This is a genomic window from Streptomyces dysideae (assembly GCF_001514305.1).
Lineage (GTDB): Bacteria > Actinomycetota > Actinomycetes > Streptomycetales > Streptomycetaceae > Streptomyces > Streptomyces dysideae.
Map to the genome: position 1 here is coordinate 1 of NZ_KQ949097.1, position 115,343 is coordinate 115,343.

At 71.4% G+C, this 115,343-nt stretch carries 83 protein-coding genes and 4 pseudogenes; 37 read left to right on the top strand and 50 right to left on the bottom strand.

What is annotated here, in order from left to right:
• Positions 1-186: 186 nt before the first annotated feature.
• Together AQJ91_RS30150 and solA are read right to left on the bottom strand one after the other, a co-directional pair.
• The gene (locus AQJ91_RS30150) at positions 187-1,248 is read right to left on the bottom strand and encodes a succinylglutamate desuccinylase/aspartoacylase family protein (protein WP_234383075.1); all 1,062 of its coding nucleotides are present in this window, start codon (positions 1,246-1,248) and stop codon (positions 187-189) included.
• Positions 1,249-1,250: 2 nt separating this feature from the next.
• Positions 1,251-2,390, bottom strand: coding sequence for an N-methyl-L-tryptophan oxidase (gene solA / locus AQJ91_RS30155; protein WP_067027821.1), 1,140 nt, complete (start codon positions 2,388-2,390; stop codon positions 1,251-1,253).
• Between the two features lie 285 nt (positions 2,391-2,675).
• On the opposite strand from solA, the gene AQJ91_RS30160 reads away from it, so the two are divergent.
• Positions 2,676-3,422: an IclR family transcriptional regulator gene (locus AQJ91_RS30160; protein ID WP_067027822.1), complete on the top strand. Its 747-nt coding sequence runs from the start codon at positions 2,676-2,678 to the stop codon at positions 3,420-3,422.
• 338 nt (positions 3,423-3,760) lie between these two features.
• On the top strand, positions 3,761-4,504 hold the full coding sequence (locus AQJ91_RS30165) for an IclR family transcriptional regulator (protein WP_067027823.1): 744 nt from the start codon (positions 3,761-3,763) through the stop codon (positions 4,502-4,504).
• 127 nt (positions 4,505-4,631) lie between these two features.
• On the opposite strand, the gene AQJ91_RS30170 is transcribed toward AQJ91_RS30165, so the two are convergent.
• Genes AQJ91_RS30170 through AQJ91_RS30180 form a run of 3 tightly spaced genes read right to left on the bottom strand, consistent with a single transcriptional unit; the run spans position 4,632 to position 10,236 of the window.
• The gene (locus AQJ91_RS30170) at positions 4,632-6,071 is read right to left on the bottom strand and encodes an NAD-dependent succinate-semialdehyde dehydrogenase (protein WP_067027824.1); all 1,440 of its coding nucleotides are present in this window, start codon (positions 6,069-6,071) and stop codon (positions 4,632-4,634) included.
• Complete coding sequence (locus AQJ91_RS30175; RefSeq protein WP_067028030.1) at positions 6,068-8,971, bottom strand: FAD-binding and (Fe-S)-binding domain-containing protein; 2,904 nt, start codon at positions 8,969-8,971, stop codon at positions 6,068-6,070. The genes AQJ91_RS30170 and AQJ91_RS30175 overlap by 4 nt, the downstream gene beginning before the upstream one ends.
• Complete coding sequence (locus AQJ91_RS30180; RefSeq protein ID WP_067028029.1) at positions 8,968-10,236, bottom strand: aspartate aminotransferase family protein; 1,269 nt, start codon at positions 10,234-10,236, stop codon at positions 8,968-8,970. The genes AQJ91_RS30175 and AQJ91_RS30180 overlap by 4 nt, the downstream gene beginning before the upstream one ends.
• A 248-nt stretch (positions 10,237-10,484) precedes the next feature.
• Here AQJ91_RS30180 and AQJ91_RS30185 point away from each other — a divergent pair, with 248 nt between their 5' ends.
• A complete protein-coding gene (locus tag AQJ91_RS30185) occupies positions 10,485-12,110 on the top strand; it encodes a PucR family transcriptional regulator (RefSeq protein ID WP_067027826.1) in 1,626 nt (541 codons plus the stop codon).
• Between the two features lie 559 nt (positions 12,111-12,669).
• The gene (locus tag AQJ91_RS30190; protein ID WP_067027828.1) at positions 12,670-13,776 is read left to right on the top strand and encodes a ricin-type beta-trefoil lectin domain protein; all 1,107 of its coding nucleotides are present in this window, start codon (positions 12,670-12,672) and stop codon (positions 13,774-13,776) included.
• A gap of 173 nt (positions 13,777-13,949) precedes the next feature.
• Here the strand turns inward: AQJ91_RS30190 and AQJ91_RS30195 are convergent, their stop codons facing one another.
• Positions 13,950-14,714, bottom strand: a complete 765-nt coding sequence (locus AQJ91_RS30195; protein ID WP_067027830.1) for a class I SAM-dependent methyltransferase — start codon at positions 14,712-14,714, stop codon at positions 13,950-13,952.
• 689 nt (positions 14,715-15,403) lie between these two features.
• Between AQJ91_RS30195 and AQJ91_RS50235 the strand changes: the two genes are divergently transcribed.
• The 4 genes from AQJ91_RS50235 (at position 15,404) to AQJ91_RS30220 (ending at position 21,817) form a co-directional block, all read left to right on the top strand.
• Entirely contained in the window at positions 15,404-16,075 is a 672-nt protein-coding gene (locus AQJ91_RS50235; protein WP_234383082.1) for a beta-galactosidase trimerization domain-containing protein, read from the top strand.
• 155 nt (positions 16,076-16,230) lie between these two features.
• A complete protein-coding gene (locus AQJ91_RS30210; protein ID WP_067027836.1) occupies positions 16,231-18,372 on the top strand; it encodes an alpha-galactosidase in 2,142 nt (713 codons plus the stop codon).
• A gap of 44 nt (positions 18,373-18,416) precedes the next feature.
• The gene (locus tag AQJ91_RS30215; protein WP_067027838.1) at positions 18,417-19,928 is read left to right on the top strand and encodes a glycoside hydrolase family 43 protein; all 1,512 of its coding nucleotides are present in this window, start codon (positions 18,417-18,419) and stop codon (positions 19,926-19,928) included.
• 134 nt (positions 19,929-20,062) lie between these two features.
• Positions 20,063-21,817: a cellulase family glycosylhydrolase gene (locus AQJ91_RS30220; protein WP_067027840.1), complete on the top strand. Its 1,755-nt coding sequence runs from the start codon at positions 20,063-20,065 to the stop codon at positions 21,815-21,817.
• 220 nt (positions 21,818-22,037) lie between these two features.
• Here AQJ91_RS30220 and AQJ91_RS30225 read toward each other — a convergent pair whose 3' ends face one another.
• Positions 22,038-23,003, bottom strand: coding sequence for a pirin family protein (locus tag AQJ91_RS30225; protein WP_067027842.1), 966 nt, complete (start codon positions 23,001-23,003; stop codon positions 22,038-22,040).
• A 122-nt stretch (positions 23,004-23,125) separates the two neighbouring features.
• Here AQJ91_RS30225 and AQJ91_RS30230 point away from each other — a divergent pair, with 122 nt between their 5' ends.
• The 3 genes from AQJ91_RS30230 (at position 23,126) to AQJ91_RS30240 (ending at position 24,481) form a co-directional block, all read left to right on the top strand.
• Positions 23,126-23,617 carry a MarR family winged helix-turn-helix transcriptional regulator gene (locus AQJ91_RS30230; RefSeq protein ID WP_067027843.1) on the top strand — a complete coding sequence of 164 codons (492 nt, stop codon included), beginning with the start codon at positions 23,126-23,128 and terminating at the stop codon, positions 23,615-23,617.
• Positions 23,614-24,060 carry a winged helix DNA-binding protein gene (locus AQJ91_RS30235; RefSeq protein WP_067027844.1) on the top strand — a complete coding sequence of 149 codons (447 nt, stop codon included), beginning with the start codon at positions 23,614-23,616 and terminating at the stop codon, positions 24,058-24,060. The genes AQJ91_RS30230 and AQJ91_RS30235 overlap by 4 nt, the downstream gene beginning before the upstream one ends.
• A gap of 73 nt (positions 24,061-24,133) precedes the next feature.
• Positions 24,134-24,481 carry a tetratricopeptide repeat protein gene (locus AQJ91_RS30240; protein ID WP_067027845.1) on the top strand — a complete coding sequence of 116 codons (348 nt, stop codon included), beginning with the start codon at positions 24,134-24,136 and terminating at the stop codon, positions 24,479-24,481.
• Positions 24,482-24,529: 48 nt separating this feature from the next.
• Here the strand turns inward: AQJ91_RS30240 and AQJ91_RS30245 are convergent, their stop codons facing one another.
• Entirely contained in the window at positions 24,530-25,945 is a 1,416-nt protein-coding gene (locus tag AQJ91_RS30245) for a PepSY-associated TM helix domain-containing protein (protein WP_067027847.1), read from the bottom strand.
• Between the two features lie 141 nt (positions 25,946-26,086).
• On the opposite strand from AQJ91_RS30245, the gene AQJ91_RS30250 reads away from it, so the two are divergent.
• On the top strand, positions 26,087-26,734 hold the full coding sequence (locus AQJ91_RS30250; protein WP_067027849.1) for a peptide deformylase: 648 nt from the start codon (positions 26,087-26,089) through the stop codon (positions 26,732-26,734).
• Positions 26,735-26,847: 113 nt separating this feature from the next.
• On the opposite strand, the gene AQJ91_RS30255 is transcribed toward AQJ91_RS30250, so the two are convergent.
• Positions 26,848-28,281: a dihydrolipoyl dehydrogenase family protein gene (locus tag AQJ91_RS30255; RefSeq protein WP_067028032.1), complete on the bottom strand. Its 1,434-nt coding sequence runs from the start codon at positions 28,279-28,281 to the stop codon at positions 26,848-26,850.
• Positions 28,282-28,402: 121 nt separating this feature from the next.
• Between AQJ91_RS30255 and trxA the strand changes: the two genes are divergently transcribed.
• Complete coding sequence (gene trxA, locus AQJ91_RS30260) at positions 28,403-28,789, top strand: thioredoxin (protein WP_067027851.1); 387 nt, start codon at positions 28,403-28,405, stop codon at positions 28,787-28,789.
• A 7-nt stretch (positions 28,790-28,796) separates the two neighbouring features.
• On the opposite strand, the gene AQJ91_RS30265 is transcribed toward trxA, so the two are convergent.
• The 4 genes from AQJ91_RS30265 to AQJ91_RS30280 form a co-directional block, all read right to left on the bottom strand.
• Positions 28,797-30,233, bottom strand: coding sequence for a benzaldehyde dehydrogenase (locus tag AQJ91_RS30265; RefSeq protein ID WP_067027853.1), 1,437 nt, complete (start codon positions 30,231-30,233; stop codon positions 28,797-28,799).
• Between the two features lie 29 nt (positions 30,234-30,262).
• Positions 30,263-31,441 carry a 4-hydroxybenzoate 3-monooxygenase gene (locus tag AQJ91_RS30270; protein ID WP_067027855.1) on the bottom strand — a complete coding sequence of 393 codons (1,179 nt, stop codon included), beginning with the start codon at positions 31,439-31,441 and terminating at the stop codon, positions 30,263-30,265.
• A 137-nt stretch (positions 31,442-31,578) separates the two neighbouring features.
• Positions 31,579-32,613 carry a LacI family DNA-binding transcriptional regulator gene (locus tag AQJ91_RS30275; RefSeq protein ID WP_079085301.1) on the bottom strand — a complete coding sequence of 345 codons (1,035 nt, stop codon included), beginning with the start codon at positions 32,611-32,613 and terminating at the stop codon, positions 31,579-31,581.
• A gap of 71 nt (positions 32,614-32,684) precedes the next feature.
• Positions 32,685-33,347 carry a TetR/AcrR family transcriptional regulator gene (locus AQJ91_RS30280; RefSeq protein ID WP_067027859.1) on the bottom strand — a complete coding sequence of 221 codons (663 nt, stop codon included), beginning with the start codon at positions 33,345-33,347 and terminating at the stop codon, positions 32,685-32,687.
• Positions 33,348-33,464: 117 nt separating this feature from the next.
• Between AQJ91_RS30280 and AQJ91_RS30285 the strand changes: the two genes are divergently transcribed.
• Entirely contained in the window at positions 33,465-34,028 is a 564-nt protein-coding gene (locus tag AQJ91_RS30285; protein WP_067027860.1) for an NAD(P)H-dependent oxidoreductase, read from the top strand.
• Positions 34,029-34,098: 70 nt separating this feature from the next.
• On the opposite strand, the gene AQJ91_RS30290 is transcribed toward AQJ91_RS30285, so the two are convergent.
• A complete protein-coding gene (locus tag AQJ91_RS30290; RefSeq protein WP_067027861.1) occupies positions 34,099-34,968 on the bottom strand; it encodes an LLM class F420-dependent oxidoreductase in 870 nt (289 codons plus the stop codon).
• A 203-nt stretch (positions 34,969-35,171) separates the two neighbouring features.
• Here AQJ91_RS30290 and AQJ91_RS30295 point away from each other — a divergent pair, with 203 nt between their 5' ends.
• Positions 35,172-36,170 (top strand): FkbM family methyltransferase, encoded by a 999-nt coding sequence (locus tag AQJ91_RS30295; protein ID WP_067027862.1) that lies wholly within the window; start codon positions 35,172-35,174, stop codon positions 36,168-36,170.
• Between the two features lie 95 nt (positions 36,171-36,265).
• Here the strand turns inward: AQJ91_RS30295 and AQJ91_RS52525 are convergent.
• Positions 36,266-36,382: pseudogene (locus tag AQJ91_RS52525) on the bottom strand (TerC family protein); the annotation flags it as partial.
• 139 nt (positions 36,383-36,521) lie between these two features.
• Here AQJ91_RS52525 and AQJ91_RS30300 point away from each other — a divergent pair.
• The 5 genes from AQJ91_RS30300 to AQJ91_RS53890 all read left to right on the top strand — a co-directional run bounded on the left by AQJ91_RS30300 (position 36,522) and on the right by AQJ91_RS53890 (position 41,374).
• Complete coding sequence (locus AQJ91_RS30300; protein WP_067027863.1) at positions 36,522-37,496, top strand: alpha/beta hydrolase; 975 nt, start codon at positions 36,522-36,524, stop codon at positions 37,494-37,496.
• 256 nt (positions 37,497-37,752) lie between these two features.
• Positions 37,753-38,742: a helix-turn-helix domain-containing protein gene (locus tag AQJ91_RS30305; protein WP_067027865.1), complete on the top strand. Its 990-nt coding sequence runs from the start codon at positions 37,753-37,755 to the stop codon at positions 38,740-38,742.
• Positions 38,743-38,944: 202 nt separating this feature from the next.
• Complete coding sequence (locus AQJ91_RS30310; RefSeq protein ID WP_067027868.1) at positions 38,945-39,406, top strand: MarR family winged helix-turn-helix transcriptional regulator; 462 nt, start codon at positions 38,945-38,947, stop codon at positions 39,404-39,406.
• A gap of 146 nt (positions 39,407-39,552) precedes the next feature.
• Positions 39,553-40,740 carry a CaiB/BaiF CoA transferase family protein gene (locus tag AQJ91_RS30315; protein WP_067027870.1) on the top strand — a complete coding sequence of 396 codons (1,188 nt, stop codon included), beginning with the start codon at positions 39,553-39,555 and terminating at the stop codon, positions 40,738-40,740.
• 145 nt (positions 40,741-40,885) lie between these two features.
• Entirely contained in the window at positions 40,886-41,374 is a 489-nt protein-coding gene (locus AQJ91_RS53890) for a hypothetical protein (protein WP_159054687.1), read from the top strand.
• Here the strand turns inward: AQJ91_RS53890 and AQJ91_RS30325 are convergent.
• The 6 genes and pseudogenes from AQJ91_RS30325 to AQJ91_RS30345 form a co-directional block, all read right to left on the bottom strand.
• Positions 41,344-41,631 carry a hypothetical protein gene (locus tag AQJ91_RS30325; protein WP_067027875.1) on the bottom strand — a complete coding sequence of 96 codons (288 nt, stop codon included), beginning with the start codon at positions 41,629-41,631 and terminating at the stop codon, positions 41,344-41,346. The two genes, AQJ91_RS53890 and AQJ91_RS30325, sit on opposite strands and share 31 nt — an antisense overlap.
• A gap of 21 nt (positions 41,632-41,652) precedes the next feature.
• Positions 41,653-42,546: a fructosamine kinase family protein gene (locus tag AQJ91_RS30330; RefSeq protein WP_067028033.1), complete on the bottom strand. Its 894-nt coding sequence runs from the start codon at positions 42,544-42,546 to the stop codon at positions 41,653-41,655.
• 210 nt (positions 42,547-42,756) lie between these two features.
• Complete coding sequence (locus AQJ91_RS56190) at positions 42,757-43,635, bottom strand: pectate lyase (protein ID WP_407696951.1); 879 nt, start codon at positions 43,633-43,635, stop codon at positions 42,757-42,759.
• 45 nt (positions 43,636-43,680) lie between these two features.
• A pseudogene (locus AQJ91_RS56195) lies at positions 43,681-44,172 on the bottom strand (RICIN domain-containing protein); the annotation flags it as partial.
• Between the two features lie 115 nt (positions 44,173-44,287).
• Positions 44,288-44,743, bottom strand: a complete 456-nt coding sequence (locus AQJ91_RS30340) for a (2Fe-2S)-binding protein (protein ID WP_067027879.1) — start codon at positions 44,741-44,743, stop codon at positions 44,288-44,290.
• Between the two features lie 10 nt (positions 44,744-44,753).
• Positions 44,754-46,814 (bottom strand): xanthine dehydrogenase family protein molybdopterin-binding subunit, encoded by a 2,061-nt coding sequence (locus AQJ91_RS30345; RefSeq protein WP_079085305.1) that lies wholly within the window; start codon positions 46,812-46,814, stop codon positions 44,754-44,756.
• A gap of 259 nt (positions 46,815-47,073) precedes the next feature.
• Between AQJ91_RS30345 and AQJ91_RS30350 the strand changes: the two genes are divergently transcribed.
• Positions 47,074-48,114 carry a phosphotransferase gene (locus AQJ91_RS30350; RefSeq protein WP_067027883.1) on the top strand — a complete coding sequence of 347 codons (1,041 nt, stop codon included), beginning with the start codon at positions 47,074-47,076 and terminating at the stop codon, positions 48,112-48,114.
• Here the strand turns inward: AQJ91_RS30350 and AQJ91_RS30355 are convergent.
• On the bottom strand, positions 48,111-48,743 hold the full coding sequence (locus AQJ91_RS30355; protein WP_234383084.1) for a DUF2461 family protein: 633 nt from the start codon (positions 48,741-48,743) through the stop codon (positions 48,111-48,113). The genes AQJ91_RS30350 and AQJ91_RS30355 overlap by 4 nt on opposite strands.
• A 222-nt stretch (positions 48,744-48,965) precedes the next feature.
• Between AQJ91_RS30355 and AQJ91_RS30360 the strand changes: the two genes are divergently transcribed.
• Positions 48,966-51,914, top strand: coding sequence for a glycosyl hydrolase 115 family protein (locus AQJ91_RS30360; protein WP_067027884.1), 2,949 nt, complete (start codon positions 48,966-48,968; stop codon positions 51,912-51,914).
• Positions 51,915-51,947: 33 nt separating this feature from the next.
• Here the strand turns inward: AQJ91_RS30360 and AQJ91_RS57485 are convergent, their stop codons facing one another.
• The 10 genes from AQJ91_RS57485 to AQJ91_RS30395 all read right to left on the bottom strand — a co-directional run bounded on the left by AQJ91_RS57485 (position 51,948) and on the right by AQJ91_RS30395 (position 60,203).
• Positions 51,948-52,070, bottom strand: a complete 123-nt coding sequence (locus tag AQJ91_RS57485; protein ID WP_267891247.1) for a hypothetical protein — start codon at positions 52,068-52,070, stop codon at positions 51,948-51,950.
• Positions 52,067-52,942 (bottom strand): DUF4232 domain-containing protein, encoded by an 876-nt coding sequence (locus AQJ91_RS30365; RefSeq protein WP_067027885.1) that lies wholly within the window; start codon positions 52,940-52,942, stop codon positions 52,067-52,069. The genes AQJ91_RS57485 and AQJ91_RS30365 overlap by 4 nt, the downstream gene beginning before the upstream one ends.
• Positions 52,943-53,022: 80 nt before the next feature.
• Positions 53,023-53,157, bottom strand: a complete 135-nt coding sequence (locus tag AQJ91_RS57490) for a hypothetical protein (protein ID WP_267891248.1) — start codon at positions 53,155-53,157, stop codon at positions 53,023-53,025.
• A gap of 159 nt (positions 53,158-53,316) precedes the next feature.
• A complete protein-coding gene (gene kdpC / locus AQJ91_RS30370; protein ID WP_067027887.1) occupies positions 53,317-53,928 on the bottom strand; it encodes a potassium-transporting ATPase subunit KdpC in 612 nt (203 codons plus the stop codon).
• A gap of 6 nt (positions 53,929-53,934) precedes the next feature.
• The gene (kdpB, locus tag AQJ91_RS30375) at positions 53,935-56,046 is read right to left on the bottom strand and encodes a potassium-transporting ATPase subunit KdpB (protein WP_067028037.1); all 2,112 of its coding nucleotides are present in this window, start codon (positions 56,044-56,046) and stop codon (positions 53,935-53,937) included.
• 74 nt (positions 56,047-56,120) lie between these two features.
• Entirely contained in the window at positions 56,121-57,785 is a 1,665-nt protein-coding gene (gene kdpA, locus AQJ91_RS30380; RefSeq protein WP_067027889.1) for a potassium-transporting ATPase subunit KdpA, read from the bottom strand.
• 8 nt (positions 57,786-57,793) lie between these two features.
• Positions 57,794-57,883, bottom strand: a complete 90-nt coding sequence (kdpF, locus tag AQJ91_RS30385; protein WP_067027891.1) for a K(+)-transporting ATPase subunit F — start codon at positions 57,881-57,883, stop codon at positions 57,794-57,796.
• Positions 57,880-58,053, bottom strand: a complete 174-nt coding sequence (locus AQJ91_RS53895; protein WP_159054688.1) for a hypothetical protein — start codon at positions 58,051-58,053, stop codon at positions 57,880-57,882. Before AQJ91_RS53895 ends, kdpF begins: the two co-directional genes overlap by 4 nt.
• Before the next feature lie 43 nt (positions 58,054-58,096).
• Entirely contained in the window at positions 58,097-58,819 is a 723-nt protein-coding gene (locus AQJ91_RS30390; RefSeq protein ID WP_079085288.1) for a potassium channel family protein, read from the bottom strand.
• Complete coding sequence (locus AQJ91_RS30395) at positions 58,812-60,203, bottom strand: TrkH family potassium uptake protein (protein WP_067027893.1); 1,392 nt, start codon at positions 60,201-60,203, stop codon at positions 58,812-58,814. The genes AQJ91_RS30390 and AQJ91_RS30395 overlap by 8 nt, the downstream gene beginning before the upstream one ends.
• 339 nt (positions 60,204-60,542) lie before the next feature.
• On the opposite strand from AQJ91_RS30395, the gene AQJ91_RS30400 reads away from it, so the two are divergent.
• From AQJ91_RS30400 to AQJ91_RS30420, 5 genes are all read left to right on the top strand, one after another.
• Complete coding sequence (locus tag AQJ91_RS30400) at positions 60,543-61,781, top strand: cation:proton antiporter (protein ID WP_067027895.1); 1,239 nt, start codon at positions 60,543-60,545, stop codon at positions 61,779-61,781.
• Between the two features lie 75 nt (positions 61,782-61,856).
• A complete protein-coding gene (locus AQJ91_RS30405) occupies positions 61,857-63,155 on the top strand; it encodes an ArsB/NhaD family transporter (RefSeq protein WP_067027897.1) in 1,299 nt (432 codons plus the stop codon).
• A 16-nt stretch (positions 63,156-63,171) separates the two neighbouring features.
• Entirely contained in the window at positions 63,172-65,124 is a 1,953-nt protein-coding gene (locus tag AQJ91_RS30410) for an NAD-binding protein (RefSeq protein WP_067027898.1), read from the top strand.
• 112 nt (positions 65,125-65,236) lie between these two features.
• Complete coding sequence (locus AQJ91_RS30415) at positions 65,237-65,752, top strand: hypothetical protein (protein WP_067027899.1); 516 nt, start codon at positions 65,237-65,239, stop codon at positions 65,750-65,752.
• A gap of 92 nt (positions 65,753-65,844) precedes the next feature.
• The gene (locus AQJ91_RS30420) at positions 65,845-67,278 is read left to right on the top strand and encodes a flotillin family protein (RefSeq protein WP_067027900.1); all 1,434 of its coding nucleotides are present in this window, start codon (positions 65,845-65,847) and stop codon (positions 67,276-67,278) included.
• A 248-nt stretch (positions 67,279-67,526) separates the two neighbouring features.
• Here AQJ91_RS30420 and AQJ91_RS52540 read toward each other — a convergent pair whose 3' ends face one another.
• Positions 67,527-73,043 carry a DNA repair ATPase gene (locus AQJ91_RS52540; protein WP_067027901.1) on the bottom strand — a complete coding sequence of 1,839 codons (5,517 nt, stop codon included), beginning with the start codon at positions 73,041-73,043 and terminating at the stop codon, positions 67,527-67,529.
• Between the two features lie 112 nt (positions 73,044-73,155).
• The gene (locus AQJ91_RS30430) at positions 73,156-75,189 is read right to left on the bottom strand and encodes a flotillin family protein (RefSeq protein WP_067027902.1); all 2,034 of its coding nucleotides are present in this window, start codon (positions 75,187-75,189) and stop codon (positions 73,156-73,158) included.
• Positions 75,190-75,643: 454 nt separating this feature from the next.
• Here AQJ91_RS30430 and AQJ91_RS30440 point away from each other — a divergent pair, with 454 nt between their 5' ends.
• Positions 75,644-76,699 carry a PucR family transcriptional regulator gene (locus AQJ91_RS30440; RefSeq protein ID WP_067027905.1) on the top strand — a complete coding sequence of 352 codons (1,056 nt, stop codon included), beginning with the start codon at positions 75,644-75,646 and terminating at the stop codon, positions 76,697-76,699.
• Positions 76,700-76,720: 21 nt separating this feature from the next.
• Here AQJ91_RS30440 and AQJ91_RS30445 read toward each other — a convergent pair whose 3' ends face one another.
• The 7 genes from AQJ91_RS30445 to AQJ91_RS30475 form a co-directional block, all read right to left on the bottom strand.
• Positions 76,721-77,488 carry a hypothetical protein gene (locus AQJ91_RS30445; RefSeq protein ID WP_067027907.1) on the bottom strand — a complete coding sequence of 256 codons (768 nt, stop codon included), beginning with the start codon at positions 77,486-77,488 and terminating at the stop codon, positions 76,721-76,723.
• An 85-nt stretch (positions 77,489-77,573) separates the two neighbouring features.
• On the bottom strand, positions 77,574-79,235 hold the full coding sequence (locus AQJ91_RS30450) for a thiamine pyrophosphate-dependent enzyme (protein ID WP_067027909.1): 1,662 nt from the start codon (positions 79,233-79,235) through the stop codon (positions 77,574-77,576).
• Entirely contained in the window at positions 79,226-80,512 is a 1,287-nt protein-coding gene (locus AQJ91_RS30455) for a cation:proton antiporter (RefSeq protein ID WP_067027911.1), read from the bottom strand. Before AQJ91_RS30455 ends, AQJ91_RS30450 begins: the two co-directional genes overlap by 10 nt.
• A gap of 13 nt (positions 80,513-80,525) precedes the next feature.
• Entirely contained in the window at positions 80,526-81,911 is a 1,386-nt protein-coding gene (locus tag AQJ91_RS30460; protein ID WP_067027913.1) for a cytochrome P450, read from the bottom strand.
• Positions 81,908-83,041, bottom strand: a complete 1,134-nt coding sequence (locus tag AQJ91_RS30465) for an alpha-hydroxy acid oxidase (RefSeq protein ID WP_234383086.1) — start codon at positions 83,039-83,041, stop codon at positions 81,908-81,910. Before AQJ91_RS30465 ends, AQJ91_RS30460 begins: the two co-directional genes overlap by 4 nt.
• A gap of 5 nt (positions 83,042-83,046) precedes the next feature.
• Entirely contained in the window at positions 83,047-84,636 is a 1,590-nt protein-coding gene (locus AQJ91_RS30470) for an NAD(P)-binding domain-containing protein (RefSeq protein ID WP_067027919.1), read from the bottom strand.
• Positions 84,637-85,045: 409 nt separating this feature from the next.
• A complete protein-coding gene (locus AQJ91_RS30475) occupies positions 85,046-85,633 on the bottom strand; it encodes a TetR/AcrR family transcriptional regulator (RefSeq protein WP_067027921.1) in 588 nt (195 codons plus the stop codon).
• 133 nt (positions 85,634-85,766) lie between these two features.
• Here AQJ91_RS30475 and AQJ91_RS30480 point away from each other — a divergent pair, with 133 nt between their 5' ends.
• The 6 genes from AQJ91_RS30480 to AQJ91_RS30505 all read left to right on the top strand — a co-directional run bounded on the left by AQJ91_RS30480 (position 85,767) and on the right by AQJ91_RS30505 (position 93,137).
• Entirely contained in the window at positions 85,767-86,420 is a 654-nt protein-coding gene (locus tag AQJ91_RS30480) for a peroxiredoxin-like family protein (RefSeq protein WP_067027923.1), read from the top strand.
• 229 nt (positions 86,421-86,649) lie between these two features.
• Positions 86,650-87,516 carry an ABC transporter permease gene (locus AQJ91_RS30485; protein ID WP_067027925.1) on the top strand — a complete coding sequence of 289 codons (867 nt, stop codon included), beginning with the start codon at positions 86,650-86,652 and terminating at the stop codon, positions 87,514-87,516.
• The gene (locus tag AQJ91_RS30490; RefSeq protein ID WP_067027927.1) at positions 87,513-88,400 is read left to right on the top strand and encodes a carbohydrate ABC transporter permease; all 888 of its coding nucleotides are present in this window, start codon (positions 87,513-87,515) and stop codon (positions 88,398-88,400) included. Before AQJ91_RS30485 ends, AQJ91_RS30490 begins: the two co-directional genes overlap by 4 nt.
• A 51-nt stretch (positions 88,401-88,451) precedes the next feature.
• The gene (locus AQJ91_RS30495; protein ID WP_067027929.1) at positions 88,452-90,101 is read left to right on the top strand and encodes an extracellular solute-binding protein; all 1,650 of its coding nucleotides are present in this window, start codon (positions 88,452-88,454) and stop codon (positions 90,099-90,101) included.
• Positions 90,102-90,149: 48 nt separating this feature from the next.
• A complete protein-coding gene (locus tag AQJ91_RS30500; protein WP_067027931.1) occupies positions 90,150-91,205 on the top strand; it encodes a LacI family DNA-binding transcriptional regulator in 1,056 nt (351 codons plus the stop codon).
• A gap of 21 nt (positions 91,206-91,226) precedes the next feature.
• On the top strand, positions 91,227-93,137 hold the full coding sequence (locus AQJ91_RS30505; protein ID WP_067027933.1) for a DUF2264 domain-containing protein: 1,911 nt from the start codon (positions 91,227-91,229) through the stop codon (positions 93,135-93,137).
• 81 nt (positions 93,138-93,218) lie between these two features.
• Here AQJ91_RS30505 and AQJ91_RS30510 read toward each other — a convergent pair whose 3' ends face one another.
• Together AQJ91_RS30510 and AQJ91_RS30515 are read right to left on the bottom strand one after the other, a co-directional pair.
• Entirely contained in the window at positions 93,219-93,482 is a 264-nt protein-coding gene (locus AQJ91_RS30510) for a hypothetical protein (protein WP_159054689.1), read from the bottom strand.
• Positions 93,483-93,795: 313 nt separating this feature from the next.
• Entirely contained in the window at positions 93,796-94,245 is a 450-nt protein-coding gene (locus AQJ91_RS30515; protein ID WP_324618034.1) for a MarR family winged helix-turn-helix transcriptional regulator, read from the bottom strand.
• Positions 94,246-94,660: 415 nt separating this feature from the next.
• On the opposite strand from AQJ91_RS30515, the gene AQJ91_RS30520 reads away from it, so the two are divergent.
• Entirely contained in the window at positions 94,661-96,127 is a 1,467-nt protein-coding gene (locus AQJ91_RS30520) for a SulP family inorganic anion transporter (RefSeq protein ID WP_067027939.1), read from the top strand.
• Between the two features lie 64 nt (positions 96,128-96,191).
• Positions 96,192-96,449 (top strand): annotated as a pseudogene (locus AQJ91_RS50270) (helix-turn-helix transcriptional regulator); the annotation flags it as partial.
• Positions 96,450-96,697: 248 nt separating this feature from the next.
• Here the strand turns inward: AQJ91_RS50270 and AQJ91_RS30525 are convergent.
• Positions 96,698-97,219 (bottom strand): annotated as a pseudogene (locus AQJ91_RS30525) (amidohydrolase family protein); the annotation flags it as partial.
• Between the two features lie 15 nt (positions 97,220-97,234).
• Positions 97,235-97,447, bottom strand: a complete 213-nt coding sequence (locus AQJ91_RS30530; RefSeq protein WP_067027942.1) for an MbtH family protein — start codon at positions 97,445-97,447, stop codon at positions 97,235-97,237.
• 97 nt (positions 97,448-97,544) lie between these two features.
• On the opposite strand from AQJ91_RS30530, the gene AQJ91_RS30535 reads away from it, so the two are divergent.
• The gene (locus AQJ91_RS30535; RefSeq protein ID WP_067027944.1) at positions 97,545-98,645 is read left to right on the top strand and encodes an alpha/beta hydrolase-fold protein; all 1,101 of its coding nucleotides are present in this window, start codon (positions 97,545-97,547) and stop codon (positions 98,643-98,645) included.
• Between the two features lie 96 nt (positions 98,646-98,741).
• Here AQJ91_RS30535 and AQJ91_RS30540 read toward each other — a convergent pair whose 3' ends face one another.
• The 5 genes from AQJ91_RS30540 to AQJ91_RS30560 form a co-directional block, all read right to left on the bottom strand.
• Positions 98,742-100,442, bottom strand: a complete 1,701-nt coding sequence (locus tag AQJ91_RS30540; RefSeq protein ID WP_067027946.1) for an ABC transporter ATP-binding protein — start codon at positions 100,440-100,442, stop codon at positions 98,742-98,744.
• Between the two features lie 6 nt (positions 100,443-100,448).
• The gene (locus AQJ91_RS30545; protein ID WP_067027948.1) at positions 100,449-111,461 is read right to left on the bottom strand and encodes a non-ribosomal peptide synthetase; all 11,013 of its coding nucleotides are present in this window, start codon (positions 111,459-111,461) and stop codon (positions 100,449-100,451) included.
• A gap of 57 nt (positions 111,462-111,518) precedes the next feature.
• Positions 111,519-113,306: an ABC transporter ATP-binding protein gene (locus AQJ91_RS30550; RefSeq protein ID WP_067027950.1), complete on the bottom strand. Its 1,788-nt coding sequence runs from the start codon at positions 113,304-113,306 to the stop codon at positions 111,519-111,521.
• On the bottom strand, positions 113,303-114,364 hold the full coding sequence (locus AQJ91_RS30555) for an iron-siderophore ABC transporter substrate-binding protein (protein WP_067027952.1): 1,062 nt from the start codon (positions 114,362-114,364) through the stop codon (positions 113,303-113,305). The genes AQJ91_RS30550 and AQJ91_RS30555 overlap by 4 nt, the downstream gene beginning before the upstream one ends.
• Positions 114,365-114,476: 112 nt before the next feature.
• A complete protein-coding gene (locus AQJ91_RS30560; RefSeq protein WP_067027954.1) occupies positions 114,477-115,316 on the bottom strand; it encodes an ABC transporter ATP-binding protein in 840 nt (279 codons plus the stop codon).
• Positions 115,317-115,343: the final 27 nt, after the last annotated feature.

Consider the following 115,343-nt stretch of genomic DNA (forward strand, 5'->3'; position numbering starts at 1 on the left):
GCTGCCGGTACCGCAGGCGGAAAGGGCGGTCGCGGCGGCGACACCCGCCGTGACCCCGCCTATTCCTCGCAGGAACAGTCTGCGGTCTATCCGGGTATCTGTCATGGTGTGCCTCCTGGTGGTGCTTGCCGCGAGAAGGGGAGCGGCTTGGGACGGGGGAAGGGGGAAAGGGGGCTTGAAGGGGGGCTAGTCGCGGGGACCCGCCTCGTCGGATCCGGCGCCCGTACCGGGGGTCCGGAGGGTGTCGAGGCGCGCGGCCGTGTCGGGGTCCCACGGGACGGCCAGGGCGGCGAGTTCGGTGCCGGGGGCGACGGTGAGGCCGTGCATGCCGTAGAAGATGCGCCCGCGGGCCGGGGCGTGGACGGTGTGCTCCGTACCGTCGGCCGGGTCGACGATGCGGCCGAGGAGGTCGCCCTCGGCTACTTCGCCGATGACGTCGGCGTCGAAGGAGAACTCCGGGTACCACAGGCCGGTGACCTCGGCGGTGACGCCGGCGGACCAGACCCACTCGCGGATCGGGGCCGGGGCGGAGCCGTTCTGGTCGAGGACGCCCAGGTGGCGCAGTGCCGTGAGCAGACCGTCGACGCGGCGGAGGGCCGTGGGCTCGTCCCGTTGCCCGAGTGAGCCCACCTCGACCAGGACCGCCGAGATGCCCCGGCGGGCGGCGGCCGCGTGGCTGTTGCCTCCGTCGGCGTTCAGTCCGAGGATGACGTCCTCGATGCCGAAGGAGCCCGCCAGTTCGGCCGTGGCCTTGTCGAGGTCCGGGTCACCGGTGAGGCGGTAGCCGACGAAGTCCCGCAGGAGCTGGTCGATGCCGCCGCAGTGCAGGTCGACGTAGACGTCGGCACCGTCGACCAGGTGGGCGAAGAGCCAGGCGGCCAGCCGCTCGGTGGGGCCGCCGGCCGGGTCGCCGGGGAAGACGCGGTTGAGGTTCACGCCGTCGACCGGGGAGATGTTGAGCCGGCCCTGGTACACGGCGGGCGGGTTGGCAACGGGGCAGATGATCGCCTGCCCGTGCATCTCGCGGGGGTCCAGCGTGTCAGCCAGTCGTACGACGGCGTCGACGGGCGTGAACTCGCCGCCGTGCACACCCGCGGTGATGACGACCCGGGGGCCGGGGCGGGAGCCGTTGACCAGGGTCAGCGGAATGTCCGTGGTGAGGGTGCCGAGGTCGGCCCGGACGGTGCCGCGGGCCTTGGTGCCGGGCTCGGCGTGCAGGGCGCCGACGGAGAGGGTGGCGTCGTTCATGGTCATGCCTCCGTACGGCCGACGGTGGAGATGAAGTCGATGGGCTGGGGCGAGGTGCCGTCCAGCGCCAGGTCGGCGGCGATGTCACCGAAGGCGGGCGCGAGCTTGAAGCCGTGGCCGGAGAAGCCGGCGAGCAGGATCACGTTCTCGGCGCCGGGCAGCGGGCCGACCAGCGGACGGCTGCTCTCGGTGTAGCCCTCCATGTAGACGGAGAGTCGGGTCGGGTCGGGGTGCAGGTCCGGCATGTGACGCCCGATCAGCTCGGAGAAGATCTCCAGCTCTTCCGGCCGCACCGTCCGGTCCAGCTGGTTCGGGTCGCCCGCCGGCTGGTGCAGGGTGCGGGAGAGACCGAGCTTGACGGAGATGCCGTCCGGGGAGGGCAGGCCGTAGCAGTGGGTGGGCGCGGTCCGGATGAACGCCGGGCGCTCCTCGCCGAACCAGGCCTCGGGGGTGGTGGGCACGTACCAGGCGCTGACCAGCCGCCGGACGTCCACCTCCCACGGAAGGTCGGGCAGCAGGTCGTTGACCCAGGGCCCGGGGGTGACGACGGCGGTGTCGAAGCGCTCGCTGCCGGCGTCGGTACGGATCTCCACGCCGCCCGCGACGGGGACGATCTCACGGACCGTGCTGTAGCGGTGAATCACGGCGCCCAGCTGCTCGGCGCGGCGGGCGGCGGTCTGGATGGTCAGCTCCGGGCGGATGAAACCGGCGCGGCGGTCGAGCACGGTGGCGTCGCCGTCCTCGATGCGGTACTGCGGGAATCGCTTCGCGAGAAGCTCGGCATCGAGCACCTCGTGGTCGAGGTCGTGCTCCGCGATGGACTGCAGGACGGTGGCCATCTGCTGGTGCTCGGTCGGCCCCATCAGCAGACACCCGGTCAGACGGCGCAGCTCACGGCCGGTCTCCTCCTGGAGCTGCTCCCACAGGACGTCGGCGTGCTTGAGCAGCGGGACGTAGCGGGAGTCCTCGAAGTGCGCGCTGCGGAAGATCCGGGTCTCACCGCCGGCGGCACTGCGGTCGTGGCCGGGGGCGTACCGGTCGTAGCCGACGACCTCGGCGCCGCGGGCCGCCAGCCGCCAGGCGGCCTGGCTGCCCATCGTTCCGACGCCCACGACGGCGACGCGCTTCCTGGCAGCTGACACAGGACTTTCCTTTCGTATCGCCGAGGCGCATGCTGGGCGCCCGACGTGAGACTGATCGATTCGAGGTGGTTTGGACGGGGGCCGGGCCCTTTCTTCGGGCCCTCGGCTCACAGCCGCCGTGGCTCGCGATGTCGGCCCACTTCTTCGGAATCTCTTCCATTGGACCGTGCCACATTGTGGAACGCTGTGCTAGAATCTGGCACAGACAATGACAGTGGCTCGGACGGGAGTCAAGAGGGTGTTCATCGGAAATTCCGAGGATCAACAGGGGGAAACTGGATGGAAATGAAGAGCGTGACCAGGTCGCTGCGCATCCTGGAGGCGGTCGCCCAGCATCAGCCGGTCACCGTCGGGGAGTTGACGAAGCTCTTCGGCCTGCCGAAGTCGACCGTGCAGCGCACCCTGGTCACCCTGGCCGAGGCGGGCTGGCTGCGCGCGAACCGCAAGGACACCACGCGCTGGGAGATCGGCGCCCGGGTACTGGCCGTACGACCCGCCGCCCTCCAGGGCTCCAGCCTGTTCGCCGCCGCCCGCGAACCCATGATCCGGCTTCGGGACGCGGTGAACGAGACCATCCACCTGTCGGTGCCCGACGCACTGCAGTGCATGGTCGTGGTGGACCGCGTCGACTGCGACCACCCCGTACGGACCTTCCACACCATCGGCGACACCTCGCCGCTGCACGCCACCGCCGTGGGGCGCGCGATCCTCGCCCAGCTTCCGAAGCGGGACGTCGAGGAACTCATCGCCCAGGGCCTGGAGCGCTTCAGCGACACGACCCCCGCCGACCCCGACGAACTGCGCGCCGAGCTGGACCGGATCCGCACCGATGGCTACGCGACCAACCGGAACCAGTACCGGCCGGGCGTCTGCGCCCTCGCCGCCCCCGTGCTCGACGAGAGCGGGACACCGCTGGCCGCCGTGGCGGTCTCGATGCCCGACTCCCGGTACGACGCCGACCGGGTGCCCGAGTGGGGCGGCCTCGTCGCCGGCACGGCAGCGGAGATCAGCGGGCGCCTACTGGGCGCCTAACGGAAGGCGGCGGCCCAGGGGGCCCCGGACCGGCAAGGGCCGGCTTGCACGCGTCGGAGCGTGCGGGCCGGCCCTTGCCGTACGTCAGGGCAGACGTCGCCCTGGGGCCGACCGGGGGAGGTCTCGGCCCCAGGACGGCCGCCCCGCGCGGCACGGCGGGGCGGGGCCAGGGCGCTCCCGCCGTTCATCGCCATGAAGGTCATCGGACCCATTCCGCCTCCATGCCGTATTGTGGAACGCCGTGCTAGAATCCGGCACGGATCATGCCCTTGACTCCGGCAGGGGGTCAAGAGGTGAGCACGACGAAGCCACGCGACTGACGGGGGCCCCGGATGGAAATGAAGAGCGTCAGCAGGTCACTGCGCATCCTGGAGGCGGTCGCCCGGCATCAGCCCGTGACCCTGGGTGAGCTGACGAAGCTCTTCGGCCTGCCGAAGTCGACTGTGCAGCGCACCCTGGTCACGCTCAACCAGGCGGGCTGGCTCCGGGCCAACCGCAGGGACACCACGCGCTGGGAGATCGGCGCCCGCATCCTCGCCGTACGACCCGCCGCCCTCCAGGGCTCCAGCCTGTTCGCCGCCGCCCGCGAACCCATGATCCGGCTTCGGGACACGGTGAACGAGACCATCCACCTGTCGGTGCCCGACGCACTGCAGTGCATGGTCGTGGTGGACCGCGTCGACTGCGACCACCCCGTACGGACCTTCCACACCATCGGCGACACCTCACCGTTGCACGCCACGGCCGCCGGGCACGCGATCCTCGCGCATCTCCCGAATCCCGAGGTCGACGAGTTCGCGACGGGCACGTTCGAGGGGTACGGCGAGGAGACCATCACCGACCCCAAGGAACTGCGCACGGAGCTCCAGCGGGTCAGGGAGCGTGGCTACGCCGTCAACCACAACCAGTACCTCCAGGGGATCTGCGCCATCGCGGCACCCGTCCTGGACGGTGACGGCGTCCCACTGGCCGCCGTGGCCGTCTCCCTGCCGGACTCCCGCTTCGAGCCCGGCCGACTCGCCGAGCTGGGGCAACTCGTGACCGAGACGGCGGCGGAGATCACCGCGCGCCACCTGCGCTGAGGGCGGCGGCTTCGGGCCGGCCCACGGCGAGGCCGACCTGACCCCGTACCCGGCCAGGAGGACGGAGCGGCCGGGCACGGGGCGGCCCGCGGTGCGCGATGCGGCGTATGTCAGGGCAGGACCGCCGTCATCGCACAGGCACCGCGAGGTACTGGTACTCCAGGAACTCGTCGATCCCGACCCGGCCGCCCTCGCGGCCCAGCCCGGACTGCTTGACGCCGCCGAAGGGGGCGGCCGGGTTGGAGACGAGGCCGGTGTTGAGGCCGACCATGCCGGCCTCCAGACGCTCGCTGACCCGCAGGGCGCGGTCCAGGCCCTCGGTGAAGACGTAGCCGACGAGGCCCCAGGGGGTGTCGTTGGCCCGGCGGATCACCTCGTCCTCGTCGTCGAAGGTGAGGATCGCCGCGACCGGGCCGAAGATCTCCGTGTCCATCAGGCGGCTGTCGGAGGCGACGTCCGTGAGCACGGTCGGCGGGTAGAAGCAGCCCGGCCCCTCGGGCGTACGGCCGCCTACGAGCACCCGCGCGCCGCGCTCCACAGCGTCGGCCACCAGTTCCTCGACCTTGCCCCGTCCGGTCCTGTCGATCAGCGGGCCGACGTCGACGCCGTCCCGGGTGCCGGGGCCCACGACCAGCGCGCCCATGCGCTCGGCCAGGCGGCGCCCGAACTCCTCCGCCACGGAGCTGTGGACGAAGAAACGGTTGGCGGCGGTGCAGGCCTCGCCCATGTTGCGCATCTTGGCGACCATCGCGCCGTCGACCGCCTTGTCCAGGTCGGCGTCCTCGAACACGATGAACGGCGCGTTCCCGCCCAGCTCCATCGAGGTCCGCACGACCGCCTCCGCGCTCTGGGCGAGCAGCAGGCGTCCGACGTTGGTGGAGCCGGTGAAGGAGAGCTTGCGAATCCGCCCGCCGCGCAGGAGCGGTTCGCACACCTCCCCCGCACGGGAGGTGGTGACGACGTTGAGCACGCCGTCCGGCAGCCCGGCCTCCTTGAGGATCGCGGCGAGAGCCAGGCTGGAGAGAGGGGTCTGCGGGGCCGGCTTGAGGATCATCGTGCATCCGGCGGCGATCGCCGGGCCGATCTTGCGGGTGCCCATGGCCAACGGGAAGTTCCACGGGGTGATCAGCAGGCAGGGGCCGACCGGGCGGCGGGAGAGCAGCATGCGGTTGCGGCCGTCGGGCAGGACGCCGTGGCCGCCCTCGATACGCACGGCCTCCTCGGAGAACCAGCGGAAGAACTCGGCCGCGTACGCCACCTCTCCCCTGGCCTCGGCCAGCGGCTTGCCCATCTCGGCCGTCATCAGGTGGGCCAGCTCATCCGTGCGCTCGGCGATGATCTCGTACGCCCGGCGCAGGATCTCGCTGCGGCCCCGGGGCGCCGTACGGGCCCACTCCTCCTGCGCCCGGACGGCCGCCTCCTCGGCGCGCTGGGCGTCCTTGGCGCCCGCGTCGGCGACGTGGCAGAGGATCTCACCGGTCGCGGGGTCGTCCACGGGCATGGTGGCGCCGTCCGCGGCGTCCGCCCAGGCCCCGCCGATGAACAACTGCGTGGGGGTGTCGGTCATGGGGTTCCTCCTGGTTGATCTGCGGTGGGGTCGAGCAGCTCCGCGAGGTGCAGGGCGCGGATGCCCCGGTCACCGGCGAGGTGGTCGATCTGGGTGGCGCAGCTGAAACCGTCGGCCACGACAATCGTCGGCGTGGCCCCGTCGATGGCTTGGATGTCGTCGAGGCGTGGCTTCAGAGCCAGGTCGGCGACGGCCATCGAGGTGTCGTAGTGCTGCGCCTCGAAGCCGAAGTTCCCGGCGAGTCCGCAGCAGCCCTCGGCCTCGTCGACCTTCCGTACGCCGAGGCGGCCGAGCAGATCGCGGGGATGGCGGCCCTTGAAGGTGGCGTACTCGTGGCAGTGGGTCTGCAGGACGACCTGGTGCGGCAGCTCCGGCGGGGTCCAGTCCGGCGCGGCCAGGTCGGTCAGGGCGCCGGTGAGGGTGTGGACGCGGGCCGCGACGCGCTGGGCGGCGTCGGTGCCGAGCAGTTCGGGCACGTCACGCTTGAGGGCGGCGGCGCAGCTGGGTTCGGCCACGATGATGGGCCGGTCGTCGCCGTTGTCCAGGTGGGCGACCGTACGGGCCATGATGCGGCGGGCGGTGGACAGCTGGCCGGTGCTCACCCAGGTCAGGCCGCAGCACAGGCCGTCCTCCGCCGTGCAGGGGATGCCGGCGTCGGCGAGCACGCGGCTCGCGGCGCCCGCCACCTCGGGGCGGAAGGCGCGGGTGAAGCTGTCGACGAAGAGCAGGGCCTTCGCCGGTTCGCCGGTCCTCGCCTTGCGCAGGGCCCGGCGAAGCGCGCGCCGGGAGGCGAAGGCCGGGATCCGGCGCTTCGTGGTCACGCCGCCGAGCCGGGCGAGCAGCTTGCCGACGGGGCCGCGCAGCAGCGCGTTGATCGGGCGGGCGGCGAATCCGGCGAGGGCCGAGGTCAGCGGCAGCCAGCCCAGCGAGTAGTGGGAGCGGGGCCGGATCCTTCCCTTGTAGTGCTGGTGCAGGAACTCCGCCTTGTAGGTGGCCATGTCGACGCCGACCGGGCAGTCGCTGGAGCACGCCTTGCAGGACAGGCACAGGTCGAGGGCGTCGCGTACCTCCGTCGAGCGCCAGCCGTCCTGGACGAGGTCGCCCCGCACCATCTCCTGGAGCAGCCGGGCCCGGCCCCGGGTGGAGTCGGTCTCCTCCCCGGTGGCCCGGTAACTGGGACACATCACGCCGCCCGCGTCGCTGCGGCAGCGGCCGACGCCGACGCAGCGGCGTACCGCGCCCGCGAAGCCGTCCTCGTCGTGCGGGAAAGAGAAGAGGCTCTCGACGGGCAGCACGTCGGAGGGCGTGTGCAGCGCGAGGTCGGCGTCCAGTCGGGCCGGGGCCACGATGACACCGGGGTTGAGCAGCCCCTCGGGGTCGAAGATCTCCTTGAAGGCGGCGAACGTCTGGATCATCCGGTGGCTGTACATGACCTCCAGCAGCTCACCGCGAGCCCGCCCGTCCCCGTGCTCGCCCGACAGCGAACCGCCGTGCGAGACCACGAGCGCGGCCGCCTCGCCGAGAAAGCGGCGGGTCGCGGCCCGGCCGGCATCCGTGGCGAGGTCGAAGTCGATGCGCACATGGACGCAGCCCGCGCCGAAGTGGCCGTACAGCACCCCGGTCAGGCCGTGGGAGGCCAGCAGCTTGCGGAAGTCCCGCAGGTAGGCGGCCAGGTTCTCGGGCGCGACCGCCGCGTCCTCCCAGCCCGGCCACGACTCCCCGCCGTCCACCAGGCGGGCGGCGAGCCCGGCCCCGTCCTCTCGGACCCGCCACAGCGAACGCCGTTCGGCAGGGCTTTGAACGACCCGTCCGCCGGTCATCCGGCCCTGGGCCTTGAGCACGTCGAGCAGTTCGGCGGCACGGGCGTCGACCGCCGACTGGTCGTCACCGTCGAGTTCGACGTACAGCCAGGCCCGCCCCTCGGGCAGTCCGGTCACGGAGTCCGGGCCGCGGCGGGCGCGCATGGTGGCGACGATGGCCTCGTCCATGCCCTCCACGGCGGTGGGATTCCAGCGCAGGATCTCGGGGACGTCCTCGGCGGCGTCGACGACGTCGTCGTAGCCGAGCGTCAGCAGCGTGGAAGCCTGTGCGGTCGCCACCAGGCGGACCGTCGCGGCGGTGACGACCGCACAGGAGCCTTCGGTGCCCACCAGAGCGCGGGCCATGTCGAAGCCGTATTCGGGCAGCAGGTGGTGCAGTTGGTAGCCGGAGACCTGACGGGGAACGCGGCCCAGCTCGGTGCGGATCGGCGCCAGGTTGGCTTCGATCAGACGTCGGACGTCCGCTCTGAGGCGGGCGACACGCCGGACCGCGTCCGTGTCGTTCAGGTCGGCCGCCCGCAGGCCCTTGCCGTCGGCGACGGCTCGCACGCCGTCGGCCGTCACGATCTCCAGCGCCTCGATGTGCGTACTGGTACGCCCGTGCCGCACGGACCGGTTTCCGCAGGCGTCGTTGCCGATCATGCCGCCGAGGGTGCAGCGGCTGTGCGAGGAGGGGTCGGGGCCGAAGGTGAGCCCGTGCAGGGCGGTCGCGCCGCGCAGCGCGTCCAGGATCACCCCGGCCTCGACACGCGCGGTGCCCGCCGCAGGGTCGATGTCCAGGATCCGGTTCATGTACCGGGAGAAGTCCAGCACCACACCCGGTCCGACCGCGTTGCCCGCCATGCTGGTGCCGCCGCCTCGCGCGGTGATGGGGACGCCCGCCTCCCGGCAGGCCCGCAGCACCGCGCACACGTCGTCGGCGCTGCGGGGGAACACCACGGCCCTCGGCGGGACCCGGTAGTTGGAGGCGTCGTAGGCATAGGGACCGGCGGAGCCCGGGCCGGTCTCCACCCGCAGGCCGGGAGCGGTCTCGGTGAGCCGCGCGACCAGCGGCTCCAGGGCCGTGGTGGTGTCCGTCATCGCCGTGCCGCTCCCGATGTACCGGCCTCGACCGCGGTCGCCCACGCCTGGAGGCCCGCGTCCACCGCCGTCTCGTCGATGACGAGCGCCGGGATCATCCGTACGACCTGGTTCCACGCGCCGCACAGCAGCAGGAGCAGGCCCTCGTCGATCGCGGCGCGCTGCACGCGGGCGGCGGTCTCGGGGTCGGGGCTGCCGTCCTCGGTGACGAACTCGGTGGCCAGCATCAGACCCAGGCCGCGTACGTCGCCGATGCCCGGCGTGCGGTCGGCCACCGCCTCCAGGCCGTGACGCAGCCGCTTGCCCATGGTCTCGGCGTTCTCGACGAGCTTCTCGTCGCGTACGACGTCGAGGGTGGCGACGGCCGCCGCGCAGGCCACGGCGTTGGCGCCGTACGTGCCGCCCTGCGAGCCCGGCCACGCCTTGGCCATCAGCTCCTCGGAGGCGGCGATGCCGGACAGCGGAAACCCACTGGCCAGGCCCTTGGCGGTGACGAGGATGTCCGGGGTGACGCCGAAGTGGTCGTGGCCCCAGAAGCGGCCGGTGCGGCCGACGCCGGTCTGCACCTCGTCGAGGATGAGGAGGAAGCCGTGGCGGTCCGCACGCTCTCGCAGTCCTTCCATGAACGCGCGGGTGGCGGGCACGTACCCGCCCTCACCGAGCACCGGCTCGACGATGATCGCGGCCGTGTCGGCGGGCGAGGAGATCGTCTGGAGGGTGTAGTCCAGCTCCTTCAGGGCGAAGCGGGTCGCGGTCTCCTCGTCCCAGCCGTAGCGATAGGCCGACGGGAACGGGGTGACGACCACACCGCTCATCAGCGGGGAGAAGCCGGACCGGAAGCGGGTGCCGGACGTCGTCATGGAGGCGGCGGCCACCGTACGGCCGTGGAAGCCACCGTGGCAGACGATGACGTTGGGGCGGCCGGTGGCCTGGCGGGCCAGCCGCAGCGCGGCCTCGACCGCCTCACTGCCGGAGTTGGTGAAGAACAGGCTGTCGAGCCCGGTCGGCAGGACTTCGCCCAGCTTCTCGACGAGCTGCCGCAGCGGCTGGTGCATGACGGTCGTGTACTGGCCGTGCACCAGCGTGCCCACCTGCTCCTGCGCCGCCGCCACGACCTTCGGGTGGCAGTGCCCGGTGCTGGTGACGCCGATGCCGGCGGTGAAGTCGAGGTAGCGGCGGCCGTCCTCGCCGTAGAGGTGGACGCCCTCGCCCCGGACCGCCACCACGGGCGTGGCCTGGCGAAGGTGCGGCGACAGTGCGGTCATGTTCGTCTCCCGGCCTCGGTGTTCGGTCTGCTGCGGTATCCCGAGCATCTCCGCGGACCAGGGGTGCGCCAACGTACGATCTGTCCGGCCGGGCCGCGACATCCGGACGTTGTGTCAGCCTCATCGCGGGCATGCCGGGTGCCGATCGCTCACGGACCGCTCTTGCGCAGGTCAGCGACGCTTGTCACAGTGGCCGGGCCCTCCCGGGCGCTGAGCCGTGCTCGAGCAAGGGACCCCATGGAGACACCGTGAACGACAACCACCCGGCCGACCATGGGCCCACCCGCGCAGTCACCGTCGCCGACGTCCTGGCCCTTCCCGTCCTGGCCGCCGGACAACCCCAGGTCGTCACCGGTGTGCCCCACCTGGGCCGGCCGGTCAGGTGGGTCCACATCACCGAACTGACCGACCCCGCGTCCTTCCTCAAGGGCGGCGAACTCGTCCTGACCACCGGAATGCCGCTCCCGGAAGACGTGGCCGGCGTGCGCCGGTACGTCGACGAACTCGCCGACATCGAGGCCGCGGCGCTGGTCATCGAACTCGTACGTCGCTATCACCGCCCGCCGGACGCACTCGTCGACGCCTGCCGCCTGCGGGGCCTACCCCTCGTCACGCTCGCCAGGGACGTCAACTTCCTGGAGGTCACCCAGGTCGTGCACGCCCTCCTACTCGGCAACCAGGCGGACGCGATGCGCCGCACCCAGCGCATCCACGAGGCGTTCACCGCCCTGACCCTGCGCGGTGCCGGCCCGGAGGACGTGGTGCGTGCGGCGGCGGAGATGTGCGGCCGCACGGTCGTCCTGGAGAACCTGGTGCACCAGGCACTGATCTGCGAACCGTCCGGAGGCACGGTCGAGGAGGCGCTCACCGGTTGGGAACAGCGCTCCAGAGCCACCGGGGCCGACGACCACACGGCGACATGCGGCCCGGCGGGCTGGCTCACCGCACCCGTCGAGTACCAGGGCGAGCGCTGGGGCCGTGTGGTCATGCTCCCGCCCCTCACCGACGGCCCCGCCTTCGGGCCGGAGGACATCACCGTGCTGGAGAGGACCGCGATGGCACTGACCGTCGCCCGCCTCATCCATCCCACCCCCTGGGAACGCACCGCACACCGAAACGCCCTGCGCGACCTGGTCGACCAGCGCCACCGCTCAGCCGAGGACGCCCACGCCCGCTGCGCCGCACTGGGCCTGCCGACCGACCGAAGCCGGTTCGTCGCGACCCTGGTGGACCTCCGCACAGGCAGAGGGGAAACCGAGCCCGAGACCCGCCTGTTCCAGGAGCTCCGGACGGCGGGCATCCCGGCCCTCGTCGGCGAGCTGGCCCCCGGTCGCCTCGGCATCCTGCTGGCTCTGCGTCCCTCCCAACCCTGGCGCCCCATCGTCGAACGACTGTGCAGCACCGCACTGAGCCTGGCCCCGCAAGCAGTAGTGAGCGTCGGCTCGGAGATCACGGACCTCTCCGACACCGCCCGCTCGTTCCGCGAGGCGGCCCGCGTCGCCGAAGCCACCCCACCCGGCCAGCCCCTCCCCCCGGACCGGTCCTTCCACGAGCTGTCCGACATCGGCCTGCACCGCCTGCTGTACGCCCTCCGCGAGGACACCCGGATCCAGGAGTACACCGAACGACAGCTCGGCCGGCTCATCGACCACGACACCCAGCACGGCACCGACCTGCTGACGACCCTGCGCCATTACCTCGACGCGGCCGGCAACAAGACCACCGCCGCACGCCGGGGCGGCCTCTCCCGCGAAACCATGTACCAACGCCTGCGCACCATCGAGCGCCTCCTCGCCTGCGACCTCGAATCCGGCGAACAGCGCACCGAACTCCACGCGGCTCTCACGGCGCTCGATGTGCTGCGAGCCCACTGACGTGGAACGAGCTGCGGCCTCGGCAGCGCTGCTCCAACCACCGGCCTGACCGGACGCGGTGCTGTACGGCGGGGCCAGTGTGCTGACCCGGCACGACCGGGAGCCGATCCCGGGCCGGGCACGATCGTGGGCGTCGAACACAGCGACCAGACATGGGATGTTAATGGGTCGGCGCCGGAGAGGGAAAGAGCGGCGAGCAGGCCGCCGGAGCAGCGGCGACGGGACGAAACTACGCAGAACTCGCCTCTGTGCTACCGACCCCAAAGTTCTCGCATCCATGGGATGTTCAGGCAGGGATCTGCGTGATATCTGTACGAGTGCGCTTGTGGGGCCGGTCAGGGTCGAACGAACCCGCTCGGCACAGGATGGCCGGGCCGGACGGGACGCCGGATGGCTCGGTGTTGTCAACGCTCACAGCGCAAGAGGCCCCCACCCACGCCGCTCTGGCAGCACGTCAGACGGCCGCCGACGCCGACGGGAAGGCGCTGCGGTCGGACTGCTGACGGACCGGCGTTCAGCCCCGTTGATCGAGCAATCACTCGCAGAAGAGGACGCCTGCATGAGAAAGCCTTGGCTTCTACCCCTGGTCACGCTTGCCGCTGCCACGCTCGGGGTGACGGCAGCTGGTGTGGCCCCTGCCTCCGCCGCCTCGACCACGCCCTTGCGGGTCATGCCGTTGGGCGACTCGATAACCTGGGGCGTGGGAAGCAGCACGGGCAACGGCTACCGGGCTCCGTTGTGGAACAGGCTTGCGACAGACGGCCATCCGCTGGACTTCGTGGGCACGGGGCGGGCCGGTTCGATGTCCGACCCCGACAACGAAGGTCACTCCGGATACAAGATCCACCAGATCGCCGCACTCGCCGACGCCTCGCTGACCCGATACCGGCCCAACGTCGTGACGCTGATGATCGGCACCAACGACCTCAACGAGAGCTACCAGGTCTCCACCGCCACCGCCCGGCTGAAATCGCTGGTCAACCAGATCACCGCCGACGTCCCCGACGCGACCGTCCTCGTGGCCTCCCTGGTCGTGTCCACCAGCGGCTCGGAGGAGCAGTACCGTGCCGCGTACAACCAGGCCATCCCCCAGATCGTGAACGAGGCACAGGCCGCGGGCAAGCGCGTCGCGTACGTGGACATGAGCAGCCTGACCACGGCCGACCTGGCCGACGCCCTGCACCCCAACGACGCGGGCTACCAGAAGATGGCCGACGCCTTCCACCGCGGCATCCAGTCCGCGGACAGCGCCGGGTGGCTGAGGAACCCCGCCCCCGCCCCCGCACGCGTGCAGTCCGACATGGGCGGCAAGTGCATGGACGTCAACGGCGCCGGCACCGCCGACGGGACCGCCGTCCAGATCTGGAGCTGCGGCGACGGCATCAACCAGCACTGGTCCGCCTACACCGACGGCACCCTGCGCTCCATGGGCAAATGCCTCGACGCCGCCGGCGGGGGCACCGCCAACGGCACCAAGGTGCAGATCTGGTCCTGCCACGGCGGCGCCAACCAGGTCTGGCAGCCCTACAACGGCGGCTACCGCAACCCCGCCTCCGGCCGCTGCCTCGACATTCCGGGCTACTCCACGACCGACGGCACGCAGCTCCACCTGTGGGACTGCCACGGCGGCTCCAACCAGAAGTGGACCACTCTGACCGCCGGATGACCCGCTCCCCGGGACCCGAGCCCTTCGCGGGGCTCGGGTCCCGGGAGAACATCGGTGGCGGACGCCGCCGGGCTTGCCGAAGGCCATGCCCGCTGCCCACGTCCGCCTCGACGTCATGCAGGTCGAGGTGGTCTGCGGGATGAGTAAGGCGCCACACGGTGCCTGAGGAACTGTCAGCCTGCCAGCCGAGCTTTCCAGATCTCCTCGCTTGGCCATTGCCGGGCCCAGTCGGCGGAAACTTCTGCATAGTCCTGGTGCGCAGACTGGGGTGCTTGAATCTCAATCAGGTCTTCCACGACGAAGCCGCAGTCCCGCAGCAGACGGAGCATCTCACCGTGCGGCAGGACGAACTGCACATGATTCTCCCAGTGCAGCCGAGTCAGACCGAACTGCCCGCGGGACAGGGTGGTGGATGCCGGCCCCTCGGACGGTACGCACAGCGCGTACAGCGGTGAGTAGCGCATGAACACCAGCCGGCCTCCGGGAACGAGAAGCCGGGCTGCCTCCGGGATCCACTGGTGGGGGTCGCACCACAACGAGGCGCCGTATTCGCTGATCGCCAGGGCGAACGTGTCGTCCTCGTAGGACACCTTCTCGGCATTGCCCAGGACCAGGGGGAAGTCGATACCGAACTCCGCCTGCATCGCGCGTGCAGTGGCGAGCTGCTTCTCCGAGAGGTCGACCCCGACCGGGTGGGCCCCTGCTCTGGCCAGCCAAGCGGAGACGTAGGCAGTACCGCAGCCCAGCTCAATGGTGCGCATCCCGTCGATGCTGTCGGGAAGCACGCGGACCCGCGACTCAGGGGTGGCCCACAATCCCCAGGACGGCTCCACCTGCGCCCAGTGATCACGGGCCAGCGGCCCGTGCCACGCGGCCGCCTCGTCATCCCAGAAGCGTCGGTTCTGCTCCAGATGGTCCGCCGGGCCGTCATCAGTCATGGAGGCATTCCATCGAAGAAGCCGGTGTTCCGGCAACGGAATTGCCACGACGCCGGACTCCGCCGAGAACGCGGGGCCGGCACGACGGCCAAGTAGGCGCGCACCACAACCTGCGGCACGAATCCTTTACAGGCCGCCGAGCGATTCCACCACCGGACCGCCACCGATCCGCCTCGCAGCAGGAGTTGCTACTTCTCATCGGCATTCTCGGGCTCGTTGACCGCGAAGTGATGCCGGGTGCGCTGAGCCGCCGAGGCCCTCAAGCCCCGTGCTCGGCCGAGCGACGGAGGAAGGTTTCGTGGACGTCCCGCGTCAGGCGGCCCCGTGCGGCTGCTCGCCGACAGCGGGAGCACAGCGGATCCCCCAAACGCGGCGACGACGGATCGTACGAGTGCGGCATCGCGAACAGCTCGTGACGGAAAGGACGCCGAGCCCACGGCACACACCCGAGTGTGGAGCCGACGCTGAACCAGAATGTCGAAGCGCTTCGACGATGCCATTCTCGCTGGCGGGCTGTCAATGGGCCGGTAAAGGAAAGCATCTCGCGGTAGGGACCCTTGTTTCACACGAAACTTGTCCGTTACCTTGCGCCCTGAAGTGAAGCGCTTCGACAGCCGCCGCAGGAAGGCCGCCGCCATGAGTCATGAGTTGAACCGCAGAAGCTTCGTCAGCGCAGCATCCTCAGTCGCGTGAGCGGCCGCACCGACCCTGCCGCCGTCCGCCTGCGGGGGCGGTGGCCCTGTGTCCGGAGCAGCTCGCCGAGCAACACGCACCCGCCCTCACCACCGTCTCCGTCCCCGCACAGGGACGGGGCCGCGTGGCGGTCGAGCAGATCGACCACCACGGCACTCGCCCGGGCGCACCGCACGCTGTGGGACGCCGACGTCACGGTCGACTTCGCCCACCCCGAACTCGAGTTGAGCCGCTACCGTCTCGTCGTCGCACCGGACCTGTTCCTCCTCTCCGACGGGGCGGCCGAGAATCTGCGCCGTTACGTCGCCGGCGGCGGGACGCTCCTCGTCCAGCATGCGAGCGGCTACGTCGACGAGTGCCTCCACGCCCGCCTCGGCGGCTACCCGGCCACTCCCCTGCGCGGGGTGCCGGGCATCCGCGTGGAGGAGTACCGGCCACTGCGGCGCAGCGAGCGGATCACCCTGTCGGACGGAACACAGGCACCGCCTGGAGCGAGTCCCTGCGCACCGAGGGCGCCGAGACGCTCGCCGCCACCGACGCCGGCTACGGCGCCCTGGTCGCCCGGATGCTCGACGAGGCCGGAGTGGGCCCCGAGATGCCGGGCCTGCCCCCGCAGGTCGAGGCCGTCACCCGACGCACCCCGGACGGACGCCGCCGGCGCTTCCTGATCAGCCACCGCACCGAACCCGTGCCTCTGCCCGAGCCCGCCCACGACCTGCTCACGGGCGGCACGGTGTCCGAACTGCCCGTCGGCGGCTGCGCCGTACTCCGTACCGCCTGAGCACGGAGCACCGTCCCCCTCTGCCCCACCCGAAAGGCAGCCATGACCAGCGCACCGCAGATCCTCCGATGGGGTCACCGGGCCCTGGAGGTCGAGATCGGCGTCGGCGAAGACGGCACCGCCCGCCTCACCCATGTCGGCCTCCCCGGCGGGACACCTCCCGAGCGGCGCTCCTGGCCTCCGCTGCCCCTGGTGGAGGTGACGGCCGCGGGTCACGGCCGTGGCTGGTCGGGCAACCACCTGGTGGGCACCGATCTCGGCGGGCGTCTGCGCCACCGGTCCCACCACGCGACCCGCGACGGCGGCTGGCACACACTGACCGTGCACCTCCACGATCCGGAGACCGAGCTGGTCGCGGAGGTGACCTACCGATCACCGGACGGCATCCCCGTGCTCCGCAGCGAGGTGACCCTGCGCAACGAAGGGCGGACCACGCTGCACCTGGAGTCGGTCAGCTCGCTCGCGGTGGGCTGCCTCACCCCGCAGGACCCGGCGGCCATCGACGCCGCGGACCTGCTGTGGGCGGAGAACGACTGGCTCGCCGAATGCCGCTGGCAGCGACAGCCGATGCGTCTGACCACACCGTCCCTCAGCGGACGCGTGAGCTACGGGCACGGCAGAGCCGGCTTCGCCCTGAACGGACAGGGCACCTGGTCCAGTTGCGGACGCCTCCCCATGGGCGGCCTGACGGACCGGATCACCGGCCGCACCTGGGTGTGGCAGATCGAGCACAACGGCGGGGGCTGGCGCTGGGAATGCGAAGAGCGGGACAAGGCGGCCTACGCGGCGCTGTTCGGCCCCACCGACACCCACCACGGCTGGCGGCACCCCCTTGAACCCGGCGCCGTCTTCCGCACCGTACCCGCCGCCCTGTCCTTCAGCGCCGACGGCGGCCCCGACGCCGCGTTCGCCGCGCTGACCCGCTACCGCCGCGCCCAGCGCCGCCCGCACGCTGACCACCAGCGCCTGCCCGTCATCTTCAACGACTACATGAACTGCCTGATGGGCGACCCCACGACCGAGAAGCTGCTGCCGCTCATCGACGCCGCGGCCGACGCGGGCGCGGAGTACTTCGTGATCGACGCCGGCTGGTACGACGGCGACAACGGCGGCTGGTGGGACACCGTCGGCGCCTGGGAGCCCGCCGTTTCTCGGTTCCCCGGGACGCGCGGGATCCACGAGGTGCTGGACCGCATCCGGGAACGCGCCATGGTTCCCGGCCTGTGGCTGGAGCCGGAGGTGATCGGCGTACGCAGCCCCATGGCCAAGTCCCTGCCCGACGAGGCGTTCTTCCGCCGCGACGGCGCCCGCGTCAGGGAGGCCGGCCGGCACCACCTGGACCTGCGCCACCCGGCCGCCCGAGCGCACCTGGACCAGGTCGTGGACCGCCTGGTCGGCGAGTGGGGCGTCGGCTACCTCAAACTCGACCACAACGTCGACCCCGGCTCCGGCACCAGCGCCCACCCCGGCGAGACCCCGGGCGCCGGCCTGCTCGGCCACAACCGGGCGCACCTCGACTGGCTCGACGGCGTCCTCGACCGGTACCCGCACCTGGTGGTGGAGAACTGCTCCTCCGGCGGCATGCGCTGGGACCACGCCCTGCTGTCCCGGATGCAGCTGCAGTCCACCAGCGACCAGCAGAACCTCCACCTCTACGCGCCCATCGCGGCTTCCGCGCCCACCGCCGTCACCCCCGAACAGGGTGCCGTCTGGGCGTACCCCCAGCCGGAGGACTCCCTCGACGAGGTGGCCTTCAGCATGGCCAACGCGCTCCTGGGCCGGATCCATCTCTCCGGCCGCATCGCCGAACTCGAGCCGGAGGCCCGCGCCCTGGTCCACGAGGCGGTAGCGGCGTACAAGGCGATCCGCGCGGACCTGCCACAAGCCGTGCCGTCCTGGCCACTGGGCCTTCCTGCCTGGGACGACCCCTGGATCGCCCTGGCCCTGCACACTCCCGCCACCACCTACCTCACCGCCTGGCGCCGACCCGGAACCGACGCCACGGCGACGCTGCACCTTCCCCACCTGCGGGACACCGCCGCCCGTGCCGACCTGCTCTACCCCTCGGTCAGCCGGGCCGTTTCCGCCTGGACGCCCGACACGGCCGAGCTGAGCCTGACCCTGCCCACCGCGCCGTCCGCCGTCCTGCTCCGCATCACCCCCACGGACCCCGGCGCTCCCTGAACCACCCCCCGCCCGCATCACGAATCAACGAGAGGACCTATCGGGTGCCCCCTCTGCGCCAGCCGGACGAACGCTTCGCCAACCCCGTGATCCCCGGCTTCCACCCCGACCCCAGCATCTGCCGCGTCGGCGACGACTACTACCTGGCCTGCTCCAGCTTCGAGTACTTCCCCGGGGTGCCCCTCTACCACAGCCGTGACCTGGTCAACTGGACGCAGATCGGCAACGCCCTGGACCGGCCGGAGCAGCTGCGTCTGTCGGACGCGCGGTCCTCCGGCGGGATCTACGCCCCCACCCTGCGCCACCACGACGGCCGCTTCTGGCTGATCGTCACCAACTGCAGCGAGGGCGGCGGCAACCTGATCGTCACGGCCACCGACCCCGCCGGACCGTGGTCGGACCCCATCTGGGCGCCGGGTGTCCCCGGCATCGATCCCGACCTGACCTGGGACGAGGACGGCACCTGCTGGTGCACGGTCGCCGGGGTCTCGCAGGTCCGTCTCGACCCGTCCACCGGGCAGACGTACGGAACGCCGCACAGGCTCTGGTCCGGCGCACCCGGCGCCAAGGCCCCGGAGGCGCCGCACCTGTACCGGATCGGCGACTACTGGTACCTGCTCATCGCCGAGGGCGGCACCGAGCGATGCCACGGTGTCTCGATCGCCCGCGGCCGTACGCCCGCCGGCCCGTTCGAGCCGTGCCCGGGCAACCCGATCCTCACCCACCGCGGCACCGACCACCCCGTCCAGAACACCGGGCACGCCGACCTGGTCCAAGGCCCCGACGGCTCCTGGTGGATGGTGTGCCTGGGAGTCCGACCGGGCGGCGGCACGCCGGGCTGGCACGTCCTCGGCCGGGAGACCTTCCTGACCCCCGTGACCTGGGTGGACGACTGGCCGGTCGTGGGCCAGGTCACCCTGGACCTGCCCGAGCTCCCGTGGCCGCTCTCCCCCGGCCCGGTCGAGGAGCACCGGGACGACTTCGACCTCGCCGAACTGCGACCGTCCTGGATCTCCCTGCGCGACCGGCCCGCCGCACACTGCACCACCAAGGAGCGCCCCGGATGGCTGACGCTCCGCGCGCGGGGCGGCTCCCTGGACGAGCCCGACGTGGTGTTCACCGGCCGGCGCCAGCAGCATCTGTCGTGCCGAGCGCGCACTCTGGTCGACACCGCGGAGGGCAGCGGTGGCCTCGCCGTCCGGCTCGACGAGCAGCACCACTACGAGATCGAGGTGTCCGGCACGCGGGTGCGGGTGGTCGCGCGGGTCGGCTCCCTGCGCACGGTCGTGGCCGAACAGCCCGTGCCCACCGGGCCGGTGGTCCTCGCCGTCACGATCACGGAACCGCCGTCTCCGCACGGGCCGTGCACCGGACCCGACGTCGTCTCCCTCGGCGTCGAGCAGCCCGACGGCACGTTCACCGAGCTCGCGACCCTCGACGGCCGCTACCTGTCGACCGAGGTCGCCGGCGGCTTCACGGGCCGGGTCATCGGCATGTACGCCGCGGCAGGCACCGTCCACTTCGACTGGTTCGACTACGAGCCCCTCGACGGCTGAACCAGGCCCTCTCCCTCTGCTGACGACACGCATCACCCCATGGACCTGCAGCTGCGGGCGTGACCGGCGGTGGCGCCTGGTGGCCGCCCGGCCACGGACCGGATCACCCGTACCACGACCGAAAGGCATGACACATGAAGGACATACGGAGACCCTCACACCACCGCAGCCGGGGCCCCGGCCGGCTGGCCGCCCTGCTGCTGACGCTGGTCGTCATGTTGGGGCTGACCGGCGGCACCGCGCTGGCCGCGCCCGACGGCACGAGGAAGGCGTCGCAGTCGGCGGTCAGTGTTCCGGCTTCCGCCATGGACGCTGTCGCAGCGATGCAGCCCAGCTGGAACCTGGGCAACACCCTGGACGCCATTCCCAACGAGGATTCCTGGGGCAACGGGCAGACCACCAAGGCGACGTTCGAGAAAATCGCCGCGGACGGGTTCCGCAGCGTCCGCATCCCGGTGACCTGGAGCGACCACCAGTCCGCCACCGCGCCGTACACCATCGACGCCACCTACATGGCCCGCGTCAAGCAGCTCGTCGACTGGGCGCTGGACAGCGGCCTGTACGTCGTGCTCAACGTCCACCACGACTCGTGGATGTGGGTCTCGAAGATGTCCACCGACCACGACAACGTGGTCGCCCGTTTCAACTCCAGCTGGGAACAGATCTCCGAGGAGTTCCGGGACGCGCCGCGCTCCCTGCTCTTCGAGAGCATCAACGAGCCGCAGTTCGACAACGCCACGGAAACGCAGAAGACCCGGTTCCTGGACGAGCTGAACGTCTCCTTCCACAAGATCGTCCGCGCCTCGGGCGGCGGCAACGCGGGCCGTTTGCTCCTCCTGCCCACGCAGTTCGGCAGCGGCGACCAGCACCTCATGGACGACCTGTACACCACGATCAGCGCGCTGAACGACCCTCAGCTCGTGGCGACCGTGCACTTCTACAGCTGGTACCCGTTCAGCGTGAACGTCGCGGGCGGCACCCTGTACGACGCCGTCGCACAGAAGCACCTGGAGGATTCCTTCGCCAGCATGCACAGCACCTTCGTCGCCAAGGGCATCCCGCTCTATCTCGGCGAGTACGGTCTGCTCGACTGGCCCAATCACTTCCACCCCTCCCGCGTCGAGCGGGGCGAGGCGCTGAAGTACTTCGGGCATGTGGGCTACGCGGCGCGCAGGCACGGCATCACCACCGCTCTGTGGGACCCGTTCGCCTACCTGAACCGCGACACCCTCCAGTGGCGTGACCCGGCCCTGTTCGCCTGGATCAAGTCGAGCTGGACCACCCGCTCGGGCACGGCCTCCTTCGACAAGGTCTTCGTGCCGAAGTCCAGTACGGTCACCGCCAAGTCGCTCACCCTGAACCTCAACGGCACCCGCTTCCGAGGGGTGTGGCAGGGCGGCACCAAGCTGGCCGCGGGACGGGACTACACCGTCTCCGGCAACCAGTTGACCTTCACCGCCAAGGCGCTGACCCGCCTGGTCTGCAACCGCGCCTACGGCGTCAACTCGACGGTCCAGGCCCGGTTCACCAGTGGGCTGCCCTGGAACATCGACATCGTCACCAACGACGTTCCGGTGCTGTCGGACGCCACCGGCACCACCGACTCGTTCACCGTTCCCACCCAGTACCGGGGTAACGACCTGGCGACCATGCACGCCACGTACGCCGACGGCAGCAACGCCGGGCAGACCAGCTGGACCCCGTACCAGGAGTTCAACAAGGCCTTCTCGCCCGACTACCCGAACGGCGCGATCATCCTCACCCCGGAGTTCCTCAACGCGCTCCGCGACGGTGAAACGGCGACGCTTGTCTTCCACTTCTACAGCGGCAACACCGTCACCTACCACGTCACCAAGTCCGGAAGCTCGGTCACCGGCACGGTCTCCTGACGTGCCGCGCCCTCGCTCTGGCCGCCCGCTCCCCCGGGCGGCCAGAGCGAGTCCCCCGTGGGCTCACTCCTCCTTCGGCGGAGCCGTGCTCTCGCGGACGGTGAAGGTGGTTGCGATCTTCAGACCCACCTGCGGCACCGCCTCATCGCCGGCTGCACCGAGGCGGGCGGAAGCCTCGACTTCGGCCCAGCCTTCCCACACCGTCAGTGATTTCCGCAGTTCAACGGGCCCTTCCCCGTGGTTTCAACGGCGTCGGTGGCAGCTCGGGGGCCAGCAGGCGATCGCCGTCATACCCCTTCACCTCCCCGAATCTTGACCCTTCCATCCAATCCCGACGCGCCTGCACGATCTCCTCCTGCGACCGTCCGATCCAGTTCCAGAACATGACCAGCTCCTCCTCGAACGGCTCACCACCCAGGAGCATCAGGCCCGCGTCCGACTCGGCGCGCAACGGCAGTTCGGTGCGGCCGCAGCCGAGGTAGAGCATCGAACCGGGAAGCACCGGCACGCCGTCCACACGGGCCTCGCCGGACATGGACAGCACGGCGTACTCGAAGTCCGGCTCCAGTGGGAGGCGTACGTCGGTGCCGGCGGCGAGGGTCAGGTCTGCGCCGACGATCGGGGTGTACGCCGTGCCGGGTGAGGTGGCGCCGTCGAGGCTGCCGAGGATCAGCGTGGCCTGCAGACCGAGGGCCGTGACGACCGGCAGGTCGGCGTGGTGCTCGAAGCGCGGGTCGGTGTGGCGGTGGCCGTCGGGGAGGGCGACCCACAGCTGGGCGCCGTGCAGGAAGCGGGTGTGCGACCGGGGGCTCTCCTCGGAGTGGCTGATCGCCCGGCCGGATGTCATCAGGCCCAGTTCGCGCGGGCGGATCGTCTGGAGGCTGCCGGTCGAGTCGCGGTGCAGGACCTCGCCCTCGTGCAGCCAGCTCACCGTCTGCAGGCCCATGTGCGGGTGCGGGGGCACCTGCATGCCGGGCTCGTCGGCGATGTCGTCGGGGCCGTAGTGATCGACGAAGCACCAGGCGCCGACCATGCGGCGGCCCAGGTTGGGCAGCAGGCGGCGGACTTCGGTGGACTCGCCGAGCTTGACGCGGCGGGGGCTGAGAAGTTCACGTACGGGCTCGGCCACGACGAAGCCACGGCCGCCGCACACGGCGGGCACCGGCTGCCGATCAAGATTGCTCATGGCGCCCAACCTAGTCCCGCGGGGGCCGTTCCGTCAGTCCGTCGTCGGTCCGGCGGCCGGGCTGTCGCGGTGGCGACCAGCAATAGTAGCCATGGATATAGTAGCCATGTACTGTATCGGCCATGAGCAAGGGATTCGAGATGGCCACGCCCGGCTTCCTGGTGTGGCGGCTGTCGATGAAATGGCGGGTGGCGGTCGACCGCGCGGTGGCCCCGTCGGGGCTCACGCACGCGCAGTACTCGCTGGTGGCCTCGCTGTACGGCATGCGGCGCTCCGGACTGCGCCCCAGTCAGCGGCAGCTCGCCGACCACACCGGTCTTGAGCCGCTCTACGTCTCGAAGCTCGCCCGCGCCCTGGAATCCGCCGGCCTCGTCGAACGCACCCGGGACCCCCGGGACCCGCGTGCCGTGCAACTGGCCCTGACCGAGCGGGGCCAGGACGTCACACGGCAGGCGATCGAGATCGTCCAGGAACTCCTCCAGCGACTGCTGGAGCCGCTCGGCGGCCTGGACGGTGCGCGCACCCGGGAGTTCAGCCGCGAGCTGGCGGCCCTGCTCGACGTACCGCTCGATCCACCGTCAGGGAACACCGAGAACGAGATGGAGCAGTCATGACCACCACCACTCCCCTGGTCGACCCCCGAGTCATAGCTCTGGCCCACTACGCCGCCCGCGCGCTTCTCGAGAATGTGCTGGCCCGCCACGGCGCGACATTCCAGCAATCCGTCACCCTCCGGCTCGTCGCCGTCGCCGACGGACCGGTCGAGCGGGACCGCCTCGTCGACAGCGTCGTCGGCTCACTGAAGATCGACGCGGCGGAGGCCCACTCCGTGGTCGACGAGCTGATCGCCGCCGAGCTACTGGCCCCTCAGGAGCAGTCCCGGGTGCGGATCACGGACGCCGGACGGGATCTGCACAACAGGGCTTCCGCCGAGACCGCACCCATCACCGCCCGGATCTACGCCGGCATCCCGACGGAGGACCTCGCCGCGGCGGGACAGGTGCTGGCTCTCATCACCGAGCGGGCCAACGCCGAGCTCGCCGCCATGACCCGGTAACCAGTGATCCAATAATCCAGTAATGGAATATTCAATCACCGTGCTCCGTTGACGGCGTCGAAGGAGGCCACCAGTGGACACGACGTACTACGACCACGGAACACCGGCCGAGCGCTGGGAGCGCGCGCAGTTGTTCTTCGACGCCAAGGAATACGCCGCCGCCGCGCGCGTCCTGGGCAAGCTGGTCGAGGAGGTGCCGGAGCCGACCGGACCGCGGCTGCTGCTGGCGCGTGCCTACTACCACTCGGCCCAACTGCGGCGCGCGGAGACCGAGTTGCGCGTCATCGTCGAGCGCGACCCGGTGGAGCACTACGCCCGGCTGATGCTGGGCCGCACACTCCAGCGGCAGGCACGGCACGAGGAGGCCGAGCCGCACCTGCGCCTCGCCTCGGCGCTCGCGGGTGACTTCGACGAGCTCTGACAGTCGGTGTGCGGAGAGCGGCAGGACCGGGCCCGGTCCTGCCGCCGTTCATGCGCGCCGTCCCCGCCGGTGGGCGATCTCGCCGAGCACGACGTCCACGACGATGAAGGCCGCGAGCGAGATACCGAGCAGCGGCACGAAGTAGCCGAGCACGGCGACGCCCGCCGCCAGCGGGACGAGGATCCACGGGGGCACCTGCTGCCAGGCACCGCGCGGCAGGGGGCGGCCGAAGGCGGAGTCGCGGCCGCGCTGCCACCACATGCGGTAGCCCCACACGATCAGCAGGATCAGTGCGAGCGCGAGCCCCATCAGGGCGATCTGGTTGGCCAGGCCGAACAGGATGCCGGTGTGCAGGTCGATGCCCCAGCGGGTCAGCTTGGCGAGCAACGGGTAGTCGGCGAACCGCAGTTCGTCGGTGACCTCGCCGGTGGCCGGGTCGATGGCGACCGAGTCCTGCTTCTCGGGCCAGCTGCGCTGGACCTGCCGCACCACGTACGCCGACTCGGCGTCGGCGGGCGGGACGATTTCGACGGGGTCGCCCAGCCCCTTGGCCCGGGCCGCCGCCAGCACCTCGTCGAGGCCGGCACCGGCCGCGGTGTCCCCGGACGCGGCGGTTCCGTCGTGGCCCGCGTGCTCGCCGGCCGCCGCCGAGACGGACGGGGTGGAGTGGCCGAGCGAGGTGCGCAGTTCGTCGATGTTGGCGCCGGCGTAGGCCGACCAGGTCAGGCCGGTCGCCGAGAGGAAGAGGAACCCGGCGGCGGCCCAGGCGCCGACGGTGCCGTGCAGGCCGAGCGTGCGGCGCCGCCCGCTGGTGCCCCGTACCTTGCGCAGCGCCCGGCGGCGGGAGAACCACAGCACCAGCCCGCCGCCCGCGATGACCCACAGCCAGCTGGCGGCGAGTTCGCTGTAGAAGCGGCCGGTGTCGCCGAGGTGCAGGTCGCGGTGGAACTCGTCGATCCAGGTGCGCAGCGGCAGCGCGCCGGTCGAGCCGTACTGTTCGAGGGCGCCGCGCACCTGGCCGGTGTACGGGTCGACGAACACGGCGAGGGTGTGGCCCGCGTCGACGCCCTCGACGCCGGACAGCAGCACCCTGGTCGTCGCGTCGTCCTCGGGCGAGGGGCGTATCGCCGAGACCGTGCCGTCGGGGTGGGCCTCGCGGGCGGCGGCCACCTGCTCGGAGACCGGCAGCTTGGTCTCGCCGACCGGGACGGTCAGCTCGTGGGCGTACACGAGCTTCTCGGCCTGGAAGGAGGCGGCGTAGAGGAAGCCGGTGGTCGCGGCGACGAGCAGGAGCGGGGCGACGAGCACTCCGGCGTAGAAGTGCAGGCGCAGGATCAGCGGACGCAGGGGTGCCCAGGCACGCGGGGACCGGACCGGGGCGTCGGGTTGCGGGGCCTCGTCCGATGGGGGTCCCCCCGCTCGATCGCAGCCGAGAGTGGGGGAGGTCGAGGGAGCGGTGGACATCGCGGGCTTCTCCGGTGACTGGGGACGGTGAGTCTCGGCCGTGGTGGTCGAGTAGTCGGGAGCAACCGCTGTCGAGTTCCCGGAGTTTCAAGTGACCTGCGCCACATGCGGGAGTGCCGGGGTGCGTGGCATTCTGTCGCGATGGCACTCCCCCACGAGCGCGCACCCCTGTCCGAGCAGGTCGAGCAACTCCTCGCCAATGATGGCCCGTTGCCCATCGTCGCGGCCGGGGATCCGGTGCTGCGGCGCCGGACCGAGCGGTTCGACGGCCAGTTGGCCCCCGCGCTCCTCGCCCGTTTCGTCGCGGCCATGCGCCTCACCATGCACGCGGCTCCCGGCGTGGGTCTCGCCGCGCCGCAGGTCGGGGTGGGGCTGCGGATCGCCGTGATCGAGGACCCGGCGCCGGTGCCGGAGGAGGTACGGCTGGCGCGCGGGCGGGTTCCGCAGCCGTTCCGGGTGCTGGTGAACCCGTCGTACGAACCCGTCGGCAGCGCGCGTGCCGCCTTCTTCGAAGGCTGTCTGAGCGTGCCGGGCTGGCAGGCGGTGGTGGCGCGGTACGCCGAGGTGCGGCTGACCGGCCAGGACGAGTACGGGCGTGCCGTCGACGAGGTGTTCGGCGGCTGGCCCGCGCGGATCGTGCAGCACGAGACGGACCATCTCGACGGCATGCTCTACCTGGACCGCGCGGAGCCGCGCTCGCTGTCCTCGAGCCAGGCGATGGCGGAGCGCTGGACGCAGCCGACCCCGAAGGAGGCGGCTGCGTCGCTCGGCTTCGAACTGCCGCGCTGAGCGCTCCGCTGGAAGCACGGTGATGAACCTGCGGGCCGGTGGGGGCTGGTCGCGCCCACGCGGCGGATCGGGCGAGGAGGCGGCGACAGCGCACGACCCGCGCGTCCGGCCCGTCAGCTGTCGCGGTACGTCTCCAGCAGCCGCAGCCACACCTCGCTGATCGTCGGGTACGACGGGACCGCGTGCCAGAGCCTGCTGACCGGCACCTGTCCGGCGACCGCGATGGTCGCCGAGTGGATGAGCTCGCCGACGCCCGGGCCGACGAAGGTGACGCCGAGGAGGATCTCGCGCTCCAGGTCGACGACCATGCGGGCGCGGCCCCGGTAGCCGTCGCCGTACAGGCTCGCGCCGGACACGGAGGCGAGGTCGTAGTCGACGGCGCGGACCCGGTGGCCGGCCTGTTCGGCCTCCGCCAGGGACAGGCCCACGGCGGCCGCCTCCGGGTCGGTGAAGACGACCTGGGGTACGGCGGCGTGGTCGGCGGTGGCCGCGTGGGCGCCCCAGGGGTCGGACTGCAGGAGGGGGACGCCGGAGGCGCGGGCGGCGATGGCGGCACCCGCGATCCGGGCCTGGTACTTGCCCTGGTGGGTGAGGAGGGCACGGTGGTTGACGTCGCCGACCGCGTAGAGCCACTTGTTGCCGGTCACGCGCAGGCTGTCGTCGACCTCGAGCCAGGAGCCGGGTTCCAGGCCGATCGTGTCCAGGCCGATGTCGTCGGTGCGCGGGGCGCGTCCGGTGGCGAAGAGGATCTCGTCGGCCTCGATACGGTCGCCGGTGCTGGTGACGACCACGACGGTGCCGTTCTCGCGGGTCACCGACTCGACCGAGGTGCCGGTGCGGACGTCGGCGCCGGCCTCGGTGAGCGCCTCGGCGACCAGTTCGCCGGCGAAGGGCTCCATGCGGTTGAGCAGCCCCTTGCCGCGCACCAGGAGGGTGACCCGGGAGCCGAGGGCCTGCCAGGCGGTGGCCATCTCGGTGGCGACCACTCCCCCGCCCACCACGACCAGGCGTCCGGGCGCCGCCTTCGCGCTGGTGGCCTCCCTGCTGGTCCAGGGCCTGACGTCGGCGAGTCCGGGCAGGTCGGGCAGGAGGGCACGGGTGCCGGTGCAGACCGCGACGGCGTGCCGGGCGGTCAGGACACGCCGCTCGCCGTCGGCACCGGTCACGGTGACCGTGCGCGGTCCGGTGAGGCGGCCCTGGCCGCGGTACAGGTCGGCGCCGATGCCGTCGAGCCACTGGACCTGGCCGTCGTCCTTCCAGTGGGAGGTGTACTCGTCGCGACGGGCGACGACCGCGGCCGTGTCGAGGGGACCCTGCACCGACCCGCTCAGGCCGGGCAGGCGGCGGGCGTCGGCCTGGGCGATGACCGGGCGCAGCAGGGCCTTGCTGGGCATGCACGCCCAGTACGAGCACTCGCCGCCGACCAGCTCGCTCTCCACGACCGCGGTGGACAGACCGGCCGCGCGGGTGCGGTCGGCGACGTTCTCCCCCACGGGCCCGGCCCCGAGCACCACTACGTCGTAAGCGATGGTTTCCGTTTCCGTCATGGAGTCAGTCTGGTGGGTGGTGTGCGCGGTGGCCACACGGGTACGTGCGCGGAATACGCGACCGTAGGGCCGTGTTGTCGCCGACGGCTTCGCCCCGACACCAGGAAGAGGGATCAACGCCATGAGCAGCACCGTGGAGCTCACCAAGGAGAACTTCGACGAGACGGTCACGGACAACGAGTTCGTCCTGATCGACTTCTGGGCGTCCTGGTGCGGGCCGTGCCGTCAGTTCGCCCCCGTCTACGAGAAGGCGGCCGAGGAGAACCCTGACCTTGTGTTCGGCAAGGTGGACACCGAGGCGCAGCCGGAGCTGGCCGCGGCCTTCGGTATCCAGTCCATCCCGACGCTGATGATCGTCCGGGACCGGGTCGCCGTGTTCGCGCAGCCGGGCGCCCTGCCCGAGGCCGCCCTCACGGACGTCATCGGGCAGGCCCGGAAGCTCGACATGGGCGAGGTCCACAAGGCCGTGGCCGCACAGCAGGCGCAGGCCGAGCAGAACGGCGAGTAGTCGACGCCTAGAAGGGGTACGGCGCCACGTCGCCGCGCACCGTCGTCCAGCGCACGTCGGTGAAGGCCTCCAGGTTGGCCTCGCCGCCGAACCGGGCGCCGGTGCCGGAGGCGGCGATGCCGCCGAAGGGGGCCACGGCCTCGTCGTTGACGGTCTGGTCGTTGATGTGCACGATCCCCGTCGGAATACGCTCGGCCAGGTCCAGGCCGCGCGCGGTGTCCCGGGTGACGATACCCAGGGACAGTCCGTACGAGCTCGCCGCGGCGAGGGCGGCCGCCTCGTCGGCGCTGCTGAACGGACGTACGGGCGCGACCGGGCCGAAGACCTCCTCCGCGTACGCGGGAGTCTGGTCGTCGACGCCGGCGAGGACCGTCGGCCGGTAGAAGAGCTCCTCGTGCGTGCCGCCCGCGGCCAGCTTGGCGCCTCGGGCCGTGCTGGCCTCCACCAGGCCGTGCACCTTGTCCCGCTGGCCGGCGTCGATGAGCGGGCCGAGGTGGACCTGGGCGCGGTGCGGGTCGCCGACGGCGAGCGAGTCGGCCCTGGCGGCCAGCCGCTCGACGTACTCCCCGTACAGCGACTCGTGCACGAGGTGTCGGCCGGTCGTCATGCAGATCTGGCCCTGGTGGAAGAAGGAACCCCAGGCGGCCGTGGAGATCACCGCCTCGATGTCGGCGTCTTCCATGACGATCAGCGCGGAGTTGCCGCCGAGCTCCAGGTGCGCCCGCTTGAGGTGGCGTCCGGCGGCCTCGCCGACCGCCCGGCCCGCGGCCGTGGACCCGGTGAAGGAGATGACCGGCACGCGCGGGTCGGCGACCAGCGCCTGGCCCGCGTCCGGGCCGCCCGGCAGGACGTGCAGCAGGCCCTCGGGCAGACCGGCCTCGGCGAAGACCGCCGCGAGGGCCAGGCCGCCGCAGACCGCGGTGCGCGGGTCCGGCTTCAGGACGACCGCGTTGCCGAGCGCGAGCGCCGGGGCGACGGAGCGGATGGACAGGATCAGCGGGGCGTTGAACGGGGCGATCACTCCGACGACGCCGACCGGGACGCGCCGGGTGTACGACAGGCGGGGCGCCTCGCTGGGCAGGACCTGACCGGCCGGGCGGGAGGCGAGCGCGGCGGCCTCGTAGCACTCCTGAGCGGCGACGTGCAGTTCGAAGTCGGCCTTGCCGGGGACGGAACCGGACTCGCGGACCAGCCAGTCGCGCAGTTCGTCGGCGTGCGCCGCGAACAGGTCACCGGCCTTGCGCAGCACCCCGGCGCGGACGAAGTGCGGGACCCGTGCCCACTCGGTCTGGGCGGTGCGGGCGGCCTCGGCGGCCGTACCGACGTCCTCGGCGGAGGCGAGCGTGACGGTGCCGAGCGTGTCGCCGGTGGCGGGCTCGGTGACCGCGTACTCGGGCCCCGTCAGGGGGCTGGACTGCCAGGTCTTCGGGTCGAGCAGCGGCATGGTGGCTCTCCGTTCGTCACCGGCGGGACTCATGTCCCGAGCGGAAGTCCCGTGTAGTTCGCGGCCAGTTCGGCGGCCGCATGGCGGGATGCGGTGATCCGGCGCAGACGAGAGAGCTGCATCCGGTGTTCGAACGCATCCCCGTTTGGTTGAGCGTGCAACATCTTAGTCATGTCGTAGGAGAAACGGGTCGCCTGCCACACACGTTGCAGACACACCTCCGAATATCTGTCGAGCAGTCGTGTACTTCCCGTGCGGTGCAGCTCCGTGAGGGCGCGGGCCAGGACCCGGACGTCCGACACGGCGAGGTTGAGGCCCTTCGCCCCGGTCGGCGGGACGATGTGGGCGGCGTCCCCGGCCAGCAGCAGCCGTCCGTGGCGCATCGGTTCGTGGACGTAGCTCCGCATCGTCGTCACGGACTTGGCGGTGACCGGGCCGCGGTGCAGGGTCCAGTCGGCGTCGATCGCGAAGCGGGCTGCGAGTTCGTCCCAGATGCGGTCGTCGGGCCAGTCGTCGGGGTCGGTGCCGTTCGGGACCTGGAGGTACAGCCGGGAGACCGACGCCGAGCGCATGCTGTGCAGCGCGAAGCCGCGCTCACCGCGGGCGTAGATCAACTCCTCGCAGGACGGCGGCACTTCGGCGAGGATTCCGAGCCAGGAGTACGGGTAGTCGTGCGCGTACGAACGGCCGACCCCGGCCGGGAGGGCGTCCCGGGAGATGCCGTGGAAGCCGTCGCAGCCGACGACCCAGTCGCAGGCCAGCGTCTGCTCGCGCCCCTCGTGCAGGAACCGTACGACGGGACTCCCGCTCTCCGGCTTCTCGATCGCCAGCGCCTCCGCCTCGAACAGCAGCGGTGGCCCGTCGGCGAGCTGGAGAGCGACCAGGTCCTTCACGATCTCGGTCTGGGCGTAGATCGTGACCGTACGGCCGCCGGTGAGGGCCGGGAAGTCGATGTGATGGCGTTCGCGGTCGAAGCGCAGCTCGATGCCCTGGTGCACCAGGCCCTCGGCGGTGAGGCGGTCGGCGGCGCCGGCCTCGCGCAGGGCGTCGACCGTGCCCTGCTCCAGCATTCCGGCACGCTGGCGCTGCTCCACGTGCTCCCGCGTCCTGCACTCCAGGACGACGCAGTCCACGCCCGCGCGGTGCAGTAAGCGGGCGAGGAGCAGTCCGGCGGGGCCGCCGCCGATGATGCCGACCGTGGTACGCATGACACCTCCCTGGTCCAGCAGTACTTGGAGAGCCCGGGGACTCCTGCCGGGCGCCCCCATCGAGGACCTTCCGGCGCCTTGTGATCGCCCATACCGGACGACGTGCGCTGATCCGACCGGAGTCCAGACACAGGCTCTCAGCTGGAGTCGCGGTGCACCACCGTGGCGCCCAGCACCTTGTGTGTCTCGGGTGCGGCGCCGGGGTCGCGTACCGCGTGGTCGACCAGTTCGGCGAGGTCGCGGCCGGACGGCAGCTCGATGTGGACCGTGCTGAGCCGGGGCCGCAGCAGCCGGCCGAGCATCAGGTCGTCGGCGCCGATGACGGCCGCATCCTCGGGGATGCGGACGCCCTCGTCGTGCAGGGCCCGCATCAGCAGCATCGCGTACTCGTCGTTGTACGCGAACACCGCGTCGAGGCCGAGCTCGCGCCAGCGGGCGGCGAGGCGGGCGGCGGCCTCCTCCTCGTAGCCGAGGGGCAGTGCGGTCACGGTGGCGTCCGTGCCGTGCAGAGCGTGGCGTACGCCCGCGAGACGGGGCGTGGAGAAGGACTCCAGGCCGTCCTCCTCGGGCACGAGCACGCCGATCCGGCGCCGGCCGCGGTCGTAGAGGTGGGAGCCGGCGCAGTGGCCGACGGCCTCGTGGTCCATGAGCAGGGCGTGGGCGCCCTCGACGGACTCGGGGCCGAGGGTGACCACGGCCCGGGCGCCGGAGCGCTTGAGCACCGTCACGCCCTTCGGGCCGAGCCCGGCGCCCGGCACCAGCACGGCGACCGGGCGCAGCTCGGCCCAGGCGCGGGCGGCCTCGTCGCCGTACGGACCGGCGCCGCCGTACTGGACGACCGTGTAGTCGAGGCGGCCGAGCGCCACCTGGAGGTCGCTGAGGAACTGGCCGTAGAGCGGGCCGACCGGGAAGGTCGGCGCGGGCATCAGGACCATCCGGCTGTGTCCGGCGCGCAGGCTGCGGGCGGCCGCGTGCGGGACGTAGCCGAGTTCCTTCGCGGCCTCGTGGACGCGGCGCCGCGTGGGCTCGCTGATCCGGACGGCGCTGGTGTTGTTGAGGACGTAGGAGACGGTCGCGCGCGAGACGCCTGCCAGGCGGGCCACATCGGCACTCGTGGGTACCGAGCGCGGTGCGGTGGGCGAGGGCGCGGGCGTTTTCGGTATCTGCACCATGACGTACCGCATCTTCGCAGAACCTGTGAGCAGGGCCACAGGCGGGGGAACCCGCGACGGTCGGCGACGGCTCAGCAGGGTGACTCGGTGCGGGTCACGCGGGCGACCAGGTCGTCCCAGCCCGCCTCCAGCCGCTCGACCGGCATGCCGCACTGCCTGGTCAGGTAGTGGATCGCGGCGGGGTCGAGGTATCCCAGCAGTACCTGGGCGAGGAGCTCGCAGTCCGCGTCCGGGAGTGCCTGGCGCAGCAGCAGCGTGACGTGGCCGCGAAGGAATCGGCGGGGCGCGTTGGAGAAACGGCGTTCGGGGCTGTTCTCGGCCGCCAGCTGCAGGTCCAGCTCGTCGGCCGAGCGACGCAGCGCGGCACGGCCGAACGCCCGCAGCCGCTCCACGGGCGGCGCGCCGGGCCCCAGCGGGGCGGGGCCGCTGAGCAGTGCGCCCTGGAACTTCTTCTCCGAGTGGTCCAGCAGCGCCATCAGCAGGCCGGTGCGGTCGCCGAAGCGGCGGAAGACCGTGCCCTTGCCCACCGAGGCCGCCGCGGCGACCGCCTCCATCGTGACCCCGGCCGCACCGTGCTCCGCCACCAGCCGCGCCGCGGCCTCCAGCAGCCGGGCCCGGTTGCGCGCGGCGTCGGCGCGCAGACACGGCTCCTCCTCGGCCACCCCGAGCTGCAGCAACTCAGGCTGGTCGACGGGTTGTTCAGCCTTCGGGAAGGGCGGCAGGGAGGCGGACATGACTCAAGAGTAAAGCATTGGGAATGAAACTGGACCACGGTCCGGTTAGGGTGCTAGAACATTAAGCGGACCTCGGTCCGGATCGTTACGGCATTATTTCAGCACCTGGGAGTTCACATGTCTGTTCGCATCCTCGCGCTCGTCGGCAGCCTTCGCGCCGGTTCGCACAACCGTCAGCTCGCCGAGGCCGCCGTCAAGCTCGCCCCCGAGGGCGCGGAGATCGCGCTCTACGAGGGGCTGGCCGAGATCCCCTTCTACAACGAGGACATCGACATCGAGGGCAGTGTCCCGGCCGCCGCGGCCAAGCTGCGTGAGGCCGCGCAGGCCGCCGACGGGTTCCTGCTCTTCTCGCCCGAGTACAACGGCACGATCCCGGCCGTGCTGAAGAACGCCATCGACTGGCTGTCCCGCCCGTTCGGCGCCGGCGCCTTCGGTGGCAAGCCCGTCGCCGTGGTCGGCACCGCCTTCGGCCAGTACGGCGGCGTGTGGGCGCAGGACGAGGCCCGCAAGGCCGTGGGTATCGCCGGCGGCAAGGTGCTGGACGACGTCAAGCTGTCGATCCCCGGTTCCCTGACCCGCTTCGCCGAGACCCACCCGGCCGACGACAGCGAGGTCGCCGCCCAGCTGACCGAGGTCATCGCCCGGGTGCACGGCCACGCCCACGAGGCCGCTGCCGCCTGACCGGCACCGCAGGTCCAGGAGGGGGCCCGAGCCGACCGGCTCCGGCCCCTCCGGCGTCCGGTCCTTGCGCTCACACCAGCTCGGCCAGCCGCTGGACCGCCGGGGCCGCGAAGCGCTCGATGAACGCCGCCGGCTCCCCCGTGCGCGGCGCCAGGATCACCGTGTCGATCCCGAGTCCGGTGTAGCCCGCCATGTCCCGGGTGAAGGCGTCGAGGCCGTCCTCGCCGGTGTGGACGACCGTCTTGCGGATCTCGTCGTAGTCCCGGCCCTCGGTCTCGCAGTGGCCGCGCAGTACGTCGAGCTTGTGCGTGACCTCCGCCGTCGAGGTGGCGAACAGGTTGCACGCGTCGCCGTACCGGGCGACCAGCCGGAGCGTCTTCTTCTCCCCGCCGCCCCCGATCATGATCTCGGGGTGCGGGCTGCTGACCGGCGCCGGGACGCACAGGGTCTCGGCGAGCCGGTAGTGCTTGCCCTCGAAGGGGCCGTTGGCCTCCGGGTCCCACATCCGCAGACAGATCCGCAGGGTCTCCTCCAGCCGCTCGAACCGCTCCGCGAGCGGTGGGAACGGCACCCCGAGGCCGAGGTGTTCCCGGTCGTACCAGGCCGCCCCGACACCGAGCGTGGCCCGGCCGCCGGACAGCACGTCGAGCGAGGTGGCGATCTTGGCGAGCAGCCCGGGGTGGCGGTAGGTCACCCCGCTCACCAGCGCGCCGATCCGGACCGTGGAGGTGTGGCCCGCGAGGTAGCCCAGGGTCGTGTAGGCCTCCAGCATGGGGGCCTCGGCGCCGCCGTTGAACTCCATCTGGAAGTAGTGGTCCATCACCGACAGCCAGCTCACGCCGGCCGCCTCGGCCGCGGCGCCCGCCGCGGCCAGCTCGGCGCCGAGCGCGGGCCCGCCCCCGGGATGGTCGAACCGGTTGATGTGCACACCCACCCGCATGTCCGTCTCCGTTCGCCCCGTCTTCACCGACCCTCGTGACGCTAGGTGTTGGAGCGTTCTCGAAGTCAAGCGTCGTCGCCGGGACGTCGGTCTCCCGGCCGCCTGCCGTTCTTCCTCCCTTCCTCTCTTCCGGCTCTTCTTCTACCGGGTCAAAATCGTTCAAAGCGGCGACCACTTCCTGTCATGTCTGGAAGGGTGTCCGAATGCAGACCTTTTACCGAAGACTGCTCGAGCTGATGCCCCGACTGGGCCTGCGGGTGACGGACCTCGGACCGGGAACCGCGGTCGTCTCCCGGCGCGGTGGCCGGGTGCGCACCTCCCTGGGGCCGGGTGCCGACCTGCTGACCAGGGACGACGGCCGGTACGCGGTGAGCGCCGCCGGCAAGGACGCCTGGGTCGTGGTGCGCGACGGGACCCGGGCACCGGCCGGTGCGTGGAACAGCGTCCGGCTGGGCGACAGCGGGGCGCGGCTCCTTCTCGACGACCGCGCCGAGGCCGACGAGCGCAAACTGCAGCTCGCGGCCGCCGAGTATCTGTGCGCCCAGCATGTCGCCGCGATGCTCGGCCTCTACGGCGTGAACTGTGTCTTCGACGTCGGCGCCAACACCGGCCAGTACGCCAAGCGGCTGCGCCGCCTCGGCTACACCGGCCGGATCGTCTCCTTCGAGCCCACCGCGGACGCCTACGCCCGGCTGAGCAAGGCCGCCGAGCACGACCAGGACTGGCACGTCCACCACCTGGGCCTGGGCCGCGAGGACACGGTCAGCACCATCCACACCGGCTGGAACACCATGAACTCACTCCTGCCGCCCAGCGACTACGGCCGCGACCGCTACCAGCGCTTCGCCGAGACCAGCACGGAGGAGATCGAGATCCGCCGCCTCGACGGCGTCATGGAGAAGGCCCTCGACGGCATCGCCGAGCCGCGCCCGTTCCTGAAGATGGACACCCAGGGCTACGACCTGGAGGTGTTCGCCGGTGCCGGGGAGCGGGCCGGGGACTTTCTCGGCCTCCAGTCGGAGGTCGCGATGCTGCGGCTGTACGAGGGCAGCCCGCGGATGAGCGAGGCGGTCGCCACGTACGAGGAGAGCGGCTTCGAGATCACCGGGATGTACCCGGTGACGCGCCAGGCGGCCACCGGGCGGGTCGTGGAGTTCGACTGCGTGATGACGCGAGCGAAGGCGGCGCCTCAGACGGGCTGAGCCCCGCTCACGGCGCCGCTCCGGGCGACGCGCTCCTTCTCGGTCCGCTCCTGCTTCTTGGCGGCTCGCAGTCCACGCGGTCCAGATCAGGAGGGCGCCGCGATGAAGCCGGCGCACAGCACCAGGGCCGTGATCACGCCGGCCATCAGCACACGTTGCTGATACTGGGAGGGCACCGAGAACTTCGCCATGATCAGGGCGAAGACGAAGAGCCCCAGGTCATGGCCGGGCCACCCGCCGTACGGCGGGCAGGTTCCGCCGGACGGCGGACCCCCGGTCGGCCGCCGGTGCGCGAATGATGGCCGCACGAGCCGCCGCGCGCCCCCCGGGCGACCAGTGTGAGGAGCACCCATGACGCAGGTACCGCCCCCGTTCGACCCCGAGCTCGCCGCCGCCCTGGAGCTCATCAAGGACGTCATCTCTCCCGGTATCACGCCGGACGAGATCGATGCGGCCCGCCAGGGTCCGGGGATCGAGATGCTGGCCGGGCTGGATCTGACCATGGACGGCTTCTTCGAGATCGAGGACCGGGCGGTGCCCGGCCCTGAGGGCGCGCCCGAGATATCGCTGCTGGTCTGCCGTCCCGCCGCCCCGGCGGAGGACGGCCCGCGGTCCGTGATCTACCACGTCCACGGTGGCGGCCTGATCCTCGGTAACAACCGGTTCGGCGTGGACGCCGCGCTGGCCTGGGCGAAGGAACTGGACGCGGTCGTGGTGTCGGTGGAGTACCGGCTGGCGCCGGAGAACCCGTACCCGGCGCAGATCGAGGACGTGTACGCCGGTCTGGAGTGGACCGCGAAGCACGCTGCGGAACTGGACGCCGACCCGGGGCGGATCGTCCTCGCCGGTTCCAGCGCGGGCGGCGGTCTGTGCGCGGCGCTGACCCTGCTCGCCCGGGACCGCAAGGGGCCGCAGCCGATCGGCCAGCTCCTGATGTGCCCGATGCTGGACGACCGCAACGACACCGCTTCCTCCCACCAGATGGCGGGCCTCGGCATCTGGGACCGTACGGCCAACGAGACCGGCTGGACCGCGCTGCTCGGCGAGCTCAGGGGCGGCGCCGACGTCCCCGCCTACGCGGCACCGGCCCGCGCGGAGGACCTGACCGGCCTGCCCCCGGCCTTCCTGGACGTCGGCTCCGCGGAGACCTTCCGGGACGAGGTCGTCACCTACGCCACCCGCATCTGGCAGGCGGGCGGAGTGGCCGAACTCCATGTCTGGCCCGGCGGCTTCCACGGCTTCGACGGCTTCGCTCCGCAGGCGGCGCTGTCGCAGGTGGCGCGGGCGGCGCAGGTGGGGTGGCTGCGGAGGTTGTTGGGGCGGTGAGGTGCGGGCGGGGAGACCGGGCGCGGAGCATCCCGCGTCGCGGTGGATGGCTGAGCTCTCTTCAGGAAGCGGCAATCCATGAGGGGCAGCGGCCCCATCGAGGCACTCGGTGAACAGCCGCGCGCGGTCACCTCGCAGGTCAACGGTGTACAGGCATCGCTCCCGGCGCCTCGCCCCTCACCCCACCTCATCCCCATCCGCATCCAAAGCCCCCACACACTCCTCGAACCGCACCCCAATACCGCACCATGGGCCTATGAAAGAGCTGGCCGGGCGCCTCACCGCGCTGGATCCCGATGCCGGTGCCGCCGTTCGCGTCATCGCCTACTTCGATCGGCTCGCGGAGTCGCGCGCCGGGCTGGAGGCGCTGGTCCGTGGGGCCGCCGTGCTGGCCGGGGTGCCGGCGCGGCTCGTCGATGCCGAGCGGCGGGTGTCCGTGCGCGTCGAGGCGGACGGGCGGCGCTCCGACAGCGCCCTGCCGCCGGATCCGGCCTGGCCGTCCGCCGCGCTGACCCCGGACGGCGTTCCGGCCCTGTGGCTGGAGCGGGCCGGGGCGGGGCCCAGTGTGGTCGACGCGGTGATTCTGGAGCGGGCCGCCGGGGCCGTACGGCTGGTGCTCGACCGTACGCGCGGGCGGGCGCCCGCCGATGATCCGGCCCTGGTCGAGACGCTGCTCGACGCCACCGCCCCGGACGCCGCCCGGCTGCACGCGGCCCGCCGACTGGGACTGGATCCGGCCGTACCGGCACGCGTGCTGGCCCCGGTCGACGGCCGACCCCGGATCGTTGCCACGCACACGGACCCCGAGCCGCCCGCCGAACGGGTGGGCGTCGGGCCCGCCGTCGCGGTGCTCGACCTGCCGGACTCCTGGGCCGCCGCCCGCACCGCCCTCCGTTTCACCGCCGAGGGCACCGCGCAGGATCCCGGCCCGCGTGTGGTGCACGCCGAGGACCTGGGCGGTATCGCCCTGCTCGCCGGTCTCGTCGGGCCGGGTGCCGAGCCCCCGTCCGACGTACAGACCCTTGAGGCGGCCGCGGCGGCCTCGCCCTGGCTGCTCGCCACGCTGAACGCCGTCGCGTCGACGGCGAGCCTGCGTGCGGCGGCCACCGCGAGCAACGTCCACCACTCCACGCTCCAGGAGCGGCTGGTCCAGGCCGAACACCTGCTGGGCTGGCCGGTGCGCACCCCGCAGGGCCGGTTCCGGCTTCAGCTGGCACTGACGATGCGGCACCTGGCACGGCCGTAGCGGCGGGGCCGGCACCCACAGCTCGAGGATTGTCTCGCCGCCCGCCCGCTGTACGGGATACCGGCTCAGGAACTCCGCCTCGACCTCGTGGGATCGAGGCCGGGACAATTGCTTGCAAGCGCGCTATACGCGCATTCGCTGGAAATTTCACCGATGGCCTATCCTGGGTTCCAGCACTTTCGGGACGGAGGACACCGGCGCCATGACGGCCACAGACCCCGCACTCACCGCCCTCGCGCAGGGCTGGTGCGCGCTCTCCCTGCTGCACGGGAGGATCGAGGTCCACATCGAGCGGGCCCTGCAGGCCAAGCACGACCTGAGCGTGCGCGAGTACTCCCTGCTGGATGTGCTGAGCCGACAGCACGACGGCGAGGGCGGGCATCTGCAGATGAAGCAGGTCGCCGATGCCGTCCTGCTGAGCCAGAGCGCCACGACCCGGCTGGTCACACGCCTGGAGGACCGCGGGCTGCTGTCCCGCTACCTGTGCCCCACCGACCGCCGCGGCATCTACACCGACGTCACGGAGGCGGGCTCCCGGCTGCTCGGGGAAGCCCGCCCCACGAACGAGGCGGCGCTGCGCGAGGCGCTCGACGAGGCCGCGCGGAACCCCGAACTCGCCCCGCTGGTACGGGCGGTGGAGACGCTCCGGGTACCCGCCGCCTGACCCTCGGCACACCCCGACGGTCGGCGGCGGCGCAGGTCAGAGCAGTGCGGGTGGCGTTGACAGGCTCGCGGACCGGGCCGTAGAAAGCAGCGGAGCAGCAACCGAGTGGTCGGTCATCCGGCGACGGACCACCAGGAGGGACCAGCGTGCAGGAGCTTCCCCTGTCCGGCATCACCGTGGTCAGCCTGGAGCAGGCCGTGGCCGCTCCCTACGCCACCCGGCAGCTCGCCGATCTCGGGGCCAGGGTGATCAAGGTGGAACGGCCGGGGGACGGCGACTTCGCGCGCCGGTACGACACGACCGTGCACGGCAGCTCCAGTTATTTCGTCTGGATCAACCGGTCCAAGGAGTCCCTCACCCTGGACCTCAAGGATCCGCGTGGCCGCGAGATCCTGTACCAACTCCTGGACGGCGCCGACGTGTTCGTACAGAACCTCGCGCCGGGCGCGGCCGACCGCCTCGGGCTCGGTGCCGGTGCGCTCGCCGAGCGGTGGCCGCAGCTGATCCCGTGCACGATCTCCGGGTACGGCACGTCCGGGCCCTGGGCCGACCGGAAGGCGTACGACCTGCTGGTGCAGTGCCAGACGGGACTGGTGTCGCTGACCGGAACCGCCGAGGAGACCGCCCGGGTCGGCATCTCCGTCGCCGACATCGCCGCCGGGATGTACGCGTACACCGGCGTCCTCACCGCCCTGTACACCCGGGCCACCACCGGCAGGGTGCACCCGGTGGAGGTGTCCCTCTTCGAGGCACTGGCCGAGTGGATGGGCCAGCCCGCCTACTACACGCGCTACGGCGGCGGCCAGCCCCCGCGCCTGGGTACCCAGCACGCCACGATCGCACCGTACGGCGCGTTCACGGCCGCCGACGGCGGGCAGGTGCTGTTCTCCATCCAGAACGAGCGTGAATGGGCCGCCCTGTGCGCGGACTTCCTCGGCCGGCCGGAGCTGGCCGGCGATCCTCGTTTCGCCACCGGTTCCGACCGTGTCGCCCACCGCGAGGAGCTCAACGCGATCGTCGCCGAGCGCTGTGCCCGCTCGGACGCCGAGGAGATCCTCAAGGACCTGGAGGGCTTCGGCATCGCCTGCGCCGGGGTCAACGACGTCGCCGCGTTCCTCGACCATCCGGTGCTGGCCGGCCGTGACCGCTGGCGTGAGGTGGCGGTGCCGAGCGGGGCCATGGTGCCGGCGCTGCTGCCGCCGGCCGACCTCGCGGGAGTGCCCGCGCGCATGGATCCGGTGCCGGCGGTCGGCGAGCACACCGAGGCGATCCTCGCCCAACTGGGCCGCGACGCCGAGGAGATCGAGGCGCTGCGCGCGGACGCCGTGATCTGAGCGCGCATCGCCCTGGCGTCTGCTGGTCTCGCACCGCGCCGAGACACGGATCGCGAACGCGCCGGTGAAGTCGCCCGTCCCGCAGGCGCGTTGAGTCGTCACCGACCTGCGGGGGCGGGTCACCGCGCTCGTTAGAGTGGTGATCATGCGGATGAAGATCATTGCAGCGGTCGGTCTCGTGGGTCTGCTCGCCACGGGGTGCGCGGACGGCGGCGCGGACTCGGGCGACGACACCGAGGCGGCCCCCGCGAGCACGCCGCTGCCGCAGCGGCTGGACCAGCCGGACACGGACCCGGAGCTGGAGCCCACCGCCTCCCCCGCGGCGGACGCGCCCTTCGTCGATCAGCTGGAGTACGAGCTCCGGGCGAAGACCCTGAAGATGGCGGCGGCGCAGGGCGCGACGACCGCCAAGTGCCCCGACGACGTGCGGTCGAAGAGCGGTGAGCAGATCACCTGCACGGCCACGTACGACGACCTCAAGCTCGACTGGTACGTGACGATCGGCGACAGCGCCGCCTGGTCCGACAACTACGTGCAGTACGAGGCGTCGCCGAGCACCGGCATCCTCACCCGCGACGGAGTCGCCAAGCTTCTCTTCGGCAACTACAGGAGGCTGCCCGCGAGCACGTCGTAGAGGATCGGCTGGTCGGAGCATCGTGCCTGACGGCGTTGAGTTGCGGGTCCGCGAAGGCCGCCCGCCTTGTCCTTGATGACGCCGCAGCCGGTGCCGCCCGGCGCGGCCGTCACCCCGCCGCCCTTCGCGAACCGGGGCAGCGCGCGTACCCGCCACTTCCCCTTCTGTTCGGGCACGCTGGGCAGCAGTCCGTAGTTCTTGTACCAGATGGCCATGGGCAGGCCGATGACCCGGCCCGTCTTGAGGACGGTCCGCATGCCGGCGCTCGCGCCGGACGGTCACCCGGCCGACGCCGCCCGGGCCGCCGCCAGGGCCTGTTCGGCGTATCCGCGGCCGAAGAGCACCGCGTGCACCAGGAGCGGGAAGAGCTGGTGCAGGGCGATGCGGTCGGTCCAGCCGGCGGCGAGGGGTGCGGTCTGCTGGTAGCCGTCGAGGACCTGGTCCAGGTGGGGGCAGCCGAAGAGGTGGAGCATCGCCAGGTCGGTCTCGCGGTGGCCGCCGTGTGCGGCGGGGTCGATCAGCCAGACGTGTCCGTCGGCGCCCCAGAGGACGTTGCCGTTCCAGAGGTCGCCGTGCAGCCGGGCGGGCGGCTCGGCGGGGCCGGCCAGCTCAGGGAGGCGTGCGCAGACGCGCTCGATGACGGGGGTCTCGGCGGTGCGGATCGTGCCTGCGTCGACGGCGCGGCGCAGGTACGGCAGGACGCGGTGCTCGGCGTACCAGCGGGGCCAGTCGGAGCCGGGTACGTTCCGCATCGGGGCGAGCCCGATGTACGCGTCCTCGAGGCCGCCGGGCGGCGGGGCACCGAACGCGGAGGCTCCGGCGGCGTGCAGGACGGCCAGGTCACGGCCGAACCGGACCGCAGCCTCGGGGCTCGGGCGGCCGGACGGGACACGGTCGGTCACCAGCACCTGCCCGTCGTGGCCGTGCACGGCCGGGACGCGGACCGTGCCGGCGTCGGCCAGCCAGCGCAGCCCCGTCGCCTCGGCCCGCGCGGCGCCGTCGCCCTCCCCGCGCTTGACCATCACCACCCGGCCGTCGTCGAGGGTGACTTCGGCGAGCGTCCCGGACAGACGGTGCTCAGCGGTCGAGGGGCGCCCGGTGAAGCGGGCCGCCGTGGCGCCCGGTTCCTCGTCGTGGCCGGGGGGCGGCGTGCGGTCGGTGCGGAACGTCACGGTCCCCAGCGTAGGGGCCCTGGGGTCTGTCCGGCGGATCATGCCGCAGACGCGGGGTCCGGCACGCACATCTGCGGCGTTGTCGTCCGTCGCCGACTCCCCCCACTCTCGGCTCCGCTCACCGGCGTTCATCAGTCGCCGCCACTTTCCTGCGACCTGATCCGCCGGACCGGCCCTCGCCCGAGATGCGTCCCGGGCGAGGGCTTCGCGTCACCGGTAGGTGATGGACGATGTGCTGTAGCGGCAGTACGTGCCGTCCGGGCCGCTGCCGATCACGCTCGGTTCGTCGCCGCTGCTGTTGCCCTGGAAGCGGGTGCAGACGGAGATGTCCCGGCCGCTGTCACCGACGATCGTCACGCCCGAGAGGACGGCCGTGTCACCGTAGTTGGCGTTGATCCCGACGACGGAGTTGCCAGGGCCGGTCACTCTCACATTGCTGATGACGACATGGCGTTCGTACTGCGTCTCGCAGTTGCCGCACGACCGGTACAGCTTGCCGAAGTCGGCGACCTGGAAGTCCCTGATGGTCAGGGTGCCACCGCCGTTGTGCTGGAAGACCTTGTCGTCGGCCTTGCGCGCACCGCCGCCGACGACGAGGTAGCGCGCCGACGCCGACTTGCCCTTGAAGGTCGCCGCGTCCTCGCCGACGTCCTCCCACCACACGTTCTCCAGGGTGCAGCTGCCCAGACAGTGCACGCCGTCGGCGGCCGGGGCGCCGAGGATCACGTTCTTCAGGGTGGCCCCGTCGGCGAGTTCGAAGATCGGGTCCTGGTCCTCGTCCTGGCCGTCGCCGCCGAGGGCTCCGGAGCCGGCGAAGCGCCTGAGGCCGCCGTCGTAGCTGCCGGAGACCTCGATGCTCGCGGATACGGCCATGCCGCCGGTGGCGGTGGGCCAGGAACCGGAGACGGTGCTGGTGCCGGCCGCCGGGGTGCGGGTGGCCTTCGGGGTCGGCGACGCGGTCGGCTTGGCGCTCTTGCTCGGGGAGGCCGAGGCGGACGGGGACGCCGATGACTTCGAGGGCGAGGGCGAGGAGGACGGGGATGCCGAGTCCGGCGCCGGGGACGGGGCGACGCCGCTCGCTGCCTTCAGCGTCCAGCTCTTGGTGAGCGCCTTGTCGCAGGAGTCCTGCCGGGTCCGGGCCGCCTTGGCGTCGAGGCACTGGCCGCTGTGGGTGTTGACCAGGTGGTAGGCGTCTCCCGCCGCGCTCACCTTCCACACCTGCGCGTCCCCGCCGTCGCAGGTCTGCTGCTCCACGGCCGTGCCGGCCGACTTCGAGTCGCCCCGCACCCCGGCGCACAGTCCGCTGTGGAGGGCCTCGACCGTGAACCCGTCGCCGGACTCGGTCAGTTGCCAGGTCTGCTCGGCGCCGCCGCCGCAGGCCGCCTGCGCCAGCTGGACGTCGGTCTCGGTGCTCGCGGACGGGACGCCGAGGCAGCTGTCGTCCACCTTGCTGACCAGCTGGTAGGTGCCGGCCTCCGGTGCGAAGGCGGACGCCGACAGTTGCAGGGCGACGACCGCTGCGCCGCCGCCGACCAGGGCGGTGGCCACGGCGCCGATCAGCACCTTGTGGCGGCGGCGGTCGGATCTCTTGCGGTGCTGCCTGCGCGAGGCTGCTCTGGTGCCCATGTGGTGGTGGCTCTCGTTCCAGGGTTCGGGAGGTCGGGGTGCCCCTCACCCCGTGCGTCGCCACCGGTCGCGCAAAGGTTGCCGTGGATCTTCGCTTTTTTCACCGCGTGCGTGATTACGTATCGGCGGCCGCTTTTTTGATCGCCTCGCGGATACGGGAGTAGGTGCCGCAGCGGCACACGTTCTCGATGCGGTCGATGTCGGCGTCCGTCGGCCGGGACGTCTTCTTGAGCAGCGCGGCCGCGGCCATGATCTGGCCCGGCTGGCAGAAGCCGCACTGGGCGACGTCACAGTCCAGCCAGGCCTGTTGCACGGGGTGCAGTGCGTCACCGTCGGCCAGACCCTCGATGGTGGTGACCTTGCGGCCCGCGCAGTCGCCGACGGGGACGACGCAGGGCTGGATCTCCTCGCCGTCGAGGTGGCTGGTGCAGGCCCGGCAGGCGCCCACGCCACAGCCGTACTTGGGCCCGGTGACATTCAGCAGGTCGCGCAGCACCCACAGCAGCGGCATGTCGGCCGGTGCCTCGACGGTGACCCGCTTCCCGTTGAGGACGAAGGAGTAGGAGGGCATCGGAACCTTCTCAGAAGTTGATCGGGAAACGGCGCGGCTTGGTGCCGGTGGCCCGGGCGTAGGCGTTGGCGACGGCACCGGCCGCGGCCGGGACGCCGAGTTCACCGGCGCCGCCGGGGTCGCGCTTGGAGGGCATGATGTGCGCCTCGAAGTGCGGTGGGGCGTGCCGCTGGCGGGCGTAGTGGAAGTCGGCGAAGCTGCTCTCGCGGACGGCACCCCGGTCGATGTGGAGGCCGGCCCGCAGCACGGTGGAGATGCCGTCGACGGCCGTCCCCATGAGCTGGGCCTCGAGGCCGCGCGGGTTCACGGCGGTTCCGACGTCGGCCGCCATGACCACCTTCGTCACCCGGGGGTTCTTCGGGTCGGTGGCGTCGATCTCGACCAGGCAGGCCACGCAGGAGCCGTACTCCTCGTGCACGGCGACCCCCTGGGCCTGGCCCGACGGCATGCTCCGGCCCCAGCGTCCGGCGGTCGCGGCCTTGTCCAGTACGGCCTTGACGGTCCTGCTCCTGAGTGTCGTACGGCGGAAGGCGACCGGGTCCTCGCCCAGGGTGCGGGCGATCTCGTCGACGACGATCTCCTCGGCGGTGCGCACGGTCCCGGAGTCCACGGAGCGCCAGGCGCCGAGGGGCATCGCCAGGTCGACGGAGCCCGAATCGCCGCTCAGGCGGCCGAAGTTGTACAGGCCGCTGTCGCTGGGCAGCGGGGCCGCGGCGGCCCGCGCACCGCCCTGCGCGGAGAGGCCTTCGTACGACTCGCTCACCGAGGCCGTCGAGTGTGCGAAGGCGACCACCCGGCCGCGGGCGTGGCTGGCCCGGATGCGGTGGTGGGTGGCGGGGCGCATCCGGCCGTGCCGGATGTCGTCGGTGCGGCTCCACATCAGTTTCACCGGCAGGCGTGCCTTCTTGGAGATCAGGGCCGCCTCGATCGCGGCGTCATAGGTGAGCCGCCGTCCGAACGAGCCGCCGCCCCGCATGACATGGACCCAGACCTTCGACGACGGCAGGCCGACGGCCGAGGCGATGCTCTCCCGCGCGTCCGTCGGTGACTGGGAGGAGAACCAGATCTCGGCGCTGCCGGAGCGTACGTCCGCCACCGCGGTCAGCACCTCCATGGGGGCGTGGCTGACGAAGGCGAACTCGAACTCGGCCTCGGTCTGCGCCGTTCCGCCCGGCGGTGCGGCCAGTTTCGGGACGGCGGCGCGCAGCCGGGAGCGGATGGCGGCGTCGGAGAGGTTCGCGAGCGGGCCCGGCGCCCATTTGATCTTCAGGGCGTCCCGGGCCTGGAAGGCGTGATGGAAGGTGTCCGCCACCACGGCCACGCCCCCGTCGATTTCGACGACCGCGTGCACGCCGGGCAGGGCGCGGGCCGCGCGGTCGTCGACCGAGACGGCCTTCCCGCCGAGCGTCGGCGGCCTGGCCACCACGGTCGGTCTGGCTCCGGCCACCGACAGGTCACCGGTGTACTCGGCCTTGCCGGTGACGATGTCGCGTGCGTCGATGCGGGTCGTCGGGCGGCCGATCACCCGGTGCTCGGCGGCCGGCTTGGGCTTGGCGGACACGGCCGGCCGCGTGATTCCGGCGGCGCTCGCGGTGAGGGATCCGAAGGTGGCCGAACGGCCGTCCGGGGCGAAGACCCTCGTCCTCCCGGTGCGCAGGGACCAGGCGGGGACCTTCCAGCGCCGCGCGGCCGCGGTCACCAGCTTGGCGCGTGCGGTGGCGGCCAGTCGGCGGGCCGGGCCGTACAGCGAGCTGACCGAGTTCGAGCCGCCGGTGAACTGGTTGCCCTCGGTGCGGGCGTCGGCGAGCGGGATCTCGACGTCGGCGAGCCGGGCGTCCAGTTCCTCGGCGATCATCATGGCGACGGCGGTGGTGACACCCTGGCCGACCTCGACCCGCGGCAGCCTTACGACGACCTTGTTGGCCCGGGTCACCTCCAGGACCAGCATCTCCTCGTCGGTGCCGGTCACCAGGACGTCGGACGCGGCATCCTCGGCGCCCTCCGCCGACGGGGTGCCGCAGCCGAGCGGGGCGGCAACGGTCAGGGTGGACGCCGCCAGTGTGTAGACCACGAACTTCCGGCGGGACAGCTGACGGGCCAACTGACGCTCCTCTCCGAGAACCGGGGGTGGTTCGTCTCATAGGAGGGGTCGGCGCGCGTAAGGGTTGCGTGCGAGGGCGATTATCCGCGGGAGTCCCCACCGTAGAACGCGGCCCGCCCGGGCTCGTCGAGCGGTACACCGGGGCACGCCGGGGACGAAGACGATCGTCATGCGGTCCCCGCGGGGGAATTCGGTGGCGTACCGGCCGTCACGGTGCTGGGATGGCGCGATGCGACAAGACGCGCCGACGGTCGTGGACCGGGGCCAGTACCCCGACGCGACGACTCCCTGGGAGCGGGACGCCTGGCGGGATGCCGCCCTCGGCTGGGCGGCGGACGAACTCGCCGCGCACGGGCTGCGGGTGACAGGGCGACGGAGTGTGCGGCTGCGGCCGTGGTCCGTCCTGGTCCGCCTGTCGGTCGAAGGGGACGGCAGGCCGTCCGGCGGCGGGAACGGCCGGGTCCACGACACGGTGTGGTTCAAGGCCAATCCGCCCGCCAGTGCCTTCGAGGCGGGCCTGACCTGGGCACTGTCCCGCTGGGTGCCGGAGCATGTGCTGACGCCGCTCGCCGTGGACGCCGACCGCAGCTGGTCCCTGCTGCCCGACGGCGGGGAGCTCTTCCGGGACGTGCTCGACCGGGGGCCGACCGACCCGCACGCCTGGGAGGAGCCGCTGCGCCGGTACGCGAGCCTGCAGCGGGCGCTCGTTCCGTACGCCGACGAGATCGAGCTGCTCGGTGTCCCCGGCGCCCGTACCGCCACCCTGCCCGAGGTCTTCGACCGTGCGGTCGCCGCCAACACCGTGCTGTCGGGGGCCGACCGGGAGCGACTGCGCGCCCTCCGTCCACGCCTGGCCGACTGGTGCGCGGAGCTCGCCGCCGTGGGCGTCCCCGACTCCCTCGACCACTCCGATCTGCACGAGGGCCAGCTGTTCCACCCGGTGCCGGGCCGCTTCACCTTCTTCGACTGGGGCGACGCCGCCGTCACCCATCCCTTGTGCAGCTTCCTGGTCATCGGCCGCACCGCCCGCGAGCGCTACGGCCCCGGCGTACTCCCCCGTCTCCGGGACGCCTACCTGGAACCCTGGACCGGCGACGGCCGCACACCGGCGGACCTGCGCCGCGCGGTGCCACTGGCGTGGCGGCTCGGTGCCCTGTGCCGTGCCGACTCCTGGGGCCGCCTGTTCCCGGAGGCGGCCGGGGCGGCGGGAGCGGGAGCGGAGGCGAGCGCCCACTGGCTCCTGCAACTCCTCGAACAGCCGCCGCTCTAGCCAGGACGCGTCAGGTGGCGGACCAGCCAGGTCAGCATCGCGTCGAGGTCACCGGCGGCCGTGCGGACGTCGTCGACGGCCTGGGCGGTGTGTGGGGTGCCGTCGCCGTCGAGGGAGCGGGCGGCGATCAGTGAGCGGTGGCGCAGCAGGTCCACTCGGGCGTGGTCGGCCGGGTAGCCGCGCGGGACGCGCCGCATGACGTCGCCGGAGATGTCGTAGCCCTTCTCACTCAACTCCGCGACGGCGGCGGCCAGTTCACGGCCGCTGCCCTCGGCGGCGACGGCCCTGCGGAACAGGTCGACCTGGCCGGGGTCGGGATACCACCAGGCGCCCTGGACGCGCAGGCCGTCCAGGGCGAACCGCAGCCCGATCTCGACCTTGCGGCCGAGCCGGATCACCGCGCTCTGATGCTGCCACCACCAGGAGTTCGTGCGGTAGTGCCAGACGGAGAAGTCCTCGTAGCGGGGGTCGGCGTCCGCCACGTCGTTCAGCAGCGCGATCATCGGCTGCCGGACGAGACGTTCACGGTCCGCCCGGCACCGCTCACGTACCGCCTGGGACGGTTCGCCCTGCAACTGGAGCAGTACGTCCATGGCCTGCTCGGGCCAGCCGGTGAAGCGTCCGTCCATGCGGCGACGCTACCCCACGTGCCGTCAGGGGCGCCGGGGAGCAGTCGTCGCAGCGGTGAACCTGTCCCTCACCGACCTCTGGACGCCCCACCGGCTCCTGACCTAAGGTGCGACAGCAAGCGCTTTCTAGCGTGACCATGCCAGCACCCCCGTCATGCGCCCAGCTCCGCCGAGGTCCGTGCGAGGAGCTGGCGCGGGCCCGGCGCGGAGAGGTAGCGTCTCGTGCCGCACCACGAACCGCAGGGCCCGTCGCACCCGTTGACCCGTAAGTCGTTCCTGAGGGGGTTAGCCGCCGTCGGCGTGGCCCCCCTGCTCCCCGGCCTGCTTCCCACGGCCGCCGAAGCCGCGTCGGCGGCCGCGTCCGGCTTCCCGCTGGTGCGGGACGGCGCCGCCGTCGAGCTGTACGTCGACCCTGCGGACGACCCCGCCGTGCTCCGCGCGGCCGGCGATCTGCGGTCGGACGTCGAACGGGTCACCGGCATCCGCCCCGAGCTGCGGCAGACACTGCCGGAGTCGGCCGCGCTCCTGGTCGTGGTGGGCACCATCGGTGCCAGCCCGGTCGTCGACCGCCTCGTCGCCGACGGACGTCTCAACGTCTCGCGCGTGAAGGGCCGTTGGGAGGCGTCGGTGAGCCAGGTGGTGGAGCGCCCGCTGCCCGGTGTGGACCGCGCTCTGGTGATCGCGGGCAGCGACCGGCGCGGCACGATCTACGGCATCTACGACACCTCGGAGCGCATCGGCGTCTCCCCCTGGTACTGGTGGGCCGACGTGCCCGTCGAGCATCGCGACACCGTCACCGTCCCGGCGGGCCCCCTCAAGCGGTACGAGCCGTCCGTCCGTTACCGGGGCGTCTTCATCAACGACGAGCAGAACCTGACCACTTGGTCCCACCGCACCCAGGAGCCGGACAAGAACATCGGCCCCGAGACGTACCGGCGCGTCTTCGAGCTGCTGCTCCGCCTCAAGGCCAACTACCTGTGGCCGGCCATGCACCCGTACTCCGACTTCTTCAACAAGCATCGGGAGAACCCCGAACTCGCCGACCACTACGGCATCGTCGTCGGCTCCAGCCACCCCGAGGCCCTGCTGCGCAACGGCGTCCACGAGTGGGCGCCGTGGGCCGAGGAGCACCAGGGCACGGACGGCAGCCTGCCCGTCTACGACTACACGGTGAACCCCGGTGTCATCTCCGACTACTGGAGAGCCAGAGCCCGGCAGAACGCGGCGTACGAGAGCAGCTGGACGCTCGGCATGCGCGGCCTGCACGACAGCGCGCTGGAGACGAAGTACGCGACGACCATCCCCGAGAAGGTCGTCGTGATGAACGACATCATCGCCGACCAGCGCCGGATCCTGGCCGAAGAGGTCGGCGCCGGGGCCGAGCCGCAGATCTTCATCCCGTACAAGGAGGTCCTGGACCTCTACAACGCGGGTGTCCGGGTCCCCGACGACGTCACGCTGATCTGGCCGGACGACAACCACGGCAACATGCGCCAGCTGCCGGACGACGCCGAGCGGGAGCGCGAGGGCGGCAACGGCATCTACTACCACCTCTCCTACTGGGGCCGGCCGAAGAGCTATCTGTGGCTGGACACCACCCAACCGGCCAAGGTCTGGCAGGAGTTGCGACGGGTCTACGAGCACGGCGCCGACCGGATGTGGATCTTCAACGTCGGTGACCTCAAGTCGATCGAGACCGGTCTGTCGTTCGCGATGGACATGGCCTGGGACGTGGACCGGTGGGGTGCCGACGAGGTGCAGGACTTCCTGGCCGAGTGGGCCGGGCGCCAGTTCGGGCACCGGTACGGCCGGGAGATCGCCGCGATCCGCACCGAGTACTACCGGCTGGCGGCGGAACTGCGCCCGGAGTTCATCGCGCCCGGCATCCTGTCCGTGATCCACCACGGCGACGAGGCGGGCCGCCGGATGGCCGCCTACGACCGGCTGCTGGGGCGGGCCCGGGCGGTGGGCGCCGAGCTGCCCGAGGCCTACCGGGACGCCTTCTACGAACTGGTCGAGTATCCGGTGCACGGCGCCTACTTGATGCAGCTCAAGTACTACTGGGCGGACCGCAACGCCCTCGCGGTACGCCAGGGCCGCGGCGCCGGCACCAACCGCTTCGCGGACCTGGCCCACGCAGCGCACGCCGAGGAGGCGGCGCTCACCGCGCGCTACAACACCGAGGTGGCGGGCGGGAAATGGAGCGGGATCGTCAACCCGTACCCGTCGCAGATCCCCAAGGCGCCGGGCCGTCCGACCGTGACCAGGGTGACCCGGCAGGAGACGTCCGGGCTGGGCGTGGCGGCCGAGGGGAACGACACCGGGACGGCCCGTCCCCTGTCCTTCTCCTCCGTCACCCGCGACCGCCGCTTCGTGGACGTCTTCAACACCGGCTTCGTTGCGCTGACTTGGGCGGCCGAGGCGAGTCACCGCTGGGTCCGGATGAGTGAGACGGGCGGCTCCCTCACCGAGCAGACCCGGCTGTGGGTGGAGATCGACTGGGCACGGGTGCCCGGGGGCGCGCACGACGCGACGGTCACCGTCACCGGGGCCGGGCAGCGCGTCGACGTGCCGCTGCGGGTGCGCGACGACGGTGACCGCAGGCGGGCCCGCGGGTTCGTCGAGGCCCACGGGTATGTCTCGATCGACGCCGCGCACGCCGACCGGCGGGTGGCGCGCGGCGGGGCCCGCTGGCGGGTCGTGCGCGGACTGGGCCGCCGTACGGCCGCCATGGAGGCGGCGCCCACGACGGCGGCGCCGATCACCGGCGACTTCGCCACCCGCGCACCGGAGTTGAGGTACCGGGTGCGCTTCAGCAGCACCGGCACCTTTCCCGTCACCGTCTTCCGGCTGCCCTCCCTCGACGAGCGCGGCCACCGCCGACTGGCCCTCGCCCTGGACGACCGGCCCGTCACGGTCCTGTCGGGACAGGCCATCGCCACCGGCAACCGGGGTGACGCCTGGGCCCGCCAGGTGGAGGACGGGGTCGAGAAACTCACCGCGCCGGTGACCGTCGCCGAACCGGGTGAGCACGTCCTGCGGCTCTTCATGGTCGACCCGGCGATCGTGGTCGACCAGATCGTCATCGACACCGGCGGACGGCCCGCCACCTATCTCGCACCGCCGGAGAGCTACCACCCGCGGTTCAATCCCGCCCCCGACCCTGCTTGAACCGTCAGCTCCCCGGGGATTTCGTACCCGCCGTCAGCGGCGGAACCGCCGGCGCCGTCCGGTGACACCCGGACGGCGCCGGCGTCCCGGGCCGTCGAGGTGCTGCTGCGCGAGTGCCCGTCCGGTGGTGAGGGGCACCCGAGGGGCGCCGGTCACCTCTCGTCCTTCTTCCAGGCGCCGACGGCGAGCTTCCCCGTCGTCCCCAGGTCCAGTTCCGGGATGACCGTCACGGGGGCCGCGCCGGGCTTCGCCCACACCCGCACATAGGGCGCGTTGACCGGGTCCCCGACGCCGGCTTCGGTGGTGTTGCGCCAGACCAGCCCGGCGCGGGCCCGCTCGCCGGGCGCCAGGGCCAGGGGCTGGGGCGTGTCGTCGGCTCCGGTGCCGGTGGCGATGGAGCTGCCGCCGCGCAGGACGCTCACGCCGTCGACGGGCTTGTGCGACTCGTCGAGGGGCTGGAGTCGGGGGTAGCCGTTGAGCTGGTAGGTGCGGGTGCCGCAGTTCTCCAGGCGCAGTCCCACGACGCGCAGTCCCATCGCGGCACTGCCCTGATCGGCGTACACGCGCACACCCGAGGCCGGGCAGGGGCCCCGCTCGGCGGATGCCTCGTCGGTGGGGACGCTCCTCACCTTCGCGATCGCCAGGCCTGTCCAGGTGGTCGTCGCGCCCATGAATACCTTGCGTTTCACCGTCTGGCCGGGCTTGACGGACGACACGACCTGCTGCGCGTTGTCCATCACCCCGCCGGAATCCGACAGCAAGCTCAAGGTGATCGTGTAGGTGAAGGGTTCCGTCCCGTCGTTGGTCACCTCGAACCCGGTGCAGTCGGCACCGACGGCACCGGCCAGGCGGATGAGCCGTACCCCGCTCTCCGGCTCCCCGCAGGTTTCGACGGGCCCGCTCGGAGAACCCGACACCCCCGTCGGAGCCGGGCCGTCGCTCTGCGAACCGGCCTGCTGGGTTCCGCACGCCGCGAGCAGCAGGACGCCGGCGACGACGGAAGGAAGGGTGAACGGGGAGCTGCGCATCCGCCGAGTCGATCAGCAGCGACACACACCGGGCTGTGGTGGAAGCCACACCTCCGGTCACAGGGCTGTCACAGCCCGGCTCAGTGCCTGCGAAAGGCCTCTTCCAGCCACCATGAACCGCGGTCGCCGACCACCTTCGCGTCGTTGAGCAGCGGCGCCGACCGCGGCCCGGCCACCCAGTCCGCTACTGCCTTCAGGTCCGCGTGCGCTCGCACGGTCACCGCCTCGAAGCCGTACCCGCGCGCGGTGGCGGCGAGGTCCGTCGACGCGCCTGCGCGACGGCGTCCTCCGGCGATGTGACACGCGTCGTGACCGCGCCGACCGCACGCGCCAACGCCTCTTGGTCGATGCGGCCGGGGTCGGGCGTAAGGCCATCAGTGCTCGGCCAGTTCCCGCAGCGCGATGTTGAGTTCGAGGACGTTGACGCGCGGCTCGCCCAGGAAGCCGGCCGTACGGCCCTGAGTGTGCTCCCGCACCAGCTTCTCCACCTGGGCGACGGACAGGCCGTTCGCCTCGGCGACCCGCTGGACCTGGATCCGCGCGTACGCCGGGGAGATGTCCGGGTCGATCGCGGAGGCGGAGCCGGTGACGGCGTCCTTGGGCACGGCGGATTCCGGTACGTGGTTGAACTCGGCGACCTGCTTCTTCGCCGCCGCGACGGCCTTGACGAGGGCCGGGTCGTCGGCGCCGAGCTGGCTGGAGCCGGTGGCCAGCGGGTCGTAGCCGCTGTGGGAGGGCCGTCCCTGGAACCACTTCGGGTCGGGCTTGTCGGTGCCCTTGATGTTCCAGCTCTGGCCGATCAGCTTCGAGCCGACCTCCTTGCCGTCGACCTCGACGATCGAACCGTTGGCCTGGTCGTGGAAGGCGAGCCGGCCGATGCCGGTCACCATCAGCGGGTAGAGGATGCCGGTCACGACGGTGAGGACGAGGAGCATGCGCAGGGCGGCCCACAGCATCCGCCCGGTGTTCACCACGGAGTTGTTCATGGTCCTTCACCCGATGCCGGGGATCAGAGAGATGAGCAGGTCGATGATCTTGATGCCGATGAACGGGGCGATCAGGCCGCCCAGGCCGTAGATCCCGAGGTTGCGCCGCAGCATCCGGTCGGCGCTCATCGGGCGGTACTGCACGCCGCGCAGGGCGAGCGGCACGAGGGCGATGATGACGAGCGCGTTGAAGATGACCGCGGAGAGGATTGCCGACTCCGGTGAAGACAGGCCCATGATGTTGAGCTTTTCCAGCGACGGGTAGGCGACGGCGAACATCGCCGGGATGATCGCGAAGTACTTGGCGACGTCGTTGGCGATGGAGAACGTCGTCAACGCGCCCCGGGTGATGAGGAGTTGCTTGCCGATCTCGACGATCTCGATGAGCTTGGTCGGGTTGGAGTCCAGGTCGACCATGTTGCCGGCCTCCTTGGCGGCCGACGTACCCGTGTTCATCGCCACGCCGACGTCGGCCTGTGCGAGCGCCGGGGCGTCGTTGGTGCCGTCGCCGGTCATCGCGACCAGCCTGCCGCCCGCCTGTTCCCGTTTGATCAGCGCCATCTTGTCCTCGGGCGTGGCCTCCGCGAGGAAGTCGTCGACGCCTGCTTCCTCGGCGATGGCCTTGGCGGTCAGCGGGTTGTCGCCCGTGATCATGACGGTCTTGATGCCCATGCGGCGCAGCTCCTCGAACCGCTCCCGCATGCCCTCCTTGACGACGTCCTTGAGGTGGATGACGCCCAGGATCCGGGCGCCCTCGCCGTCCTCGGCCGCGACGAGCAGCGGGGTGCCGCCCGCCTCGGATATCCGGTCGGCGAGGGTGTCGGCGTCATCGGCGACGGTGCCGCCCTGCTCCCGGACCCAGGCGATGACGGAGCCGGCCGCGCCCTTGCGGATCCTGCGCCCGTCGACGTCCACGCCCGACATCCGGGTCTGGGCGGTGAAGGCGATCCACTCGGCGTGTGCCAGCTCGCCCTGGTGGCGTTCGCGCAGCCCGTACTTCTCCTTGGCGAGGACGACGATGGAGCGGCCCTCGGACGTCTCGTCGGCCAGCGACGACAGCTGGGCGGCGTCGGCGACCTCGGCCTCGGTCGTCCCGCGCACCGGCACGAACTCGGCGGCCTGCCGGTTGCCGAGCGTGATGGTGCCGGTCTTGTCGAGCAGCAGCGTCGAGACGTCACCGGCGGCCTCGACCGCACGCCCCGACATGGCCAGCACGTTGCGCTGGACCAGCCGGTCCATGCCCGCGATGCCGATCGCGGACAGCAGCGCGCCGATCGTGGTCGGGATCAGGCAGACCAGCAGCGCGGTGAGCACGATCAGCGAGGTCTGCTGGTCGGCCCCCGCGTAGCTCGCGAACGGCTTCAGCGTCACGACCGCGAGCAGGAAGACGATGGTCAGCGAGGCGAGCAGGATGTTCAGCGCGATCTCGTTCGGCGTCTTCTGCCGGGCGGCGCCCTCGACCAGGTTGATCATCCGGTCGATGAAGGTCTCTCCCGGCTTCGTCGTGATCCTGATGACGATGCGGTCGGACAGCACCTTCGTCCCGCCGGTGACGGCCGAACGGTCGCCGCCGGACTCCCGGATGACGGGCGCCGACTCACCGGTGATCGCCGACTCGTCGACCGAGGCGACACCCTCGACGACGTCGCCGTCGCCCGGGATGATGTCGCCGGCCTCGCAGACGACCAGATCGCCCACCCCCAGCTCGGTGCCGGGGATCTGCTCCTCGGCCGTGCCGTCCTTGAGCAGCCGGCGCGCCACGGTGTCGGTCTTGGCCTTGCGCAGGGTGTCGGCCTGCGCCTTGCCGCGGCCCTCGGCGACCGCCTCCGCGAGGTTGGCGAAGACCACGGTCAGCCACAGCCAGGCGGCGATGACCCAGCCGAACCAGTCGCCCGGCGTCCTGACCGCCAGCACGGTCGTGACCACCGAACCGACGAGCACGACGAACATGACGGGCGACTTGACCATCACCTGCGGGTCGAGCTTGCGGAAGGCGTCCGGCAGCGACCTGACGAGCTGCTCGGGTTCGAACAGGCCCGCGCCGACCCGGCCCTCGGGAGCCCTGTGCCCGGTCGGTACGTCCTGGTGCGGCGCCCGGTTCGGGGGGACCGTGGACATCGGGTCCTCTTGCTTCTTGATGTGAGTCTTCTGGTTGTGCGTCTTCTTTACGGGGGTCTTCTTTATGGGGGTGGTCATGCCGCCAGCCCCTCGGCGAGCGGACCAAGCGCCAGGGCCGGGAAGAACGTCAGACCGGTGATGATCATGATGGCGCCGACCAGCAGTCCGGTGAACAGCGGTTTCTCGGTGCGCAGGGTGCCCGCGGTGGCCGGGACCGGCTTCTGCTCGGCGAGCGAACCGGCCAGCGCCAGCACGAACACCATCGGCAGGAACCGGCCCAGCGCCATGCACAGACCCAGCGTCGTGTTGAAGAAGGTCGTGTCGGCGCCGAAGCCCGCGAAGGCGGAGCCGTTGTTGTTGGACGCGGACGTGTAGGCGTACAGGACCTCGGAGAAGCCGTGCGCCCCGATGTTGGTCATGGCGCCCCTGCCGTCCGGCAGGGCCATCGCCACCGCGGTGCCGATCAGCACCAGCGCCGGGGTGACGAGGATGTGGCAGGCCGCCAGCTTGATCTCGCGGGTGCCGATCTTCTTGCCCAGGTACTCGGGCGTACGGCCGACCATCAGACCGGCGAGGAACACCGCGATGAGGGCCATGACGAGCATGCCGTAGAGGCCGGAGCCGACCCCGCCGGGCGCGATCTCGCCCAGCATCATGCCGAGCAGCAGCACCCCGCCGGACAGGCCCTGGTACGAGTCGTGGAAGGAGTTGACCGAGCCGGTCGAGGTCATGGTCGTGGAGACCGCGAACAGCGACGACGGTCCCTCGCCGAACCGCTGCTCCTTGCCCTCCATCGAGCCGCCGGCGAGCTGCGAGGCGGTGCCCGGGTGGGCGTACTCGATCCAGGTCACGGCGACGACGCCGGCGAACCAGATGATCCCCATCGCGGCGACGATCGCGTAGCCCTGCCGGACGTTGCCGACCATCTTGCCGAAGGTGCGCGGCAGCGAGAACGGGATCACCAGCAGCAGGAAGATCTCCAGCAGGTTGGTGAAGCCGTTGGGGTTCTCGAAGGGGTGCGCGCTGTTGGCGTTGAAGAAGCCGCCGCCGTTCGTGCCCACGTCCTTGATGGCCTCCTGGGAGGCGACCGCGCCGGGGCTGATGGCCTGCTTGTCGCCGGTCAGCGTGGTGACGGTGTGGATGTCGCCGAAGTTCTGGATGGCGCCGGCGGCGATCAGCAGCAGGGCCGCGATCACGGAGACCGGGATCAGGATGCGGACGGTGCCGCGCACCAGGTCGGCCCAGAAGTTGCCCAGGTCCCCTGTGCGGGACCGGGCGAAGCCGCGCACCAGGGCCACGGCGACGGCGATGCCGACCGCGGCGGAGACGAAGTTCTGTACGGCCAGTCCGGCGGTTTGTGTGACGTGGCTCATGGCCGTCTCACCCGAGTACGACTGCCAGTTCGTGTTGGACACGAAGGAGACGGCCGTGTTGAACGCCTGGTCCGGGCTGATCGGCTTGAAGCCGAGCGACAGCGGCAGCCTGTCCTGCACCCGCTGCAGCAGGTAGAGGAACAGCACGCTCACCGCGGAGAACGCCAGGACGCCGCGCAGGTAGGCGGGCCAGCGCATCTCCGTGTCGGGGTCGGCGCCGACCGAGCGGTAGATCCACCGCTCGACCCGGAGGTGCTTCTTGGCGGAGTAGACGGCGGCCATGTAGTCGCCGAGAGGACGGTGCACCAGGGCGAGCGCGCCGATGAGCGCGGCCACCAGGAGCACGTCGGCAAGGACGGGGCTCATGGGCGTGCTCAGAACCTCTCCGGGAAGACCAGGGCGAGGACGAGATAGCCCAGCAGGGCGACGGCCACGACCAGGCCGACCATGTTCTCGGCGGTCACAGCTTCGCCACCCCCTTGGCGACGAGAACCACCAGCGCGAACACCGCGATCGTGATGACGACGAAGGCCACGTCGGCCATCGTGAGCTCCTGAATGAGGTTCGGTTGAGTGCGGACCTCTGGAGGGAACCCCGTTTTCAGGCGCCCGCGACCGTCCTTAACGCCTCCCATACGGCGCCCCGCACGCCTTTGACGCACTCCATACGCCTCGGCGTCAGCTGAGCTCGGCGAAGGCCTCCACCGCGTAGGTCTTGCCGGTGACCACGATGACGTCGCCCTTCTGGACGACCGTTTCTGCGGTGGCGTAGGTGAAGTCCTCGCCGGGGCGTTTGATGCCGACGACCGTGATGCCGTACTTGCTGCGGACCTGGCTCTGGCCGAGCGGGACGCCGGTGACGATGTCGGGGGCGACGGTCTTCACCAGGGCGTAGTCGTCGTCGAACTCGATGAAGTCCAGCATCCGCCCGGTGACCAGGTGGGCGACCCGTTCGCCCATCTCGTGCTCGGGCAGCACGACGTGGTGGACGCCGAGCCTCTCGAGGATCTGGCCGTGCTGGCGGCTGATGGCCTTGGCCCAGAGGTTGGGCACCTCGGCCTCCAACAGGTTGGAGGCGATGAGGATGCTGGCCTCGATGTCGGTGCCGATACCGACGACGGCGCTGGTGAACTCGTGAACGCCGAGCTGGCGCAGCACCTCGGGGTCGGTGCAGTCGGCGACCGCCGAGTGCGTCAGGCTGTCGCTGATCTTCTGGACCAGGCGGGCGTCGATGTCGATGCCGAGGACGTCCCAGCCGCGCCGCATCAGCTCGTTGGCGAGGGAGGAGCCGAACCGGCCCAGGCCGATGACCGCGACCCGCTGGTCGCCGGTGGACTGGGCGTGCTGGTCGGCCAGCCGCTTGCGGCGGCGCAGACGCAGTTTGTGCAGGTAGTCAGCCAATGACGGGTCGCTCCTCGGGCAGTTCGTAACGGCGGGCGCGCTCGCGCAGGGCCAGCGCCGAGACCAGGGTGACCGGGCCAAGGCGCCCGATGAACATCAGCAGGATCAGGATCAGCTGCCCGGCGGCCGGGAAGTCGGCGGTGATGCCGGTGGACAGGCCCACGGTGCCGAAGGCCGAGACGACCTCGAAGAGGACCTTCTCGAAGGGTAGCGAGGTGGTACTGAGCAGGGCGAGCGTGGCGGCCATGACCAGGCCGACGCCGAGCAGCGCCACGGTCAGGGCCTGGCGCAGGACGTGCGGGGCCAGCTTGCGGCCCAGTACGGCGGAGTTGGGCTCGCCGCGCACCTCGGCAATGATCGCGACGGCCAGCACCGCGAACGTGCCGACCTTGATGCCGCCCGCGGTGCCCGCGCTGCCGCCGCCGACGAACATCAGCATGCAGGTGAACAGGAGGGTGGCGGCGTGCATCGCTCCGATGTCGACGGAGTTGAAGCCGGCGGTCCGGGTCATCGTGGAGTGGAAGAAGCCGGCCAGGAGCTTCTCGGGCCAGTCGAGGGGGCCCAGCGTGCCGTTGTTGGTCCACTCCAGCAGACAGGTCAGCAGGGTGCCGGCGGCGAGCAGGGCGGCGGTGGTGATCAGGGTGAGCTTGGCGTGCAGCGACCAGTTGCGGTGGCCGGTGGTGCGGCGGCGCTCGCGGTGCCGCAGCAGTTCCAGCAGCACCGGGAAGCCCAGTCCGCCGAGGATCACGGCCGCGGCGATGGGCAGCATCACCCAGGGGTCCCCGACGTATCCGACGAGGCTGTCGGCGTGCAGTCCGAAGCCGGCGTTGTTGAAGGCGGACACGGCGTGGAAGTAGCCGAGGTGGACGGAGTCGCCGATGGAGCGGTCGTAGCCGAAGCGGAAGCGCAGGGAGAGGACGGCGCCGACCGCGAGTTCCACGGCCAGGGTGGTTCCGGCCACGCCGATCAGCACCCGGCGTACGTTGCCGATGCCAAGGCTCTTGGTCTCCGCCTGCGCGGTGAGCTGCATCCGCAGCCGCAGCTTCCCGGAGACCAGCAGGGCGAGCAGGGAGGCCATCGTCATGATGCCGAAGCCGCCGACCTGGATCAGTACGAGGATCACGCCCTCGCCGAAGCCGCTCCAGTACGTGGCGGTGTCCACGACGACGAGACCCGTCACGCACACGGCCGAGGTGGAGGTGAACAGCGCGGTCAGCAGGTCGGCAGGGGCCTGGCCCTGAGTGGCGACCGGCAGCATGAGCAGCACCGTGCCGAGCACGATCACGGCGGCGAAGGCCATGACGACCGTTCGCGCCGGGTGCGCGGTGATCAGCGACCGCCACGCCTTCGAGAGCTGGCGTGCCCGCGCAGTGCTTACTGTCACCGGCTGCCTTCCTGCGTCGGGATCCGTCAAGGTTTCGTAGGGACCGTGCCGTGATTCCGTCAAGATTCCGGCGGCCGTCACCCTACCCCGACCTGGCCCGATTCCACCGTCCGGCCGCTGTTGGGGCCTACTCCGGTCGTACGGCGGTGCGCCGCGGAGCGGGGGCCGGGCAGACCCGGCGGATCATGCCGGAATCCGGCAAGATCCGGTGTGCCAAACTGCGCGCCAGGGACCTGTCAGTGCCGCGTAAAGAACGTGTAGGGTTCCCAGCGGTGTGCCGGGAAGCCTGGTCGGCGGTTTGAAGACAACTCTCTTTTCTCGCCGATCGGAGTTCGGGTCATGGTGCTCGTCGTGGTGTTCGGAGTGGCGCTGCTCATCGCGGTGCTCCTGTCCGGGCTGGCCGCCCGGACGGTTCTGTCCACCTCCTTTCTCTTCCTGGTCGGCGGGGCACTCGTCAGTGACGGGTTCCTCGGGCTGATCCACATCACGCCGGACAGCGAGATCGTGTCCGTGACGGCCGACCTGGCGCTGTTCGCGGTGCTGTTCACCGACGGCATGCACGTCTCCTTCCCGAAGCTGCGCGCCAACTGGCGCAACCCGGCCCGCGCGCTCGGGCTCGGTATGCCGCTCGCGTTCGTCGGTATGGCGCTGATCACGCACTTCCTGGTGGGCCTGGACTGGACGACGTCCTTCCTGGTGGGCGCGGTCCTCGCGCCGACCGACCCGGTGTTCGCCTCCGCGATCGTCGGCCGCAAGGAAGTCCCGTCGAAGCTGCGGCAGTTGCTGAACGTGGAGAGCGGCATCAACGACGGGCTCGCCCTGCCGGTGGTGCTCATCCTGATCGCCACCGCCGGGCCGACGTCCGGGCACGCCGAGGCCGACCTCGGGAAGATCGCCCTGGAGCTGGTCCTCGGCCTGGTCTTCGGCGTCGTCATCCCGTTCGCGGTGGTCGAGCTCGTACGGTTCCGGCACCTGGGCGCCGAGCCCAAGCTGCAGCCGCTGCTGCCGCTGGCGATCGGTGTGATCCTGTACGCGCTGTGCCACCTCACGCACGCCAACCCCTACCTCGCCGCGTTCTCGGCGGGCGCGGTGCTCACCGCGCGCTCGCTGGAGGCGAAGGATGCCTTCGAGCCGCTGGGCGAGGCGCTGGCGGAGCTGGCCAAGTTCGCGGCCCTGCTGGTGTTCGGCGCGCTGCTGACGCCGTCGCTGTTCGGCGACCTGTCCTTCGGCGGGTACGTCGTGGTGCTCCTCGCCATCGTGCTGATCCGGCCGGCCTCGCTGCTACTGTCGCTGGTCGGCACCCGGTTCACCAGGCAGGAGAAGCTGGTCGCCGCCTGGTTCGGGCCGAAGGGCTTCGCCTCGGTGGTGTACGGGCTGCTGGTGCTCCAGGCCGGGATCCCGCAGGGCGAGGAGGCGTTCACGCTCATCGCCGTGTGCATCGCCTTCTCGATCATCGCGCACAGCTCGACGGACGTGCCGATCGCACGGCTCTTCCACGTCGACGACCTCGCCGGTGTTCCCGGCGGCACACCGGCACCCCGTAAACCCAAGGAAGAGGCCGACCATGTCGGCGCTTGAAGGCGGCGGTGACCAACCCCGGTCGGCCGGCGCCATGACGGTCGCCCGCATGAAGGAACGAATCATCGGAGGAACGTGAACGGCTGGCAGAGCTGGGCGGCTATCGCCGTCTTCGTGGTCACCTACGGGCTGATCATCAGCGAGAAGATCCATCGCGTCGGTGCCGCCCTGGGCGGCGCCGCGCTGATGCTGGCGATCGGCGCCACCGACGACAAGTCAGCCTTCTTCTCCGAGCACAGCGGAGTCGACTGGAACGTCATCTTCCTGCTGCTCGGCATGATGATGATCGTCGGCGTGCTCAAGAAGACCGGTATGTTCGAGTATCTGGCGATCTGGGCGGTGAAGCGGGCGCGAGCCAAACCCTTCCGGGTCATGGTGATGCTCGTCGTGATCACCGCCGCCGCCTCGGCGCTGCTGGACAACGTCACCACGGTGCTGCTGATCGCGCCGGTGACGCTGCTGGTGTGCGAGCGGCTCTCGCTGCCCGCCGCGCCCTTCCTCATCGCCGAGGTGATGGCCTCGAACATCGGCGGTATGGCGACCCTCGTCGGCGACCCGCCCAACATCATCATCGCCAGCCGGGCCGGCCTGACCTTCAACGACTTCCTCGTCCACCTCGCCCCGCTGTCCGTGGTCCTCACCGTGGTGCTCGTCGTGATGTGCCGGGTCATGTTCCGCAAGGCCTTCGTCTACGACGAGTCCCGCGCCGCCGAGGTCATGGCCCTGGAGGAGAAGGAGGCCATCAAGGATCCCCGCCTCCTCGTCCAGGGTCTGGTGGTGCTGGTCCTGGTGGTGGCCGGGTTCGTCCTGCACCCGGTGCTGCACTACGAGCCCAGCGTCGTCGCCCTGCTCGGCGCGGGTCTGCTGATCGCGATCTCCGCCGTGGAAACCGGCGAGGTCCTCGGCGAGGTCGAGTGGCCGACGCTGGCGTTCTTCGCCGGGCTGTTCATCATGATCGGCGGCCTCATCGAGACCGGCGTCATCGGTGAGATCTCCAAGTCCCTCGCCGACGCCATCGGCGACAACGAACTCGGCGGCTCCATGCTGCTGCTGAGCGCCTCGGCCGTGCTGTCCGGCATCGTGGACAACATCCCCTACGTCGCCACCATGGCACCGATCACGTCCGACCTGGTGGAGAGCATGGGCGGTTCGGGTACCCACGTCATGTGGTGGGCGCTGGCCATCGGCGCGGACCTCGGCGGCAACGCCACCGCGATCGGCGCGAGCGCCAACGTGGTCGTCCTCGGCATCGCGGAACGCAACCGCCAGCCCATCTCCTTCTGGCAGTTCACCAAGTACGGTCTGGTCGTCACCGTCGTCACCGTGGCGCTCTCGGCGGTGTACGTGTGGCTGCGGTACTTCACACTCGCCTGACGGGAGGCTGCACGGCATGGTCGTCTTCCCCCAGCCGGCTCGCGCGGCCGTGCGGCCGGGTCACATGATCGTGGCCGGTGACGACGCGCTCGCCGAACGGCTGGCCGCCGAGCTGCGTGCGGTGTACCGGGAGCGGATCACCCTCGTCGTACCGGCCGCGCGGCGGCCCGGCGCAGCGGGGTCGGCGCGGGTGTCGGCCCTGCTCGGCCGGATGCAGGCCGTCATCAACCGCACGGACGACACGCTCACCGGCGGGGCCCTCGACGCTCCTCGTGTGATCGAGGCCGACACGCTCGACGCGGCCGTCCTCACCGAGGCGGGCGTGCGTGAGGCTGCCGCGCTGGCGCTGGTGCACGACGACGACGAGACCAACATCCACACGGCGCTCGCCGCCCGCCGCCTCAACCCGCGGCTGCGGCTGGTGATCCGGCTCTACAACCGCAAGCTCGGCCAACACCTGGAGGAACTTCTCGACCAGGCCGCCGCCCTCGCCGTCCCCGGCCTGGATCCGGCGGCCCTGGACACCTCCACCACGGTCCTGTCGGACGCGGACACGGCGGCGCCCGCACTCGCGGCCACCGCCATCGCCGGCACCAGCAAGGTCGTGCAGGCCGACGGGCTGCTGCTGCGCGCCGTGGAGCGCACCCCGCCGGCCCGCGGCGAGGTCGCCGACCCCGGGCTGTGCACGCTCGCCCTGCTGTCGTCGACCACCAACGACCCGGCCGGCGCGGAGGGTTCGGACGCCAGCGGCCGGGAGGGGCCGACGCTGCTGCCGGACGACGAGACGGTGGCGGCGGCGACCGGGCGGGGCACGGTGGTCCTGGAGACGGTCGCGCACACCGGCTCCGCTCCCCCGCCGGGGCGCCTGACGGGCCGCGGCCTCCCGCTCGGTCAGCTCTTCTCACGCCGGCTGCGCTGGTCGCTGGCCGGGCTGGGGATCTGCGTGCTGGGGCTGGCGGTGACGACCTGGCTGACCAGCGAGCAGCGGCATCCGCTGCACGCGGGATACCTCACGCTGCTCGACCTGTTCGCCATCAACGACCCGGCGCTCGACGAGCCGACGTCCCGTCAGGTGCTGCAACTCCTGTCCGGGCTGGCCGGGTTACTTTTTCTGCCTGTCCTGCTCGCGGCCGCCTTGGAGGCGCTCGGTACCTTCCGCACCGCGTCCGCCCTGCGCCGCCCGCCGCGCGGGCTGTCCGGCCATGTGGTTCTGCTGGGCCTCGGCAAGGTGGGCACCCGGGTGCTGTCCCGGCTGACGGAACTGGGCATCCCGGTGGTGTGCGTGGAGGAGGACCCGGAGGCGCGCGGTATCCCGGTCGCCCGTCGCCAGCGGGTACCGGTCGTCATCGGGGACGTCACACAGGAGGGTGTCCTGGAGGCGGCCAAGGTCCGTCGCGCCCACTCCCTGCTGGCCCTGACCAGCAGTGACACCACCAACCTCGAAGCCGCCCTGTACGCCCGCTCGGTCAAGCCGGACCTGCGGGCCGCGCTGCGGCTCTACGACGACGACTTCGCCACCGCGGTGTACCGCACCCTGCGCGCCGCCCACCCGGGCGCGCTGACCCGCAGCCGCAGTGTCTCCACCCTCGCGGCCCCCGCCTTCGCCGGGGCGATGATGGGCCGTCAGATCCTGGGCGCCATCCCCGTCGAACGCCGTGTCCTCCTGTTCGCCGCCCTCGATGTCGCCGGACATCCGCAGCTCGAAGGGCGCACCATCGCCGAGTCCTTCCGCCCCGGAGCCTGGCGGGTTCTCGCCCTGGACACCGCGGCACCGGACGACCGTCTCCCCGACCTCGCCACCACCCCGGCGCACGACGGCACCGGCCGCCCCGCGGGACTCGTGTGGGAGCTCCACCCCGGCTACGTCCTGCGCCCCCAGGACCGCGTGGTCCTCGCCACCACCCGCCAGGGCCTGGCCGAACTCCTCGGCCGACAGCCACGCCGTGGGACACGGCCCGCGGACGCCTAGGTCAGGCACTCAAGCTGCGCAGAGACTTCCGAAACCCGGCAATGACCGCCCTGCCATGCCCATGAGAGCATGACCGAAACGTGGTGTGGACGTAACGGGGGAGGTGGCACCAGTGACGGTGTTTCTGGGTCTCGGCATCGCGGGGGTCGTCCTGCTGGTGCTCGCGCTCGTCTTCGACGGTGTCCTCGAGGGACTCTTCGACGGCGTCAGCGCGCTGGACGGGCTGTTCGACGGGCTGCTGTCGCTTCCCGTCATCGCCGGATTCATCTCGATGCTCGGCTTCGGCGGGGCGATCGCCCTCGGCACTACGGGGCTCGGGGCCGGCGCGGCGACTGCCGTGGGTGCGGGCGCGGGTGTCGGGACGGGCTGGCTGACCTGGCGGCTGAGCCGGGCCCTGATGCGGGAGGAGCCCGGCTCCACCCCGCGCGGCACGGACCTAGTGGGCAGTTCCGGCTCGGTGGTCACCGCGATTCCCGCCGACGGCTACGGCGAGGTGCTGCTGTACCTGGCGGGCCAGCCGGTGAAGTACGCCGCCAAGAGCGCCGTCGGCATCGAGCGCGGTACCGAGGTGTGGGTCGAGGAAGCCCTGTCCGCGACCTCCGTGAAGGTACGGCCCGTCGAACGCTGAGCCCTGGCCCGTTCACACCATCTTTGTTCATACGTATTCGTTCTGCCCCGCGCACTGGGGTCAAGCACTCGATAAAAATAGGGGGCACTGTCATGAGTCCTGTCGTCATCGCGGTCGCCGGAGTCGTCGTACTCCTGGTGCTGCTCGCTCTGGTCGTCGTCACCCGCTACAAGGTGGCGGGGCCGAGCGAGGCGTTCATCGTCACCGGGCGGCGCGGCAAGAAGTCCACCGATCCGGAGACGGGCCGGGTGTTCACCGACAACAGCGGGCAGAAGGTCGTGGTCGGCGGCGGTGTGTTCGTCGTGCCGTTCGTGCAGCAGAAGTTCACCCTCGACCTGTCCTCGCGGCACATCCCGGTGGCGGTGCGCGGAGCGGTCACGCTGCGCGGTGTGAAGGCGCACCTGGAGGGTGTCGCCATCGTCAAGGTGGGCGGTACCGAGGACTCGATCCGCGCCGCCGCCCAGCGGTTCCTGATGCAGCAGGACGGCATCGTCGGCTTCACCCAGGAAGTGCTCTCCGGCGCGCTGCGCGCCATCGTCGGCCGTATGTCGGTGGAGGACATCATCCGCGACCGCGCCGTGTTCGCCGGGCAGGTCGCCGAGGAGGCGGAGGCGAGCCTGTCCGGGCAGGGCCTGGTGCTGGACGCCTTCCAGATCCAGGACATCACCACCGAGGGCTCCTACCTGGAGGACCTCGGCCGCCCGGAGGCCGCCCGCGCCAAGCAGGAGGCCGACATCGCCGAGGCCGTCGCGCGGCGCGCCGCCGAGCAGGCCCGGCTCAAGGCCGAGGAAGAGATCGCCATCGCGCAGCGGACGTTCGCGCTGAAGCAGGCCGAGATCAAGGCCGAGACCGACGAGGCCGCGGCCCGTGCGGCGGCGGCCGGTCCGCTGGCCGAGGCGGCCCGGTCGCAGGAGGTGCTGGCCGAGCAGGAGAAGGTCGCCGAGCGGCAGGCTGCGCTGACCGACCGTGAGCTGGACACCAAGATCCGCAAGCCCGCCGACGCCGCCCGCTACCAGGCCGAGCAGGAGGCCGAGGCCCGCCGTATCGCGCTGGTCAAGCAGGCAGAGGCGGACGCACAGCGGTCCCGGCTCACCGGTGAGGGCGAGAAGGCGCACCGTGCCGCGCTCGCCGACGCCGTCCGTATCGAGGGCGAGGCGGAGGCCGCCGCGATCGGCGCCAAGGGTGCCGCCGAGGCCGAGGCCATGCGGAAGAAGGCCGACGCGTTCGCGCAGTACGGCGACGCGGCCGTGCTGCAGATGGTCGTCGAGGTGCTGCCGCAGGTGGTCGCCAAGGCGTCCGAGCCGCTCAGTGCGGTGGACAAGATGACGGTCATCTCCACGGACGGGGCGAGCCAGCTGTCCCGTACGGTCGCCGACAACGTCGCCCAGGGCGTCGAACTCCTCAGCTCCACCACGGGAGTCGACCTCGCCGAACTCCTGAAGGGCATCACCCGGCGGGGCGACGGCACGCAGTCCGCGAGCACGGCGCCCGTGGACGCCAACGGCAAGATCGAGGTCACCGGCTGACCTCGGCAGCAGGAATTGCCACGAGCGTGAGCCCGGGCGGTCCGAGGACCGCCCGGGCTCACGTCGTTGCCACGGCCCGGTGAGTCGGTCAGTCGATCCCGCCGGCCTTCAGTGGGAACACGAGCACGGTGTGGACGGCGAGACAACTCCGCCGCCCGGCTCACCCGCGGCGGCCGCCCAGGCGGCCGAGGTGACGCCGAGCCGCACCTCGTGCGCATCGCGGACGGGGCCGGTGTGCTCGGCGCCGCTCAGTCCTCCCCCGGGCCCGGGCGAACCGCGTGCCGGGCCGTGGGGTTGGCGATCAGGTGTCGGGGATCGGCGGCTCGGTTGATCGCCGACTCCACGGCCGCGATCCGGTCGGCGAGCAGGCCGAGGGTGGCCACCGCGCGGGTGAGGGGGTCGTCGTCCGGGCCGCCCAGGGTCTGGGTGCGGACCTGCGCCGCCTTCAACTCGGCCCAGCGGAACGCCTGTTCGGGCGTCAGTGTGCCGCGGAGCTCCGCCAGTTTCAGCAGGTTGGACTCGGCGCCCGTGGTGAGGGTCTGGGCCTCGGCCGTGTAGTGGTCGTCGATCAGCGCGGCGAGCTCGGCGTCGTTCATGACCGGCTGGATACGCTGGGCGATCTTGTTCATGTTGCGGTAGGAACCCTGGAGTTGGAAGGGCGGTTCCGTGCGGGTGGTGTCGGACTGGGCCGCCGAGGCGATGTAGGCCGCGTTGACCGCCAGCACCGTGTCACGGGCCGTCAGCAGGTGGCGCAGGACCGCCAGGATCCGCTCCAGTTCGGCGGGGGCATACGGGTGGGTCAGCCGGTCGGCACGGGCCGTGGCGTCGCCCTGGGCTAGGCGGATCAGCAGGTCGAGGTCGGTGCGGTCGCGTCCGGCGAGCGGGGCGAGGGCCGGGTTGGCCGTCAGCGCGTTCTCGACGAAGCTCAGCGCGAAGGCGTCCTCCTTGCCGGTCAGGACGTCGCCGAGGTTCCACACGTCGGCGCGGTTGGCGAGCATGTCGGGCACGCGGAAGCGGCTGCCGGACTCGGTGTAGGGGTTGCCCGCCATACAGACGGCGAACCGCTTGCCCCGCAGGTCGTACGTCCGTGGCTCCCCGTCCCGCACACCCTCGATCCTGCGGGTGGCGTCGCACAGCGGGATGAACTTCTGCAGCAGTTCGGGCGAGGTGTGCTGGATGTCGTCCAGGTAGAGGAGCGTGTTGTTGCCGGTCTCCAACGCGAAGTTGATCTTCTCGATCTCCTGGCGCGCGGTCGCGTTCGGCGCCTCGGCCGGGTCGAGGGACGTGACGGCATGGCCCAGCGCCGGGCCGTTGATCTTGACCAGGATCAGACCGAGACGGTCGGCGACGTACTCCATCAGCGTCGTCTTGCCGTAGCCCGGCGGGGAGATGAGCAGGAGCAGACCGCCGGTGTCGGTGCGCTTGGACTCGCCCGAGGTACCGAGCTGCTTGGCGAGGCTGTCGCCGACCAGTGGCAGGTACACCTCGTCGATCAGCCGGCTGCGCACGAACGCGGACATCACCCGGGGCTGGTACTCGTCCAGACGTATGCGGGCGCGTTCTGCGGCCACCAGTGCCGTACGGCGGCGCTGGTAGGCGCGCTGGGCGGGGACTTCGTGAGCGCGGAACTCCCTTGTCCGGGCCAGGAGTTCGTCGACGCGTACGGTGAGCGTACGGCCGCTGATGCGCGGGTGGGTGCCCAGCAGCCCCTCGACGGTCTCGGTCAGCGGCGCGTCGGACTCGTGCCGGGGCAGCTCCGGGCAGAGCTCGGCGGCCACCGCCTCGGCCAGATCACCGGGGGCGAGGTCCGTGCCGGTGGCGACGGTGTAGGAGGACAGCCACGCCTCGACGAGCTGCATGCGGGCGGCCGGGTCGGCGAGTGCGGCGAGATCGTCGTCGTACGCCGAAGTGCCCACCGTACGGCGGAACTTGTCGAGCAGCGTGCGGGCACCGGCGCTGATGACGAACCCGTCGGGACCGGTGGTGAGCTCCTCGAAGAGGTACGCGGAGGCGGCGGCGTACCGGGCCGGCACATCGGACGCGGGCGCGAACCCGGCGAACGCGCCGGACGCCGACGTGGACCCGGCGAGCATGCCGGACGCGGGCCCGGACCCGGCCAGCACGCCGACTGCGGGCCTGGCCCCGGCGGGCGCGCCGGACTCAGGCACAGACCCGGACCCGGACCCGGACCCGGCGAGCGTGCCGGACGAGGGCGTGGACCCGGCAAGTGCGCCGGACGCGGGCGCGAAGCCGGCGAACGCGCCGGACGCCGACGTGGACCCGGCGAGCATGCCGGACGCGGGCCCGGACCCGGCCAGCGCGCCGGACTCGGGCACGGCGCCGGACGCGGGCGTGAACCCGGCGAGCATGCCAAGCGCAGGCACGGACCCGGCGTCCGCCCGGTCCACGGTCCCGGGCGCGGGAACCGCGCGGGTGAAGCCGGTCTGGGCGGCGCCCGCCCCGGCGGTGATGCCGGACGGAACGGCGCTTGCCCCGGCGGTGAAGCCGGCCTGGGTGCGTTCCGGAGCGTCAGGCCATGTCTCCGCGCCGGTCGCACCCCGCGTCGCGCTCCCGGCACCGACCCCGGCCCTCGCGGCACTCCGGGGCGCGGCGCCCACCGCTGTGGGACGCGTGCCCGCCCATGCGGCGATCTCCCACGCGAGCTCCGTCTCGAAGTCCGCGATCGCCGGGGCGAGGCCGAAGGTCTCCCGGGCGCGGGCCAGGGACGTGGCCCGGCGGGTCCATGTCGTGCGCTCGTCGGCCGTCGTGCCGTGTGCCCAGAACAGCTGGGCGGTGGCGCGGGCGGCCGGCTCGTGGCGGAGCAGGCCGGCGGACTCGTGCAGGCGCAGGAGGGCGGTGAGGATCAGTACCGCGTCGTGGTCGTGGACGCCACGCTCGTAGCCCTCGTCGTACGCCGCCTCCGCCGACTCCCGTACCAGGGTGGGCAGGTCGGCCTCCGCGAGCGCCGCCGGGCCGTGTTCGTCCAGGAGGCGGGCGGCGAGGTGTTCGGCGCGGTAGACGTCGGGGGACTCCGACGGGAGCGGGCGGTCCCAGTACGGGCGGGTGGCCGCGAAGTCGGGGTCCGTGACCGGCGCGCGGTAGTCCGTGCCGGTCAGCGCGAAGGCCAGGCCCTCGCCGTGCGGGACCAGCGTCAGGTCGAGGGGCTGGGTGTTGACGGCGAAACGGTGGGTGCCGAGGCGCAGGGTGCGGCCGTCGTCGGTGTACAGGTCGGTGCGGTCGCGCAGGGAGCGCAGGGCCTCCTGCCGGGCGGACTTGAGGCGGCCGTCGAGTTCCTCCGCCCGCACCTGGTCGCCGAGTCCGCGCAGGTCGTCGGCGAGGCGGCGGACCTTGGCGGGCATCGGGTCGGAGGTGAAGTACGTGGCGACGGCGTCCGCGTCGGCGAGCGTGGCGGCGCGGCGGGTGACGGTCCTGAGGACGCGGGTCGCCGAGTCGGCGAGGCGTTCGGCGCGCCGGGAGCGGGCGTCGGCGAGGGTCTGCTTGCGGGCGGAGAACGCCTCGTGGACCTCGTCACGCTTGTCGGCGAGGTCGCCCAGGAAGTCGTCGAACTCGGCGAACCGGGACTCCAGGTTCTCCAACTGCACCAGCACACGGGCGAGTTGCTCGTCGCACGCGTTGGGGCTGTCGGCGGCCGCGAGCGCGCCGGTGACCGCCTGGCCGAGCAGCGCGAACTCGGCGGCGAACTCGGCGCGTCCCTCGCGGTCGAGGAGTGCACGGCGGCGGCCGTCGAGGGTGGCGCGGGCGCGGTTGACGCCGCCGAGGACCTCGGCGATGCGCTCCAGGATGGATGTACGGACCGTGGCGTCGCCGATGTCGAGTCCGGCCACCACCTCGGTCACCGTGCGCAGCCCGTCGGCGAGTTCGTCGAGGCGGGCGGCGACGGGCGCGGACTCGGCGACGGTGGTGATCGCCTCGGCGTCGGCGACGAGCTGCTCGATGTCGGCCTGGTGGCCGGCGAAGGCATCCTCGCGGGCGAGGTGGGTGACGGCCCGCTGCCCGAAGGTGGCGAGGTCGGACTCGACGTCGGCGGCGAGCTCGTCGATGCGGGCGGTGTCGGCGTAGCGCAGGTCCTTGAGGGTGAGCAGGTGGCCCTGGGCGTGCCGGAGTTCGGTCAGGCCGGACACCCAGGCGGCGGCACTGCGCGGGGCCTCGCCGCGCAGGCGTCGTACGACGGTGGCGACCTGCGCGGCGGCGTCGCCGAGCGCCTCGGCGGCCCGGCGGGTGAGGGTCTGGACGGTCTCGAACTCGGCAAGCACCTGTTCGGCGGTGGCCCGGACCTGCTCCAACGGCTCGTGCAGGGCGCCGAGTTCGGTGTCGTCCAGCCAGTGGTAGGAGTCCGCGGCCCGGACACAGGCGGCGGCCAGCGCCTCGTACACCTCGCTCGTCGGCGTCGTCTCGGCGACCGCGCGTGCGATGGACAGGCAGTCGGAGATGCCACGTACGAGGTCGGCGTTGCCGACGCGGGCGAGCGGGCCGGTGCCAACGGGCAGGGCGGCGGTGTGGGTGTCGGAGACGTACGGGGAGTTCCACAGCTGGAGCGGGTGGACACGCTGCGGTTCATCGCTGTCGGCACGCAGCACCATGAGCGTGCCGTCGTCGAAGAGAGCCCAGCCGTGGCAGGAGAGCGGGGTGGCGACCTCCTTGCGGATCATGTTGTACGGCAGAAGGAGGCTGCGGCCCTCCACGCGCGCGTGGAACGCGAAGAGGACGTCCTCGCCGTTGGGCGAGCGGACCACGCGCTCGAACTCCAGGCCGTCCGTGTCGGTGCCGTCGAAGGTCTTGTGCGTGCCGGTGGCCAGGCAGTAGCCGCCGGGGAAGACGATGCCCTGGTCCTCGGGCAGGCGGCGGCAGGCCTGTCCGATGCCGTCGAGGCGGACGACCGTCCTGGTGAGGGTGTTGAAGACGAGGTGGCGGTGGGTGTCCTCCTTGTAGGGGCGGATGCGCAGCAGGACGAGGGCACCCACGCGCGCGTGCGCGATGTCCGCGTCGGCGAGCGACTGCAGCGGTTCGTCGACGGGCTCGGCGTAGATGCCCTCGCCCGTCTCGGTGTTGTTCTCGACCTTGACCGTCAGGGTCCCGCCGACCGTCTCGACGAAGACCTCGCCGTCGACGGAGACGTGCGGGTGACGGCCGAGGACGTGGTCCTCGCGGGTCGTCTGTGTCCACTCGAAGTCGTGGGCGGGCGGGAACACGTGGTCGCGGTCGCCGCGCGCGTCGAGGAAGGTCGCCTGCCCGTCGTCGGTGAGCGCCCAGCGCAGGACACGGATGTCCTCGGCCTTCTCACCGGTCTGGAAGACGGCCAGCAGCTTGCCGTCCACGCGGCGGAGCTGGAGGAGGTGGGCCTGGCGGTAGTAGCGGTAGAGGGCGGCGAACTCGCGGCCGAAGGCGGGGTCGTCGAGGAGACCGGGCACGGCGTCGTCGGGCAGCCGGTTCAGGTCGCGGTCGTGCAGGGCGAAGACGTCGCCGACGGCCGTCTCGGGCTTGAGGCCGAGGAAGACGTTGTGGCCGAAGAGCAGGGTGTCGCCGACGGAGACGATGTCGCGGGGTACGCAGTTGTGCTCGGTGCGCAGCCGCTCGGTGCCGGCGAGTTCGAGCCGGGTGGCGCCGAACTCCTCGGTGCGGCGGGCGTTGAGCTGCTCGGCGCGGCGGGCGAGTTCGGCGGCCTGCGCGGTCAGGCGGTCGCGCAGCACCTCGTAGGTGCCGGTGTCGAGTGCCTCGTTCGTGCCGGTGTCCGGGCCGGTGGTCATGGGGTCCCTCTCGGAAGTCAGGAGAAAACGCGGTCCGGAGCCGCCGTCCCCTGTGCGGCGGCTCCGGACCGCGGGTCTTTCGGGCCGTCGAGCGCGGCCTCGGTGGTGCCGGTCAGGCCTTCGCGGCGCCGTTGAGCGCGGCCAGCGAGGTGTCGGCGAGGCCCAGCTCGCCCGCCTTGTCCAGCAGTTGCCTCAGCTGTCCGGCGTTCGCGCCGCCGCTGTTCATGAGCTTCATCAGCAGCGCGGAGACGGTCAGGTTCTGCACGTCGGCCGTGGAGACCGAGCCGAGGACGCGGCTGAGGTCGTCGGTGAAGCTCGCACTGCCGTCCAGCCAGGGCCCGGCGAGCGCCTGCGCGGTCTCGGAGTGCTGGACGAAGCCGTCGACGCTCTTGCCGAGCGCGATGGAGGACATCAGCCGGTCGAAGAAGACCGAGTCGCCGCCGACGATGTTGATGTCGGCGTTCTCCAGGCCGGTGGCGAGCACCGTGGCCTGTGCCTCGGCGACCTGCCGCTGCACGTCGAGTCCCGCGAGCCGGATGTCCTTCTCGGCCTCCAGGCGCAGCCGGTACTCCTCGTGGGTGCGGGACGCCTCGTCGAGGGCGGCCATCGCGGCGGCCTTCTCGGTGAGACCGGCGGCCTCCGCCTTCAGCTTCTCGCCGATGGCCTCGGCCTCGGCGAGGGCCTGCGCCCGGGCGCCCTCCGCCTCGGCCCGCATGCGTGCCCCGGTGGCCTCGGCCTCCGCGCGGCCGGCCTTCTCGATGACCTCGGCCTCCTTGTCGCGGACCTGGACGGCGGCAAGGCCCTCGGCGGCGGCCTCCGCCTGGACGCCCTCGGCGAGCCGCAACTTGGCCTTGGCGTCGAGGTCGGCGCTCTTCAACCGGGCCTCGGCCAGGGTGAGTTCCTCGGCGGCGCGGTGCACGGCGGCCTGCTCGGCGGCCTCAGCGGCCTTGATGTCCTTGACGAGGTTCTCCTGCGCCTCGGCCTCGGCGGCGATGACGACGGTCTGCCGCTGCCGCTCGGCCTCCTCGACGGCGCGCAGCTTCTTGATGGACTCCTCCTGTTCGGCGACCGTGCGGTCCACGGCGACGCGCTCGCGGATGACCTCGGCGATCTCCCGCTTCTCGGCCTCGACCTCCTTCGAGGCGGAGATCCGGGTCAGCTCGGTCTCCCGCTCCCGGGCGATGACCTCGAGGAGGCGGTCCTTCTCGATGCGCTCGTTCTCGATGGCGATGACCCGCTCGCGGTTCTTCGCGGCGACGGCGACCTCACGGGCCTGGTTCTCGCGCTGCACGCCGAGCTGCTCCTCGGTCCTGAGGAACGCGGACTGCGCCCGCAGCCGCTCCTCCTCGACGACCCGCGCGGTCTCGGCCTCCTCCCGGGCCCGTACGGTCTCGATCTCCCGGCGCTGCTTGATCTCGGCGTCGACCTGGCGGCGCTCCAGCTCCAGGATGGCCTCGCGGGCGTCGACGTTCTGCCGGGTGATCTCCTTCTCCTCGTGGCGCTGGAACTCGTTGGTGCGCACGTGCTCGACGGCCGTCAGCTCGGTGATCTTGCGGATGCCCTGGGCGTCGAGGACGTTGGCCGGGTCGAGCTGGGTGATCGGGGTCTGCTCCAGGTAGTCGATCGCCGCGTCCTCGAGGTGGTAGCCGTTGAGGTCGATGCCGATGACCTCGATGATCCGGTACCGCAGTTCCTCGCGCTTGGTGTACAGGTCGGTGAAGTCGAGCTGCTTGCCGACGGTCTTGAGCGCCTCGGAGAACTTCGCCTGGAACAACTCCTGCAGTGTGTCCCGGTCGCTGGCTCGTGCGGTGCCGACGGCCTGGGCGACCCTGATGACGTCCTCGGCGGTCTTGCTGACCCTGACGAAGAACGAGATGCGGATGTCGGCGCGGATGTTGTCCCGGCAGATCAGGCCCTCCTTGCCGGCCCGCGTGATCTCGATGGTCTTCACCGAGATGTCCATCACCTCGGCCTTGTGCAGCACCGGCAGGACGACCTGCCCGGTGAAGGTCACGTCGACCTTGCGCATCTTGGAGACGATCAGCGCCTTGCCCTGTTCGACCTTGCGGAACAGACGGGTGACGACGAGTACGGCGAGCAGGCAGACGGCGACGAGCACGCCGATGCCCACGATCATGGGAGTCATGGCAAACGTCCTTGCGGCGTAAGGGAGTTGAGCGTGAGGAAGCGAGGCCGGGGGTGAGCTCCGGCGGCGGCGCGGCTCAGGCGCCCGTGCGAGCCCCGCTCAGCACGGACGGCCCGCGTTCGTCCGGGACCGGGCGGTGCAGCGGTCGTACGATCAGGCAGGTCGTGGGCCGGGCGACAAGCGGCGCCGGCCCGGGTTCGACCGGGCGCGGGACGAGGGCCGTGGTCGGCGGGATCGTGGGCAGACCCGTGGTCGCTGCCAGAAATGTCCGCATGTCCCGGTCCCCCTCTCTCCGCCCTTGGCGCGTACCCGTCGTGTCCGGCGACATGAGCCATGCTGCCCGATCGGATCTCACCCCCGCATTGCCGGTTCCCGGCAGTGTTCACTAGGGTCTGTATGCCGGTGACCGCTAAGAAAACGTCATCGGCGCATCAAGAACGCACGGGGGGACACGATGGACCGGGAGATTCCGGAGCAGTATCTCGACGGCTACGACCGCATCCTGGCGGAGGTCTCGGCGACCGGCCGGCGCCTCACCCGGGACGAGATCACCGCCCGGCGTGCCTTGGGGGAACAGGCCGCGGAAGCCGGGCACGGGCTGCGTGCCCTGGTGAGCGCGCATCTGACCGCCGCGCGCACCGCGTGGCCCGACACGCCCGGCTCGGACGACAGTACGCTCGCCGCCGTCCAGCAGGTCATCGACGCCTTCGCCGAGGGCTTCGAACGCGCCCAGCGGCTGGCGGTGCGTCAGGAGGAGGCCGCCCGCCGGGAGTTCATCGACGACCTGCTCTACGGCCGCAGCGACCTGGGCCGCCTCGCTGAACGTGCCGAGCGCTTCGGTCTGCGGCTGTCGCACGCGCACGCGGTGGCTGTCGCGGAGGGGCCGGCCGCCTACGACGAGGGCGACCCGGTGTCCCGGCAGGTGGAGCGCGCACTGATCTCCCGTTTCGGGGACCGCAGTGTCCTGCTCACCACCAAGGGCGGCCGACTGCTGTGCATCGCCCCGGGCCATCAGGACGAGGTGCTCACCCACTTCGCCAAGCAGGCGTACGCCGCCACCAACGGCGGCCGGGTCGCCATCGGCCGCCCCCAGCCCGGTCCCGGCGGCGTCGTGCAGTCCTACGAGGAGGCGCTGAACGCCCTCGAACTGGCCGAGCGCCTCGACCTCGACGACCCGGTCCTGCGCGCCGCCGACCTGCTCGTCTACCCCGTCCTCACACGTGACCGGCAGGCCATGGCGGACCTCGTCCTCGACACCCTGGGGCCGCTCACCAGGGCCCGCGGCGGCGCCGAGCCCCTCCTGGACACCCTCACCGCGTACTTCGACTCGGGCTGTGTGGCCGCCGAGTCCGCCCGCCGGCTCTCCCTCAGCGTGCGCGCCCTGACGTACCGCCTGGAGCGCATCCACAAACTCACCGGCGCCAACCCGGCTGATCCGGCCCACCGTTACATGCTCCAGACGGCGGTGATCGGCGCCCGGCTGCTGGACTGGCCCGCCAAGCAGATCTGACGGCGTCCTGGATCCGCCAGGTCAGGGGGCGGCGAGGATCGCCGACCGCAGACCGGCCGGATCCTGGGCCAGCAGTGCCGGCACCTGCTCGTTCCACTGGTCGGCCAGGGTGTCCAGGGACCGTGCGACGATCCGCCGCAGCCTCCCTTCGGCCACCAGAAGCAGCACGGCCGCAAGGGGGCGCAGCAGGCCGCGGCCGCGTACGGTCACGGTGACCTGCACCTCCCACCGGCTGAAGTCACCGCTCGGCCGGGGCACGACCCGCAGCTCGGCCCGGAGCCACCGGTGGTCCAGCCGGGCCCGGGCGGGCGCGGAGCGCGGAGCACGACCGCCGTCCACCGTCGCCCACCACTCGTCGAGCCTCAGTGACGCCGCGCCCCCGAACGCGGACAGCAGCGGCGTCACACCCTCGACGCGCGACCGTCCCCGCACCTCGATCAGGCGCGGCCGGTCGACGCTCTTCAGCGCGCCCTCCAGCTCGAGGACCCCGTTCGGGCTCACGGCGATGAGCCCGGCCCGCACGGCCCGCCGCCGGTCCCACTCCCGGACCGTGACGCGCACCGTGCCGTCCTCGTACACCGCCCCGGACCGCAGATGCCGGCCCGCCACCAGCCGCAGGTCGGGTACGGCCTGCCCGTCGGGCAGCACGATCCGGCTGTCCACCGCCCGGCTCTCCGCCGCCAGCCCGCCGAGCATGGCGACGACGTCCTCGAACCACGAGCGCGGCACGGCTTCGACAAACAGCGTGTGACCGAAGGAGACCATGCCCCGCAGGATGACGTACGGCACGGGGGTGGCCCCATGCCCCGGCGCGGCAGTCCCGGCACGGGCATCATGCCGTGTCCCGGCAACGGAGCCCTCGGCGCGATCATGCTCAGTCCCGGACCGAACCGGGTGAGCCGCCGAGCAGCAGCGGCCACACGCTCGGCATCTCGGTCACCGGTACCTCGATCAGCGAGGGGCCCGGTTCGCCGAGGCACTCCTTCAGGGCGGCGGCGAGCCGGGCCGGGGTCTCGGCCCGGACGGCGGGCACCGAGAACGACTCGGCCAGGCGGACGAAGTCGGGACTGGCGAGGTCGCTGCCGATGAAGCGGCCCTCGAACTCGTCCGCCTGGATGCGCCGGACGTTGCCGTAGGCGTTGTCGTTGAACACCACCGCGGTCACCCCGATGCCGTACTTGCGGGCGGTCGCCAGTTCCTGCATGTTCCAGCAGAATCCGCCGTCGCCGTTGACGGAGACGACCGCCCGGTCCGGGTTGCCCACCTTGACGCCCAGGGCCGACGGGTAGCCGTAGCCCAGGGTGCCCTGGTAGCCGGGGGTGAGGAAGGTTCCCGGGTGGTGTACGGGGTAGCCGACGGAGGCCAGATAGCCCACCTGGGTCAGCTCGTTGACCAGGAAGCCGTCGTCGGGGATCGCCTCGCGCAGGGCGCGGACGTACGACCACTGCGGTTCGACGCCGGTGACCCTGCGCGCGCACGAGAGGCGCACCTCGGCCAGTTCGGCGGGCGGCCATCCGGCCGCCGGGTCCGCCCGGCCGGTGGCCAGGAGCGACCGCAGGGCCTCCAGTGCGGTCCGGGCGTCGGCGCACAGGGTGAGGTCCGCCCGGCGCGGCGGACCCATGTCGCCCGGGTCCGCGTTGACCAGGGCCACGGCCGCTCCGGGTGCGGTCGGGACGGCGGTGCCGCGTGGGGTCACGAAGCGGCTGCCGACGACGAGTACCGCGTCCGCCGCAGGCAGCAGCCGTGGTGCGGCGAGGCTGGTGAAGGCGAGCCGGTGGTGGGCCGGGACCGCGCCGCCCGCGTTGCGGCTCATGACGACCGGGGCGGACAGTTCCTCGGCCAGGGCGGTCAGGGCGGCGCCGGCCCGCGAGGCGAGCACTCCCCCGCCGGCGTGGATCAGGGGCCGGCGAGCTCCTCGTAGGACAGTGGCGATCTGCGTGAGGACGTCCTGGTCCGAAGGTTCCGAAGCCGGGGGTGTGTCCTCGTCCGCCTGCTCCAGGTCCGTCTCCGCCCGGGCGGCGAGCACATCGGCCGGGATCGTCAGGCCCACCGGCCTGGGGCGGCCGGACCGGGACTGCCGTATCGCCTCCCTTACGAGTGCGGGAATCCGCGTCGGCGTCTCGGCCCGCCCGGACCATTTGGTGACGGAGGCCAGGACGCCGTCCTGGTCGGGCAGTTCGTGCAGCATGCCCAGGCCCTGGCCGGCCAGCGTCGACGGGATGTCGGCCGCCACGCACAGCATCGGCGACGAGCAGGCGTACCCCGTGGCCACGGCGGGCAGGGCGTTGAGCACGCCGGGGCCGGGGACCACCATGCAGACGCCGGGGCGTCCGGTGGTGCGGGCGTACGCCTCCGCCATGTGGGCGGCGCCCTGTTCGTGGCGGGCGGCGATGTACTCGATCGGTCCGCCGGCCGCCCTGGCGCGGGCCAGGGCGTCCAGGACGTGGTCGAGCTGAACGCCCGGTACGCCGAAGACGTGGCGTACGCCTTCCCGTACCAGTTGGCCCACCAGCGCCTGTGCCCCGCTCAGTTCCATGTCGCCGCCACCTTCTCGCCCTCCCGGGTCCCCTCGGCCGGCCGCGCCCTGGCGTCCCGGCCGTCCAGCCAGCTGAGCACCGGGACCGTCATGACCGTGGTGATCAGAGCGACGAGGACCAGCGCGGTGAACAGTTCTTCGCTGACGATGCCGGCGGCCAGCCCGATGTTGAGGGCGATCAGCTGCATCAGGCCGCGGGCGTTCATCAGGGCGCCGACCCGGACGGCCACCGGGGCGGGTTCGCCGCACAGCCGGGCGGCGGCCCAGCAGCCGCCGAACTTGCCGACCACCGCGACGACGACCGCGGCCGCCCCGAACACCATCACGGACGGGTCGGAGAACACGTCGAACCGGGTGTTCAGGCCCGAGTAGGTGAAGAACATCGGGACGAACACGACCTGGGTCACGGACCGGGTGGTCCGCACCAGCCGTTCGGACGCCTCACCGCGCGGCATGGCCATCCCGACGCAGAACGCCCCGAACACGGCGTACAGATCGATGATGTCGGTGAACCAGGCGGCGCAGAACAGCACGGCGACCGTGAACAGGAGCCGGGTGTCGTCACCGAGGCCCGGCCGGTGCACGATCCAGGCCAGCAGGCGGCGCCCCACCAGGAACAGGACCGCCACGAACAGCAGGGAGCCGCCGATCGCCGTCAGGACGGGCGCCGCCTCGCCCGAGGCCACGCTCAGCACCCCGGCGAGCAGGATCCAGGCGACGGCGTCGTCGGTGGCTCCGGAGGCCAGCGACAGGGAGCCGAACCGGGAGCCGGCCAGCCCCCGTTCGGTGATGATCCGGGCCAGCATCGGGAAGGCGGTGATGGCCAGGGCGACACCGACGAACGCCGCCGTCACCCAGACCGAACCCCCGTCGACTCCGCCGCCGAAGATGCCGACATGGCCGTGGGCCACGATGGTCAGGCCCACGCCCAGCGCCAGCGGGATCGCCACCCCGGCCGAGGAGACCGCGACCGCGGTGCCGGCCAGCCCGCGCCCGGCGTGCGCGCGGAACTCGTATCCGGCGCCGAACATGAGGGTCACCAGACCGATCTGGCCGGCCACGTACAGCACCGGCTTCAGCTCGGGCGGGAAGACCTCGGCGGAGACCCCCGGGGCGACCAGGCCGAACAGCGAGGGGCCGAGCAGTACCCCGGCGATCATCTCGCTTACCACGGGCGGCTGCCCGAAACGGCCGGCCACCAGGACGACGAGTCGGCACGTCAGCAGAATCACGACGACGGCCAGGAAGAAGGCCGGAGCGAGCTCCACGGGAGTCATGGTCTCGTTCCTCTCAGCGGCCGGCGGTGACGGAGGGCGCGGAGCCGCCGGACGAGGCGGCGAAGTAGTTCCGGCACAGGCCCTGCCGCCGGGCGTCCCACACCATGTAGCTGCCGAGGACGAGTTGGGTGAGGCTGCGCGGGACCGCCGCCCAGCGGTCGGCCAGCCGCATCGCCGCGAGCCGGGTCCGCCGGGGGGCCGGCGCCGCTCCGGTGCGCGGGACGAGCAGACAGGGACCGCGGCTGGGCAGGGACCGGGTGTGCTCCGCCGAGGACTCCAGCCGGAAGCGGTGCAGCACATCTTCGGCCGCGACCCGCATGGTGAGGACGGCGAAACCGCGGGCGGGGCAGGGGCGGTTGGCGGTGACCCCGAACGGGATGTAGGCGGACGGTTTGGAATCCGGGTTCAGCCATCGGTCCGGGTCGAACACGTCGCCGCCGGAGCCTTGGTATTCGGGGTAGTTGAACAGCAGGACCGAACCGGCCGGGATGGGGGCCCGTCCCTCCCGGGGGATCTCCCCGGAGGTGATCCGGTGGGCCACGCCGAAGAGCGGGAAGTGCTGCAGCGTCTCGTTGATGACCCGGTCGAGGAGGTCCGGGTCCTCGGCGTCCGTGAACAGCCGGTCCTGCACCGGCCGGTGGGTGGCCAGGACCAGCAGCAGATGGGCCATCGCCTCCGACATCTGCACCACGGCGGTGTTGAAGAAGGTGCCCTGCAGGTAGTACGCCTGCTCCCGCGGCGAGAGGGAGGCGGGCAGCGGCACGGGCGGCGGGTCGTGGGCGAGCCGGTCCCGTAAGTGGGCGGTGAGCCGGGCCCGGCGGTCCATGTGCCGGAGGCTGGTGCACTTCAGGGCGCTGACCACGTCGTCCGCGTTGCCGGTGATCAGGTCGCGGACGTGGCGCGGGCAGGGGGCGCGGAAGACGACCTCGTAGTAGACCTCGGCCCAGACCGGCATCATCAGGTCCCGCAGTCTGACCCGGTGCACACGGGCGTCGCCGTCGAGTTCGCCGAGCACCCGCCGGGTGCAGCGGCCGACCAGCTCGGTCCACTGCTCCCGGGACAGCCCGGCCAGGATCTGCCGGGTGGTCCTGGCGACGTCGTCGTAGCGCGGTCCGGGTTCCAGGTGCTCCTGGTGCACCTCCGGGCCGGGCGACAGCCAGTACCAGAACAGGTCGGACAGGGCGGCGCCGCGGCTGCGGCCGTTGGCCGCCGGATGCCCGTACACCTTCTTGAACTCCTCGGCGGGCACCTCCCGGCCCGGTGCCCGGATGCCCTCCTCACCGCCCACCCAGGCGAAGATGCGCACGCGCAGCCCGATCACCGCCCTGGGCAGCCAGTACGGCAGAGCGGCCAGCGGCACCACCACCGCGGCGGTGGCCAGCCATCCGGTGACACTCACGCGATCACCCCGCCGAACCGGTGGTCCGCCCCCGGCGCCACCACGGGACCCGGCACGGGCCCCCACGCGGGCACCCGGACCAGTTCGGGCGTCAGGTCGGCGAGCCCGGACGCCCCGCACAGGGCCAGGGTGTCGTCCAGCTCCTCGCGCAGCAGCTCCAGCAGCCGCCGTACGCCCTTCTCGCCGCCCTCGGCCAGCGCCCACATCACGGGCCGTCCGATGCCCACGGCTGACGCGCCGAGCGCCAGCGCCTTCACCGCGTCGGTGCCGCGCCGGACGCCGCCGTCCAGCACGACCGGGATACGGCCCGCCACCGCGGCGACGATCTCGGGCAGCAGTTCCAAGGTGGCGGGAACAGTGTCGAGTTGGCGGCCGCCGTGGTTGGACAGCAGCAGCCCGTCGACGCCGTGCCGTACGGCGAGCCGGGCGTCCTCGGGATGCAGCACGCCCTTGAGCAGCACCGGCAGGTCCGTCACGCCGCGCAGCCAGTCGATGTGCTCCCAGTTCAGCTCCGCGGACATGGCGATCTGCCGTACGTGTCCGCGCTCGCCGTCGCGCAGGTCCACCAGGTTCTCGCAGCGCAGGCCGGGCGGCAGGTCGTGGAAGCCGTTGCGCCGGTTGCGTTCGCCCGCGCCCAGCACCGCGGAGTCGACGGTGACCACCAGGGCGGTGCAGCCGGCGTCGGCGGCCCGCCGTACCAGCGCCTCGGTGATCTCCAGGTCGGGCTGGATGTAGAGCTGGAACCACAGCGGCGCGTCGTCGCCGGAGGCGCGGACCGCATCGGCGATCTCGCCCACCGCGACCGTGGACGCCATGGAGACGATCATGATGGCGCCGGCGGCGGCAGCGGCCCGCGCGGTCGCCACCTCTCCTTCCGGATCGACCAGTTTGTGGAAGGCGGTCGGTGAGAGCAGGACGGGCATGCGGGCCCGGCTGCCGAGCAGGGTGACGTCCAGGTCCCGTACCGCACTCCCCCGCAGCACCCGGGGCAGCAGCTGAAGCCGCCCGAACGCTGCCTCGTTGGCCCGTACGGTGATCTCGTCGCGTGCCCCCCCGGCGATGAAGTCGGCGTAGACGGGGTCGAGTTCGGCGCGTGCCGCGGTCTCGAAGTCGTGGGCGGTGTACTGCACGCCGCTCACCGCCCGGCGGGGCTCGGCCGGCGGTCCAGCTCCCGGGCGAAGAACTCGGTGAGTGGCGCCTGGTGGACGTCCGGGTGGTGCCACTCGTTCTCGAGGTTCTCGGCCATGTGATGCGTACCGAGCAGTTCTCCGCCCCGGAAGTGGCGGATCACGGGGTGCAGATAGGCGGCGTCGAAGGCGTCGTCGACCGAGTTCTGGGCGGTGCGGCGCACGGTGATGTCGAAGGGGTCGACCTTGTCGTGGTCGGGGCCGTACTCCAGGGTGACGGTGAAGTAGTCGCCGTCCTCGGTGAGTCGGCTCTCGTGGGCGTACGCGACCGGGACTTCCTCGTGGTAGCGGGCCGGTTCGCCGGGTGCCGTGGCGATCAGGTCCCCGATCACGGCGAACTGCTGCCACAGTGCGGAACTGCAATTGACCCTGGCCACCACGGCGTCGGCCAGCGCCGACGGGGACGCGTCCAGTGGCCGGTGCGGCCAGGGCCGGTCGTGGTGGCGCTCGTCGAGGATGCGGCTCAAGGCGCGTACGGCGTACCGGAATCCGTGGATGAAGCCGCCGGTGGACTTCTTGAAGTCCCGCTGCTGCATCAGGGTGCCGGCGAAGTACAGGCCGGGCACGTTCACCGACTCGTACGCCGGGGAGAGGGCGGCGAAGCGGTCGTCGATGACCAGGTCGGGCCGGCACCGCGGGTCGAACACCGAGGCGTCGAAGCGGAAGCCGGTGCACACGACGACCCGGTCGTAGCGCAGCTCCTTCACGACCTCGTCGGCCCGGGAGAAGCTGAAGCGGACGCGGTAGCCCCCGTCGGGGTCCTTGTCGATGGCCAGTACGTCGCCGTCCAGCAGGGCGTTCTGCGACTTGAGCTGGTAAGTGTCGAGGAAGTTGTTGTTGACGGCGCGCAGATGGCCGACGTAGTGGCTGTTCCAGGCCATCCGGATGGAGTGCGGGCCGGCGACGTGGATCACCGCCGCGGTCTCGACGAGGTTGTCCGCGGTCTCCAGGGCGGAGTTGCCCTTGCCGAGGATCAGGACGCGCTGGTCGATGAAGTCCTCGGGGTCAACGGAGACGACGGAGTAGTCCTCGGCGGTCTCGATGCCGGGTATGTCGGGGGTGTTGGGGCGGCTCAGTCCGGTGGCCATGATCAGGCGGCGGGCGCGGTGTTCGTGACCGTGCTGGTCAGTGACGGTGAAGCCGTCGTCGTCGCGCCGGATCCGCTCCGCCCTGGTGTCGTAGGTGATGTCCAGCTTGAACGCCTCGGCGAAGTCGGCGAGATAGCGCACCAGGTCGTCGGCGTGCGGGAAGTAGCGCTTGCTGTAGCGGGTGAAGAGCAGGTGGGGGTCCGGGGACAGCAGGGAGTTCCAGTCCATCCGGAGGTTCAGCTCGGGATCGTCGGTGCCGTTGTACACCTTGTTGATGGAGATCAGTTTGCGGTGGCGGGGAAAGGTCTGGAAGAAGGTCCCTGGCGCCTGACCGCTCTCCAGGATCCGGTATCCGTGTCCGGCCGCCTGGAGTAACTGGCCGAGCTGGAGCCCGGCGGGGCCGGCACCGATCACGAGGTAGTCGAGGGGCTCGCTGTGTGTGGGGTTCACGGCTGTCTCCTTCTGCTCCGGGCAGGGACATGCCCGGAGGCTGGTGGGGGGTGACGCGGGGGAAGGCGCGGTCGTGCGGGGGCGCGCGACGGCAGGGCTGTGCCCTGGGCTGCGGCCCAGTGACAATCGGGGAACGCGTTCCGTCAGCCGGACATCGCCCGGGACTGCCGTCATCCGGCCGACCGGAACGACCGTACTTCGGAAGCGGGGGGAGCATTTCCTGGCAGGGGCATGACAGACCCTTCCATCGGATTTCCCGTTGAAATCTCAATGAGCACCGTAGTGAGGAGCGAGGGGCACCGGCAACAGGGGCTCAGGGATGACAGGCATTCGACAGGTGCCCCCGCGGCGTGGGCATCACAGCCCGTTCACCGTCACGCAGAGAACGAGTCCAGCGCCGCCGTCACCGTCACGCAGAGAACGAGTCCAGCGCCGCCGTCACCGTCACGCTCAGCGATCCGGCGTCGGCGCCGCCGCGCGAACGCAGGTTCACGCCGTAGGCGAGCAGGGCCAGGAGATCGGCGGCGGCGCCGGGATCGGTGCCCGGTGCCAACTGCCCGTGTGCCTCGGCCTTGACGAGTGCCGCGTACAGCGCGTCCCGCAGTTCCTGGTGGTGCCGGTCGAGGACGGTGCCGACCTCCGGGTCGCCGTTCTCGGCTCCGGCGTGCGCGTTGGAGACCATGCAGCCCCAGCGGGCGTACTCGCCCGAACACCGGGCCCGGATCAGCCCGTCGAAGAACTCGCCGACGGCCGGCAGCCCCCGCTCGTCCGCCGCGAGCCGGCGGAACACCGGCTGGGACCGCCGCTCCACGTAGCGGCTCAGCGCCGCGAGATAGAGCTCCTGTTTCCCGCCGAACGTGGCGTACAGGCTCGAGCGGTTGAGGCCCGTCGCGGTCACGATGTCCTGGATTCCGGTCGAGGCCACGCCCTGCCGCCAGAAGAGCCGCACCACGGTCTCCAGGGTCGCGTCCGGATCGAAGTGCTTGATGTCCGGCATGGTCCACCTCTCCATCTTGAAACAACAATTCCAAGATACTCGCCGGGCCTGGTTCCGGCATGCGCGTCCCGCTATCTTGGAACGGTCGTTTCAAGATGAACCGCCAGCCGAACCACCAGGAGGAACGGACGCCATGACAGCCACCCTCAACGCCGAACTGCGCGCCTTCTACGAGGCCCGCCAGCAGCAGATCCCCGCAGAGGTACGCGAGATCATGCGGCGGGCCGGTGCCGAGCTCGCCGATTCGGGCCAGGCGGACCGGGCCCTCACCGTCGGCGACCGGGCCCCCCGGTTCCGCCTGCCCGCCGCGACCGGCGGGACCGTCACCCTGGACGACCTCCTCGCCGCCGGCCCCGTCGTGCTGACCTTCTACCGAGGCGCCTGGTGCCCGTACTGCAACATCGCCCTGCGCGGGCTCCAGCAGCAGACCGCCGAGATCACCGCACGCGGTGCCCGCCTCGTCGCCGTCTCCCCGCAGATCCCCGACGAGTCCCTCTCCCTGACCGAGAGGCACGGCCTCGCCTTCGACGTCCTCAGCGACATCGGCTCCGGCACCGCGAAGCAGTACGGCCTCGCCTTCGACCTCCCCGAGGACCTCGCCGCCGTCTACGACCGGCTCGGCTTCGACCTCCAGCGTGTCAACGCCGGACACCCGCGCACCCTGCCGCTGCCCGGCACCTACGTCATCGACCGCGCCGGCACCATCCGCTGGGTCTTCGTCGACACCGACTACACCACCCGCGCGGAACCGGCCGACATCGTCACCGCCCTCGACGGACTGGCGTAACCGAACTCCCGCCAGGGGCGGGCCAGTTCCGCCCCTGGCATCTGTCAGAACTGTTGACCCCGATCTGAAAACGTTTTAACTTCCCCTCACTCCAACTCGTAGCCGAGGAGGCTCCGTGGCAGCTCTCCTACGGGAGCGCCCTGGAAAATCGAGGGTGAGCCGCCCTTCCCGTCACCCGTCAGGCGCTCCAGCACAGAGAAAAGGTTTTCACACACGCCGGAGCCGGACCTTGTTCCTGCTCCTGGTGCCCGGTCTCGCGTACTTCCTCGTGTTCCACTACGGCGCGCTGGTCGGCAACGTCATCGCGTTCAAGGAGTACGTGCCCTTCGACGGCATCTGGCGCAGCCCCTGGGTGGGCCTCGGCAACTTCCAGCGGATGTTCGAGGACGGCGAGTTCTGGCACGCGGTCTTCAACACGCTCTGGATCGCGGTCCTGCAGCTCGTGTTCTACTTCCCCGTGCCACTGGCGCTCGCCCTGCTGCTGCACAGCCTCACCTGGAGCACGGTCCGCCGCTTCGTGCAGTCGGTGACGTATCTGCCGCACTTCATCTCATGGGTGATCGTCGTCGCCCTGTTCCAGCAAGTCCTGGGCGACACCGGCATGGTGAACAGCTACCTCGGCGACGCCGGTCTGAGCACCGTCGACATCATCGGCAACCCCGATGCCTTCAAGCCGCTCACCGTCCTCCAGGTGATCTGGAAGGACGCCGGCTGGGGCACGATCATCTTCCTCGCCGCGCTCTCCCAGGTCGACGAGCAGCAGTACGAGGCCGCCGCCATCGACGGCGCCGGCCCCTGGCTGCGGTTCTGGCATGTCACGCTGCCCGCGATCCGCCCGGTGATCGTGCTGCTGCTGATCCTGCGGCTCGGCGACATCCTCTCCGTCGGCTTCGAACAGATGCTGCTCCAGCGCGACTCGGTCGGTCCCGGGGCCGCCGAGATCATCGACACCTTCGTCTACTACCAGGGCATCGTCGGCGGCGACTACGGCTTCGCGGCGGCGGCCGGACTGTTCAAGGGCCTGGTCGGCGCCCTGCTCGTGTACGCGGCCAACAAGGTCGCCCACCGTCTCGGCGAACAGGGGGTATACCGGTGAGCGCCCACGTCCGGCCCGGCTGGATGGAAACGCCGAGGCCCGTCACGCAGGCCGGCAAGGCGGTCGCCCTGGTGGTGGTCGTGCTCCTGGTGTGTGTGCCGTTCCTCGTCATCCTGTCGACGTCGCTCGCCTCCCAGCGCGAGGTCGTGGCGAACGGCGGCTGGGTGCTGTGGCCGCAGGACCCGACCCTGAAGGCGTACCGCGACATCCTCGACGGCGGCATCGTCACCCATGCCCTCGGAGTCAGCGCGGGCGTCACCGTCGTAGGCACCCTGCTCAGCCTCGCCTGCACGGTGACGCTGGCCTACGCGCTGTCCCGCCCCGGTGTGTTCGGCGGCCGGCCGGTGCTGCTGCTGATCCTGTTCACGTTCCTGTTCCCGCCCGGGATGATCCCGAACTACCTGCTCGTCAAGGAGCTCGGGCTGCTCGACAGCTATGCCTCGCTGGTCCTTCCCGTACTGGTCAACGTCTTCAACCTGGTCGTGCTGCGCGGCTTCTTCCAGGGCATCCCCGAGGAGCTGTACGAGGCCGCCCGGCTGGACGGGGCGGGCGACCTGCGGATCCTGTGGTCGATCGTGCTGCCCCTGTCGAAGGCCGCGCTCGCCGTGGTCGGGCTGTTCTACGCCGTCGGCTACTGGAACTCCTGGTTCTACGCCTCGCTCTATCTGGAGAGCGACCACTGGCCGCTCCAACAGGTGCTGCGCACCTATGTCATCGCGGGTACCGGGCTGACGGACACGACCACCGGTGAGGGCACGGTCAACGCGCCGCAGACGATCCAGATGGCCGTCCTGGTCATCGCCACCGTGCCGATCCTGCTCCTCTACCCCTTCCTGCAGAAGTACTTCACCAAGGGCGTGCTCACCGGCGCCATCAAGAGCTGACGCAACATCAGAAGCCTTGTTCAGAGCCGCACTCAGAGAGGTCACTCGCTCATGCCCAGCATGTCCCGACGTACCCTGCTGCGCTCCATGGCCGCAGCGGGCACCGCGGTCTCCGCACCAGGTCTGCTGACCGCCTGCTCGACCGGATCCGGCGAGGGCGACACCTCCAACGCCGGCAAGAAGCTCGCCGACTGGCCCGCCCACCAGGCGCCCGAGGGCGCGAAGCCGGACCTGGCGCCCACCGACGAGGGTGTCCAGCCCGGCTACACCTCCTACCCCTCCGACCTGACCACCTCGGTCGCCCGCACCCCGGGCGACGGCTCCACGATCAGGGTCATGTCGGTCACCTTCGGCACCCCGCCGAAGGGGCGGGCGGACAACCAGTACTGGCGGGCCGTGGAGAAGGCGCTGGGCGTCAAAATCGAGTACACGGTCGTGCCGACGGACGACTACCAGAAGAAGATGGCGACCGTGATGGCCGGCGACCCCGAGTCGCTGCCCGACATCATCAACGTCTTCGCCGGGTTCGTCCTGCCCCGTGAGGCGCAGTTCGTGCAGCGCCGCGCCCAGGACCTGACGCCGTACCTGTCGGGCGAGGCCGTGCGGGACTACCCCAACCTCGCCGGCATCCCCACCCACGCCTGGCGCGACATGGGCCGCATCGGCGGCCGGATCTACGGCATCCCGTTGGAACGCCCGCTGCCCGGATCCACCCTGTGGACCAACCAGGACCTGTTCACCGACGCCGGCATGCGGGAGGGCTGGACCTCCCAGGACTTCGCCACGGTCGCCAGGAAGGCCACCCGGGGCACGACGTACGCCCTGGGCGCGGCGACCGGTTCGCTGTTCGGCAACGCCGTGCACGCCGCCGCCCACAACGCCCCGGCCGGCTGGGCGGTGGACAAGGACGGCACCTTCCGCCCCAACTTCACCGACGAGCGCTACAAGGCGGCCGTCGCCTTCCAGGCCGAGCTGCGCAAGAACGGCTCCTACCACCCCGACGCCGCCTCGATGGCCACCCCGGAGCTGGGCACCCTGTTCCTCAACGGGACGGTCGGCTCCATGCAGAACGGCTTCGGCGCCTACCAGACCCTCTACCCCGACTCCAAGGGCCTGCTCACCCCGGCGCCCGCCCTTCCGTACGGCGTCGACGGCACCCCCGGCGGCATCGTCGCCGCCCGCCGCTCCTTCGGCTACACGGTCCTGAAGAAGGCGAAGAAGGAACGCATCGAACTGCTCCTGCGCCTCCTCGACTACCTGGCCGCCCCGTTCGGCACGAAGGAGTGGGAGCTCGTGCACTACGGCCTGGAGGGCGTCCACTTCACCCGAGGCAAGGACGGCTCCCCGCAGCCGAACAAGCTGGGCGAGGTGGAGAACGTCTCCAACCTGCCCTTCCGTTACCTCGCCGAGGGCCCCCAGGTGCTCTTCGTGCCGGGCAGGCCCGAGGCCGTACGTGCCGTGCACGCCTGGCAGCGGAAGGTGGTGCCGGTCGCGGTCCGCGACGCCTCCTTCGGACTGCAGTCCCGCACCAACACCACCCAGGGCACCACCCTCAAGGCCCTCATGGACGACACCGTCACCTCGGTCGTCGCCGGGCGCGCCCCGATGTCCGCGTACGACGACGCCGTGCAGAAGTGGCGCTCCCGCGGCGGCGACAGAATGGCCGAGGAATACGCCAAGGAATACGCCGCCAACGCATGAGCCGAGGCCGGCGCGCACGGACGACGACGTCATCACACGGGGAGCGACATGGCAGACAAGGCGCGGGTCACCATCCGCGAGGTGGCCGAGCGTGCAGGGGTTTCCGTGGCCACGGTCTCGCGGGTGCTGAGCGGCAACTACCCGGTCCCGCCGGCCACCCGCGCGCGTGTCCTGCGCGCGGCACGGGCTCTGGACTACGTCGCCAACGCACACGCTCGCGCCCTGGTCGGCGGCGGCCGGAAGATGGTCGCCGTCGTCCTGCGCCAGGTCACCAGCCCGTTCTACGCCCAGGTCGCCGAGGGCGTCGAGGCGGAGGCGGCGGCGAACGGCTGGCTGTGCCTGGTCGGCACCACGGGCGGTGATCCGCAGCGGGAGATGGACTTCGTCCAGCTCATGCGCGAGGAGGGCGCGCGCGTGGTGATCCTCGTGGGCGGGGTCGTCGAGGACGACGCCTACCGGGAGCGCGTCGCGCACTACGCGCACGCCCTGGACGCCGCCGGTGCCCGTCTGGTGCTCTGCGGGCGCCCCTCTCCCGACCCCGAACTGCCCGCCCTGGTCGTCGTGTTCGACAACGAGGCCGGAGCCCTGGCCGTCACCAGCCATCTGCTGTCGGCCGGACACCGGCGGATCGTGTTCCTCGGCGGTCTGCCCGGCAACACCGCCCTGGACGCCCGGGTGGCCGGCTACCGTGCGGCGCTGGCCGCGCACGGGCTGCCTCCGGAGGCCGCGCACGTCGTCGACTGCGGTCTTGGCCGGGCCGCCGGCCATCGTGCGATGGCCGAACTCCTCAAGGGCGAACGGGAGTTCACGGCCGTGTTCGCCGGTGACGACATGGTGGCCGCCGGTGCGCTGCGCGCCATCGCCGACGCCGGGCTGCGCGTCCCCGACGACGTCTCCGTCGTCGGCTACAACGACATCCCGCTCGCCGAGGACTTCAACCCCCCGCTGACCACCGTCCGCACACCCGCCGAGGAACTGGGGCGCAGTGCCGTACGCCTGGCCCTGCGCGACCCCGACGGGACGGCCGGCACCGACCATGTGCTCGGCACCCACATCGTCGTACGCGGCAGCGTCAGCCCGCCCCCGTCCGAACGGACCCCGTGACCCAAGGAGACCCGACCCGGCATGACCGCGCCGCATCTCTCGGTCGACCCCGGCCAACTGCCGCCGCCCGATTCCCGGTTGTCGCCGTACACCGGCTACACCCGGGCCCACTGGGAAACCGCCGCCGACCGCCTCCTGGCCGCCCTCGTCCCGTACGCCTCACCCGGCCTCGCCCAGTACCGCCTGCCCGGCCGGACCGGCCACTCCGGCGAACTGTCCGACGCGGTCGAGGGCTACGCCCGCTCCTTCCTCCTCGCCGCCTTCCGTATCGCGGGATCCCGCGGGCAGGCCGGTCCCGACCTGATCGAGCGGTACGTCACCGGTCTCGCCAACGGAACCGACCCCCACCACCCGGAACACTGGCCGCCGATCACCGACCGCGCCCAGCCCATGGTCGAGGCCGCCTCCCTCGCCGTCGCCCTGCACGAGACCCGCCCCTGGCTCTGGGACCACCTCTCCGACGGGGTACGCCAACGGGTCGCCGACTGGCTCGGCGGATTCGTCGGAGCCACCGCCAACGACTCCAACTGGCGGCTCTTCCAGGTCGTCACCGAGGAGTTCCTCGCCTCGGTCGGCGCCTCGCACAACCGGGACGAGATCGACGCCGGGCTGGCCCGTCTGGACGACTGGTACCGCGGCGACGGCTGGTACACCGACGGCGACGGCCGCAAGTTCGACTACTACAACGCCTGGGCCCTGCACCTGTACCCGGTGCTGTGGGCGCGCATCGCCGGCCCCCGGGCCGACCCCGCCCTGGTCGCGACCCATCGCACACGTCTTCGCGAGTTCCTCGACGTCCATCAGTACTTCTTCGGCTCCGACGGCGCCCCCGTCCACCAGGGCCGCTCCCTCACCTACCGCTACGCCGCCGCGGCCCCTCTGTGGGCGGGTGCCCTGGCCGGTGCCACCCCGATGCCCCCCGGCCGCACCCGTCGCCTCGCCTCCGGTGCCCTGAAGCACTTCGCCGACCGTGAAGTGCCCGACGAGAAAGGGCTGTTGAGCCTGGGCTGGTACCGGCCCTTTCTCCCGGTCACCCAGCCCTATTCGGGTCCCGCCTCCCCGTACTGGGCGAGCAAGGCGTTCCTCGGCCTGCTGCTGCCCGCCGGGCATCCGGTGTGGACGGCGCCGGAGGAACCCGGGCCGGTGGACACCGCCGACCGGCAGCTGGCCCTGCCCGCGCCGGGCTGGCTGCTGCACTCCACCGCCGCGGACGGGATCGTACGCCTGGTCAACCACGGCAGTGACCGGCTGCCACCGCCGCCCGCGACCTCGCAGGACAGCCCCCACTACACCCGGTTCGCGTACTCCACGGCCACCGCCCCGGAGACGCCGCGCGGCCCCGACAACCACATCGCGCTGCTGGACGACTCCGGAGCCTCGGTCAGAGGCCGCATCCACCCGCTCTACACGCGGACCCGCCGGGCCGCGTCGTGGCACACACCGCGCCGCCCGGACGGGGAGCTCGACGCGCGCATCACCACAGCCGGCGTGGTGCACGGTCCCTGGGAGATACGCGTCCACCGCGTCGAGGCGCCGGCCGGGTTCGGCGTACACGAGGGCGGCTGGGCCGTGGCCTGCGACACCACTCCGCCGACCGCGGAGACCGGACCGCGCTGGGCGCTGGCCCGCCGGCGCGACGGCCTGACCAGCCTGATCGCCGGCCTGCTCGGCTGGGAGGACGACGGGACGGTCCTGCACGCCGAGGACCGCAACGCCTACGGCCACCACTCGGCGACTCCGGTGCTCACCGTGCCCCGGCATGCGGGCGGTACGCGCCTGCTGGTGACGCTGGTCTGTCTCACCGCCGATCCGGCCGTGTACCGCGACGTCCACGCCCTGCGCGCGGGCGCCGGGGCACACGTGGAGTCCGACGGGACGGTGGAGATCCGCTTCCCGGACGGGACAACTGACCAGGTCCTGCTGGTGACTTGATGCCCTGGCCCCGCTCAGGGCCGAGGGACGAGCCGGGGGCTGTGGTGGGCGGGTGGGCGGCGAGTGCGTCCGCGACGGCGCTCAGGCGACATGGAGGCGTATCTCCTGCCGGGTCGGCTCCAGCCGGACACCGGCCTGATCGACGATGTGGTCGGTGCCGAGACCAACGATTCGCCTGGGTCTGCGGGGGCAGGCGCCCGACTCGGTGCGGGCGGCCCGGATCAAGTCCCCGCAGCGCGAGGCCTGTTCGCGCGCATGCGTCCCGGTGCCGGCCTTCGCGGTGGCGCTGACTCCGGAGGACGCCGCCGCTGCCGCCGTCGCCCGGGACTTCCCCCGCATCGTCAAGCCGGTCTCGCTGTGTCCGGCCGAGCACCCGCATGGACGAGAACCTGCTGCTCGCCACCGGCGCGGAGACGTCGGAGGGGCTGTGGGCGACGGCCGGGCGCTTCGACTCGCTGATGACCTCGGAGAGCCTGTCCTCCAGCCACCGTCATGCCCGGCGGTTCGGCTACGCGGCGCCGGTCGCCGGGAGCCTGGGCGAGTCCCGCTTCGAGGGCACGTTGCTGCTCGACGCACCTCTCCGGCGCGCCGCGACTGCGCGGCAACCATCTCGGACAACGGCTCTACCGCGCCCGGGCCGACGCCCTGGACTTCGACATCATCGCTCAGCTCCGACCTGCTCCGGGGCCCGCCCCAGCAGGAACTCCAGCCGGGCCAGCCCGTCGGCCAGCTCCTGTACACCGGCCAGCCCGTCCAGCATCTGCGCCTCGGCCCGCTGTGCCAGCACGGCGACGGCCCGGTGCCGCGTCCGGCCGCGCGCGGAGAGATAGAGCAGGACACGCCGCCCGTCCCCCGGGTCCTTGCGGCGGTAGGCCAACGCAACCGAGACCAGCCGGTCGACCAGCTTGGTGAGACTCGGCGCGGGCATCAGCGCGTACTCGGCGACGTCGGACATGGCGTGCCCGCGGCCGTCCGAGAGCAGCGACAGCACCCGCCACTCCTCGACGGAACAGTCCTCGGCCTCGAGCGCGGCGGCCAGTCGGCGGGTCATCAACCGCTCTGCGCTGCTGAGCAGTTGGGGGAGATCGCGAGGCAACTCCGGCGACACGGTCAACCTCTCCTCCGCGGGGCCGCTGACACACAACTCACAGCGCCGACAGTACCTCCCCCCAGACAATGCTTTCCAGGGAAAGGATCTGACCGTCGGCCGTGATCCACCTCACGGAGCGCGAACGGAGCCCCGCGACCGGCCACCCGTTTTCCGGGAATCACACCAGCCGGAAACACGTTGACGTCGTTCCCGGCTCAGAATGCTTTCCTTGTTCCCAGCCCTTCTCGGGGGAAGCACTGAGCCTTCCCCTGCCGGTACCGATGGCGCGTCAACGACCCTCAGTTGGCGATCTTTGGCCTTGTCTTGACGCGATCCATACGGCATCTTTACCCAGGGAGTGCCGGGAAGTCTGGTCGGCGACGGGGCCCGCCATGGGCCCGGGCCAGCATGTTGTCGACCGAAGTGGGAGCAGATGTTCCAGCGCGTCGCGAAAGAGATCCTTTCCGGCCTGACCGTGGCGATCGTGGCGTTGCCGCTGGCGATCGCCTTCGGCATCACCGCGACGGGCACCTCGGAGGGTGCACTCGTCGGACTGTACGGCGCGATCTTCGCCGGGTTCTTCGCGGCGGTCTTCGGTGGTACGCCCGGCCAGGTGACCGGCCCCACGGGCCCCATCACCGTCGTCGCCACCGGGGTCATCGCCGAGCACGGACTCGAGGGCGCGTTCCTCGCGTTCATCATGGCCGGCGCCTTCCAGGTGCTGTTCGGGCTGTGCCGGCTCGGCTCGCTCGTCCGCTACATACCCCACCCGGTGGTGTCGGGTTTCATGGGCGGCATCGCACTGATCATCATCCTGGGTGAGCTGGACCAGGTGCAGAGCAGTTTCCTGGTGGTGGCGGGCACGGTCGTGCTCATGCTGGTGTCCGCACGTGTGATCAAGTCGATTCCGGCGAGTCTGATCGCGCTCGTGGCCATGACCGTGGCCCTGCGGTTCGTGGACTCGCTGCTGCGGGACGTGAGCGTCGGGCCGGTGTCGCTCAACTCGGCGATCGACTACATCGGCCAGATACCGGAGTCGATCCCCTCGATCACCGTCCCCGAGCTCAGCGGGTCGCTGCTCCTCACCCTCGTGCTGCCCGCGCTCAGCATCGCCCTGCTGGGCTCGATCGACTCACTGCTGACCTCGGTCGTCATGGACAACATCACCGGCAAGCGGCACCACAGCAACAAGGAACTGATCGGCCAGGGCATCGGCAACGCCGTCAGCGGTCTGTTCGGCGGTCTGGCCAGTGCCGGCGCGACCGTCAGGTCCGTGGTCAACGTCCGCAGCGGCGGCCGCACCGCGCTGTCGGCGGCCACGCACAGCGTCATCCTCCTCGTGCTCGTGGTCGGCCTCGGGGCCGTCGTGCAGTACATCCCCCTCGCCGTGCTGTCGGGGATCCTGATCCTGACCGCGCTCGGCATGTTCGACTGGGAGAGCCTGCGCAAGGCACATGTCTCCCCGCGGGGTGACGTCGTCGTGATGTTCGCCACGATGATCATCACCGTCCTCATCGACCTGACCGTGGCGGTCGCCGTCGGCGTCGTCCTGGCGCTCATCGTGCACGGCGTGCAGTCGCGCCGGCGCAAGGCCTCGGTCGTCCACGACGGCACCGGCACCTACCACATCGACGGGCCGCTGTCGTTCCTGTCCGTCGACCATGTCTTCGCCACCCTGCGCAACGACCGGACGAACCTGTCGCTGAACCTGAAGGACGTGGACTACATCGACATGTCCGGGGCGAAGGCGCTGCTGGCGTTCATCGACCACTCGCACAAGTCCGGCGTCGAACTCGACGTCAAGGAGCTGCCGCCGCATGTCGAGGACCGCCTGATCGCCCTCGCGGACGAGGAACAGCGCGACAAGCTCAAGACCGTCGTCGTCGACAGCCGCGCCTGAGGCCTGTCCCCGCCGCTGCCCTCGGTCCTGCTGGTAGCGGCGGGCGCTGGACAACGCTCGCGACGAGACCCCCGGTACGACCGTCGGCAGACTGATCCAGAGGCGCCGGCTGGAGGAGTGTGCTCGCGAACTGGCCCGCAGCGGCAGGACGGCTCCGACCATGTCGGCGGTCGCCCAGCGGTGGGGTTTCGTCAATCCCGCCCACTTCAGCCGGGTGTTCCGCCGCGCCTACGGTCTCTCCCCGCGCGAATGGCGCAGCGCGAGGGTCGGGGGAAGCGGCGAGGTACGGGAGCCGTCCGGCGTGCCCGAGCACGGCCGATAGCGGTGGCTACGGTCGCCGTCAGCCCCGGCGCGGACCGAACGGGCGGCGCGCAGGATCAGCTCGGTGACCGGGCCGGGGTCGCTCACGGAGGCCGCGTGGGGCGCACGGACCGTGACGGTGCGGGCGCGGGCGCGCTAGGCCATCCACCGCTCGGCGGCCGGAGGGATGTTGCGGTCCTCCGTGGACCCTCGACGGCGGTCTCGCCCTGCGCGTCCATGCGGCCGACCCGGTGATCACACTCGGGCCGACCGGCGTGCCCGCGCCGCCCCCATGGCGCCCTCGGCGAGGAAGGCGTTCTCGTGCGGGATGTCCGCGGGGAGCAGGTCGAGCACGGCGCTGTTGACCACGCAGCCGTGCCCGGAGTCGTGCATCACGAACACCTTGCGGCCGCGGCCGGCCTTGTCCAGATGGGCGGCGGTCAGGTGGCGGCCCAGCGCCCGCCGGTCGTATCCGGCGATGCTCACCCAGTCGCCGGGCGAGCGCTTCCGGGCGGCTTCCGCCACGACCGCGAGCACGTCGTCGATCCGCGTGAGGCCCGCGATGCTCGGGGTGTTCTGCTTGAACCCGGTCCAGGCGAGGTGCACATGGGCGTCGATGAATCCGGGCAGCACGGTGGCGCCCTGCAGGTCGATCACCTCGCGCGCGGGCAGGGAGGTCACCGCCTCGTCCAACCCCACGACCCGGCCCCGCCAGATACCCAGGTCGTGGGCGACCGGGTGGTCCGGGTCCATGGCGAGGAAGCGCGCGTTCGTCAGTCTGGCGCAGAGCATCCGCGCGGCGAAGCCTCAGGCGTCCATGGACGTCGCGAGGGACCGGGGGCGCAGATCGGTCCAGTGGGACTCGATGAAGTCCAGGCACGCCTCTCGGGTGTTCTCGGCGAAGACGATCGTCCACCCCCCGGGCACCTCGGCGAAGGACGGCCAAAGCGAGTGCTGGTCCTCGTCGTTGACAAGGACCAGGAAGCGGCCTTCGTTGTCGTCGAAGGGGTTGGTGCTCATGCTCGGTGGCCTCCTCGGAACGTCACCATTAGGTTAGGCTGGCCTAACTGACAGGAGCTTAGCCTTGCCGCTTCCCTCTCACAAGGAGACGACGTTCATGCGCCTGGTCACGGCCGACATGGAGAACGCCTTCACCGAGTTCGGACTGCCCGGCAAACCCGGCACCGTCGAGTTCTGGGCGGCGGCGGGGACACCCGCGTCGGTACCGGCCGGCGACGGCGGCTGGGTGACCTTGTTCCTGTGGCGCGGGTCTCCGGCGAGCATCGGCTTCGAGAGCTGGTCGGAGCCGGTGCCCCTGCGCCGCTGGGGCGACACGGACTGCTGGTACGCCGAGGTGCGCATGCCCGCACGGCTGCGGGTGACCTACCAGTTCCGCGCGGGCGACGCGACGTACGCCGACCCGCTCAACCCGGCCGGTGCGGGCCCTGACCGGTCCATCGCCGCGACCCCGGACGCCCCGGCCCAGCCGCACTGGCCCCTCGTCGGCGCCTCGGGCGTCCTGCCCCTGCCCCGCACCCGGCTCCGCTGGACCAGCGGACGGCTCGGCGGGCGGCGTACCGTGCGGGTCCATCCGACGGGCGGCGGCGGACCGGTGGTCCTGCTGCTCGACGGGGACGACTGGCTCTACCTGCACCCGGCCATGACCGCGTTCGACTCGGCCGTCACCAGTGGCGAGTTGCCCCCGGTCACCCTCGTCTTCCTGCCGGCCAAGGACAGGAACGCCGAGTTCGTGTGCCGGCCCGAGCTGTGGGAGGCGGTCCGGGACGAACTGCTGCCGCTGGTGACGGAGTCCGGCGTACCCGCCGACCGGGACCGGCTGGTCGTCGCCGGGCAGAGCCTCGGCGGGCTGAGCGCGCTGTACGCGGCACTGGAGTTCCCGGACCTGGTCTCGCGCGTCGCCTGTCAGTCGGGGTCGTTCTGGTGGACACCCGACGCCATGGACCGGGCGGACCCCATGGGCGGCCCGGTCGGCGGCGCGATCGCCGCGCGCCTGCGGGGGCGGCCGGACGTGTCCGGTCTGCGGGTCGCGTTCGACGTGGGGGAACACGAGACGGGGATGCTGCCCCACTGCGAGCTGGTGGAGAGCCTGGCCGAACAGGCCGGGGCGACTGTGCGGGTTTCGCGGTCGGCGTCGGAGCACGACCGGGCGGGCTGGCGGCATGCTCTGCTCAGGGATGTCGCCTGGGCACTCCTTTGACGAAGTCCGGTGCGGCATCGCGCCCCGTAAGGGGCGCGGGGAACTGCGCGACCAGCCCCCACCGGCCCGCACATCCATCATCGCGCTACCAACAGGTCACCGCGCCACCGCCAAGCAGTACTCCTCGTCCTTGGCCAGGAGGTTCCGATGGGTGTCCTCGGCCGTGATGACACCCTCGTCCAAGACAAGGACCCGGTCCGCGGCATCCAGCAGCGCCGGGCTACTGGTGATCACGACGGTCGTCCGTCCCCGCCGCAGCTTCGCGACGTTCCGCGCGATGAGCTGCTCGGTGACCGCGTCGACGGCTGTCGTCGGATCGTGCAGGACGAGGACATCCGTGTCGGCGGCCAACGCGCGTGCCAGGGAGAGCCGTTGGCGCTGCCCCCCGGAGAGGTTCGCACCGCGGTCGCGGACGGCGTAGTCGAGACCTTCGCGGTGGAGGGCGACCACGTCCGTCAACATGGACGCCTCGACGGCCTCGGGGACCGTCCGGCTGGTGCCCGAGGGGTCGATGTTCGTGCGGAGGGTGCCCGCGAAGATCTCCCCGTCGTACGGGTTCACCAGCATGTGCTCGCGGACCGCCTCGACCGACAGGTCCGCGAGCTCCTGCCCGCTGACCCGCACGACTCCCTCGTACGCGTCGGGCGGGACGTTCACGGCGAGGACCGACGCGAGGTCGGCCGCCGAGCGCGGCTGGTAGGGGGCGATCGCCACGAACTCGCCGGCGGCCACCTGGAGTTTCAGGTTCCGCAGGGTGCCGTATCGGACGCAGTCGATCTCGAGGTCTCCGCCGGCGGCCGGGAGCTGAGGCCCCGGGGTCGTCACCGGCGGCGCGGTCAGCACCAGCGCCATCCGCGCGGCAGACGCGCGCGCGATCATCACGTACTTCGGCATCTCCGAGAACAGCTTGAGCGGTTCCATGATGAACTGCGCCAGTCCCACGGCCATGACGAGCTCTCCGATGTTGATCTGGCCGCCGAACGCCAGCCAGCCCGCCGTCAGGGTCACAGCGGCGGCGAGGATCGCGTTGAGGGCCAGCGCGGTGCCCGCGTACGCGCCGTTCACCTTGGCGACGGTGATCGCCTGGAGCTTCGCCTCCGTGCTGACCTTCCGATAGGACCGGAACGCCGCGTGGTTGCCGCCGAAGCCGTGCAGCGGGCGCAGGCCGGTGATCAGGTCGGCGACCTTCGCGCCCGCCCGCGCCACCCGGGCCTGCTGTTCCTGGGTACTGGCGCCGATCCGCTTGGACATCACGCTGAGGATCGACAGGATCGCGATGGTTCCCACGATCACCAGCAGACCGAGCCGGATGTCGGCCAGGCCCAGCGCGACCGCCGCGACCAGCACCGCGACCAGCGAGCTGACCAGCAGCGGCACCACCTCGATGATGTCGGCGGTCTGGTCGGCGTCCTCGGTGGCGATGGTCAGCACCTCGCCGGACTTGAGGTCGACGTCCCTGGCCACCGGCTGGAGTCCGCAGGCCGCGACCCGCACCCGCCAGCGGTGTGCCTCGGTCGTGTTGGCCTTCTGCAGGACGCGCATTCCGAACCGCCACGACAGTGACACGGTCGTGATGATCACGGCCAGCGCGGCGATCGACAGGCCGAGCGCGCCAAGGCTCCGGTCCCGCATCGTGTGCTCGACGATCAGACCGAGCGCGATGGGGAATGCGGTCTCCCCTGCCTGGTACAGGCCCATGAGGACGGTGCCCCAGACCATGGCGCCGACGTTGCGGCGCAGGGCGGTCCGGAGGATGTCGGACCCCGGGCGGGGCCGCTGCGTGTCAGGAGTTGTCATCAGTTGTCATCGGTTGTCGTCAAGGTGGCGGGCAATCGCTTCCGGGGTTCGCAGGGTGAACAGATCGCGGATCGTGATCACAGGACCGTACTCACGGCGGATCAGCCCGATCAGCCGCACCGCCAGCATGGAGTGCCCTCCCAGGGACACGAAGTCGCTCACCGCGCTCACCTCGTCGTCGTCCAGGTCCAGTGCCTCGGCGAAGAACTCGCACACCACGGTCTCGGTCCCGGTCTCCGGGCCGCGCTCCCCCGCGGTGGTCAGCGCGCCGAGCGGCTTGGCCTCCGGCAGCGCCTTCGTGTCAGCCTTCCCGTTCACCGTCAGCGGGATGCTGTCGACCTGGGCGTAGTGGGCCGGGCGCAGGAAGTCCGGCAGCCCGGCCCCGACTTCGGCGGCGACCGCCGCCAAGTCCGCGCCGTCCAGCACGAGATAGGCGGCCAGCCGGTACGCCCCGTCGACCTGGGGGTCCGGCTGGGCGACCGCGGCGACGAACCGCACCGCCGGGTGCGCCGCGAACACGGCCTCGACCTCGCCGAGTTCGACCCGGTGCCCCCGGATCTTGACCTGCTGGTCGGTGCGGCCCAGGTACACCAGGTTGCCGTCGGGCCGGCGGACCACCAGGTCCCCGGTGCGGTACATGCGCTCGCCGGGTGCGCCGAACGGGCAGGCGACGAAGCGGTGCGCGGTCTGGGCGGGCTGCCCGAGATAGCCGCGCGCGATGCCGATGCCCGACACGTACAGCTCACCGGGAACGCCGTCCGGCAGGGGCCGCAGCCATGGATCCAGCACGTACACGTCGGTGTTGTCGATCGCCACGCCCACCACCGGGTCCTGGCACTCGAAGGTACCGACGCCGAGGGTGTTGATCGTGTACTCGGTGGGCCCGTACAGGTTGTAACCGACCGTCCCCTCGGTCTCGGCGAGCCGCTGCCACAGCGTCCGGGTGACGGCCTCGCCGCCCAGCAGCACCAGCGCCGGCCGCCGCGCCGGATTGTCCAACAGTCCCTCGGCGACCAGCTGTTGCGCGTAGGTCGGGGTCACGTTGACGACGTCGATCCCGTGCTCCAGGCAGTACTCGACCAACCGAGGCGCGTCACGGCGCAGTTCCTCGTCGCAGATATGCACCTCATGCCCGTCGGCGAGCCACAGCAGCTCCTCCCACGACATGTCGAACGCGAACGACACGGTGTGCGCGATGCGGAAGACACGATGGCCGTGCTCGGCCAACACCGGTTCGAAGATGCGGCGCTGATGGTTGATCAGCATGTTGGTGAGCCCGGCGTACTCGGTCACCACGCCTTTGGGCTTCCCGGTCGATCCGGAGGTGTAGATCGTGTACGCGGGATGCCGCAGGCGGTCCGGATCATCCGGCGCGAACGTCACGAACGGCTCGGCCTCGGGCAGGGGCCGGTCCAGCTCGATGAGATCGCCGGTCAGCCGGGGCGACACGGCGCTCACGGTCAGGATCACGTCCGGGCGGGCGTCCGCGACGATCGCGGCGATCCGCTCGTCCGGATGGTCCAGTTCCAGCGGCACGTACGCGGCACCGACGCGCAGCACGGCGAACAGCGCCACGATCGAGTCGAGGGAGCGCGGAATCGCGAGACCCACGGTCGTCTCAGGTCCGATACCGCGCCCGGCCAGCACGCCCGCCACCGCGCGGCTGCGGTCCCGGAGTCGGGCGAAGGTCATGGTCGAGCCGTGCGCGACGAGCGCCACCCGCCCCGGGTCACGGTCGGCGGCCTGGTCGAACCGGTCGACGACGGTGTCCGTACCGACGTCCGTACGCGCGCCCCGTGCGGGCTGCGGCCCCAACCCCCGCAACGCGCCGACCGGTCCGGTCGAGCGAGCCACATCCTCGAGCACGCACAGGTAGTCGTCGATGAGCCGACGGGCGTTCTCGGTGTCGTCGTCGCGGTACTCCAGCTTGACCGTGAGACGGTCGCCGGGCGTGACGACCCAGGTGAACGGATAGTGGGTGGAGTCATCGGCCTTCACCGAGGTGATGCCGTGCCTGGCGTTCATCTCGGCAAACGCGTCCATGTCCAGGAAGTTCTGCAGCACGAACAGGTTGTCGAACAGGGTGTCGTGCCCACTGGCCCGCTGGATCTCGCCGAGCCCGAGGTGCTCGTGCTCCATCGCCTCGACCCGGGCCGCCTGCACGGCCGTCAGGTAGTCCCGGACCGAGTCGGCCGCCCGCGCCCGCGTCCACATGGGCACGGTGTTGAGCAGCACACCGACGATGCCGTCCAGGCCCTCGCCCTCCCGGCCGGAGACGGTCACGCCGAACACGGCGTCGCTACGGCCCGTACGGGCGCCCAGGAGCAGCCCGAACGCGCCGGTCAGCACCGAGTTCAACGTGACGCCGTGCGCCTTGGCCGCGTCCCGCAGCAGGTCCGACTGTTCGGCGGACAGCGTGTGTACGAGTGCGCGCGGCAGGTCGTCCGAGAGGGACGGCGCCGGTCCGGCGAGCAGCGTCGGGCCAGGGATGCCGGCAAGGTGCTCCGCCCAGAAGCGTTCCGATACGGCGGGGTCCTTGGCGTCGAGCGCCTGGGCGTGGTCCTCGAAGCTCGGCGTGGCCGGGACCGGGGCCGGCAACTCGCCCGCGAGGACAGCCTGATAGGCGTCGAACAGATCCCGTAGCACGATCTCGCGGGACCAGCCGTCCCACAGCAGCAGGTGATAGCTGAGCAGCAGTCCGTCGTGGTCGTCGGGCAGACGCACCACGGTCAGCCGGATCAGCGGCGGCTCCCCCGGGTCGAATCCCGTGTCGCGGTCCCGGGCACGCAGGGCGTCTACCTCCGCCTCCGTCGCCAACTCGACCGTTCCGACGGCGACTTGCCGCCCGGCGCTGAGGACCTGGACCGGATTGCCGTCTTCGTCGGTGGTGAAGCCTGCGCCCACGACCGGATGCCGTGCGATCACGTACGCCACAGCCTCGGCCAGCGCGTCGGTGTCCAGACGCCGGTCGAAGGTGAACCAGCTCTGCGCGACGTAGTGTCCGGCCGTGCCCGCCATCTGGGCCTGGAAGAACAGGCCACGCTGGAGCGGGGTGACGGGTGCCGTGCGCTCGGCTGTAGCGGAGGCGTCCGCGATGTGCTCCAGCGCGCTCTGCCAGTGCTCGGTGATCTCGTCGGGGATGCCGTCGGCGAGGGTGAAGGCCGCGTGCAGGCTGCCGGTGTCCGCGTCGATCCAGGCGTTGACCTCGACGGCGTACGGGCTGCCCTGGTCGCCGCCGTTGAGGTGCAGCGCCTGGGACTCGCTGCCCCGGCCGAGGTAGTTGAACAGCACCTGCGGGCGGGCGTTGAGCAGCGGGGCCGTCTGCGAGTTGAGGTACCTGAGCCGGCCGTAGGCGACGTGCCCGCGCTCGTCCGGCTGGCGTTCGGCGACCTCGCGTGCCGCGGCGACGGGGTCGGTGTGCGCTGTGAGCCGTACGGGCGCGATAGAGGTGAACCAGCCGACGGTCCGGGTGTAGTCGTGGTGTTCCAGGACCGGGACCCGGCCGTGCCGCTCCAGCTCGATCGCGAGATCGGTGGGCGACGGCTGGATGTGGGTCAGCGCGGTACGCAGCGCGCCGCTCAGCAATTCGGTGAGTCCGACGCCGAGTGCGGCGGGTGCGGTGCGTGTCACGCGGTCGGTCGCTTCGGGGGCGAGCACGACCGTGGTCTCGCGCAGCCCCTTGACCGCCTGGAGAAGGGGAGGCGCCTGGAGCGTGGTGATCCAGTGCCCGAGGTCGTCGATCACCTGGGTGGACTGGGCCGCCAGTGCTTCGGCGTACTCGGCGTACGACGTGGTCGGCGCCGCCAGGGCCTCCCCGCACAGGGCGGTGGCCAGGTCGTCCAGCAGGACCAGCCAGGACACCGAGTCGACGGCGAGGTGGTGGACGGTGACCACCAGGGTCCGGCTCGCCTCCAGCCACGAGAACGCGATGACGTCCCCGGACTCGGGATCGAGCCGTCCGGCGGCTTCGTTCGCCGCGGTCGTCGCATCGGTGGTGTCCGGCCGCACGACGGTGACCTCGCGGGCGGATTCGGTACGCAGGGCCCACACGCCCTGCTCGACGCGCAGCCGCAGCCGGAGGGCGGGGTGCGCGGCCACGACGGCGTTCGCTGCGCGCTCGACGTCGGCGAAGGAGGTGCCCTCGGCTGCCACCAACGTCCTGGCCTGGGCGAACCGGGCGAGCGAACCGCCCAGTTCGCGCTGGCGCAGGATGATCGGCGTGGGTGTCAGGGGACCGTCCTCGCGGCGGGCGGATGCGGATGACGCTGCGGCCTGGGGTGTGCGTGTCCCCACGTGCTCGGCGAGCGCGCGCGGTGTACGGAACAGGAACACGTCCCGTGGCGCGATCGGCAGGCCGAGCGCCCTGGCCCGGTTGATCACGGTGATGGCGACGATGCTGTCGCCTCCGGCGCGGAAGAAGTCGGTGTCGGCGTCCACGGCGGCGCCGGGCAGCGTCTCGGTGAAGATGTCGACGAGTGCGGAGAGCGCGTCGACATCGCGCCCCGTAAAGGGCGCGGGGCTGTATCGATATGCGGCTCCGCCGCGGGGCGCGACCAACCCCCACCGGCCCGCAGGTTCATCACCGAGCGCATTGGCCCGCTCAATCAGCGCCTTCCGGTCCAACTTGCCATTGACAGTCAGCGGCAACACATCGACCGCCACCACCCGACCCGGCACCATGTGCACAGGCAGCTTCGCGGACAGCTGCTCGGTGAACTCACCAGGCACCCGGCCCACGACGTGCGCAACCAGATGGTCGCCGCTGTCCGCCACGGTGACGGCCACATCGACCACCCCGTCGAGTTCCCTGATCGCTGACTCCGCCTCGCCCAACTCGATCCGGAATCCCTTGAGTTGGACCTGGTCGTCGGCACGGCCCGCGAACTCCAGCTCACCGTCGAGCGTACGGCGGGCGAGGTCGCCCGTGTGGTACATGCGGGAGCCGTCGCCCGCGAACGGGTTCGCCACGAACCGGCCCGCGGTGAGCCCCGGCCTGCCCAGGTAGCCGAGCGACACCTGGTCGCCGGCGACGTAGATGGCGCCCACCCGGCCCGGCGGCACCGGCCGGAGCCGGTCGTCGAGCAGGTAGGTGACCAGGCCGGGAAGTGGACCGCCGATCGGGCTGACGTCGTCGCCGGAGGCGAAGTCCTCGTCGGTCAGCACCCGGTGGGTGACATGGACGGTGGTCTCGGTGATGCCGTACATGTTGACCAGCTCGGGCGAACGGGTGCCGTGCCGCTCGACCCAGCCGCGCAGCCGCCCGAGATCCAGCGCCTCGCCGCCGAAGATGATCCGGCGCAGTGTCGTGACCGGCTCGCCGGCGTGCCGGTCGGCCTCGATGAACTGGTGGAACGCCGACGGGGTCTGGTTGAGCACGGTCACTCCACGCTCGCGGACCAGCCGGTGGAAGTCGACCGGGGAACGGGTCAGCCCGTACTCCGGCACCAGCAGCTCACCGCCGTGCGCCAGCGCGCCCCACAGCTCCCAGACCGCGAAGTCGAAGGAGAAGGAGTGGAACTGGACCCACACGTCGTGCGGGCCGAAGTCCATGTCGGGCTGGGTGTTCGCGAGCAGTGTCACCACGCTGGAGTGCGGGACGACGACGCCCTTGGGCCTGCCGGTCGATCCGGACGTGTAGATCACGTACGCGGGGTCGTGCCAACTCACCTCGGCCCCGGACTCGTTGGCGGCCGCCGGCAGCTCGTCTCCCTGCACGAGCACACGGGCCGACACACCTGCCCGGGCCAGCAGTTCCGTGAAGCGGTCCCGCTGCTCACGATCCACGAGAACGACCTGCGGAGCGGCGTCGGCGAGCACGTACTCCAACCGCTCGTCCGGGTACGCGAGATCCAACGGTACGTAGGCCCCGCCCGCGCTGACGATCGCGACCAGGGCGACGACCTGCTCCGGAGAACGCGGGACAGCGACGGCGACCCGCTTGCCCGGCCCGACACCAGCCGCACGCAGGGCCGAGGCCAACTCGTTCTTCGCGTCTGCCAGTTCGCCGTAGGTCAGTGACCGGCTCCCGCCGTCGAGAGCGCACTGGGTGACGGCGGTGGCTGCCGGGTCGCGGTTCGCGGCGGCGTCGAACAGTCCGCCCAGGGTCGTCGGGGTACTGCGTCTTCCTGGGGGGCGACCCCCCAGACCCCCACCAAGCGCGGGATGCCGAGTGCCCTCGGCCGCCAGGTCGTCGACCAGGGTGTCGGGCCGGGTGAGCAGACCAGCGAGAGTCCGGGTGAACGTGTGCAGGATCGTCTGAGCGCTCGCCTCCCGCAGCAGCTCACCGTCGTAGATCAGATTGAAGCGCGGACGACCGTCGGCCGCGCGCTCCACCACCAGCGTCAACGGGTAGTGCGGGGCACCCTCGTTCACGATGTCGGTGATGACCAGCTCGTCGCCAGGCTTTCGCAGACCGTCCACATCGGTCGCCACGTCGAACACCACCAGGGTGTCGAACAGGGAGCCGGCACCGGCCTGACGGCCGATCCGCGCCAGCGAGACATGCTGGTGCGGCAGTACCGCGCTCTGGTGTTCCCGTACCGAGGTGAGCAGGTCGCGCGAAGTACTGGTACCGCCCCAACTCGCGTGCACGGGGATCGTGTTGATGAACAGGCCCACCATGTCCTCGATGCCGGGCACCTCCGCGTCCCGCCCCGACACCGTGGAACCGAACACCACGTCCCTGCCGTGCAGGATGCCGCCAAGCGTCACCGCCCAGGCGCTGTGCACGGCCACGCTCAGCGGCACACCGGCCGACCGGGCGGCCGCGTCGATGTCCTCCCCCGGCTCCACGGCGGTGTCGGCGAACCGGTCGGACGGGGTGTGTCCCTCGGCGACCAGCGAGGGGCCGGGCAGCTCGGCGAGCTGCCCGCGCCAGACCCGGTCGCTCTCGTCGTCGTCGCGTCCGGCGAGCCAGCGCACGTAGTCGGGGAAGCCGCCGATCGGGTACACGGTCCCCGGCGCGTGGTACTCGGCCAGCAGCGCGCGCAGCATCGGCGGCACCGACCAGCCGTCGGCGATGATGTGGTGCACGGTCTGCACCAGGACGTTCCGGCCGGCGCCCGCGCGGATGAGCGTGTACCGCATCAACGGGCCGGTGGCCAGGTCGAATCCGGCGCGGCGGTCGCGCTCGGCGTGGTCGCGGATCTCGGCGTCGGTGATGCCGGGGCGGTCCAGCGTGGTGAAGGGCGCCTGTACGGCGCTCTCCAGTATGGAGACCACACGGCCGTCGGCGAGGGCCACGAACCGGGCGGCCAGGTTCGGGTACAGGGTGAGCAGCCGGGTGGCCGCCGCCGCGAGTCGGTCGGCGTCCACCTCGCCGTCCAGCGTCAGCAGCTGCTGCTCGACGTAGGCGCCCGCCGAGTCGTCGTCGAAGACCGAGTGGAAGTACAGGCCCTCCTGCAACGGGGTCAACGGCAGGATGTCCCGTAGCGCCGGACCGTCCAGGGCGTCGACCTCGGCCTGCGTCAGCGGTACGAGGCCGAAGTCGCTGGGAGAGTGGCCGCCTTGGTCGAGCGCGGCCAGCCCGGCCAGGGCCGCGCGGAAGTACTCGCCGAGGGTCGCCATGTCCGCGTCGGTGAACATCCCGTCGGGCCAGGAGATGGTCGTGACCAGCTCGTACTCGCCGGTCGAGTCGGCAGGTTCGGCGATCGCGTTGAACTCCAGGGCGCGGGGCAAGCGCATCCTCGGGTCGCGCTTCTCGCCCAACTGGCCTGTGGTTCCCGCGAGTTGCCAGTCGCCGACGGCGCCCGCATCGAAGCGACCCAGGTAGTTGAACAGCACCTGCGGTGCGGGCGCGTCGAACTCGGTGTCGGTCAGGTAGCGCAGGGCGCCGTAGGAGACGCCGTTGTCCGGCACCCGGGCGAGGTCCTCCTTGACTGCCTTGAGCGCGGCGGCCAGGTACTCGGGCGCGGTGAGGTCGGCCGCCGCACCGGGGTCCACGGTCACCGGGAACAGCGTGGTGAACCAGCCCACGGTCCGCGACAGTTCCGGCTCGAAGCCGGCGGGGCCCGCCACGAACTGTCCCTCGCGGCCGTGGCCCTCGAGTTCGATGTGCGCGAACGTCTGGTCCTGTCCGATGTCGCGGCGCCAGCGGGCGAGGGTGACGGCGAGCGCTGTCAGCAGTACGTCGTTGACGCCGGCGTGGAACTTCGCGGGAATCTCGCCCAGCAGTGCGGCCGTGACGTCGGGGCCGACCGAGACGGTCCGCAGCCGCTCCTGGGCGACGGTGTCGGCTTCGGACAGCGCGCGCCGGCCGAGCGGTTCGTCCGTTCCCGGCAGGGGACGCCAGTAGTAGGCGCTGTCGGCGTCGAACGCCGCGCGCTCCAGTAGCTGCGTCCAGCGCCGGAACGACGTGCCCACCGGGGGCAGTTCGATCCGCGTTCCCGAGGTGAACTGGCGCCAGGCCGTGGCCAGGTCCTCCATCAGGACCCGCCAGGACACACCGTCGATCACCACGTGATGGGCGACCAGGACCAGTTGCCGTGCCTCGCGGCGCCAGAGGGCACGCAGCATCACGCCGCCGGCCGGGTCCAGCCCGTCGGTGGCGAGCGCGACGCACTCGTCGAGCGGCCGATCGCTCTCCTGCCACCCCGCGACGGTCTGGTCCGCGACGGTCTGGTCCGCTTCCGGGATGTCGAAGCTCCAGCGGTCACCGCGCACCAGCTTGGCGCGCAGCATGTCGTGCCGACCGAGCACAGCGGTGAGGATCGCGTCGAGAGCGTCAGCGGTCAGGTCCGCCGGGGTGTTCAGCACCACCGACTGTACGAAGCCGTCGATCGCGTCCGTGGTCTCGCCGAGCCACTGCACGATGGGCGATCCCACGACGGGCCCGGTCGCGACATCGCCGTGGTCCGCGGTGGAGACGTCCTCACGGCTCGCCACCGCCGCCAGCGCCCCCGCGGTGCTGTGGGTGAAGATCTGCCGTGCCGTGACGTAGAGGCCCGCGTCGCGCAGCGCGCTCAGCAGCGAGACGGCCAGGATGCTGTCTCCGCCGAGCTGGAAGAAGTCCTGGTCGACACCGACCTGTTCGAGCCGCAGCACCGCCGCGACCGCCGCGCACACCGCGCGCTCGTTCTCGGTGGCGGGCTGTACGAGCGCGCCCGTCCCGGTCTCGGGCTCCGGCAGCGCGTTCCGGTCGCGCTTGCCGTTCGCGGTGAGCGGGAACTCCGTCATCACGACGATGTGAGCGGGCACCATGTACTCGACCATGTGCTCGACGGCCCACGCCTTGACCTCGTCCGCCCGCAGGTCCTCGCTGCCGGCCGCGGGGATCACGTACCCCACCAGGTAGGTGCCGCCGGCCGTGTTCTTCTTGGCGACGACGCAGGTGTGCCGTACTCCGGGGTGCTCGGCGAGACCGACCTCGACGTCCTCGATCTCCAGCCGCATGCCGCGGATCTTGATCTGGTTGTCGGCGCGGCCGAGGAAGTCCAGCGACCCGTCGGGGGCGAACCGCGCGAGGTCACCGGTGCAGTAGAGCCGGGAGCCGTCGTTCGCGAAGGGGTTCGCGACGAACCGGGACGCGGTCAGGCCGGGCGCGTTGACGTACCCGCGTCCGAGGAGGAATCCGCCCACGTACAGTTCGCCGCCGACGCCGACCGGGACCGGGCGCAGTTCGTCGTCCAGGACGTACAGCTGGGTGTTGGGGTTGGCCTTGCCGATCGACGTCGACAGGCGTTCCGCGGCGCCCCGGTAGATGACGTGCGAGACACCGATCGTCGTCTCGGCGGGGCCATAGCCGTGGTACATGGGGATGTCGAGCTTGGTGCGGAACCGCTCGTACAGCTCCGGGGTCAGCACCTCGCCGCCGCACCACACGTGTCGCAGGCTGTCCAGGCGGTCGGAGTCGCCCGCGATCTCCAGCAGCACGTCCAGCATGGACGACACCAGGTAGGTGAAGGTGACGCGCTGTTCGGCGATCACGCCCAGCAGGTGGTGCGGGTCGCGTTCGCCGCCGGGCCGCAGGACCACCAGCCTGCCGCCGCACACCAGCGGCAGGAAGATCTCGTTGATGGAGATGTCGAAGGACAGCGGCGCCTTGAACAGCGACGCGTCGTCGTGGCCGAAACCGAGGATCTCGTTGACCTGCCACAGCAGGCGCTCACTGATCGCCTCGTGGCGGATCATCGCGCCCTTGGGCCGCCCGGTCGAGCCGGACGTGAAGATGACATATGCGAGGGCGTCGCCGGGGACGGTGACCCCGGTCGGCTCGGTGGGGTGGGAGCCGAACCGCCAGTCGCCCAGGTCGACGGCCACTGCTTCCGGTTCAGCCGGGTCGTGCTCGCCCGAGTCGTTGAGCTGTACGACGACCCGGGCGTCCTCGATGACGACGGCCCGGCGCGCGGCGGGCCACTGCGGATCGAGCGGCACGAAGGCACACCCCGCCTGGAGCACGCCGAGCAGCCCGATCACCATGTCCGCGGAGCGGCCGAGGGAGATGCCGACGACCTGTTCGGCGGTGAGTCCGCGTTCGATCAGATGGTGGGCCAACTGGCTGGACAGCTCGGTCGCCTGACGGTACGTCAGTGAGCGGTGTCCGTCGACGATGGCGACGGCGTCCGGCCTGGTCCGGGCCTGCTCGCGGAACATCTCCACGATGGTCGGGCGGACCCGGTCAGCCCGCGTGTCGTTCCACCCGGCGAGGGCTTCGAGCCGCGCCACCACACTGGACGGGCCGATGGTGCCGATGGGACGGTCCGGGAAGTCGGCCAGGTCGTCGAGCGCGAGCTGCGCTTCGGCCGGCACGACGCCTTCCGGAACAGTGATGCCCCCGCCCTCCGCGCCGACCTCCCAACCGCCGGGCGCTTCCCCGCCGTTGTCGACCCAGCCGAGGACATCGGCGAACAAGGTACCGGGGGTGAGGTCGATGCCGTCGGGGCTCAGGCCGGTCGCCCAGTACGACAGTCCGATGGCGCACGCTTCGGCGATGGTCCGGTCGGAGTAGTCGCCGGCTCGGCGGCGTACGTCTGCCAAGCGTTCGGGAGAGAGCAGTACGAGACGAGCGCTCGGTTCCATCATCGAAGACTCAACGCCCTTTCCAGGTATGAAAGTTAGCCCAACCTAAATGAGGGTTACCTAACTGCCTTCTCGCCAGGCCCGCCACAGTCGCGCGTACCGGCCGCCCAGAGCCACCAGCTCCTCGTGCGTGCCCTGCTCCACCACGCGTCCCGCGTCCAGTACGGCGATCCGGTCCGCCGCCATCGCCTGGGTGAGCCGGTGCGCCACGAACAGCGTGGTCCGGCCCGCGCACGCCGCCATCACGGCCCGCTCCAGCTCGGCGGCGCCCGCGCTGCCGGCCTCCGCGGTCGACTCGTCCAGCACCACCACCGGTGACCTGCCCAACACCAGCCGGGCCAAGGCGATCTGGGCGACCTTGGTGACGTCCAGGCGCTCGCCGCCCTCGCCGACCAGGGTGTCCAGCCCCTCGGGCAGCGCCTCGACCCACTCGTCGGCGCCGACCGTGCGCAACGCGTCCATCAGCTCGCCGTCGGTCACCTCGGGCGCGGCCAGCCGCAGATCCTCGGCGAGCGGACCGGAGAACACGTGCGTCTCCTGCGTCAGGATGCTCACCAGCGCCCGCGCCCCGGCCTCGTCCAGACCGGCGAGGTCGGTCGACCCCACACGCACCGACCCGGCCTGCGGGGTCCCGATGCCGGCGATCAGCGCGGCCAGAGTCGTCTTGCCAGCGCCCGTCGCGCCCACCAGCGCGAGCGAACCACCGGCGGGGATCGTCAGGTTGACGTCCCGCAGGACCGGCTCCTCGGTGTCGGGGTAACGGAACGTCAGTCCCTCCACCGTCACGGGGTACGGTCCGGCGTCCGCCGACTCGACGGCCGCGTCGCCCACCAGCCGGTCCTCCGCGGCCTCCCCCAGCACCCCGACCAGCCGGGTCAGGCTCGCGCCCGACTTCTGCGCCTCGTCGAAGGTGAACATGATGGCGCCCAGCGGGGTGAACAGCCGGTGGAACAGCAGCGGGGCCGCCGCCACCTCGCCCAGGCTGGCGGCGTCGGCCTCCAACAGCGCGTATCCCACCGCGAGGATGAGGACAAGGCCGATGAACTCGGCGCGGTTCTCCCTGCCGACGAACCGGCCGAAGAACCGGAACACCTCGATGCCGAGATCGCGCACGCGCCACGACTCGGTGGTGACCTTCTCGCGGAAGGCGTCCTCGAGGCGGTACGCCCGGACGGTGTCGATCCCGTTCAGACCACTGATCAGCGCCTGCGCACGGTCGGCCTGGGCCGCCCGCTGTTTCCGGTAGAGCGGGGCGGACCGGGGGAGATACCAGCGCAGGGCCAGCGCGTACGCGGGCAGCGCCCCGGCGCCGGCCAGGCCGAGCCGCCAGTCGAGGCCGAACATGCCGACCGTGGCGATGACGACCAGCACGCCCGCCGAGAACACCGTGGGGATGGCCGTACGGATGCCCTTGGAGATGACGGCCACGTCGTCGCCGACCCGGGACAGCACGTCGCCGCGGCCGACCTGCTCGATCCGTGCGCTCGGCATCCCCAGCACCGCCCGGACGGCACCTTCGCGCAGCCGCGCGAGCAGATCCGCGCCGAGCCGCCCGATCAGATAGGTCGACACCGCGGTGGCCGCCGCGCCGAGCAGCGCGGCGGCCACCATCAGCACGCCGATCGTGACCAGGACCGAGCGTGGTTCGCCCTCGACCACCCCGTCGACCACCCGGCCGAGCAGCAGCACCGGGAGCACCTGGAGCGCCGCCCCGGCCACCGTGGTGAGCACGGTGGCCGCCGTCAGCCAGGGCACCTCGCGGCAGTGCGCCGCGACCCATCGGGAGGCCCCGCGTCCGGTCGCCGTACGCAGAGTCGCCGGGGCTACGCGCGTGTCAGTGGCGCTCACACCTGGCCGACCGACTTGACGAGCTCGTCGACCGCGTAGGGCATGGACAGCAGGGTGCCCTGGGAGATGGCCGCGCCGACCGCCGGGCCCTCACTGTCCAGCAGGTACGACACCTTGCCGTTCTTGGCCGCGTCCAGGTTGGTGAAGAGCTTGAACTTCTTCAGCGCTTCCGTGTCCGCCTTGTCGTTGATGACGAAGATGCGGTCGACGTCGACCAGGTCGATGCGCTCGGGCGAGAGCTTGGTGTAGAAGCTGCCGTCGGCGACCTTGTCGATCTCGGTCCGGTACTTGAAGCCGATGCCCGAAACCAGCCGTCCACGCACGTCGGTCGAGGTGAACGGCGCCACCGAGTCCTCGTACCAGGACAGTACGACGGCGGTCTGGTCCGCGAACTCGGGGTGTGCCTCCTTGGCCGCGTCGAGCCGGCCCTGGATGTCCTCCACCATCTTCTCGCCCTCCTCGGCCTTGCCGAGTGCCTTGGCGATGTGCAGCGCGTTGTCCTGCCAGGGCGCGCTGAACGGCTCCTTCTCGGCCTTGGTACGGCCCACGGTCGGCGCGATCTTGGAGAGCTTGTCGTAGGCGGCCTGGTCGATCTCGGAGTAGACCGCGATGATCAGGTCCGGGCGCAGGGCGGCGATCTTCTCGTAGTTGGGGCCGGAGTCACCGTTCTTCATGATGACCTCGGGCTGGGTGTCGCCCCACTTGTCCTTCACCCAGGGCCACTGGGTGTTGATGTCGGGGGTCTGGCCGGCGGGGTTCGGGTACTGGTCGACCATGCCGACCGGCTTGATGCCGAACGCGAGGATGGTCTGGTCGTCGGTGTAGCCGACGGAGACGACCCGCTCGGGAGTCTTGCTGATCTTCGTGGATCCGAACGCGTGCTCCACCGTGACCGGGAATGCGCCGGCGGCGGTGGTCGAGGTGTTGTCGCTCGCCTTGTCCGCCGAGTCCGAGTCGGAACCGCATCCCGCGAGGAGGCCGACGCCGAGAGCCGCGGCGGACACCACCGCCGCCAACCGCCGCCAGGGCTTCATACGCGTCGTTCTGTGGAGGAGCATCCGGAATCCCCTTGCTGTCGCGCTGTCCACTACGCCCCCGTCTAAGGGCAGGCAAACCTTACCGTGCTCAAGTGAGGTTAGCCTAGCCTTACTTATGCAACTTTCCCGGGAATCAGTCGAGTTGTACGTGGGTGCGGCCGATCGGCACGATGAGCGGCCGGTCGCCGACCGGGTCGTCGATCACCTTGGCGTTCAGTCCGAACGCCTCGTGGAGCAACTCGGCTGTGATGACGTCACGCGGGTGCCCCTGCGCCAGGATCGCCCCCTCCCGCATCACGATGAGGTTGTCGCTGTAGCGCGTGGCCAGGTTGAGGTCGTGCAGCACCATGACCACGGTGCAGCCCGACTCGTGCAGGTCGTCCACCAGGTCGAGCACGTCGATCGCGTGCGCCAGGTCCAGGTAGGTGGTGGGCTCGTCCAGCAGCAGCAGGTCGGTGCCCTGGGCCAGGGTCATGGAGATCCAGACGCGTTGCCGCTGTCCGCCGGACAGAGCGTCGACCGGACGGTCCGCCAGATCGGACACCCCGGTCATGGCGAGCGCGCGCTCCACGACGGCGGCGTCGTCCGAGGACCACTGGCGCAGCCAGCTCTGGTGCGGATGGCGGCCCCTGGCGACCAGATCGGACACCGTCAGCCCCTCCGGCGCGACCGGTGCCTGGGGCAGCAGGCCGAGCTTCTTCGCCACGTCCCTGGTCCTGAGCCTGGCTATGTCGTCGCCGTCCAGCACGACCGTGCCCTTGGCCGGCTTGAGCAGCCGTGACAGGGTCCGCAACAGGGTTGACTTCCCACAGCCGTTGGGGCCGATGATCGTGGTGATCACCCCTGGCGGGATCGCCACGTCGAGATCGTCGATGACGATCCGGCTGCCGTACCCGACCGTGACACCTCTCGCTGCCAGCCGTGCGACGTCATCGACACCGGACTCGATCTCGGTGATGTGCTGAGCGACCACCAGGCCCCCTCTGTTCAGGCTTGCCCA

Bases quoted from the DNA above. Each gene is read 5' to 3' on its own strand.
- AQJ91_RS30150 (WP_234383075.1), bottom strand. From the start codon at position 1,248: ATGAACGACGCCACCCTCTCCGTCGGCGCCCTGCACGCCGAGCCCGGC.
- AQJ91_RS30160 (WP_067027822.1), top strand. From the start codon at position 2,676: ATGAAGAGCGTGACCAGGTCGCTGCGCATCCTGGAGGCGGTCGCCCAG.
- AQJ91_RS30165 (WP_067027823.1), top strand. From the start codon at position 3,761: ATGAAGAGCGTCAGCAGGTCACTGCGCATCCTGGAGGCGGTCGCCCGG.
- AQJ91_RS30170 (WP_067027824.1), bottom strand. From the start codon at position 6,071: ATGACCGACACCCCCACGCAGTTGTTCATCGGCGGGGCCTGGGCGGAC.
- AQJ91_RS30175 (WP_067028030.1), bottom strand. From the start codon at position 8,971: ATGACGGACACCACCACGGCCCTGGAGCCGCTGGTCGCGCGGCTCACC.
- AQJ91_RS30180 (WP_067028029.1), bottom strand. From the start codon at position 10,236: ATGACCGCACTGTCGCCGCACCTTCGCCAGGCCACGCCCGTGGTGGCG.
- AQJ91_RS30190 (WP_067027828.1), top strand. From the start codon at position 12,670: ATGAGAAAGCCTTGGCTTCTACCCCTGGTCACGCTTGCCGCTGCCACG.
- AQJ91_RS30195 (WP_067027830.1), bottom strand. From the start codon at position 14,714: ATGACTGATGACGGCCCGGCGGACCATCTGGAGCAGAACCGACGCTTC.
- AQJ91_RS30210 (WP_067027836.1), top strand. From the start codon at position 16,231: ATGACCAGCGCACCGCAGATCCTCCGATGGGGTCACCGGGCCCTGGAG.
- AQJ91_RS30220 (WP_067027840.1), top strand. From the start codon at position 20,063: ATGAAGGACATACGGAGACCCTCACACCACCGCAGCCGGGGCCCCGGC.
- AQJ91_RS30225 (WP_067027842.1), bottom strand. From the start codon at position 23,003: ATGAGCAATCTTGATCGGCAGCCGGTGCCCGCCGTGTGCGGCGGCCGT.
- AQJ91_RS30230 (WP_067027843.1), top strand. From the start codon at position 23,126: ATGAGCAAGGGATTCGAGATGGCCACGCCCGGCTTCCTGGTGTGGCGG.
- AQJ91_RS30235 (WP_067027844.1), top strand. From the start codon at position 23,614: ATGACCACCACCACTCCCCTGGTCGACCCCCGAGTCATAGCTCTGGCC.
- AQJ91_RS30245 (WP_067027847.1), bottom strand. From the start codon at position 25,945: ATGTCCACCGCTCCCTCGACCTCCCCCACTCTCGGCTGCGATCGAGCG.
- AQJ91_RS30250 (WP_067027849.1), top strand. From the start codon at position 26,087: ATGGCACTCCCCCACGAGCGCGCACCCCTGTCCGAGCAGGTCGAGCAA.
- AQJ91_RS30255 (WP_067028032.1), bottom strand. From the start codon at position 28,281: ATGACGGAAACGGAAACCATCGCTTACGACGTAGTGGTGCTCGGGGCC.
- trxA (WP_067027851.1), top strand. From the start codon at position 28,403: ATGAGCAGCACCGTGGAGCTCACCAAGGAGAACTTCGACGAGACGGTC.
- AQJ91_RS30265 (WP_067027853.1), bottom strand. From the start codon at position 30,233: ATGCCGCTGCTCGACCCGAAGACCTGGCAGTCCAGCCCCCTGACGGGG.
- AQJ91_RS30270 (WP_067027855.1), bottom strand. From the start codon at position 31,441: ATGCGTACCACGGTCGGCATCATCGGCGGCGGCCCCGCCGGACTGCTC.
- AQJ91_RS30275 (WP_079085301.1), bottom strand. From the start codon at position 32,613: ATGGTGCAGATACCGAAAACGCCCGCGCCCTCGCCCACCGCACCGCGC.
- AQJ91_RS30280 (WP_067027859.1), bottom strand. From the start codon at position 33,347: ATGTCCGCCTCCCTGCCGCCCTTCCCGAAGGCTGAACAACCCGTCGAC.
- AQJ91_RS30285 (WP_067027860.1), top strand. From the start codon at position 33,465: ATGTCTGTTCGCATCCTCGCGCTCGTCGGCAGCCTTCGCGCCGGTTCG.
- AQJ91_RS30290 (WP_067027861.1), bottom strand. From the start codon at position 34,968: ATGCGGGTGGGTGTGCACATCAACCGGTTCGACCATCCCGGGGGCGGG.
- AQJ91_RS30295 (WP_067027862.1), top strand. From the start codon at position 35,172: ATGCAGACCTTTTACCGAAGACTGCTCGAGCTGATGCCCCGACTGGGC.
- AQJ91_RS30300 (WP_067027863.1), top strand. From the start codon at position 36,522: ATGACGCAGGTACCGCCCCCGTTCGACCCCGAGCTCGCCGCCGCCCTG.
- AQJ91_RS30305 (WP_067027865.1), top strand. From the start codon at position 37,753: ATGAAAGAGCTGGCCGGGCGCCTCACCGCGCTGGATCCCGATGCCGGT.
- AQJ91_RS30310 (WP_067027868.1), top strand. From the start codon at position 38,945: ATGACGGCCACAGACCCCGCACTCACCGCCCTCGCGCAGGGCTGGTGC.
- AQJ91_RS53890 (WP_159054687.1), top strand. From the start codon at position 40,886: ATGCGGATGAAGATCATTGCAGCGGTCGGTCTCGTGGGTCTGCTCGCC.
- AQJ91_RS30325 (WP_067027875.1), bottom strand. From the start codon at position 41,631: ATGCGGACCGTCCTCAAGACGGGCCGGGTCATCGGCCTGCCCATGGCC.
- AQJ91_RS30340 (WP_067027879.1), bottom strand. From the start codon at position 44,743: ATGCCCTCCTACTCCTTCGTCCTCAACGGGAAGCGGGTCACCGTCGAG.
- AQJ91_RS30350 (WP_067027883.1), top strand. From the start codon at position 47,074: ATGCGACAAGACGCGCCGACGGTCGTGGACCGGGGCCAGTACCCCGAC.
- AQJ91_RS30355 (WP_234383084.1), bottom strand. From the start codon at position 48,743: ATGGACGGACGCTTCACCGGCTGGCCCGAGCAGGCCATGGACGTACTG.
- AQJ91_RS30365 (WP_067027885.1), bottom strand. From the start codon at position 52,942: ATGCGCAGCTCCCCGTTCACCCTTCCTTCCGTCGTCGCCGGCGTCCTG.
- kdpC (WP_067027887.1), bottom strand. From the start codon at position 53,928: ATGAACAACTCCGTGGTGAACACCGGGCGGATGCTGTGGGCCGCCCTG.
- kdpB (WP_067028037.1), bottom strand. From the start codon at position 56,046: ATGTCCACGGTCCCCCCGAACCGGGCGCCGCACCAGGACGTACCGACC.
- kdpA (WP_067027889.1), bottom strand. From the start codon at position 57,785: ATGAGCCCCGTCCTTGCCGACGTGCTCCTGGTGGCCGCGCTCATCGGC.
- AQJ91_RS53895 (WP_159054688.1), bottom strand. From the start codon at position 58,053: ATGGGAGGCGTTAAGGACGGTCGCGGGCGCCTGAAAACGGGGTTCCCT.
- AQJ91_RS30400 (WP_067027895.1), top strand. From the start codon at position 60,543: ATGGTGCTCGTCGTGGTGTTCGGAGTGGCGCTGCTCATCGCGGTGCTC.
- AQJ91_RS30410 (WP_067027898.1), top strand. From the start codon at position 63,172: ATGGTCGTCTTCCCCCAGCCGGCTCGCGCGGCCGTGCGGCCGGGTCAC.
- AQJ91_RS30420 (WP_067027900.1), top strand. From the start codon at position 65,845: ATGAGTCCTGTCGTCATCGCGGTCGCCGGAGTCGTCGTACTCCTGGTG.
- AQJ91_RS52540 (WP_067027901.1), bottom strand. From the start codon at position 73,043: ATGACCACCGGCCCGGACACCGGCACGAACGAGGCACTCGACACCGGC.
- AQJ91_RS30430 (WP_067027902.1), bottom strand. From the start codon at position 75,189: ATGACTCCCATGATCGTGGGCATCGGCGTGCTCGTCGCCGTCTGCCTG.
- AQJ91_RS30440 (WP_067027905.1), top strand. From the start codon at position 75,644: ATGGACCGGGAGATTCCGGAGCAGTATCTCGACGGCTACGACCGCATC.
- AQJ91_RS30450 (WP_067027909.1), bottom strand. From the start codon at position 79,235: ATGGAACTGAGCGGGGCACAGGCGCTGGTGGGCCAACTGGTACGGGAA.
- AQJ91_RS30455 (WP_067027911.1), bottom strand. From the start codon at position 80,512: ATGACTCCCGTGGAGCTCGCTCCGGCCTTCTTCCTGGCCGTCGTCGTG.
- AQJ91_RS30475 (WP_067027921.1), bottom strand. From the start codon at position 85,633: ATGCCGGACATCAAGCACTTCGATCCGGACGCGACCCTGGAGACCGTG.
- AQJ91_RS30480 (WP_067027923.1), top strand. From the start codon at position 85,767: ATGACAGCCACCCTCAACGCCGAACTGCGCGCCTTCTACGAGGCCCGC.
- AQJ91_RS30495 (WP_067027929.1), top strand. From the start codon at position 88,452: ATGCCCAGCATGTCCCGACGTACCCTGCTGCGCTCCATGGCCGCAGCG.
- AQJ91_RS30500 (WP_067027931.1), top strand. From the start codon at position 90,150: ATGGCAGACAAGGCGCGGGTCACCATCCGCGAGGTGGCCGAGCGTGCA.
- AQJ91_RS30505 (WP_067027933.1), top strand. From the start codon at position 91,227: ATGACCGCGCCGCATCTCTCGGTCGACCCCGGCCAACTGCCGCCGCCC.
- AQJ91_RS30520 (WP_067027939.1), top strand. From the start codon at position 94,661: ATGTTCCAGCGCGTCGCGAAAGAGATCCTTTCCGGCCTGACCGTGGCG.
- AQJ91_RS30530 (WP_067027942.1), bottom strand. From the start codon at position 97,447: ATGAGCACCAACCCCTTCGACGACAACGAAGGCCGCTTCCTGGTCCTT.
- AQJ91_RS30535 (WP_067027944.1), top strand. From the start codon at position 97,545: ATGCGCCTGGTCACGGCCGACATGGAGAACGCCTTCACCGAGTTCGGA.
- AQJ91_RS30540 (WP_067027946.1), bottom strand. From the start codon at position 100,442: ATGACAACTCCTGACACGCAGCGGCCCCGCCCGGGGTCCGACATCCTC.
- AQJ91_RS30545 (WP_067027948.1), bottom strand. From the start codon at position 111,461: ATGATGGAACCGAGCGCTCGTCTCGTACTGCTCTCTCCCGAACGCTTG.
- AQJ91_RS30555 (WP_067027952.1), bottom strand. From the start codon at position 114,364: ATGCTCCTCCACAGAACGACGCGTATGAAGCCCTGGCGGCGGTTGGCG.